Source organism: Corynebacterium callunae (genome assembly GCF_046592015.1).
In the GTDB taxonomy this organism is placed as follows: Bacteria; Actinomycetota; Actinomycetes; order Mycobacteriales; family Mycobacteriaceae; genus Corynebacterium; species Corynebacterium callunae_A.
In genome coordinates, this window is record NZ_JAWVOB010000006.1 from 115,344 (window position 1) to 210,074 (window position 94,731).

At 53.7% G+C, this 94,731-nt stretch carries 88 protein-coding genes, 1 tRNA gene and 1 riboswitch (1 of these 90 cut by a window edge); of the genes, 47 read left to right on the top strand and 42 right to left on the bottom strand.

The features are described 5' to 3' along the window. From SFC07_RS08345 to aspA, 4 genes are all read left to right on the top strand, one after another. Positions 1 to 590: the 3' portion of an HAD family hydrolase gene (locus SFC07_RS08345; RefSeq protein ID WP_411207776.1), read on the top strand. It extends 106 nt beyond the left edge of the window; the window shows 590 of its 696 coding nt (coding positions 107–696); its start codon lies off the left edge, out of view; the stop codon is at positions 588 to 590. A gap of 69 nt (positions 591 to 659) precedes the next feature. After that, on the top strand, positions 660 to 932 hold the full coding sequence (locus SFC07_RS08350; protein ID WP_211208095.1) for a phosphoribosyl-ATP diphosphatase: 273 nt from the start codon (positions 660 to 662) through the stop codon (positions 930 to 932). Positions 933 to 947: 15 nt separating this feature from the next. Beyond that, entirely contained in the window at positions 948 to 1,793 is an 846-nt protein-coding gene (gene hisG, locus SFC07_RS08355) for an ATP phosphoribosyltransferase (RefSeq protein WP_411207777.1), read from the top strand. Positions 1,794 to 1,919: 126 nt separating this feature from the next. After that, the gene (aspA, locus tag SFC07_RS08360; protein ID WP_411207778.1) at positions 1,920 to 3,470 is read left to right on the top strand and encodes an aspartate ammonia-lyase; all 1,551 of its coding nucleotides are present in this window, start codon (positions 1,920 to 1,922) and stop codon (positions 3,468 to 3,470) included. Positions 3,471 to 3,616: 146 nt separating this feature from the next. Here the strand turns inward: aspA and SFC07_RS08365 are convergent, their stop codons facing one another. Further along, complete coding sequence (locus SFC07_RS08365) at positions 3,617 to 4,081, bottom strand: MarR family winged helix-turn-helix transcriptional regulator (RefSeq protein WP_411207779.1); 465 nt, start codon at positions 4,079 to 4,081, stop codon at positions 3,617 to 3,619. A 146-nt stretch (positions 4,082 to 4,227) separates the two neighbouring features. Here SFC07_RS08365 and SFC07_RS08370 point away from each other — a divergent pair, with 146 nt between their 5' ends. The 3 genes from SFC07_RS08370 to SFC07_RS08380 all read left to right on the top strand — a co-directional run bounded on the left by SFC07_RS08370 (position 4,228) and on the right by SFC07_RS08380 (position 7,621). Beyond that, positions 4,228 to 5,427: an MFS transporter gene (locus tag SFC07_RS08370; protein ID WP_411207780.1), complete on the top strand. Its 1,200-nt coding sequence runs from the start codon at positions 4,228 to 4,230 to the stop codon at positions 5,425 to 5,427. 226 nt (positions 5,428 to 5,653) lie between these two features. Then, on the top strand, positions 5,654 to 7,021 hold the full coding sequence (locus SFC07_RS08375; RefSeq protein ID WP_411207781.1) for a hypothetical protein: 1,368 nt from the start codon (positions 5,654 to 5,656) through the stop codon (positions 7,019 to 7,021). 3 nt (positions 7,022 to 7,024) lie between these two features. After that, positions 7,025 to 7,621 (top strand): hypothetical protein, encoded by a 597-nt coding sequence (locus SFC07_RS08380; RefSeq protein WP_411207782.1) that lies wholly within the window; start codon positions 7,025 to 7,027, stop codon positions 7,619 to 7,621. A 96-nt stretch (positions 7,622 to 7,717) separates the two neighbouring features. Here the strand turns inward: SFC07_RS08380 and SFC07_RS08385 are convergent, their stop codons facing one another. Together SFC07_RS08385 and SFC07_RS08390 are read right to left on the bottom strand one after the other, a co-directional pair. Then, entirely contained in the window at positions 7,718 to 7,963 is a 246-nt protein-coding gene (locus tag SFC07_RS08385) for a HigA family addiction module antitoxin (RefSeq protein ID WP_411207783.1), read from the bottom strand. Between the two features lie 116 nt (positions 7,964 to 8,079). Further along, positions 8,080 to 8,916 (bottom strand): RecB family exonuclease, encoded by an 837-nt coding sequence (locus tag SFC07_RS08390; protein WP_411207784.1) that lies wholly within the window; start codon positions 8,914 to 8,916, stop codon positions 8,080 to 8,082. 70 nt (positions 8,917 to 8,986) lie between these two features. Here SFC07_RS08390 and SFC07_RS08395 point away from each other — a divergent pair, with 70 nt between their 5' ends. The 11 genes from SFC07_RS08395 to SFC07_RS08445 all read left to right on the top strand — a co-directional run bounded on the left by SFC07_RS08395 (position 8,987) and on the right by SFC07_RS08445 (position 22,728). Next, positions 8,987 to 10,249, top strand: a complete 1,263-nt coding sequence (locus SFC07_RS08395; RefSeq protein ID WP_411207785.1) for a M18 family aminopeptidase — start codon at positions 8,987 to 8,989, stop codon at positions 10,247 to 10,249. A gap of 46 nt (positions 10,250 to 10,295) precedes the next feature. Beyond that, positions 10,296 to 11,132 carry a tRNA (adenine-N1)-methyltransferase gene (locus SFC07_RS08400; protein WP_411207786.1) on the top strand — a complete coding sequence of 279 codons (837 nt, stop codon included), beginning with the start codon at positions 10,296 to 10,298 and terminating at the stop codon, positions 11,130 to 11,132. 48 nt (positions 11,133 to 11,180) lie between these two features. After that, complete coding sequence (arc, locus tag SFC07_RS08405; RefSeq protein ID WP_411207787.1) at positions 11,181 to 12,764, top strand: proteasome ATPase; 1,584 nt, start codon at positions 11,181 to 11,183, stop codon at positions 12,762 to 12,764. Positions 12,765 to 12,885: 121 nt separating this feature from the next. Next, positions 12,886 to 14,430 carry a depupylase/deamidase Dop gene (gene dop, locus SFC07_RS08410; RefSeq protein WP_411207788.1) on the top strand — a complete coding sequence of 515 codons (1,545 nt, stop codon included), beginning with the start codon at positions 12,886 to 12,888 and terminating at the stop codon, positions 14,428 to 14,430. Between the two features lie 232 nt (positions 14,431 to 14,662). Then, entirely contained in the window at positions 14,663 to 14,857 is a 195-nt protein-coding gene (locus SFC07_RS08415) for a ubiquitin-like protein Pup (RefSeq protein ID WP_411207789.1), read from the top strand. After that, positions 14,854 to 16,329, top strand: a complete 1,476-nt coding sequence (pafA, locus tag SFC07_RS08420; RefSeq protein ID WP_411207867.1) for a Pup--protein ligase — start codon at positions 14,854 to 14,856, stop codon at positions 16,327 to 16,329. Before SFC07_RS08415 ends, pafA begins: the two co-directional genes overlap by 4 nt. An 11-nt stretch (positions 16,330 to 16,340) precedes the next feature. After that, a complete protein-coding gene (locus SFC07_RS08425; RefSeq protein ID WP_411207790.1) occupies positions 16,341 to 17,315 on the top strand; it encodes a helix-turn-helix transcriptional regulator in 975 nt (324 codons plus the stop codon). 3 nt (positions 17,316 to 17,318) lie between these two features. Further along, complete coding sequence (locus SFC07_RS08430; protein WP_411207791.1) at positions 17,319 to 18,302, top strand: helix-turn-helix transcriptional regulator; 984 nt, start codon at positions 17,319 to 17,321, stop codon at positions 18,300 to 18,302. Positions 18,303 to 18,388: 86 nt separating this feature from the next. Continuing rightward, a complete protein-coding gene (gene tatA, locus SFC07_RS08435; protein ID WP_411207792.1) occupies positions 18,389 to 18,745 on the top strand; it encodes a Sec-independent protein translocase subunit TatA in 357 nt (118 codons plus the stop codon). 209 nt (positions 18,746 to 18,954) lie between these two features. Beyond that, a complete protein-coding gene (gene tatC / locus SFC07_RS08440; protein ID WP_411207868.1) occupies positions 18,955 to 19,887 on the top strand; it encodes a twin-arginine translocase subunit TatC in 933 nt (310 codons plus the stop codon). A gap of 24 nt (positions 19,888 to 19,911) precedes the next feature. Next, positions 19,912 to 22,728 carry a DEAD/DEAH box helicase gene (locus tag SFC07_RS08445; protein ID WP_411207793.1) on the top strand — a complete coding sequence of 939 codons (2,817 nt, stop codon included), beginning with the start codon at positions 19,912 to 19,914 and terminating at the stop codon, positions 22,726 to 22,728. On the opposite strand, the gene SFC07_RS08450 is transcribed toward SFC07_RS08445, so the two are convergent. After that, on the bottom strand, positions 22,725 to 23,366 hold the full coding sequence (locus SFC07_RS08450; RefSeq protein WP_411207794.1) for a trypsin-like serine protease: 642 nt from the start codon (positions 23,364 to 23,366) through the stop codon (positions 22,725 to 22,727). The two genes, SFC07_RS08445 and SFC07_RS08450, sit on opposite strands and share 4 nt — an antisense overlap. A 29-nt stretch (positions 23,367 to 23,395) precedes the next feature. Here SFC07_RS08450 and SFC07_RS08455 point away from each other — a divergent pair, with 29 nt between their 5' ends. From SFC07_RS08455 to cbiE, 3 genes are read left to right on the top strand one after another with little or no spacing between them, the layout of a single operon-like run. Beyond that, entirely contained in the window at positions 23,396 to 24,544 is a 1,149-nt protein-coding gene (locus tag SFC07_RS08455; protein ID WP_411207795.1) for a M24 family metallopeptidase, read from the top strand. Beyond that, positions 24,541 to 25,278, top strand: coding sequence for an SDR family oxidoreductase (locus SFC07_RS08460; protein ID WP_411207796.1), 738 nt, complete (start codon positions 24,541 to 24,543; stop codon positions 25,276 to 25,278). Before SFC07_RS08455 ends, SFC07_RS08460 begins: the two co-directional genes overlap by 4 nt. Before the next feature lie 23 nt (positions 25,279 to 25,301). Next, positions 25,302 to 26,603: a precorrin-6y C5,15-methyltransferase (decarboxylating) subunit CbiE gene (gene cbiE / locus SFC07_RS08465; RefSeq protein WP_411207797.1), complete on the top strand. Its 1,302-nt coding sequence runs from the start codon at positions 25,302 to 25,304 to the stop codon at positions 26,601 to 26,603. Between the two features lie 9 nt (positions 26,604 to 26,612). Here the strand turns inward: cbiE and SFC07_RS08470 are convergent, their stop codons facing one another. Further along, a complete protein-coding gene (locus tag SFC07_RS08470; RefSeq protein ID WP_411207798.1) occupies positions 26,613 to 27,584 on the bottom strand; it encodes a hypothetical protein in 972 nt (323 codons plus the stop codon). Between the two features lie 49 nt (positions 27,585 to 27,633). Between SFC07_RS08470 and SFC07_RS08475 the strand changes: the two genes are divergently transcribed. The 4 genes from SFC07_RS08475 to SFC07_RS08490 all read left to right on the top strand — a co-directional run bounded on the left by SFC07_RS08475 (position 27,634) and on the right by SFC07_RS08490 (position 32,170). Then, a complete protein-coding gene (locus SFC07_RS08475; RefSeq protein WP_411207799.1) occupies positions 27,634 to 28,989 on the top strand; it encodes a lipase family protein in 1,356 nt (451 codons plus the stop codon). 46 nt (positions 28,990 to 29,035) lie between these two features. After that, positions 29,036 to 29,647: an FxsA family protein gene (locus tag SFC07_RS08480; protein ID WP_411207801.1), complete on the top strand. Its 612-nt coding sequence runs from the start codon at positions 29,036 to 29,038 to the stop codon at positions 29,645 to 29,647. Then, the gene (gene lnt / locus SFC07_RS08485; protein WP_411207802.1) at positions 29,644 to 31,278 is read left to right on the top strand and encodes an apolipoprotein N-acyltransferase; all 1,635 of its coding nucleotides are present in this window, start codon (positions 29,644 to 29,646) and stop codon (positions 31,276 to 31,278) included. The genes SFC07_RS08480 and lnt overlap by 4 nt, the downstream gene beginning before the upstream one ends. Positions 31,279 to 31,357: 79 nt before the next feature. Beyond that, positions 31,358 to 32,170, top strand: coding sequence for a polyprenol monophosphomannose synthase (locus tag SFC07_RS08490; RefSeq protein WP_411207803.1), 813 nt, complete (start codon positions 31,358 to 31,360; stop codon positions 32,168 to 32,170). Positions 32,171 to 32,292: 122 nt separating this feature from the next. Here the strand turns inward: SFC07_RS08490 and SFC07_RS08495 are convergent, their stop codons facing one another. Beyond that, a complete protein-coding gene (locus tag SFC07_RS08495; RefSeq protein ID WP_411207804.1) occupies positions 32,293 to 32,685 on the bottom strand; it encodes an RNA polymerase-binding protein RbpA in 393 nt (130 codons plus the stop codon). Between the two features lie 190 nt (positions 32,686 to 32,875). Here SFC07_RS08495 and SFC07_RS08500 point away from each other — a divergent pair, with 190 nt between their 5' ends. The 4 genes from SFC07_RS08500 to SFC07_RS08515 all read left to right on the top strand — a co-directional run bounded on the left by SFC07_RS08500 (position 32,876) and on the right by SFC07_RS08515 (position 34,988). After that, complete coding sequence (locus tag SFC07_RS08500) at positions 32,876 to 33,223, top strand: hypothetical protein (RefSeq protein WP_411207805.1); 348 nt, start codon at positions 32,876 to 32,878, stop codon at positions 33,221 to 33,223. Continuing rightward, on the top strand, positions 33,220 to 33,957 hold the full coding sequence (locus SFC07_RS08505) for a YceI family protein (RefSeq protein ID WP_411207806.1): 738 nt from the start codon (positions 33,220 to 33,222) through the stop codon (positions 33,955 to 33,957). Before SFC07_RS08500 ends, SFC07_RS08505 begins: the two co-directional genes overlap by 4 nt. Positions 33,958 to 33,960: 3 nt before the next feature. Further along, positions 33,961 to 34,140, top strand: coding sequence for a hypothetical protein (locus tag SFC07_RS08510; protein WP_411207807.1), 180 nt, complete (start codon positions 33,961 to 33,963; stop codon positions 34,138 to 34,140). Positions 34,141 to 34,385: 245 nt separating this feature from the next. Continuing rightward, positions 34,386 to 34,988: a hypothetical protein gene (locus SFC07_RS08515; protein ID WP_411207808.1), complete on the top strand. Its 603-nt coding sequence runs from the start codon at positions 34,386 to 34,388 to the stop codon at positions 34,986 to 34,988. A gap of 81 nt (positions 34,989 to 35,069) precedes the next feature. On the opposite strand, the gene SFC07_RS08520 is transcribed toward SFC07_RS08515, so the two are convergent. From SFC07_RS08520 to SFC07_RS08535, 4 genes are all read right to left on the bottom strand, one after another. Then, positions 35,070 to 36,527: a SulP family inorganic anion transporter gene (locus SFC07_RS08520; protein ID WP_411207869.1), complete on the bottom strand. Its 1,458-nt coding sequence runs from the start codon at positions 36,525 to 36,527 to the stop codon at positions 35,070 to 35,072. Between the two features lie 155 nt (positions 36,528 to 36,682). Next, positions 36,683 to 37,357: a DNA alkylation repair protein gene (locus SFC07_RS08525; protein WP_411207810.1), complete on the bottom strand. Its 675-nt coding sequence runs from the start codon at positions 37,355 to 37,357 to the stop codon at positions 36,683 to 36,685. 562 nt (positions 37,358 to 37,919) lie between these two features. Beyond that, a complete protein-coding gene (locus tag SFC07_RS08530) occupies positions 37,920 to 38,405 on the bottom strand; it encodes a hypothetical protein (RefSeq protein WP_411207811.1) in 486 nt (161 codons plus the stop codon). Positions 38,406 to 38,565: 160 nt separating this feature from the next. Further along, complete coding sequence (locus tag SFC07_RS08535; protein WP_411207812.1) at positions 38,566 to 39,138, bottom strand: manganese efflux pump MntP family protein; 573 nt, start codon at positions 39,136 to 39,138, stop codon at positions 38,566 to 38,568. A gap of 331 nt (positions 39,139 to 39,469) precedes the next feature. On the opposite strand from SFC07_RS08535, the gene SFC07_RS08540 reads away from it, so the two are divergent. Next, positions 39,470 to 39,946, top strand: coding sequence for a phosphoribosyltransferase (locus SFC07_RS08540; RefSeq protein WP_411207813.1), 477 nt, complete (start codon positions 39,470 to 39,472; stop codon positions 39,944 to 39,946). Between the two features lie 217 nt (positions 39,947 to 40,163). Then, positions 40,164 to 41,573, top strand: a complete 1,410-nt coding sequence (locus SFC07_RS08545; protein ID WP_411207814.1) for an MFS transporter — start codon at positions 40,164 to 40,166, stop codon at positions 41,571 to 41,573. Positions 41,574 to 41,624: 51 nt separating this feature from the next. Here the strand turns inward: SFC07_RS08545 and SFC07_RS08550 are convergent, their stop codons facing one another. Beyond that, positions 41,625 to 42,941 carry a class I SAM-dependent methyltransferase gene (locus SFC07_RS08550; protein ID WP_411207815.1) on the bottom strand — a complete coding sequence of 439 codons (1,317 nt, stop codon included), beginning with the start codon at positions 42,939 to 42,941 and terminating at the stop codon, positions 41,625 to 41,627. A 374-nt stretch (positions 42,942 to 43,315) separates the two neighbouring features. Here SFC07_RS08550 and SFC07_RS08555 point away from each other — a divergent pair, with 374 nt between their 5' ends. The 3 genes from SFC07_RS08555 (at position 43,316) to SFC07_RS08565 (ending at position 47,949) form a co-directional block, all read left to right on the top strand. Further along, complete coding sequence (locus SFC07_RS08555) at positions 43,316 to 44,716, top strand: NAD(P)/FAD-dependent oxidoreductase (protein ID WP_411207816.1); 1,401 nt, start codon at positions 43,316 to 43,318, stop codon at positions 44,714 to 44,716. A 94-nt stretch (positions 44,717 to 44,810) separates the two neighbouring features. Then, a riboswitch (TPP riboswitch) is annotated at positions 44,811 to 44,922 on the top strand. After that, complete coding sequence (gene thiM, locus SFC07_RS08560) at positions 44,913 to 45,719, top strand: hydroxyethylthiazole kinase (RefSeq protein WP_411207817.1); 807 nt, start codon at positions 44,913 to 44,915, stop codon at positions 45,717 to 45,719. (Overlaps the previous riboswitch by 10 nt.) Before the next feature lies 1 nt (position 45,720). Continuing rightward, positions 45,721 to 47,949: a bifunctional hydroxymethylpyrimidine kinase/phosphomethylpyrimidine kinase gene (locus tag SFC07_RS08565; RefSeq protein WP_411207818.1), complete on the top strand. Its 2,229-nt coding sequence runs from the start codon at positions 45,721 to 45,723 to the stop codon at positions 47,947 to 47,949. Positions 47,950 to 48,064: 115 nt separating this feature from the next. On the opposite strand, the gene SFC07_RS08570 is transcribed toward SFC07_RS08565, so the two are convergent. The 4 genes from SFC07_RS08570 to SFC07_RS08585 form a co-directional block, all read right to left on the bottom strand. Continuing rightward, positions 48,065 to 48,808 carry an ABC transporter permease gene (locus SFC07_RS08570; protein WP_411207819.1) on the bottom strand — a complete coding sequence of 248 codons (744 nt, stop codon included), beginning with the start codon at positions 48,806 to 48,808 and terminating at the stop codon, positions 48,065 to 48,067. Continuing rightward, positions 48,805 to 49,584, bottom strand: a complete 780-nt coding sequence (locus SFC07_RS08575; RefSeq protein WP_411207820.1) for an ABC transporter ATP-binding protein — start codon at positions 49,582 to 49,584, stop codon at positions 48,805 to 48,807. Before SFC07_RS08575 ends, SFC07_RS08570 begins: the two co-directional genes overlap by 4 nt. A gap of 39 nt (positions 49,585 to 49,623) precedes the next feature. Continuing rightward, positions 49,624 to 50,208: a class I SAM-dependent methyltransferase gene (locus SFC07_RS08580; RefSeq protein WP_411207821.1), complete on the bottom strand. Its 585-nt coding sequence runs from the start codon at positions 50,206 to 50,208 to the stop codon at positions 49,624 to 49,626. Between the two features lie 65 nt (positions 50,209 to 50,273). Next, positions 50,274 to 50,738, bottom strand: coding sequence for a PaaI family thioesterase (locus SFC07_RS08585; RefSeq protein ID WP_411207822.1), 465 nt, complete (start codon positions 50,736 to 50,738; stop codon positions 50,274 to 50,276). A 139-nt stretch (positions 50,739 to 50,877) separates the two neighbouring features. Between SFC07_RS08585 and gndA the strand changes: the two genes are divergently transcribed. The 6 genes from gndA (at position 50,878) to SFC07_RS08615 (ending at position 58,700) form a co-directional block, all read left to right on the top strand. Further along, positions 50,878 to 52,332: an NADP-dependent phosphogluconate dehydrogenase gene (gndA, locus tag SFC07_RS08590; protein WP_411207823.1), complete on the top strand. Its 1,455-nt coding sequence runs from the start codon at positions 50,878 to 50,880 to the stop codon at positions 52,330 to 52,332. Between the two features lie 110 nt (positions 52,333 to 52,442). Beyond that, positions 52,443 to 53,819, top strand: a complete 1,377-nt coding sequence (locus SFC07_RS08595) for a DEAD/DEAH box helicase (RefSeq protein WP_411207824.1) — start codon at positions 52,443 to 52,445, stop codon at positions 53,817 to 53,819. 48 nt (positions 53,820 to 53,867) lie between these two features. Further along, positions 53,868 to 55,250: a hemolysin family protein gene (locus tag SFC07_RS08600; RefSeq protein ID WP_411207825.1), complete on the top strand. Its 1,383-nt coding sequence runs from the start codon at positions 53,868 to 53,870 to the stop codon at positions 55,248 to 55,250. Further along, positions 55,247 to 56,311, top strand: a complete 1,065-nt coding sequence (locus SFC07_RS08605; RefSeq protein ID WP_411207826.1) for a hemolysin family protein — start codon at positions 55,247 to 55,249, stop codon at positions 56,309 to 56,311. The genes SFC07_RS08600 and SFC07_RS08605 overlap by 4 nt, the downstream gene beginning before the upstream one ends. A 10-nt stretch (positions 56,312 to 56,321) precedes the next feature. Beyond that, positions 56,322 to 57,221 carry a 3-methyladenine DNA glycosylase gene (locus SFC07_RS08610; RefSeq protein ID WP_411207827.1) on the top strand — a complete coding sequence of 300 codons (900 nt, stop codon included), beginning with the start codon at positions 56,322 to 56,324 and terminating at the stop codon, positions 57,219 to 57,221. 36 nt (positions 57,222 to 57,257) lie between these two features. Next, positions 57,258 to 58,700 carry a VWA domain-containing protein gene (locus SFC07_RS08615; RefSeq protein WP_411207828.1) on the top strand — a complete coding sequence of 481 codons (1,443 nt, stop codon included), beginning with the start codon at positions 57,258 to 57,260 and terminating at the stop codon, positions 58,698 to 58,700. Positions 58,701 to 58,781: 81 nt separating this feature from the next. Here SFC07_RS08615 and SFC07_RS08620 read toward each other — a convergent pair whose 3' ends face one another. The 5 genes from SFC07_RS08620 to secA2 all read right to left on the bottom strand — a co-directional run bounded on the left by SFC07_RS08620 (position 58,782) and on the right by secA2 (position 63,868). After that, positions 58,782 to 59,357 carry a MerR family transcriptional regulator gene (locus SFC07_RS08620; protein WP_411207829.1) on the bottom strand — a complete coding sequence of 192 codons (576 nt, stop codon included), beginning with the start codon at positions 59,355 to 59,357 and terminating at the stop codon, positions 58,782 to 58,784. Between the two features lie 127 nt (positions 59,358 to 59,484). Then, positions 59,485 to 60,114 carry a bifunctional nuclease family protein gene (locus SFC07_RS08625; RefSeq protein ID WP_411207830.1) on the bottom strand — a complete coding sequence of 210 codons (630 nt, stop codon included), beginning with the start codon at positions 60,112 to 60,114 and terminating at the stop codon, positions 59,485 to 59,487. Between the two features lie 7 nt (positions 60,115 to 60,121). Then, on the bottom strand, positions 60,122 to 60,883 hold the full coding sequence (locus SFC07_RS08630; protein ID WP_411207831.1) for a MerR family transcriptional regulator: 762 nt from the start codon (positions 60,881 to 60,883) through the stop codon (positions 60,122 to 60,124). A 124-nt stretch (positions 60,884 to 61,007) separates the two neighbouring features. Then, positions 61,008 to 61,439: an oxoglutarate dehydrogenase inhibitor Odhl gene (gene odhI / locus SFC07_RS08635; protein WP_411207832.1), complete on the bottom strand. Its 432-nt coding sequence runs from the start codon at positions 61,437 to 61,439 to the stop codon at positions 61,008 to 61,010. A gap of 137 nt (positions 61,440 to 61,576) precedes the next feature. Continuing rightward, positions 61,577 to 63,868 (bottom strand): accessory Sec system translocase SecA2, encoded by a 2,292-nt coding sequence (gene secA2 / locus SFC07_RS08640; protein ID WP_411207833.1) that lies wholly within the window; start codon positions 63,866 to 63,868, stop codon positions 61,577 to 61,579. Positions 63,869 to 64,065: 197 nt separating this feature from the next. On the opposite strand from secA2, the gene SFC07_RS08645 reads away from it, so the two are divergent. The 3 genes from SFC07_RS08645 to SFC07_RS08655 all read left to right on the top strand — a co-directional run bounded on the left by SFC07_RS08645 (position 64,066) and on the right by SFC07_RS08655 (position 65,821). Continuing rightward, complete coding sequence (locus tag SFC07_RS08645; RefSeq protein ID WP_411207834.1) at positions 64,066 to 65,256, top strand: alpha/beta fold hydrolase; 1,191 nt, start codon at positions 64,066 to 64,068, stop codon at positions 65,254 to 65,256. Continuing rightward, positions 65,257 to 65,646 (top strand): YchJ family protein, encoded by a 390-nt coding sequence (locus SFC07_RS08650; RefSeq protein ID WP_411207835.1) that lies wholly within the window; start codon positions 65,257 to 65,259, stop codon positions 65,644 to 65,646. Between the two features lie 101 nt (positions 65,647 to 65,747). Beyond that, positions 65,748 to 65,821: transfer RNA gene (locus SFC07_RS08655), tRNA-Pro, on the top strand. A gap of 87 nt (positions 65,822 to 65,908) precedes the next feature. Here the strand turns inward: SFC07_RS08655 and SFC07_RS08660 are convergent. After that, on the bottom strand, positions 65,909 to 66,889 hold the full coding sequence (locus SFC07_RS08660) for an arsenic resistance protein (protein WP_411207836.1): 981 nt from the start codon (positions 66,887 to 66,889) through the stop codon (positions 65,909 to 65,911). A 226-nt stretch (positions 66,890 to 67,115) separates the two neighbouring features. Here SFC07_RS08660 and SFC07_RS08665 point away from each other — a divergent pair, with 226 nt between their 5' ends. After that, positions 67,116 to 68,669, top strand: a complete 1,554-nt coding sequence (locus SFC07_RS08665) for a cation:proton antiporter (protein WP_411207837.1) — start codon at positions 67,116 to 67,118, stop codon at positions 68,667 to 68,669. 21 nt (positions 68,670 to 68,690) lie between these two features. On the opposite strand, the gene zupT is transcribed toward SFC07_RS08665, so the two are convergent. Genes zupT through SFC07_RS08680 form a run of 3 tightly spaced genes read right to left on the bottom strand, consistent with a single transcriptional unit; the run spans position 68,691 to position 72,842 of the window. Beyond that, positions 68,691 to 69,497, bottom strand: a complete 807-nt coding sequence (gene zupT / locus SFC07_RS08670; RefSeq protein ID WP_411207838.1) for a zinc transporter ZupT — start codon at positions 69,495 to 69,497, stop codon at positions 68,691 to 68,693. A 58-nt stretch (positions 69,498 to 69,555) separates the two neighbouring features. After that, complete coding sequence (locus tag SFC07_RS08675; RefSeq protein WP_411207870.1) at positions 69,556 to 71,307, bottom strand: ABC transporter ATP-binding protein; 1,752 nt, start codon at positions 71,305 to 71,307, stop codon at positions 69,556 to 69,558. 41 nt (positions 71,308 to 71,348) lie between these two features. Continuing rightward, positions 71,349 to 72,842: an ABC transporter transmembrane domain-containing protein gene (locus tag SFC07_RS08680; protein ID WP_411207871.1), complete on the bottom strand. Its 1,494-nt coding sequence runs from the start codon at positions 72,840 to 72,842 to the stop codon at positions 71,349 to 71,351. A gap of 329 nt (positions 72,843 to 73,171) precedes the next feature. Here SFC07_RS08680 and SFC07_RS08685 point away from each other — a divergent pair, with 329 nt between their 5' ends. Together SFC07_RS08685 and SFC07_RS08690 are read left to right on the top strand one after the other, a co-directional pair. Then, entirely contained in the window at positions 73,172 to 73,813 is a 642-nt protein-coding gene (locus SFC07_RS08685) for a class I SAM-dependent methyltransferase (RefSeq protein WP_411207872.1), read from the top strand. 52 nt (positions 73,814 to 73,865) lie between these two features. Then, positions 73,866 to 74,384 carry a GyrI-like domain-containing protein gene (locus SFC07_RS08690; RefSeq protein ID WP_411207839.1) on the top strand — a complete coding sequence of 173 codons (519 nt, stop codon included), beginning with the start codon at positions 73,866 to 73,868 and terminating at the stop codon, positions 74,382 to 74,384. A gap of 67 nt (positions 74,385 to 74,451) precedes the next feature. Here SFC07_RS08690 and der read toward each other — a convergent pair whose 3' ends face one another. From der to SFC07_RS08715, 5 genes are all read right to left on the bottom strand, one after another. After that, a complete protein-coding gene (gene der, locus SFC07_RS08695; protein WP_411207840.1) occupies positions 74,452 to 76,101 on the bottom strand; it encodes a ribosome biogenesis GTPase Der in 1,650 nt (549 codons plus the stop codon). Next, positions 76,098 to 76,808, bottom strand: coding sequence for a (d)CMP kinase (cmk, locus tag SFC07_RS08700; protein ID WP_411207841.1), 711 nt, complete (start codon positions 76,806 to 76,808; stop codon positions 76,098 to 76,100). Before cmk ends, der begins: the two co-directional genes overlap by 4 nt. After that, the gene (locus tag SFC07_RS08705) at positions 76,805 to 77,767 is read right to left on the bottom strand and encodes a pseudouridine synthase (RefSeq protein WP_411207842.1); all 963 of its coding nucleotides are present in this window, start codon (positions 77,765 to 77,767) and stop codon (positions 76,805 to 76,807) included. The genes cmk and SFC07_RS08705 overlap by 4 nt, the downstream gene beginning before the upstream one ends. A gap of 106 nt (positions 77,768 to 77,873) precedes the next feature. Then, a complete protein-coding gene (gene scpB / locus SFC07_RS08710) occupies positions 77,874 to 78,452 on the bottom strand; it encodes an SMC-Scp complex subunit ScpB (RefSeq protein ID WP_411207843.1) in 579 nt (192 codons plus the stop codon). Between the two features lie 45 nt (positions 78,453 to 78,497). Further along, positions 78,498 to 79,367: a sulfurtransferase gene (locus tag SFC07_RS08715; protein WP_411207844.1), complete on the bottom strand. Its 870-nt coding sequence runs from the start codon at positions 79,365 to 79,367 to the stop codon at positions 78,498 to 78,500. Between the two features lie 264 nt (positions 79,368 to 79,631). Here SFC07_RS08715 and SFC07_RS08720 point away from each other — a divergent pair, with 264 nt between their 5' ends. Beyond that, the gene (locus SFC07_RS08720; RefSeq protein ID WP_411207845.1) at positions 79,632 to 80,195 is read left to right on the top strand and encodes a GNAT family N-acetyltransferase; all 564 of its coding nucleotides are present in this window, start codon (positions 79,632 to 79,634) and stop codon (positions 80,193 to 80,195) included. Positions 80,196 to 80,221: 26 nt separating this feature from the next. Here SFC07_RS08720 and SFC07_RS08725 read toward each other — a convergent pair whose 3' ends face one another. From SFC07_RS08725 to SFC07_RS08785, 13 genes are all read right to left on the bottom strand, one after another. Then, complete coding sequence (locus tag SFC07_RS08725; RefSeq protein ID WP_411207846.1) at positions 80,222 to 81,100, bottom strand: segregation and condensation protein A; 879 nt, start codon at positions 81,098 to 81,100, stop codon at positions 80,222 to 80,224. 97 nt (positions 81,101 to 81,197) lie between these two features. Continuing rightward, positions 81,198 to 82,070 (bottom strand): ParA family protein, encoded by an 873-nt coding sequence (locus SFC07_RS08730; protein ID WP_411207847.1) that lies wholly within the window; start codon positions 82,068 to 82,070, stop codon positions 81,198 to 81,200. Between the two features lie 411 nt (positions 82,071 to 82,481). Then, positions 82,482 to 83,396, bottom strand: coding sequence for a site-specific tyrosine recombinase XerD (gene xerD / locus SFC07_RS08735; protein WP_411207848.1), 915 nt, complete (start codon positions 83,394 to 83,396; stop codon positions 82,482 to 82,484). Continuing rightward, the gene (locus SFC07_RS08740; protein ID WP_411207849.1) at positions 83,393 to 84,064 is read right to left on the bottom strand and encodes an NUDIX domain-containing protein; all 672 of its coding nucleotides are present in this window, start codon (positions 84,062 to 84,064) and stop codon (positions 83,393 to 83,395) included. The genes xerD and SFC07_RS08740 overlap by 4 nt, the downstream gene beginning before the upstream one ends. Before the next feature lie 15 nt (positions 84,065 to 84,079). Then, positions 84,080 to 85,744 carry a CTP synthase gene (locus SFC07_RS08745; protein ID WP_411207850.1) on the bottom strand — a complete coding sequence of 555 codons (1,665 nt, stop codon included), beginning with the start codon at positions 85,742 to 85,744 and terminating at the stop codon, positions 84,080 to 84,082. A gap of 380 nt (positions 85,745 to 86,124) precedes the next feature. Continuing rightward, positions 86,125 to 87,147 (bottom strand): copper transporter, encoded by a 1,023-nt coding sequence (locus SFC07_RS08750; protein WP_411207851.1) that lies wholly within the window; start codon positions 87,145 to 87,147, stop codon positions 86,125 to 86,127. Positions 87,148 to 87,171: 24 nt separating this feature from the next. Further along, complete coding sequence (gene steA / locus SFC07_RS08755) at positions 87,172 to 88,365, bottom strand: putative cytokinetic ring protein SteA (protein WP_411207852.1); 1,194 nt, start codon at positions 88,363 to 88,365, stop codon at positions 87,172 to 87,174. A gap of 87 nt (positions 88,366 to 88,452) precedes the next feature. Next, positions 88,453 to 90,234 carry a DNA repair protein RecN gene (gene recN / locus SFC07_RS08760; RefSeq protein WP_411207853.1) on the bottom strand — a complete coding sequence of 594 codons (1,782 nt, stop codon included), beginning with the start codon at positions 90,232 to 90,234 and terminating at the stop codon, positions 88,453 to 88,455. A gap of 71 nt (positions 90,235 to 90,305) precedes the next feature. Continuing rightward, positions 90,306 to 91,271 (bottom strand): NAD kinase, encoded by a 966-nt coding sequence (locus SFC07_RS08765; RefSeq protein WP_411207854.1) that lies wholly within the window; start codon positions 91,269 to 91,271, stop codon positions 90,306 to 90,308. Then, the gene (locus tag SFC07_RS08770) at positions 91,271 to 92,092 is read right to left on the bottom strand and encodes a TlyA family RNA methyltransferase (RefSeq protein WP_411207855.1); all 822 of its coding nucleotides are present in this window, start codon (positions 92,090 to 92,092) and stop codon (positions 91,271 to 91,273) included. The genes SFC07_RS08765 and SFC07_RS08770 overlap by 1 nt, the downstream gene beginning before the upstream one ends. 38 nt (positions 92,093 to 92,130) lie before the next feature. Continuing rightward, a complete protein-coding gene (locus SFC07_RS08775) occupies positions 92,131 to 92,289 on the bottom strand; it encodes a hypothetical protein (RefSeq protein ID WP_411207856.1) in 159 nt (52 codons plus the stop codon). After that, positions 92,283 to 93,266: an HAD-IIA family hydrolase gene (locus tag SFC07_RS08780; protein ID WP_411207857.1), complete on the bottom strand. Its 984-nt coding sequence runs from the start codon at positions 93,264 to 93,266 to the stop codon at positions 92,283 to 92,285. The genes SFC07_RS08775 and SFC07_RS08780 overlap by 7 nt, the downstream gene beginning before the upstream one ends. 11 nt (positions 93,267 to 93,277) lie before the next feature. Continuing rightward, entirely contained in the window at positions 93,278 to 94,612 is a 1,335-nt protein-coding gene (locus SFC07_RS08785) for a hypothetical protein (protein WP_411207858.1), read from the bottom strand. Positions 94,613 to 94,731: the final 119 nt, after the last annotated feature.

Consider the following 94,731-nt stretch of genomic DNA (forward strand, 5'->3'; position numbering starts at 1 on the left):
CCCCAGAGCTGCGCGAGCTCACCGTCGGCTCGAGCCTGCCACGCACCATGCGCATTTGCGCGCAGCACGCAGGCATTGAGGTTTCAGAGGAGGATTACGAGCGCTACCGCGCTGCGATTTTCACCCGCGTTCATGAGCTTTTCGACGAAACCCTCGCGCCCAATCCTGGAGTTCGCCCCCTCCTTAAAGAATTAAAAGAGCTGGGCATTCCAATGGTGGTAACCACCAACACCGAGCGCGAGCTCGCAGATCGTTCCATCGCTGCAGTGGGCAATGAATTTTTTATCGATTCCATTGCTGGTGATGAAGTCGCGTCCCCCAAGCCAGCACCTGATATGTATCTGGAAGCAGCTCGCCGCGTAGGCCTGGATACCTCTGAGTGCCTCGTTTTTGAGGATTCTTTTAATGGCATGACTGGCGCCATTAACGCTGGCTGCGTAGTTATTGGACTGCATCCAGAAGAGGTGGAAGCACCAGCAGGGGTGGTGCCACTTCGGGAACTTCATGGTTCAAACTCTTTTGAGGGTGTCACTGCAGAGATGGTGGGGCAGTGGTTTGCTGAAATTCGTGCTGTGCGAGTTAGTTCCTAAGTCAATCAAAAGTAGGGACACGAATTTATAGCTCCCCCAAAAGCACATCCACAGGTGTGATGTGGAAGAATGTACCGAGTGAAGACATTTGACTCGCTGTATGAAGAACTTCTTAACCGCGCCCAGACTCGCCCTGAGGGATCTGGAACTGTAGCTGCCTTAGATAAAGGTATCCATCATGTGGGCAAGAAGGTCATCGAAGAGGCCGGAGAGGTCTGGATTGCAGCCGAGTACGAGACCGATGAAGAACTAGCTGGAGAAATCTCCCAGCTTATTTATTGGACTCAGGTCATCATGGTTGCCCGTGGCTTGAAGCCCGAAGATATCTACAAGAACCTGTAGGAGATTTAAGCAATCATGTTGAAAATTGCCGTCCCTAACAAGGGATCCCTGTCCGAGCGCGCCATGGAAATCCTTGCAGAAGCAGGATATGCCGGTCGCGGTGACGCAAAGTCCCTCAACGTCTTGGATGAAGCAAACAAGGTAGAGTTTTTCTTCCTGCGTCCTAAAGACATTGCCATCTACGTTGCTGGTGGCCAGCTTGATCTGGGCATTACTGGTCGCGATCTAGCTAAAGATTCCCGTGCCGACGTGCATGAGGTTTTGTCCCTTGGTTTTGGATCTTCCACCTTCCGCTATGCTGCTCCAGCTGGCGAAGAGTGGTCCGTCGAAAAGCTGCAGGGTAAGCGCATTGCAACCTCTTACCCGAACTTGGTGCGTGACCACCTGGCTGCGCGCGGTATTACCGCTGACGTGCTGCGCCTTGATGGCGCCGTTGAGGTATCAATCAAGTTGGGCGTGGCAGATGCCATCGCCGACGTGGTCTCCACCGGACGCACCCTGCGTCAACAGGGCCTTGAGCCTTTTGGTGAGCCTTTGTGCACCTCAGAGGCAGTGATTGTGGGGCGCCGCGATGAGAAGGTCACCCCTGAGCAGCAGATTTTGTTGCGTCGTATCCAGGGCATTTTGCACGCGCAGAATTTCCTCATGCTGGACTACAACGTGGATCGCGACAATCTGGCGGCTGCAACTGCTGTCACCCCAGGTCTTTCCGGCCCAACTGTGTCGCCACTAGCTCGCGATAATTGGGTTGCAGTGCGCGCAATGGTTCCACGTCGTTCCGCCAACGCCATTATGGATAAGTTGGCAGGAATTGGTGCCGAGGCTATTTTGGCTTCAGAAATCCGCATCGCACGTATCTAGGCCAAAGTTAAAAGGATTTTCAGCCCCATTTGAGGGACTAAATCCGTCCCCTTGCCTCTCATAAATCCGTAGGATTGGGAAAACACAATCGTGATTTTCAGCACCTACTTGTGAGAGGCATTTTTCATGTCAAAGACCAGCCACAAAGCTTCCGAAGAACCAAATCCGGAGGCCATTACGGATAGCACACCCTCAGCTACCACTGACAATGCAGCTTCCGAAAAAACGAAAGCCAGCTCCAAAAAAGCAGCCAAGCCAATTTTCCGCGTGGAATCTGATCTCCTAGGTGAACTCCAGATCCCCGCCGATGCTTACTATGGCGTCCACACTCTCCGTGCTGTAGACAATTTCCAAATTTCTCGCACCACCATCAATCATGTTCCAGACTTCATTCGCGGCATGGTTCAGGTGAAGAAGGCAGCAGCGCTGGCCAACCGCCGCCTGCACACCCTGCCCGCAGAAAAGGCAGAAGCGATTGTGTGGGCCTGTGACCAGGTACTGGTTGAAGGCCGCTGCATGGATCAATTTCCCATTGACGTTTTCCAGGGCGGAGCCGGTACCAGCCTCAATATGAACACCAATGAGGTAATTGCCAACCTGGCGCTGGAACATTTGGGCTATGAAAAAGGCCGCTATGACATCCTGCACCCCATGGATGATGTCAACATGTCCCAATCCACCAATGATGCATATCCCACTGGTTTCCGCCTAGGTATCTACGCCGGAATTCAAACGCTCATTGCGGAAATTGAACTGCTGCAGGTTGCCTTCCGCGATAAGGGCAATGAGTTTGTAGACATTATCAAAATGGGCCGCACCCAGCTCCAAGACGCAGTTCCCATGAGCCTGGGTGAAGAATTCCGCGCCTTTGCCCATAACCTCGCTGAGGAACAAGCCGTACTGCGATCGGCCGCTGACCGTCTGCTGGAGATCAACCTGGGTGCCACCGCGATTGGTACCGGCGTGAACACTCCTGCGGGCTACCGCCACCAGGTCACTGCTGCACTATCCGAAGTCACTGGTCTGGAAATGAAGTCCGCGCGTGATCTCATTGAGGCCACCTCCGATACCGGTGCTTATGTGTTGGCCCATTCAGCGATCAAGCGCGCAGCGATGAAGCTGTCCAAGATCTGTAATGATCTCCGCCTGCTGTCCTCTGGTCCCCGTGCAGGTTTGAATGAAATTAACCTGCCACCGCGCCAGGCTGGCTCATCAATCATGCCCGCAAAGGTCAACCCAGTTATCCCTGAGGTTGTAAACCAGGTGTGCTTTAAGGTCTTCGGCAACGACCTCACAGTCACCATGGCAGCAGAAGCTGGCCAGTTGCAGCTCAACGTCATGGAGCCTGTTATCGGCGAATCCCTCTTCCAATCACTGCGTATTCTGACCAATGCAGCCAAGACCCTGCGCGAAAAATGCGTGGTGGGCATTACCGCTAACCCTGAGGTATGCCGCGCCTATGTGGATAATTCCATTGGCATTATCACCTACCTCAACCCATTCCTCGGCCACGACATCGGCGATGAAATCGGTAAAGAAGCAGCCCGCACCGGCCGTTCCGTAAGGGAATTGGTGTTGGAAAGAAAACTCATGGATGAAAAGACGCTTGATAACGTCTTGTCCAAGGAAAACCTTATGCACCCAATTTTTCGTGGCAAGCTTTACCTTGAGTCTTAAATCAGCCACAACTTAAGGCCCTGATTTACCTAGGGCCCCAATTTAAAGGAGGAGCTTTCCCTCAAACCCACAACTGGGCAGGGGAGAGCTCCTCTTTTGCGCACCGGTTCGCACCGCTTTGCACCGGGAACCTCAAAACAAGGCCTTTAGCGTGGCCATGGCTGGTTACGCAGAGTTTCAATGCCGCGGTTAAATTTCTCCAAAAGGCGTTGGTAATCAGCAATTTCTGCTTCGCTCCAACCATCCATAATTTTCTTAGTGGTGGCTTCACGGTACTCAAACTCCAAGGCCAAGAGACGATTGCCTTCAGCGGTGGGTTGATGTTTTTTAGCCTGACCGCCTTCAGGATCAGCTATTTTTTCAATGAGGCCAGCTTTAATAGCGGCTGCCACCTGGCGGTGCACAGTCGAGATATCCAAACCAAAGGCCTCGGCTAGTTCGGCAATCGTCATAGGTTCAGCTACTGAAAGGCGCGCCAACAAGACGGTGGCACTACGGTCTAAACCGGCGGAAAATCCATGAGCAGGATGGTTTTGCAGGGCGTACCTGGAATTTAACATTTGCTCGTAGGCAATTGTGGCAAAGGGATTTTCAGGTCGGTCTGCTGACACGGGTTTCCTTCTTTAGATCTTTAAAGCTTTTACACAAGGCCAATGGTGCTTTCAAAAAAGCCATTTGTATAATACAAAAGTCTAGCTTATTAAAGTTTTATCCTAACTTGTGGAGACAAAATCTCATAGTTGAAAGGAAGTGTTGAGTGGCAATCACCGCAGCCACGACCGCGGATTCAAAAAACAATGAACATCCGCCATTGTTTACCCCCGCTTTTGTCTTGGGTTGGCTAGTTAATTTTTCGCAATATCTTTGTTTTTATTTTTTGGTCACCGTCATGGCGCTTTATGCCATGCAGCAATTTGCAGTGTCCGAGGCAGCCGGAGGATTTGCTGCCAGCGCCTTTGTTGTCGGCGCAACTGTGGCTCGTCTTTTTGCAGGCTGGGCCTCTGACCGTTTTGGCAAGAAGCAGATCCTGCTTATTTTCGTAGGTATTTCTACAATTGCGTCCTTGCTATATATCCCAGTGAACTCCTTCGGTGCCTTTATTGCCGTGCGCCTAATTCATGGCTTTTCTTATTCCATGGCTTCAACTGCAGTGATGGCTCTGGTGCAAACTGTCATTCCCGCTGGTCGTAGGGCAGAGGGTACTGGCTATTTTGCTTTGGGATCTACTCTGGCTACTGCTGTAGGCCCTGCCGTCGCACTGTTTGTCGTCGGCAGTTTTAGTTATGACGCCCTGTTTTGGCTGACCCTAGCAACAAACCTTATTGGGCTCGTTCTGACCATTTTCTTTAAGAAGCCTGCGCATTTGCGCGAGGCCGATCGCAACCGCCCTAAGGTGGCCTGGACGCCAAAGTCTGTGATCCAGCCAGCCGTCATTACCATTGGCTTCTTTATGTTGATGATTGGTTTGTCCTATGCCGGCATTATTACCTACATCAATGGCTTTGCTCAAGAGCGCGGACTAAGCGCTGGTGCAGGTTTATTCTTCATTGCTTATGCCGTGGCAATGTTGGCCATGCGTTCTTTCCTCGGCCGTGTCCAGGACAAACGCGGCGCTAACCCCGTTATGTTTTTCGGTCTGGCGAACTTCGCGATTGCGCTGGCCATTATGGCTGTTGCGGGGGAGAACTGGCACATTGTGATTGCCGGTATTTTCACCGGTTTGGGATATGGAACTTTGATGCCTGCAGCCCAAGCTGTTGCGGTAAGTTCGGTTCCAGCACATCAGGTAGGTTCAGGAATTTCCACCCTCTTCCTCTTTACTGATATCGGCATTGGCCTCGGCCCGATTCTGCTGGGAGTTTTGGTGTCCGCCACCGGATATAGCGTGATGTACGGCTGCTTGGCGGTGCTGATCGTTTTCGCTAGCGTTTATTATTGGCTCACCCATAAGCATTAAAAGACCGCTTTTCGACGAAAAACCACGAGGCGCCTGGCTGTGAAGATTTCTCCTTCACGCCAGGCGCCATTGTTTATGCGGAAATCTTTTAGGTCAGGACTAAAATCTGTGAAGCCCAATTAATTAGCTAATTGCGATTAGATGTTTGATTTTCCCTACTGAGTGTCCAGCGCGTCAGTAAACTTCATACCATCACTAACCGCTCCTAATCAGAAATGAGATTCCGATGGAAGATCTGTTAAATAGATTTGAAGTTTCCAAAAAGGCCTATCAGGAATTAATTGCGCAAGACTTTCCGAAATTTGATTTGGAAAAATACGCTGCGGAGAAGATTAGAGAGGCAGAGTCTTCGGAAACAGGATCGAATTTCTCAGAATCTGAAAAAGCAGAAGAAGATGGTGCTGAGACCAAACGCCGAAAGTTTGGAAGGAAGATTGCTTCTAAACTTGATTTCAATGCGGATAGCAAATTCGGATTTGATGATCTAGCCGGAGCCGCCAAGAGATCAGGACAGGCTGCCACCGCAGCTGCTAAAAATGCAGGCGAGGCTAGCAAAAACTTCGTCGAGGGCACTAAAGAAAAAATAGAGAACGCCAATCGCGCGACCCTCGCTGAATCTGCAGTATTAATTGGAAAAAGCGCAATTGGAGTCCAGGCAGTCCAAAACCGCAAAGCAGCCAAAGAAATTCAAAAGGTTTGTTCCGAGTACTATGAGCTAGCTCAAGAAGTAACAGAGGAGAAACGGCGACGACTTAACTATGCCATTGAGGATTTTGGCAAATACCGACTGCAAGTTCTCCATCTGACAGTGGGACGTTTTTTGGATCAACTTAAAGCACTCAAGCAGAATAATGCAGCCAAAGAATATGAGATTTTAATGGGTGCAGATTTTCGTTGCGACAAATTGGCTGAGATGAAAGCCATTGATATGGCCGCTGGTGAAGCCTTAAGATCCACCGCAGTGGCAGGTGTTTTCGGTCTCGCAGCACTCACTGGCACCCCAACCGCAGTAACGACTGCTGTTGGGGCCGTTGCCTCAGCATCGACAGGAACGGCGATCTCCGCGCTCAGTGGTGCGGCTGCTACCAATGCCACTTTGGCATGGCTGGGTGGAGGGAGTCTTGCCGCGGGTGGCGGTGGCGTCGCGCTTGGCACCACAGTCTTAACTGCGATTACGGCAGGATCTACGGGCGTGGTTGCTATTTTGGCAGCAGGAACGATCGCATCCGTCCACTACAGCAAGAAATTAACTGAGGCCAAGGACTACGAGAGAGAAGTCGGTTTAGCGGTGACAGGCATCGAAAAGGGGTGGCTAGTCATGGACGGAATTGGTGATCGTACTGCGGAACTCCGTGAAATCACTGAGCAACTCAAGTGGAGAGTCATTGGAAAATTAGACGAACTCGAGAAAATTATTCCAGAGTTCGATTTTCACAACTCAGAACATGTAGCTGTTTTTAATCAGTGCGGAATTCTCATCAAAACCATGGTCATATTGGCACAAACACCGATTTTGGACGACGATCAAAATCTTAGTTTCGAGAGCATGCAAATTATTGGCAAGGTACATTCAGTGCTAAATACGGAGGTTTAGAGAATGCCACAAAACTTTAACGATGTATTTCGCCTGCTCTATAACGAATTTGGAGAAGATCTGATTTCCCTTGGTGCTCAAAAATTTGGAACCTATCGAAATGGTCGACGGGGAGCACCCGATTCAAGAGTCTCAGATTCTAGTGAAACGGAAACCAATCACGATGGTGCTGAAAAATTCGAGCACGCGTTTAAGGAAAATATAAACGCTCCGGTAATAAGAATTGCTCACCCTAATGATGTAATTGGAGCATTGATTTCCGTCGTTTTGATGGCTGGTGAAGCTGCCAAGTTTGAATCAGTCCAACGAAACGTTCGCGTGGGCATCGCAGCAGAACGTGATGTAGCGATTACGAATATAGAAATGCAAAAGGCTCTTTTGCTGGAGTACTTGGATAAATCATTCGATGAGCGTCGGGAGAACTTTCAGAAGTTATTTACTGTCGTCGATGATGCTTTAGAAAAAGGGGATAATCAACAGTTAGCACTGGGACTGGATAGCATTCTCAAATTGGCGGAATCTTCTCCTTTTAAAGATCTCGCAACTATCCAAGCAACCGCAGATGCTTTGAATGACCCAGACCACCAATGGGATTTTTAGCGCAAATCACCCATAAGCATTAAAAGACCGCTTTTCGACGAAAAACCACGAGGCGCCTGGCTGCGAGGATTTCTCCTTCACGCCAGGCGCCTTCTTTTATGCCGAAATTTTTTGAACCAGGTCAAAATTACGTTGTAGATCCATCCATTCCGCAACGCCGAGCCCAAAAGCTCTTTCCAAACGTTCAGCCAAACTTTCACTCAGTGAGCTTCGACCGGATACCACATTGGCGATGGTGGATTCGGCGACGTGCAGGGACTTAGTCAGGTCATAATTGCTGATGCCACAAGGTTCCATAAATTGTTGGCGCAAAATCTCGCCAGGGTGCTGCGGGGTAACCACGAAGAATCCTTTCAGAAAAATTCATTTAAGAATATGGCTAAAACCTATTAAAAAATTCATTAATAAAGGTTCTTCTTAAGAATAGTCTGATTTCCCCGACCTGCAAACCGAAGCGCCTAGTCAGCCGTGCTGCCTGGCCAGCCCGGATATTCCGGCGGCACTCCACCAAACTCTGGGCACAAAGCTTGATGTGGGCACCAACCACAGAGCTTGGAGGTTTTGGTCCTAAAGTGTCCAGCCTTGCCGTCCATCTCAATTTTTGCCCACAGCTCAGCCAAGTCGCGCTCAAAATATTCCAGCTGCTCTTTCGAGGGGCTTAGGAACATTGAGTCATTAACTTTGAGATACATCAAACGCAGCTGAGTTGGGATGGAATCAAAAAGCCGCCAATAAACCAGCGCATAGAAGAGCATTTGGAATTGTGCTTGCTGGCTCCACTGTGGCTTGGGCTTTTTACCTGTTTTATAGTCGACCACACGCACCTCACCAGTAGGAGCAGTGTCTACGCGGTCAATAAAACCTCGCACTGGCACGCCATTAGGCAGGACCGTATCTACATACATCTCACACTCGGTGGCATCAAAGCCTTGGGGGTTTTCCATCTCAAAATAGCCCCGCAGCAAAGACCTGCACTCCACCAAGAAATCATGCAGTTGATCAGCGGGAACGAGTTCTTCTAATTCCGCATCCTCAGCACACATGGTGGCCCAGGTAGGTTTCAACTGCTTGACCATCGCCGGATATTGGCGTTCCTCACGTGGCAGCTTATGCATATGCTCCAATACCGCATGCACCAAGGTGCCTTTCACCTGTGCAACTGTTTTAGGCTCCGGCAAGCGATCAATGGCCCGGAAGCGGTAGAGCAGCGGGCACTGTTGATAATCCCCGGCGCGCGATGGGGAGAGCGCAAGGGGCTTTGGTTTTTTAGGCAAAGTTTCTGAAGAGCTGGTCATAATGGTTCTCACCTTAATTGCTCGGCCGGACATTCTGCGCAGGGGAGGGGGAGTTAGCTAATCTTGAGACATGCATGCAACTGACGAATTCCAGAGCTTTATCGCTCATAGTCCCAGCTCATATCACGCTGCTGAAACCGTAGCCACACTTTTGGAAGAAGCTGGATTTAGTCGTCAGGATGAGACCAAGACCTGGGATGCCACCCCTGGCGGACACTTCTTGGTCCGAGGCGGCGCAGTAGTCGCCTGGTGGGTTCCAGAAGACGCTTCCTGGGAATCTGGATTTAGGATTATTGGATCTCACACCGATTCCCCCGGCTTTAAGCTCAAGCCTTTAGGTGACCTACCTAATCGGCACTTTCAGCAGGCTGGCGTTGAAGTCTATGGTGGCCCAATCTTTAGCACCTGGCTCGACCGTGAACTCAATCTGGCAGGACGTGTTGTCTTGGCCGATGGTTCAGTAAAACTGCTTAACACTGGCCCGATTTTGCGGATCCCCAACCTGGCTATTCACCTAGATCGCACTACCAACACCACCTTTGCGCTTAATCCGCAGCATCACCTGCAGCCAATTTTCGCGGTGGGTGACCTCCAGGTTTCCATTATGGAGGTCATCGCTGAGGCAGCTGGTGTAGAGAGCAGCGATATCCTCAGTCATGATCTCATTACCGTTGATGCTCAAGAAGCTGAAGTTTTTGGTGCACATGGGGATTTCTTTGCTGCCGGCAGGCTCGATAATCTCAGCAGTGTTTATCCTTCACTCAAGGCGCTGATTAAGGCTTCCACAACTGAGGACAATAGCTCCGACATTTTGGTACTGGCAGCTTTTGACCACGAGGAAGTGGGCAGCAATTCACCAACTGGTGCAGCGGGCCCTCTTTTGGAAGATGTGCTGATTCGCACCGCCACTGCACTTGACGCCGATGAGGAAACACACCGTCAAATGTTCCAGCGTTCCACCATGGTCTCTGCGGACGCAGCGCACTCTATTCATCCAAACTTCCCCCAAAAGCACGATCCGGTGAATTATCCGGTGATTGGTCGCGGACCAGTGCTTAAAGTTAATGCCAACCAGCGCTATGCCTCAGATGCTCTAAGCTCTGGGGTATGGATCCGCGCCTGCCAGATGGCGGGAGTGCCACATCAGGTCTTTGCTGGCAATAATGAGGTGCCCTGTGGTTCCACCATTGGACCTATTAGTGCAACGCGTTTGGGTATTTCTACTGTCGATGTGGGTATCCCATTATTGTCCATGCATTCAGCTCGCGAAATGGCTGGAGTGAAGGATCTCCTATGGTTTGAAAAAGCCTTGGAGAGTTATCTGGTAAATTAACGCCGAGTTCACGCACGATTCATAGATTTTGAGAAAGTGAGGGCACATGCCCTACTCCGGTCCCTTCCAGGCAGGCGACCGCGTTCAGCTAACGGACGCCAAACGCCGCCACTTCACCATCATTTTGGTACCTGGTACAACCTTCCATACCCACCGTGGCCAAATTGCTCACGATGACATCATTGGTGCCGATGAAGGTTCCGTGGTTCAGTCCACAATGGGATCTGATTTCCTCTGCTTCCGCCACCTCATGGTTGATTTTGTGCTCAGCATGCCTCGTGGCGCTGCGGTGATCTACCCTAAGGACTCCGCTCAGATCCTGGTTGAAGGCGATATCTTCCCCGGCGCGCGCGTGCTGGAAGCTGGCGCTGGTTCTGGTGCATTGTCGATGGCTTTGCTGCGTGCAGTGGGCGAGCAGGGCAATGTTATCTCCTATGAGATCCGTGAAGATCACCTTGAATATGCGGTTTCCAATGTCGAGGAATACTTTGGCAAGCGCCCAGACACCTGGGACCCACGCCTGGGTGACCTCAAAGAAGTAACCGTTGATGATCTCGGCGGACCAGTGGACCGCATCATCTTGGATATGCTTGAGCCTTGGGAAATGCTCGAAACCTGCAAGGATCTGCTGATTCCAGGTGGAGTGTTCATGACCTACGTGGCTACCGTGCCACAGTTGATGAAGGTCATGGAAGGAATCCGCGAACAAAAGTGCTTCACCGAGCCCCGCGCTTGGGAATCACTGGTGCGTGACTGGAAGGTCGAGGGACTAGCTACTCGCCCTGAGCACCGTATGAATGCGCACACTGCGTTCTTGGTGATGACTCGCCGCCTGGCTGATGGTGTGGAGCCTCCTCGTCCACAGCGTAAGGCTCGCCGCTAAAGCTGCTTTTTGCATACTTATGCAAATGGCTAGAGCACAGGGGTTAAAGTGGTGGGCATGAGCTCACCAACAAACCCTGCTGCAAATAATTCTTTCTCGGATTTTAATCGGGAGGAATTAACCCGAATCTCTGATGAGGTGCGTCAACTAAAACGCACCAACTCAGATTTGGGAGCACGAAACACCAAATTGGCGGAGATGCTGAAATCCTCGCGCAACAAACTCTCCATGATGTTTGCGCAGCTGGAGGAAATGGCACAGCCACCATCTGTGTATGGCACCTTTTTAGAAACTGCCAAAGATGGCTCCAATGCGGAGATTTTTGCCGGTGGCAGGCGCATGCGCGTTGCTGTCTCACCAATGCTGTGCGCAGCTGACCTTATGCCCGGTGTCATGGTTCGCCTGGGCGAGGGCAATCAGGTGGTCGAGGCCTGCGATTATGAACAAACCGGTGAATTAGCCACCTTGATGGAAATGATCGGTCGCGATCGTGCGCTGGTGTCGGATAGATCGGGTGAGGAACGCGTCGTAAAGCTTGCGGGGCCTTTAATGGATCGCACCGCCAAGTTACCGCGCCCCGGTGACACGCTTTTGGTAGACCGCAAAGCGGGCTACGCTTTTGAGGTTATTCCCAAGACTGAGATTTCCAAGTTGGCTTTGGAGGAAGCTCCCGATGTGTCCTATGAGGACATTGGTGGTTTGGATGATCAAATCGAGCTGATTCAAGATACCGTTGAGCTGCCATTTTTGCACCCTGAGCTTTACCGCGCCTATAACCTGCACCCACCTAAGGGCGTATTGCTTTATGGTCCTCCCGGTTGTGGCAAAACCCTGATTGCTAAGGCTGTGGCTAACTCGCTGTCTGCGCGCATTGGTGAGGCTGGAACCTCGTACTTTATTAACGTTAAGGGCCCTGAGCTGCTGAATAAGTATGTGGGTGAAACCGAACGCCAGATCCGCGTGATTTTTGAACGCGCCCGCGAGCTGGCAGGTGATGGCCGTCCCGTCATTATTTTCTTTGATGAGATGGAGTCAATTTTCCGCACCCGTGGCTCAGGAGTGAGCTCGGATATGGAAACCACCGTGGTGCCACAGCTATTGGCAGAACTTGATGGTGTGGAGGACCTCTCCAATGTCATCGTGATCGGTGCTACCAACCGTGAAGAGCTTATCGACCCAGCCATTTTGCGCCCGGGTCGTTTGGACATCAAGATCCGCATCAACCGCCCCAATAAGAGCGGTGCTCGGGATATTTTTGCCCGCTATATCACCAACTCCATTCCGCTGGCTCAACCTGCGGAGGAACTCATTGATATCGCAGTAGACCACCTCTTTACTCCACGCCCTTATGTGCGCCTGAGCTTTGCCGATGGCACTGAGGACACCTTGAATTACCATGACTTTGTTTCCGGCGCGATGATCGCCAATATTGTGGACCGTGCAAAGAAATTGGCTATTAAGACCCATATTGATGGCGATGGTGCAGGCTTGAGTGCTGCGCAGCTTATCACTGCTATTGACGATGAAAATCAGCAAAGTGAGGATCTGCCCAATACCTCCAACCCTGATGAGTGGTCACGGATCACCGGCCGCCAGGCAAAGCGTGTGGTTGCGGTGGAGGTCGTCAACTAGCAGCTGCAGGGTGCTGGGGTGGCGGCCCGGCAGCTCCCCATCCCGGCCTCCCGGCAGAGGTGGGGCTAAAGCCTGTATGTTTTAGCCCCACCTTAAAGGGTGGCTCTATATGCTTAGAACCATGGATAGGTTTATCGGTGCAGAAACAGAATATGGAATCTCCACGCCCAGCGCTCCTTTGCTGAGCCCCATTGTCACGTCCACCCACGCGGTGGTGGCATATTCCATTGCCCGGGGATTTGGCGAACACCGCGTGCGCTGGGATTATGAGCAAGAAACTCCGCTGCGTGATATTCGCGGTTTTGACCTGCGCCGTTACCACCAGGCGCCGGTGGTTGATCCTTTCTCCATGGGCGTGGCCAATGTTTTTGTGTCCAATGGCGCGCGTTTTTATGTCGACCACGCGCACCCAGAATATTCCTCCCCAGAGGTCAATAATGCCTGGGATGCCATGGTTTATGACGCTGCCGGCGATCACATCCTTATGCAGGCAGTTTCCGACGTTGCTGGCTTTACCAGCCAAGATCACTCTGTGTTGGACGGCCACCCACCGTGCCCGCCACTAAAAATCTATAAAAATAACGTCGATGGCAAGGGCGCAAGTTATGGCTCCCATGAAAACTACCGTTATTCCCGCGACGTCGACTTTGATGTGCTCGCCCAGGCACTGATCCCATTTTTTGTCTCCCGCCAGGTCATCATTGGCGCCGGTCGCGTGGGTCTGGGCCAACACGGTGAAAAGCCAGGCTTCCAAATCAGCCAGCGTGCCGACTATATCGAACAAGAAATCTCCTTGGAAACCACCCTCAACCGTGGCATTATCAACACCCGCGATGAGCCCCACACCGACGCCGACCATTGGGGTCGCCTGCATGTAATCATCGGCGATGGCAATATGTCCCAAAGCTCCAACTTCCTCAAATTCGGCATGACGGCGCTGGTCCTGGACGCCATCGAAGCTGGCGTGGACTTTAGCGACCTGCGCCTCAAGCAGGCGGTGGCTGAGGTGTCCCGCGTCTCCCACGATCTGACACTGAGTCACAAACTTGAGCTTGTCGACGGCCGCCGCCTCAGCGCACTAGAAGTGCTCGGGGTTTACCGTGAGCGGGTGGCACAATTTGTCATCACTGACAAAGAAAAAGAACTGCTCGCGCTCTGGGATGAAGTAATGGAGCTGCTGGCCGTAGATCCTTTGTCCACCAGCCATATTTTGGACTGGACCGCCAAGCTCGCGCTGCTGCGTTCTTTTGAAGCCCGCGGTTTAAGCTTTGATAACCCCAAGATGCAGCTCATTGACCTGCAGTACAGCGATATTGATCCAGCCCGCAGCCTTTACCATGCCCTCGTAACCAAGGGCAGAATGCGCGCACTTATTAGCCAAGAGGACATCGCGCAGGCAGCAGCCACTCCGCCGGCACATTCCCGGGCCTTCTTCCGTGGCCAAATGATGGATAAATTTGGCGAATCCGTCCTTGCTGCTAACTGGGAATCACTTATTGTTCAGGCAAGTTTTGAGGATCCCATTCGAATTGCCACCACTGAGCTTGATGGCCTCGCCGCGGCAGAAGTGGGGGAGATCCTCGATTCCGCAAGCACCGTTGATGAGGTTATTGCAGGTCTTGATCAAGGTGGTTTAACCTCCTTGGCAAAGCTCAAAACTTCTTAGGGTAACCTGAATCTTTAGTAGCTCTAAGCCGCTTCCGCTGCGCCAGCGCGTAGGTTGGTGGCTCAGGGAAACCCCCGGATATTTCTCTGAGATGCTTAAAAGCACTTTGAAGGGGCAATGTGACTCCGCTAACGTGGGGTGAATTATTGTGAATGTGGGAAACCCTGTTTTTAAGGTTTCTCAGTTGGTGCTTGTTTTTCAGGCCCAATTAATAACGTAGGAAGGTGTACTTATGAATGCCAAGCAAACCCAGGTTTCTGCTGGTGGCGGCCGCGAAGACGATCACAATGAGGATTTCACTCAGACCTCTGGCCAGGTACAAATCAACACCACTGGCGTGGATGACCTCCTGGATGAAATTGATGGACTGCTAGAAAACAATGCCGAGGAATTTGTGCGTTCCTATGTGCAAAAAGGTGGCGAATAAGACTCGTGAGTGACGTGGAAACCACATCAACACCAGCAGAGGTATTTACCCGCCGCATCACCGGTACAGAGATCGAATACGGCATCACCTGCACCGATGGCGAGGCTAGACGTTTACGCCCCGATGAGATTGCCCGCATGATGTTTCGGCCCATCGTGGAAAAATACGCCAGCTCAAATATCTTTATCCCCAATGGATCCAGGCTATATCTTGATGTCGGTTCCCACCCCGAGTACGCCACTGCAGAATGTGACAACCTCACTCAGCTCATCAACTATGAAAAAGCGGGTGATGTAATCACCGATCGCATGGCCGTTGCCGCCGAGCAAACCCTGAAAAAAGAGGGGATTGGCGGCCAGGTTTATCTCTTCAAAAACAACGTGGATTCTGTCGGCAACTCCTATGGTTGCCATGAAAACTACCTCGTTGGCCGAGGCATGCCATTAAAGTCTTTGGGCCGACGCCTCATGCCTTTCCTTATTACCCGTCAGCTTATTTGCGGTGCCGGCCGGATTTACCATCCCAACCCTGGTCACAAGGGTGAAGAGTTTCCTTTGGGCTACTGCATTTCCCAGCGCGCAGACCATGTGTGGGAGGGCATATCCAGTGCTACCACGAGATCGCGCCCAATTATTAATACCCGTGATGAGCCCCATGCAGACTCTCACCAATACCGTCGTCTGCACGTTATCGTGGGCGATTCCAACATGGCAGAACCCACCATTGCTCTTAAAATCGGCTCCACCCAGTTGGTGTTGGAGATGATTGAGGCTGATTTTGGCCTGCCCAATCTGGAGTTGGTAAATGACATTGCCTCCATCCGTGAAATCGCCCGTGATTTCACCGGCAGCACTAAATTAGCGCTCAAAGATGGCAGTTTTATTAGCGCTTTGGAGATCCAAAACCTCGTCTTTGAACACGCGAAGAAGTGGCTTATGGTGCGCCCTGAGCCAGAAGTTTCTGGAACCTCCAATGCCGAAATAGCCCGTGTCCTCGATCTTTGGGGCCGCATGTTGGAGGCCATTAAAACTCAAGACTTCTCTGCTGTGGATACTGAGATTGACTGGGTGATTAAGAGAAAGCTCATTCAGCGCTATCAAGATCGTGGGGGCATGGAGCTGGGCGATCCACGGCTAGCCCAAATTGACCTCACCTATCACGATATTCGACCTGGTCGTGGCCTATTTAGTCTGCTGCAATCCAGGGGCCTGATCAAGCGATGGACCACCGATGAGGCTATTGCACACGCGGTGGACAATGCTCCGGAGACCACCCGCGCGCATCTTCGCGGGCGAATTCTGCAGACTGCCGATAAGCTAGGTGCAGCTGTGACCGTCGATTGGATGCGCCACAAAGTTAATAGGCCTGACCCCCAGTTGGTTGAGCTCAGTGATCCTTTTGCGGTAACAAACCCCGAGGTGGATGAGCTCATCGCATATATGGAGGAAAACGCGGCCTCTTATCGCAACTAGTCGGAGGATAAATGTCGGATCGCAAGGAGGATCTGGAACGCCAGATCAACCTCACATTTGCATTTCTTAGTGCGGAATCATATTCCAGGAAATTCCTCACCAGGCCCTGGATCCGCGCAAATGTCAGTGGTTATCGAAACCTCTCAGATGATGCTTTCCGCAAAAAGTTGCTTCGCGATCTCGCTGCCCTGCGCCGAGTCGGCGTACCCATTGAACAATTTACTAATGCTTCTGGATTTGCCGAGGGTGAACAGGCTTATCGTTTAAGCTCTGAGTCCTATGAGCTGCAGGAAGTGGAGTTCACCCCTGAGGAAGCCGCGGTATTAGGCATGGCAGGGGAGATGGGTCAAAGCCAAGAGCTCGGCGCTTTTGCCCGCTCTGGGTGGACAAAATTGGCGGCCGGTGGCGCCCAAAGAGATTTATCAAGCTCTGCCTCAGTTACCAATGCTGGCGATTTACGGACCCTATCAGCCAAAAATTTCGACGCCATCTTAAAGGCACGCCATCGTGGCCAGCGCATTAGCTTTAGCTATGAGCCCTCACGCACCAGCGAAAAAGTCATCCGCACCATGGACTTATGGGGCCTGGTGCCCGAACGTGACCGCATCTACCTCGTCGGATTTGATATTGACCGCAACGCCCCGCGCTGCTTCCGCGTCATCCGCATCACCGACGTCACCGCGGTCGGCCCAGCCTCCCACCCCATGCCCGCAGACACCAACCTCCAAGAACTGGTGCGCCAGCAGCTTCGACGCCGCAGTGAGCTTGTCGACGCCACTCTGCGCATAACACCGGGCCGCGCAGTGGAACTCAGCGCCGCTGGAACCCACCAAGAACAAGACCTGTGGTTACTCAAAGACGTTGACCGCAGCTGGCTGGTGCGCACCGCAGCTGCGCACGCACCAGAAGCCATTGTGATTGAGCCACAAGAGGTTATTGATCAAGTTATTGAGCTACTTAAAGCAGCACGCGGACAGGAGGTGTAAATCATGGGTCGATCAGCGCAAAAAATTAGTGATCTAGCCCGCCAGCTCAACCTTTTGCCTTATTTTCAAAAGCATCAGGGACGCTCGGTTATGGAGGCCGCCCGCGATTTGGGGCAACCACCCCAAGAAATTATGGCTGATCTCAACCGTTTGTGGTTGTGTGGCCTCCCTGGACTTTTGCCCGGCGATCTGGTGGAACTTGAACACAACCTTAAAGGGGTGAAGATCTATAACGCCCAAGGAATGGACAAGCCCCTGCGGCTTACCCCGACTGAGGCCGGTGTGCTGCTGCTGATCTTAGAATCCTTGGAATCACTGCCCGGCTTAACCAACCAAGAAGCGGCAGTGTCTGCAGCGGCGAAACTCCGCGCAATTATGGGCGAATATTCCTCCGCTGTTTATGACTCCACCGGAGACAACCAGGCCAGCGATGTGTTGGCTGTAATTCGAGAAGCCATGGATCAAGAGCTGCAGGTGGCTTTTACCTACCATTCTCATAACTCAGATGTGGTGTCTCAAAGGGTGGTAAGTCCCGCCCATATCTTTACCAATGAGGGTGAAACTTACATCAAGGCCTGGGAAGATGCTGTGAATAATCATCGTACCTTTAGGCTCGATCGGATCTCTGACATCAAGCTCACCGACCTTAAATCAGAGCCCCATTCCATGCGCTTGAACTTCTCCGCCGATGATCCTTTTGACTTTGCCAAACAGTCAGATTTTGCCACCTTCCAATTGCGCGAAGACGCCATCTGGCTGGCAGATTATATGGCGTTGGCCATCGATGAGCAGCGCCCGGCAGAAGTGGATGCAGCGGGCAAAAAATGGTTTTACGTTAGCTATCCCTTACTTTCGCGGGAGTGGTTTGTGCGTTTTGCCATTAGCCATGCCGAAAGCATTAAAAGCATAGCCCCAGCTGACCTTCAGGAATCCATAAACTTAAAGGTTGCGCTTGGTTTGTCAGCGTATAATCTTGACGTACAGTAAGACCAACAATTATCTATCCATACAAACGCCCAACCATCACCGTGGTTCGTGGCTTAGCTTGTACAACGTGAGTTTGGAGTAACCACATGCCCAATCTAGGACCTTGGGAAATCGCAATGATCGTTTTGCTGATCATCGTGCTTTTCGGAGCCAAGAAGCTTCCTGACGCAGCTCGTTCCATCGGCCGCTCCATGCGTATCTTCAAGTCTGAAGTTAAAGAACTCAATAAAGACGAGGAGAATCAGGCACAGCAGCCTGTCCAGCAGCAAATCGCACCAAACCAGATTCCTACCCCACAGCCTGTTCAGCAGCCCATCCAGCAGCCAGTGCAACAGCCAAACTTTGAGCAGCACTACCAGGGCCAGCAGCAGCCAGTGCAGCAACCACAGACTCCACAGCAGCCTGACTACCGCTCTAACTATGAAGACCCAAACCGCGCCTAAATCCTAAATAGGTCTGTTTTTCATGTCCACGCACCGCAACTCACCTTAATGTTGCGGTGCGTCGTAGTTTATTCACTTGGTCTGAGCATGCTTAGACCCCGGTAGCCAGCAGGTTTGAGAAATTGTCAGAAATTAACAAGGCTGAAGTCGTCAAAGTAACCCGGCGCGGAATCACCAAAAAGAAAAAGAAGAAGTCCGCAACCGGTGATATGTCGATTGTGGAGCACATCAAAGAGTTTCGCCGTCGCTTGCTCATCTCCCTCGCAGCGGTACTGGTAGGAACCATCATTGGTTTTATTTGGTACCAAGAATCTGTGTGGAATATCCCCACCCTTGGTGAGTTGCTGCGTGATCCTTATTGTTCCCTTCCGGCAGAATCTCGTTATACCTTCAGCGATAGCGATGAATGTCGACTTCTCGCCACCGGACCTTTTGACCCCTTTATGCTGCGTTTGAAGGTTGCTGCGCTGGTTGGTGTTGTCCTGGCCTCACCAGTGTGGCTAAGCCAACTCTGGGGCTTTATTACCCCAGGTTTGATGAAGAATGAGCGTCGCTACACTGCAATCTTTGTTACCACCGCAGTTGTACTCTTTGTTGGTGGCGCAGTACTTGCTTATTTCGTTGTTGCCTATGGCTTGGAATTCCTGCTGACCATCGGTGGCGATACCCAAGCAGCAGCACTAACAGGTGACCGTTACTTCGGGTTCTTGCTCGCATTGCTGGCAATCTTCGGGGTGAGCTTTGAAGTGCCACTGGTTATTGCCATGCTTAATGTGGCAGGAATCCTGACTTATGATGCTATTAAAGACAAGCGTCGCATTATCATCATGGTGCTCTTCCTTTTTGCAGCCTTTATGACCCCCGGCCAAGATCCATTCACCATGATGATCCTGGCGTTCTCATTGACAATATTGGTGGAATTGGCCATTCAGTTCTGTCGCCTCAATGACAAACGCCGCGATAAGAAGCGCCCGGAATGGCTGGATCAAGATGATCTCACCGCATCGCCTTTGGATACTTCTGTTGGTGGTGAAGATGCTCCAGCACCGGTTCCGGCCCCTGAACCAGTAAGTCCAACACCGCCGCAGGCAGCGTCGACAAGCTTTAAACAGTGTGGTTCGGACTTCGGTGACGTGCTCTAGCGCGTCGCCGGGTAGCCTTAGGGCATGAGTTTTACTGCCGAACAAGGAACCCACCTGACAGAATTTATCGCAGACCTGGGCTTCGAGATGGATGATTTCCAAATTGAGGGCTGCCGGGCAGTCGAAAACGATCATGGCGTACTGGTGTGTGCGCCCACGGGAGCGGGCAAAACCATTGTTGGTGAGTTCGCAGTGTCCCTCGCACTTTCGCGGGGGACCAAATGTTTTTATACCACCCCAATTAAAGCCCTGAGCAACCAGAAATATCATGACCTGGTGGCCAAACACGGTGCTGATGCTGTGGGACTGCTTACCGGTGATGTCTCCATCAACCACGATGCGGAAATCGTGGTGATGACCACCGAGGTCCTGCGCAATATGATTTATGCCGGATCTTTTGCGCTGGAGCGTTTAAGCCATGTGGTGATGGATGAGATCCACTTTCTCGCCGATGCCTCCCGCGGCGCGGTGTGGGAAGAAGTGATCCTCAACCTTGATGAATCCGTGAACATCATTGGTCTTTCTGCAACGGTGTCCAACTCGGAGGAATTTGGCGAGTGGCTAACCACCGTGCGCGGCGATACCCGCGTTATTGTCAGCGAACACCGCCCGGTACCCCTGGACCAGTGGATGATGGTTAACCGCAAGGTGCTGCCTCTTTTTGAACCAGGTACCGATGGGCGAGTAAATAAGCACCTGGAGGAGACCATCGAGCGTCTCAACAGCAAACAAAGCGATCAGGGTCGCGCTGATTATCATTCCGGTGCTGGTTTTAGGGCCCGCACCAAGGACGATGGACGGGGACGCAACCGCGAAGAGCGTCGCGCCGGTGGTCGCACTGGCAAAGACCGCGAACAAGACCGCCACCGTCCTTTGGGTCGCCCTGATGTCATCAGCATTTTGCAGGGCCAAAATATGCTGCCTGCCATCACCTTCATTTTCTCCCGTGCTGGCTGCGACGGCGCTCTTTACCAATGTCTGCGCTCCCGCTTGATCCTCACCGATCAAACAGAAGCAGAGGAGATTGCCCGCATTATTGACGCAGGCGTCATGGGCATCCCAGAAGAGGACCTCCAGGTACTGAATTTTAAGCAGTGGCGCGCTGCCCTTATGCGCGGTTTTGCCGCTCACCATGCAGGTATGCTTCCAGCTTTTAGGCACATTGTGGAAGAGCTTTTTGTGAAGGGACTAGTCCGCGCGGTTTTTGCCACTGAGACTCTCGCCCTCGGCATTAACATGCCTGCCCGCACGGTGGTCTTGGAAAAAATGGTGAAGTTTAATGGCGAAGGCCACGTTGACCTCACCCCAGGCCAATATACCCAGCTCACCGGCCGTGCAGGTCGTCGTGGCATTGATACCATAGGTAATGCGGTGGTGCAGTGGGCACCGGCGATGGATCCCCGCTTTGTGGCAGGCCTGGCCTCCACCCGCACCTACCCGTTGATCTCCACCTTCCAACCGGGCTACAACATGTCCGTTAACCTGCTTAAAACCATTGGTTATGAAGCCTCCCTGCGTCTGCTGGAAAAGTCTTTTGCGCAGTATCAGGCTGACGGCTCCGTGGTGGGTGATATTCGTGAAATTGAACGGGCCGAAAAGAAGGTGGCAGAGCTGCGCGCGCAACTAAATAAGGAAATTGCTGCCACGAACCCCGCAGTCCGCGAGGACCAAGACGCAGTTAGCCTCTTTGTGGAATATATGGACCTGCGCCGGGACCTTAATGAGGAAGAAAAACTCAACCGTAAAGAAAGCATTGAAGAACGCACCCTCGAAACCACAACGGTGCTGTCCAAACTGCAAATCGGTGATGTTATTGCCATGCCCGGACGCAAGCGCCCCGTGCTCGCTGTTGTGATGACCCCTGCCAACCAGGCCCGTGATCCACGCCCGTGGGTGACCACTGAATCTGGATGGTCTGGCCGTATTGATGCGGAATCCTTCAATAATCCACCCATTGTGATCGGCACCATGCGCCTGCCTCGCGCAGCGATTGAGGAACCCCGCCGCAATGCCCGGCGCGTTCAAGAACTCATGCGCAAAGAGCATTTCAAGCGCCCCAATAAGATGCGGGAATTTGCCCGTGTGCGCCCCAATGCCAAGGTCACTGAGCTGCGTCACCTCATCCGTGACCATGAAGCACACAACTGGCCTGATCGTGAGCAACTAGCGCGCACCGCAGAAAGGCTTATCCGTAAAGAACGCGACCTCAACAAACTCACCGGCAATGTGGACCGCGCCCGGGAAACCCTGGGCCGTACCTTCGAACGCATTTTGTCCCTGCTCAGTGAGATGGACTATGTGGACTATAGCGATCCCGACAATCCGGTAATCACTGAAGAAGGCGAGCGCCTGGCCAAAATCCACACCGATACAGACTTGCTGGTCGCCCAGTGTCTCAAGCGTGGCATCTGGGATGGGCTCGACCCTGCAGAGCTTGCGGGCGTGGTAAGCATGTGCACCTTCGAAAACCGCCGCGAAACCGGCGGCGAACCAGAGGCAGTCACCGAAAACATGGCCGAAGCCATGAACAACGTGGAGCGCATCTGGGGCGAGCTTGTCGACGACGAGCGCCGCCATCGTTTGCCGATTACCAGGCAGCCCGAGGCGGGCTTTGCTATGGCTATCCACCAATGGGCTGCCGGCGCACCTTTGGGCTATTGCATGGCTGCAGCTGCAGAAAACGGCGCGGAGCTCACCCCAGGTGACTTTGTCCGCTGGTGCCGCCAGGTCATTGATCTCCTCGAGCAGGTAGCCAAAACTGCCTACAACGATGAGATGGCGCGCACAGCCCGCCAGGCGGTAGATGCTATTCGACGCGGTGTGGTTGCGATCGGCTCCTAAGAAAGCAGATCAACCGCCCGCTCCAAAGCCACCAAATGCTCGGTAGTACTGGCAACGGTGGCAATACCGGTGTTTAAACCTGCGGGGTCAAGAATCATCGATTGCACCCCGTAGACCCTTTCATTTACCAAAAGCGGACCACCTGAATCACCGCGTACCGCCTTGGCTGGGGAATTGTAAATCAAGGCTCCATGGGTGACTCGGGTGATTCCATTCTTGGACAAACTAGATGGGATCCGCAGCAGGACTCGACCAGAGATTTCCTTGGGCAATCGCCCCTTTTGATTGCCACCAAAGCCAAAGGTCGTAGTGGACATACCTGGTTTCAGCGGGGTAGCGGAAAATAGTGGCAGCGCCATTGTTGGGGCTTGGGAATCTAAGACAATAATGCCTAAGTCCGTGCCAAAAACTGAGAGATAGGTGCTAGCCGTAGTACTAAAATTATGGCCGCGCACTCGAATCATCTTGTCCGCACCCCGGAGAAAATGATCGGCGGTGAGCACAAACCGAGCCCGATCACTTAAGTGATGGACCAAACCGGCAGGCTTAAAAGATTCGCTGAGCTGGCGTTTAGTCAGCAATAAGCCACTGGCATAATGGCGGCCAGAAGAAATTCGGACGGTGTGAATGGATCGCACACCCACCTAGGCTACTAGGGTTGGGGATTATGAGTGATTCTTCAACGTCTAATTTTCCCCCTGAGGTTTATGCCCAGCGCCTTGCTCAAGCACAGCAGGGCGCAATCAACGCCGGACTCGATGGCCTCATCATCGGCACCGGAGCAGAACTTGCCTATCTCACCGGCTCTTGGATTTCTAGCCATGAGCGCCTAAGCGCACTCGTCATTCCCGCAACCGGCACCCCGAGCATCATTTTGCCCGCCGTGGACCGCGGTGACCTCGCACTTTCTGCTATCCCCAACCTTGAAATCAACACCATCGGTTGGGTTGATGGCCAAGATGCCCACGAGCTTGCCGTCACAGCGCTAAATGTTGATGCTGCCACTGGCTTTAAAGCCGTAGGTATTGGCTCTTCCATTACCGCTGATCACTTGATCCCACTCCAAGGCCTCCTGGGTGTCGAGTGTCGTTTGGAACTGGCAGTCCAGGTACTCAAAGAACTCTTTGTCTCCAAAGACCAAGCAGAAATTGAGCAGCTGCGCGGAGCAGGCAGCGCTATTGACCGCGTCCACGCAGTAGTGCCTGAATTGCTGCGCGCTGGCCGTACCGAAAGGGAAGTAGCAGCAGACATCAATGAGCTCATCCTCAAAGAGCACACTGAGGTGGACTTCATCATCGTCGGCTCCGGCCCCAATGGCGCCAACCCCCACCACAGCTTCTCTGATCGTGTGCTTGAAAGCGGAGAAATCGTGGTGGTAGACATCGGAGGTACCTATGGCCTTGGCTACCACTCTGACTGCACCCGCACCTACATCGTCGGCGGCGATACCACCCAAGCAGATCCAGAATTCACCCGTTTTTATGAGGTCCTCCACCAGGCACAACTGGCAGCAGTAGCCCATGTTCGCCCCGGAGTCACTGCAGCCTCCGTTGACGCGGCTGCCCGCACCATGATTGAAGCAGCAGGATACGGCGAATACTTCATCCACCGCACCGGACACGGCATCGGACTTTCCACCCATGAGGAACCATTCATCATGGCCGGAAATGAACTCATCTTGGAAGCCGGTATGGCCTTTTCCATCGAACCCGGCATCTATATCCCAGAAAAATTCGGCGCCCGCATCGAAGACATCGTCGTTGTCACCGAAACTGGCTGCGAAACCCTCAACAATGAACCAAAGGCTGTGCGTTGATTCTCATTCTGGGTGCTACCTCGGATATCGGCGGGGAAATCGCACGCTTAGCCTGTGCTGGTGAAGATGTTGTGCTCGCAGCGCGCCGTCCCACAGCAGCAGGCGAGCTAGCCGCCAAACTTGAGGTACTGGGGGCAAAATCGGTTCATATCCTGCCTTTTGATGCCCTGCATCTTAATGAACACCGCGCCCTCATCCATCAGGCACGTGCCCTGGCTGGCGATATCTCTTTGGCAGTAGTCGCCTTTGGCATGCTGGGTGAGCAAGAAAGGGCGGAAAGCGAGGAAGAACATGCGGTAGAGATAGCAACCTTGGATTACACCGCGCAAATCTCTATGCTGACCGTCCTCGCCGATGAGCTGCGTACCCAAGCAACCCCAGCGGCCATCGTGGCGTTTTCCTCCATCGCTGGCTGGCGGGCGCGCCGGGCAAATTATGTTTATGGCTCCACTAAGGCTGGCTTAGATGCATTTTGCCAGGGCTTAAGTGATGCGCTCCATGGCAGCAATGTCCGTCTAATTACTGCACGTCCGGGGTTTGTTATTGGCTCTATGACCACCGGTATGACTCCAGCTCCAATGTCGGTGTATCCCATCGATGTTGCCCAGGCTGTTCTGAAGGCAGTTAAGGAAAAGAAATCCAGTGCGACCTTGTGGGTTCCAGGTCGCCTGCGACTGCTGGCATGGGTCATGCGGGTGGTACCGCGTGGGGTGTGGCGGAAAATGCCCCGTTAGCCTGCGAGTATAGAATCAGGTGTATGAGTCAGCCGATGCCCACACCCGAGTCTGCCAACCCCACCGCTCAACCGCGGTTGGGGGTTGTCGGTGAGACAGTTAATCCAGAGGTGGCGCACTCCACCCAGCCCAAAGGCCCACCTGAGACCATTTGGCTGATTGGTATTAGCACCGGCGGTTTTGAAGAACTTGGATTAAAGGCACAAACCACACTGCGCCAGGCAGATGTTATCGTCGGCACCTGGCGTCAGCTAAATATGCTGCCAGACTCCCTCCATGGCGAACGCCACCCGTGGCCAGCACCACAGGACCGCGATCTTGAGGGTCTTTTCCGGGAGTTCCAGGGCCGTAACGTGGCAGTCTTGGCCTCTGGCGATCCCATGTTTTATGGAGCTGGACCCGCAATTGTCAAAGCTCTTGGAATGCACCGCTTGGAAATTATCCCAGCGGCGTCTTCTGCATCACTAGCTTGTGCCCGGTTGGGCTGGGCGCTGGACCGTACCCCCATAGCGTCACTGGCAACTGACCCCGTCGAAACGCTTATCCCTTTGGTGGAATCTGGGATGCGTTTTTTGGTCCTGGGCAAGGATGAGTTTACAACTGCAGCAATTGCGAAGTTGCTCACCAAGCTCGGCCACGGCGCAGCCAAGCTTAAGGTGCTTAGTGATCTGGGCAGCAGCGATGAGGAATTTTCTGAAGGCACGGCAGCTCAACCACCGGCAGCGGTATCAGCGTTGAATGTGATTGCCGTAGAGCCGGTACCCGGAATCCCCTTAACCCGGCACCATGAGCTCGACGCAGATCTCAAAGCGCTGATAGTTGCAGCTCTTAAGCCAACTCCTGGAGCAACTTTATGGTCAGTGGGGGAGCCCAGCGGCAATATCGCCACAGACTGGCTACGTGCCGCCGGCATTATCAAGGGCAGCAGAGCTCAAGCTGTGTGTTTTGAATCCGCCCCTGATCGTGCAACGCAGATATCCAAACACGCAAGCTCCGCAGGAGTACCTTGGCTCAAAGTTGTCACGGCCACTCCAATTACAGCCAAGGCGCTAAAAGATATTCGCTTCGAACAAGGCCCTATTGCTGCCACTCCCGATGCCATCTACTTGGGCAAAGCAGTTGTTAATGAACTCCTCACGGAAACTGCGTGGATGTTATTGCGCCCCGGTGGAATCATTATTGCCAGCGCCACCACTCCAGAGGAGATCACTAAGCTGGAGGAATTCCAGATGCGCTTCGGCGGCGAACTCAAACATCTGCAGCTTGGTGAGCTAAAACTTAGCCAATGGCGAGCAAGGAAACCTCTAAGCCCAACCGCCGTCTAGCCAAGGCTCCTAAAAGCGCTCGAACACCTCATAGTCGCCGGCACCCGAGGCTTGGTATTCCACATGTGCCCGGCGCGGATGGCCACAGCGTTTAGCACAGCCCGAAAAAAATACCGGCTTGTCCACCTCCAGCTGGCCACTAGATACCGCAGAGATCAGATCACCGCGCACATCAGCTAAAGCATGCGCGCACCCGGGTTGACCAATACACGCAGAAACCTGCAACCACGGGGACTGAGCATCAAAAATCAAGCCCATCGGCGCTAATATCTTTACTACCTGCTCAGCAACACCTGCGGGTAGATCGGGGATATAGAGCGAATGCCAGGGTGTGACAAAGATGTCAACCTCAATAGCTGCCAAAAACTGCGCTAAACGGGCATCCATACGCCCCAAAGGAACCCCAGCTCCCAAAGACACCACCTCGGGATCATCGGCGTTCTCCAACCAACCAATGGGAGCGGGATGCTCCTTAGTAGGCTCAAAGTCCCATGTCTCACCAGCAACTAGAGCCGAATCAGAAAGCACACTCACAATCATCGCCACGGCTTCAGAATCCGTCACGATAGGGCCGGTACTCAAGTTCTTTCCCACCACCTGCAAGCGGGTGTCGTCGATAAGCACCAGGCTAATATCAGGGCGCAACCTTAAAATGGCACCGTTGCCAGCATCCAACCCAATCAAAAGCTCTTGGCGCACAGCGCCAGCAAGCTCGGCGGACAAAGCCGCAAGGCGCGCATGCCCAGGGGCTGCCACCACCACGGGGCCAGGCACGCACTCCGGGCGCTCGCGCAGCCCACGCAGGTGAATGTTGCCCCGCGCAGTGAGGTAAATCGACCCATCACTAGTATCTTCAGCGAGCGACGCCAACTGCTCCCACTGCGCGGAACTAATACGCCCACCGGGGAAGTGCAACCGCCCAACCAGCCCATCCGCTGCGCGGTATACCTGCTGAAAACTTAAAACACCACTACTAGCCATGGGCTTAGATCCTAGCCCCGCGCCACACAGAATTAGTATTCTGTCCCCTATGGCTCCCACGGCGCACAACCCAGGCAGATACCAGGACTTCCAACCCCGACGTATCCACCGCGCCGGGCAAACCCGCACCCTCTACCGCAGCCTCGGCCCACTTCTTAGCGAAGGCAGCACCGCGGTACTTCGACGCATCCTCGGCACCAGCACGCGGCCTTCACGCCAAAGCCCACCGGAGGACTTCCCAGATTTCGGCGCCACCGTGCGCACCACCGGAATCGAGCACGGCACCTTAGTTAACGCCGCGCCACTCAAAGTGCTGGGAACCATGGGGGAGACCAACCCTGCAAGCTGTTACCGCATCGAGTACATTAGCGGCGATTCCGCCGGACGTGCCATCACCGCCACCGGCGGCGTGCTATTTTCCAAACAACCTTGGCCCCACGGTCCGCGCCCCGTAGTCGCCATCGCACCCTCCACCCAGGGCGTCGCCGCCCACTGCGATCCCTCCCATACCTGTGCAATCGGCCTCAATGTCTTTTATGACAAACCCTTTGACGCCATCCTCGCATATGAACTCCCCGTTATCCTCTGGTTCCTCGCCAAAGGCGTCGATGTCATCTTCATCGACTATCCCCGCGACCCCATCGCCGGCATCCAGTACTACTGTGACTCCATCGCAGCAGCCAAATCGCTTTTCGACGCGGTCCTCGCCGCCAGCGACCTCGGCATCTCACCCGAGGCACCACTAGGACTGTGGGGATTTTCCCAAGGTGGCGGCGCCACCGGCTGGGCAGCCCAACTTAATAAATACGCACCCACCGTGACCCCACGCGCTGCCGTAGTCGGCGCCCCACCCACCGACCTCTTCGAAGTTCTCCGCACTGTTGATGGGGGATTACTCTCAGGAGTTATCGCCTATGCCGTAGCAGGACTCTGCGCCAGCACCCCAGAGCTCTACGCCGAAATCATGCCCACCCTCAACACCCGGGGCACCAGGGAAGTACTAAATAACGTTGCAAGCTGCGCCGGCGGCACGCTATTGCTAAGCGGATACCGGCATTCATCCACCTGGACCACCTCCGGCAAAACCCTCGACGACGTCCTCGACGATCTCCCCACCGTGCTCGCGGAATTCCAACGCCAAAAACTAGGCGCCATCGCACCGAAAATGCCGGTTCTCCTTTGGGGCGCAAAACACGATGATGTCATCCCTATCCAGCCACTGCGAGATCTCCGTGATGCCTGGACAGAACTCGGAGCCGATATCACCTGGTATGAATCTTCAGCACCCCAATTACCGGGACACACAGGCCTCAACCACTTTGGCCCCTATTTCCGACACCTCGGCCACTATTCCGGATGGCTGCTCGACCACTTAGTCGAATCCACCCCGCTGCACCGAGCTTGACCCCGTACTCCTGAGCGCGCCGGGTTGAGAGGGTAGTGTAGGGCAGGTGCCAGCAGTAATAGCAATCCCATATTTCATTGTTGAGATCCTTGCCTTCATAGGCGTCGTCATGTGGCTTGGCCTTGGTTGGGCCTTTGCTCTCCTCGCGCTCTTTTTTGTCGCCGGGCTTTTGCTCGCCGGTATTGAAATGCAGCGCATTAGCAAAGCAGCCGCCATTCACCAAGCTTCTGGAGCCGGCAGTGCCGGAGCTATCGCGGGCAATATTGGTTTGACCGCAGCCGGTGCCATTTTGGTGGCCATGCCAGGCTTTGTGTCCTCCATTATCGGCATCCTGCTTATTCTTCCGCCTACCCGCGCGCTCTTCCGCAAGGTTTTGGCCAAGAAGATCCGCACCGGAATTGAAAACCTTGGTGTTCGTGGTTTTGAGGCCGTTAATGGATACCGCACCCAGGCTTCCTATGGCAGCTTTGGTGACTTTGGCAATGGCGGAACTTTCCCTGATGCCAGCGGACATCCTTCCCAAAACCCACAACGCCCCATCATTATTGATGAGGAAGAAATCCAAGAGTGGAGTTCTTCGTTAAAGCCTGAAGATTTCGGAACTCCGGATTCTGATAAGGATGACAAAGACAATAAGAAACCCGGCGGCGATAAGTGACTCTAGTTATTCGACTCGCCCTAGCAATGCTGGGCGGGCTTTTTGTTTATGCCTCCTATGAACCCATCGGCTGGTTTTGGGCCGGGATCATAGGAATTGCGCTTTTTTATGCATCTCTCGCAGGTTGGGAAATTTCCCTTCCCAAAAAGCGTCGGAAGAAAAACGATCCCATTCCGCTGATGGAAAGACTGGCTCAGGCACCCACCCTCAAGCAGGGTCTTTTGTTGGGCTTTGTCCATGGATTGGTGATTTACCTCTTCCTTTTGCCGTGGATCGGCGAGTTTGTGGGCAATTTGCCTTATATTGCACTTGCCGTGGTGGAAGCGCTTTATTCCATTGCCCTTGGGCTAGGTGGTGTGCTTCTTAGCCGCTGGCAGAAGTGGGGAGTTTACCTTTTCCCCGCGTGGTATGTGGCAGTGGAGTATCTCCGCGCGAATTGGCCTTTTGGTGGCTTTGCCTGGGCGCGTTTAGCCTGGGGGCAAATTAATGGTCCCCTTGCCAATATGGCGGCTGTAGGCGGTGTGGCCTTGGTCAGCGGACTAACTGTACTGGCAGCTGTGGGCCTGGCAATGGTGTTTATTAGCAAAAAGCGCGCACAGGGTGCGATTGTCTGCGCGCTGGTCATTGTCAGCGGTGCGCTTGCGTCATTTTATGTTGATCGCAGCGGAACCAGTACTGAAAGTATTGAAGTTGCGGCAATTCAAGGCAATGTGCCGCGGATGGGATTGGATTTTAATGCTCAACGCCGCGCAGTATTGGCCAATCACACCCGCGAAACCTTGAACTTGGACCACCAAGTAGACCTAGTGATCTGGCCAGAAAATTCCTCGGATGTAAATCCATTTTTGGATACCCAAGCCCAAGCGTTGATTAATAAGGCTGTGGATCATGCGCAAGCACCTATTTTGGTGGGCACTATTACCCAAGATGAAGTAGGCCCGCGCAACACCATGCAGGTTTTTGATCCTCAAACTGGCGCAGTGGACTATCACTATAAGAAATTCCTGCAGCCCTTTGGCGAATATATGCCTTTCCGGGAATTTTTCCGCATCTTTTCTTCCTATGTGGACGCTGCTGGAAATTTCCAGCCCGGTGACGGCACCGGCACTGTGAATATGACTGCCGCCAAGTTGGGCCGTGCCATAACAGTGGGTATTCAAACCTGTTATGAGGTGGCTTTTGATAAGGCTGGCCGCGATGCCATTGCCAATGGTGCAGAGTTTTTGGCCACACCTACCAATAACGCCACCTTTGGTTTTACGGACATGACCTACCAGCAATTGGCCATGAGTAGAATGCGCGCTATTGAATTTGACCGTGCAGTTGTTGTCGCAGCTACATCGGGTGTTTCGGCCATCATTAACCCCGATGGATCAGTATCCCAGCAGACCGAGATTTTTGAGGCCGCAACCCTGACCGGAGAGATCCCTTTGAAGCAGACAACCACCTTGGCAGCGGTAGCTGGTTTCTATGTTGAATTAGCATTGGTTATCATTGGTGTTCTAGCTTTAATTGTCGCCCTTCGCGGTACTGCGTTTTCCTCTAGGAAATCGGCTACACCTAAAAAATCTCCAACTCGCATTAAGCGTGTTGGTGCGAAAAAGGCGACAGGGAATCGTCGAAAAGCTTAAAGAGCTCGTGCGAGATCCCAGGAAGCACAATTTTGTTCATTTATTGAGGCCCCTTTAGGGGCCAAGGAGGCCCACCTAAATGAGTAACCAGGCAGCAGATGCTTTAACGCTGGTGATTATTCCAACGTTTAATGAGTTGGAAAATCTGCCTTTGATCGTCGATCGGGTGCGTAGCGCTGCTCCTGAGGTTGATATCCTGATCGTTGATGACAATAGCCCTGATGGCACCGGCGAGCGCGCAGATGAGCTTGCCGCTGCTGACGCCCAGATCCACGTCATGCACCGTGAGGGCAAGGGTGGCCTGTGCGCGGCATACATGGCTGGTTTCGCCTGGGGCCTGGAGCGCGATTACCAGGTGCTATGTGAAATGGATGCCGATGGTTCTCATGCCCCTGAGCAGCTGCACCTGCTTTTGGAGGAGATTGCTAAGGGCGCAGACCTGGTTATTGGTTCGCGTTATGTGCCAGGTGGTCGCGTGGTTAACTGGCCTAAAAACCGTTGGCTGCTGTCCAAGGGCGGCAATGTTTATATCAACCTCGCGCTCGGCGCTGGCCTTTCCGATATGACCGCTGGCTACCGTGCTTTCCGCCGCGACCTCCTCGAGGCTTTGCCTTTGGATGAGCTTTCCAACGCTGGCTATATTTTCCAGGTGGAAATTGCATTCCGTGCCGTTGAAATGGGCTTTGACGTGCGCGAAGTACCAATCACCTTCACCGAGCGTGAAATCGGCGAATCCAAGCTGGCCGGCAGCTTTGTCAAGGATTCCCTGCTTGAGGTGAGCAAGTGGGGCCTTAAACACCGCGGTGACCAGGCCAAGGAACTTGTCAAAGAAATGTCCGGCCTGGCTAAATACGAGTGGAACCACTTCAAGAAGCAAAACACCTGGCTTTAAAAGATGCTTTTCGACGCGCCCCTGCACCAGCAAAGGTGCAGGTAGTACCACTTAAGACCAAGAATTAATCCCCACACACCATGTGGTGTGCGGGGATTAATTCTGTTTTCAGCTATTTCAGCTTATTCTGCGGCCTTTTCGGCTTCCTCAGCTTCTTGCTGAGCCTTAAGCAGCTTGGCTGCATTACGACGACGCTTACGAAGTGCCTCAATGCGCTCTTCCAGCAGCACATCAAGTTCCTCGATGGTACGACGCTCACGCAGCATGTCCCAGTGGGTACGTGGTGGCTTAATGGGCTTGGACTCTACGCCTTCACCCTCCATGAGGGTGCCCAATTTACCGTTTTTGCACATCCACTCTTCGGGGATCTCCGCGTCATCAGCGAAGGGGACCTCAAAGACGTCTCCATCTTCGGTCCTGTACTTCACGAGTTGGCGTGGAGCCAAGTCGTGGTCCCGGTCCGTCTCATAGCTCACGGCGCCCATGCGGCTGCCACGAAGAACGCGATCTGCCATCTAGGTATCAGTCCTTTGCCTTAGAATGCGACCTTCAAGTAAGCCGCAAAAGTTTATGTCTCACATAGTTTAGCCGGAGGGCTATAGATACTACACGCCGCCTCCCAGCAGGTGCACTTGAAATGTGATTAGACCCTCTAGTATAGCGAAAATCCCAGAATCGTTGTATGTGGAACAATCGACTAAGCTAATGCGGGTGCAGAATTTAAATCCAAACCACCAGGTATCAACCTGTTCATGGTGCGGTAGTGACTTCGCCCCCACCGGCCGAGGGCGACCTCGTAAGTACTGCAGTCAAGCATGCAGACAACGTGCCTACGAACAGCGCAACAATGTCTCTGGTACCACTATTCCCGCGGAGGCAGTCATCATGTCGCCCGAGCGAGCTAGTGAACTTAAAGATTCCCTCTTTGAGCTAAGGTGTGCAGCCGAAGATATTGCCACGGCTGTGCAGGAGGGGGAAGACCCCAAAGAAATCTCCTTCCTCTGTCGGGAGATGGTGGAATTGGCTCGAAATATTGAAAAGTTGAGGTCATGAGCAACACGAACATTACTGCTTCACATCCTGAAGCACAGAGTCCACTTATTAAATATCGCACCCTGATTATCACGGTCTTTGTGATCTTGATTGTTGGTTTAGCGTCACTTGCCGTTGGTCCTGTGCTTTATAAGTTGATCATGGGCCCAGGTGTACACACTGACGGCATCCACGCCGACGGTGCAGCACCGGCAACCACCGATATCAACGGTGAATGGTCAGTAGTCCCCGGTCAAATTCCCAACACCTCGGCGGCTGGTTTTACCTTCGCCGAGATCCTGCCCGGTGAAGAAAAGATCACCTCCGGCTCAACTCCTGATGTCACCGGAAATGTGGTTGTGGAAAATAATGCCCTGACTTCCGGTTTGATCACCGTGGATATGACCAATATCACCACGGATCAGGAAAAGCGCGATATTAACGTACGCATGAAGCTTTTCCACACCGACCAATTCCCTGAGGCGACCTTTGAGGTTCGCGATGCTGTTGATCTTTCAAATATTCCAGATACTGGAACCGTAGCGCAGGTTGTTATCCCCGGAACCCTCACTGTGCATGGCGTGAGTAAAGACGTAGCACCCACCTTTGATGTGCTCCGTACCCGTGAGCAAGTAATCGTTGCTTCGGATATTGAGATCAACCGCTTGGACTATGGAGTGGAAACCCCAGAGTTTATTGCCGCCAAGATCAATGAGACTGGCGAAATCAACGTTCGAATCGCCTTGGAGAAATAACTAATGTTGGCTGCTCGTATGATCCCGGCCCTATGGTTCCGTTTGATCGTAATTATTGCTTTCACCGCTTTTATGGTCTGGGAGTCCATGTGGATTCTGGCGCTAATCGGTGTGCTGCTTACCTTGGTGACCGTGTGGCAATTGCTAACGGCTTATAAAACAAAAGCCCAAACAGAGGAATAACCTCTCTGTTCAGGTTAAGAAATGCGCCTTTTGTTCCCTGTGCTGCGGATTCTCCGCAAGGGGGGGGTGAGAGGCGCATTTTTGCTGCCCAGGGCCCTAAAATTAATACATATTAAGAGATTCTTATGTTGCATTAAGGTTACGGATGCGTCTCTATACTCAAACGATTTCTTGAAGTGGTGGCCTTTGCTCAAAAATTAAATACACAATGGGTGAATCAGATCCAACTAGAAAGGCAGATCGAGATGACCCTCAATAATAAGACCCTGCGTAAGCGAATCCTCGCAAGCACCGCGGCCTTGGCTCTGTCCGTTGGCTTGGCCTCCTGCTCCCAGGCAGAAGACGCTGCAAGTGAAGCTACCAGCGCAGCAGGCTCTGCAACCAGCGCTGCTGGCTCAGCTGTAAGCTCCGCCACCAGTAGCATGAACTCAGATTCCTCTGCCAGCGAATCCGCAACCAGTGCAGAAGGTGCCACCGGTGCCGAGACCACTGAAGTTGAGGCCGCAGACGGCTCAATGATGACCCTGCCCACAGATGTGGTCATTGCCGCAGAGAACGCAGAGTTCACCATGCCTGAGATGATGGAGGAAGGCCCCAATGGTGAACTGCTGGTGACCTACCCAGAGGGCTATATTGTCAGCTCCGAAGAGGGTAGCGTGCAGCCACTGGTGGGTAAGATCGCAGAGACCTGGATCAATGGTGGCGGATTTGACTCCGAGTTTGGTGTCCCAACAGCTCCAGAGAAGATGACTGATAATGGTTGGACCCAGACCTTCACCAAGGCTGTTATTGAATGGAAGAGCGATGGTTCCGGTAACTTTGCTGCTGAGGTTTTGCCTGGTTCCTAGGGTAAATTCCTCGCCTAAACTGCTAAAAGCCGTGGTGAGGACACTTTAAGGTGCTCACCACGGCGCATTTTAAGGGTGGGATTAGCCCAGCTTGCCTGAGAGTTTTTCCAAACGCTCCAAGCTTGCTCCATCCAGGCCAATAATCTTGATCTGTTTGCCGCGTGCCTTATATTTTTGAATAATGCTGTCTAAGGTTGCCACAGTGGAGGCATCCCAGATTTCCGCAGCCGTGAGGTCAATTATGATCTCTGTGGCGGGGTCGGAATAGTCAAAGCTATAAACCAAATCATTGGATGAGGCCCAAAAGAGTTGGCCCCGCACAGCGTAGGTACTTACCCCTGCGTTTGTACTGTGGCTGACGGTGACCAAATGGGCAACGCGTCGTGCGAACATCACCATGGCGGTAAGTACACCTAAAATCACCCCGATGGCCAGGTTTCCAGTGCTTAAGGTCGCCACAATGGTTATTGCCATGACGAGGGTTTCGCTCAGGGGCATAAGGCGCAGCGTGCGAGGGTTAAGCGAATGCCAATCCGCCGTATCAATGGCCACGATCATCATGACAGCAACCAGTGCAGCCATAGGAATTTTGCCCACAATATCTCCGAGCACCAGCACCAAAATGAGCAAGAAGGCACCAGCCAAGAAGGTGGACAATCTGGTGCGGGCGCCGGAGTTTTTCACGTTGATCATGGTTTGGCCGATCATGGCGCAGCCACCCATACCACCCAAGAGGGATGTCAGAATATTAGCAATGCCCTGACCTGCAGCTTCACGCGATTTATCCGAATGGACTTCAGTGATATCGTCGACAAGCTTGGCGGTGAGTAGTGACTCCATCAGCCCGACCAGCGCCATGCCGAAGGCATATGGCGCAATGATTTTTAGGGTCTCGAGGTTGAGTGGGACTTGCGGTAGCAGGAATTCCGGCAGGGTTTGGGGGAGTTCTCCCTGGTCAGCAACATTGGGGATGGAGATATTAAAAATCCAGACCAGTGCCGTGAGCAGGATAATTACGATCAGCGGCGCTGGAACTGCGGTAGTAAGTTTAGGAAAACCCAGCATAATCGCAATACCGAGGGCAAAAAGTGGATAAAACATCCACGGAACGTTAAATAGGTGGGGGAGTTGCGCCATAAAAACCAGCGCTGCCAACGCATTAACAAACCCCAGCATCACCGAACGTGGAATAAAGCGCATGAGTTTAGCAACGCCCAATAAGGACAGCGCAATTTGGAAAATTCCCGCCAACATCACTGTGGCCAGGAAATATTCAACGCCATAAAGCTTGACGACGGGCGCAATCACCAGCGCCACAGCGCCGGTGGCCGCTGAAATCATAGCTGGCCTGCCGCCTGTAAAAGCGATGGTCATCGCCATGATGCAGGAGGCAAAAAGGCCCATGCGGGGATCAACACCTGCCAACACGGAAAAGGCGATGGATTCGGGGATTAGCGCGAGCCCAACAACAAGTCCTGCGAGAACCTCGGTGCGTAGGCGCTGTGGTGAAGAAAAGGCGAATTTAAAGGAGGGGAGCACACCAGTTGGAGCTGGTGGCTCTAGGGTTGCAGTTTGACCTGTGGTTTGCGGCTGGTGCTGATGTTGGTGCTGAGGTTGGGACAAAATCTCTCACAATGTTCTATTTTTAGGGGGCTGCAGGTTTTAGTTACGTCAGTGTGACAAAAAAGGGCTAACTAGGAGTTCTCCCGCTTAACCATTTTATTGATCCAAATCGGGGCAAAAGGCGAGGTGCAATTAGGCGGCGTTGGATAATCCTTGAGCACCTCTAGGCGCTCGCCAATATCTAAGGCGCGGGCGCGGTGGTCAGGCAGTTTGATGCCGATCTGCGCCAAGCATTCATTCATGGACCATTGCAGGCGCGAAGCGGCAGTTTTCATCTCGGACTCAATGATATTGAGAAGCTGATCAATATCGAGCACTTTAAGTTTCTTGGTGATGGCGAAGGTGTTGAGTGACCAGCCTGCGGCAGCGATATCCGGATTGGAATCATCAAGCCACAGCAGACGAAGCTCGTCCCATTGGGGATGCTTTTTCACCACATAGTTAAGGAGCCAGTCGGTGATCTTTGGCGTGCGCGCCTCGCGCAGCATGCGATCCAAATCGGCGGCGCAAAATTCCTTCGGCTTGCAAATAAGCAGGCTAAGCAATCTGGCGGCAGAATCTTCGAAGTTCCATAGCTCAACGGCCAATGGCTGATTCTTCTTGAGATCCTTGGCCACGGCGCGCAGCTTGGTGAGATTGACGGCGTGCTCATCGCCGTGGCGGTGGTTGACTGCAAGGATCTTGTCATCGGCTAAAGCGGCGAGGGTTTCCAGGGTTGTCTCTAAGGTGGTTACGGGCTGAGTCATGGCGTTTAATTTACCAGTTCAATCTATATCAATAATTGTCCGATAATGTACATTATGTCATTTTGGCTTTGTGGAGGTGTGCCCCGCCATCAAGCTTTGGCCGCCGATGATGCACAAGACCCTCCAGCGATCAGCCTGAGATCTAACCCTTTTCACGGCAAGCCTCGGCCACCCGTCTGGTGTTTCCAAAATTCCGCCGCCAGCATCAAAGCTCCGAGCTTCGATCCACGCACCCCGCAAGCCGAGCCCCGGCGCACCGCCAAAGAAAAACTCCGCACCTCCACTGGCCCGAGGGTGCCGTGATATCTAGGCCAATTAGAGGCGGGGGTCCATTCAGCCCCATGGGGCCGGCGCCTTAGAGGGAAACTAGAAACCCAAGTCTGACTTTTTAGAACCCTCAGGGCCACCCAGAGACCTTTTAAACCCTCCAACCCCACAACCTTTTCCAGCCAGCTATTTCGTCACTCTGACAAAACAATACAAAAACCTCTGTATAAAGAGCTGGTAGATGTATATTTCTACCAACCACTTTATGCAGAGGTTTTTATGAAGCTAGGAAACCTTAGGCAGCCAAGGCCCAAGAACCCTCGCCCACCTTAGCCAACGGCATCAAGGAATAAGCGTTGAAAGCACCACTTAAAGGAGTTGCGCAGAGATCAATGTTGGCACGATCGATCTTGTCGTAGTCAATCTGACCATCTTGGTTCTGCAGTGCAATATAAGAAGAACCGGCAGGAATACCAGACTCATCAAGGTTTAGGCCAGAGAGGTCAACTCCATAGGCAGCCTCAAGTTCTGCGGTGGGAGTTCCCTCGCAAAGAATTGCAGCGGAGACATAATCCTCGCCATAGATATCAGCCAGCGCTACCGCAGTGACATTAAGGCCCTGTGCATCAATGCCGGCGATGGTTGATTCCAAAGCTCCGGCAGCTGCAAAAGTCCTGTCTGCATTATTGCTGGCAGCAATTGCGACCATGCCTGCCATAGCCACAATCCATATCACGACGATGGCCGCTACAATTCCCTTTGCTTTATTTGAAAGACTCACCTGTAGTCTCCCACCTTCCCACGTTCGTTAATCCCTTTTAGTATCCGCTTTACTTTAGCCTGCGGAACTGCCCAGGGTCTCCCCGACTGCTGAAAGTTTCCTGTTAAGCGCAAAAATAAGACGCTTTTCGACGGCGGCCTGCGGCGCTGCGGACCAGCTTTTAGCTAAAAACGTGCTCGATGACGATGTTGATGCCAATGCCAATGAGGACCAAGCCGCCAATCACAGTTGCCCAGCGCCCCAATTTTCCAGCGCCATGATGGCCCATCCAGGCTCCAGCAAGAGACATTACAAAGGTAATTACCCCCATTGCCAACGCGACGACGAGGATATTGACGTCAACAAAAGCCAAACTCATACCAACAGCAAGCGCATCAATGCTGGTAGCAAAGCCCATGATAATTGCAGGTCGCAGTTGGATGCGGCCATCGTCAATGACTTCTTCGTCATCTTCGGCGTGGAAGGCATCCCACAGCATTTTGAGGCCAACAATGCTCAATAAAGCGAAGGAAATCCAGTGGTCGATTTCTGCAATGAAGGTAATTCCGCTGAAGAAATAGCCGATCACCCAGCCAATGAGTGGCATAAGCGCTTGGAAGAATCCAAAGACGGCTGCGAGCACTAAAGCTCGCTTAACCAGGTTCTTTCGAATGACGGTGCCGCGCACGATGGAGCAGGCAAAGGCGTCTGCGGACACGCCTAAAGACAGCAAAGAGATTTGAACAAGGGGCATGGTTCTCCTTGGGACCGTGCCTGGGCATAAAAAATAGACCCCGGCGAATGATTACGCCGAAGGTCTCGTTCGCCTGTTCTCAGATGATGAGATCAGGTGGCACGCCGGGTGTGGTTCAAACACACCAGTATGTCGTTCATGCCTCCCACAAGGAGTCTTTCGCCTTGTATGGAACTACTCCCCTTCGATTGGAAGTTGTTGCCCTGTCATTCTAATGAACCCCGGGAGAAAATCAACTTTCATGTGGGATTCGGTCCGGTTTTTCGTCGAAAAGCGTGGTTTTTATCCCTTAAAGCAGTTGTGGGTTAACAATTGGTTAAGATGAGAAAGTATGACAGAGGAACGCGAGGTTCTCACCTATGAGCAATTTGGAACTGCAATTCGTGAGCTGGCCCAAGAAATTATTGATGACTATCAGCCCGATTGTGTGCTCTCCATTGCACGCGGCGGATTACTGATCGGCGGCGCTTTGGGATACGCACTAGGCATCAAAAATGTCTCAGTGATGAACGTGGAATTTTATACCGATATTGGGGAGCATTTAGAAGAACCAATGATGCTTCCTCCAACTCCTAAAGCTGTAGACCTTACCGGCATGCGCATCCTGGTGGCCGACGATGTTGCCGATACCGGCAAGACTTTGGAATTGGTGCGCGATTTCCTCGGTGATCATGTAGTAGAAGTTCGTACTGCCGTGATCTACCAAAAGCCCAACAGCACCTTCCAGCCGGATTATAAGTGGCGTGAGACCGATAAGTGGATTAATTTCCCCTGGTCAAGCCTGCCTCCGGTAGAACCCAGCGCCTAAATCTCGCACGCTTTCCCTAAACCCCCACCAGCTCTTGCGGCGGGGTTTTTCCATGCCCGACATTGACAGCTTATTCTAAGTTTTTGAGCTGTGAATCTCACTTAATGAGACTTTAGTAGCTTAAAGTCCAAATAGTGAGATTGACTCTGAGAAAAGCCTATGGAAACATCATTCGGGTAATTATTCATTTGAGTAGGTCTTAAGCGAGTAAAAAATCATGTCTCAGGACTCATCGGCTGCTTCCTCAACCGATTCCACACCAGCATCAGCTATTGCAGTTGATAATGGACAGCAAGAAAACTTTGTCATTGATAAAAAGACAAAGCGTCGAGTCGCAGCGGCTTCGACAATTGGCACCACCATTGAGTTCTATGACTTCTATGCCTATGCCACCGCAGCAGTTGCTGTGTTCCCGACCTTATTCTTCCCCAAGAACGAAGATCCCACAGTAAACCTGCTGGCTTCTTTTGCCACCTTCGGCCTGGCCTTCATTGCCCGTCCGCTGGGTTCTATCCTTTTTGGACACTTCGGTGACCGCGTGGGCCGCAAGGCAACTCTGATCGGTTCTTTGCTTACCATGGGTATCGCGACGATCCTCATCGGTTTGCTGCCAACCTATGGCCAGGTAGGCATCATCGCTCCTGCACTTTTGGCGCTAATGCGTTTTTGCCAGGGTCTGGGTCTAGGCGGCGAGTGGTCTGGCGCTGCTCTCTTGGCTGGTGAAAATGCAGAAAACAACCACCGCGCACGTGCTGCCATGTGGCCACAGCTGGGTGCTCCCTTCGGCTTCTTCATTGCCAATGGCTTCTTCTTGATTCTGGTGACTGTCCTCGCACATGAAACCGGCGATGCTCAAGGTGCTTTCATGTCATGGGGTTGGCGTCTGCCCTTCTTGGCTTCTGCCATTATGATCGCCATTGGCCTGTGGGTTCGTTTCTCCCTCGAGGAAACCCCAGTGTTCAAGCAGGCTGTTGACCAAGGTAAGCGCGTGAAGTCTCCATTGAAGGAACTCTTCAAGACTTCTACCGGCCCATTGATCCAAGCAACCTTCATCATGCTGTCCACCTACACCTTGTTCTACCTGGTGACCACCTGGATTCTTTCCTACGGCATCGGCAGCCGCGAAAAAGGAATCGGCCTGTCCATGCCATATATCGAGTTCCTGCAGCTGCAGCTGGGTACCATCGTTTTCTTCGCCGTGATGATTCCAATCTCCGGTTGGCTGGCAGATGTGTGGGGCCGTCGTAACACCTTGATCCTGGCTTCGGTTCTGCTGCTGATCTTCGGTTGCTCTTTCAACGTACTGCTCAACCCAGAAACTGCCACCAAGACCACCGTCTTTATCTTCTTGGCCGTAGGCATGGCCATCATGGGCCTAATCTTCGGACCAATGTCTGCGATCTTGCCTGAGCTCTTCCCCACCAACGTTCGTTATACCGGTTCCGGTATTGCCTATAACGTTTCTTCCATCCTGGGTGCAGCAATTGCTCCATTTATTGCTACCTGGTTGGTTTCTTCCTATGGCGTTTCCCGCGTGGGAATCTACCTCATCATCGTCACCGCAATTACCTTCATTGCTGTGTTGACCATGACGGAAAATAAGAACAACGACCTGCGCGAGGTCTAAAAAGCGAGCTTTAGATAGCTCAACTCCACCCGCGGGCGTCGCTAGTAAAAACTAGCGGCGCCCGCGGCGGTTGCGGGTGGTTAAAGCAAATTGCACAGCATCAAGACTCCCGAGGCGCAACAAGGCTTCAATGAGCGCATAGTGATAAACCCACATACGGCGATAGACGGCATCAAAGCCATCTGCTGCCGCTTCTCTTGCTTGACCCTCAAAAACCTCGCGCTGCAATTGCACACTTCTTAAATAGTGGCCCGCAAAGTGGGTTTCTTTGACCACACGCAGTGAAGATTCCCGATCCACCAGCTGGTGGACCTCCTCCACAGTGGGATACTTCAAGGCGGGCCAAATATATGCCTTCAACATGGAAATCGCCTCTGTGCCCGCTACGCCGAGTTTTTCGGTGGCTACCAAAGACTGCAGCGACACATGTCCGCCCGTGGTGAGGAGGCGGTCCAAGCTGCGCACATAGCGTTTAGCGCCGTGGCCGCCCACCACCTCCAGCTTCTCCATGGACACAATGGAGTCATATTGGCCCTGCCAATCCCGCACCGTGGGAATTGCCTGCGGAATCACCTCAACCTGAACATCATTTTCCACCCCAGCAAGCACCAAGGTTTCCTGAAAGGCACGAAGCTGCTGGGCATCCGCAGTTAAAGAATCAACAGTTGCTTGTCGACGCGCCGCCATGATTGCCACTGCCCCACCGCTGCTAGGGAACTCCAGAACGTGGGAACCGGGTTTTACCCGCGCGCTATCCAGCAGATTTGCCACTGCACGGCGCTGGGCTTCACCCAGGTCATCTCTTTCCACTGCCACCGGTTCAGAGATGCGGGTGATATCTACAAAGTGAGTGCCTGGTTCGCGGTTGCGTCCAGCCCCCGGCACAAAGCTTTTAACGGCGGTTCTTAAAGTAGTGGGCACACCGGAGGCAAAAATACCGCCAAAGGCGCTCATACCGTCACCAGAGCTCAAACGAATCAGCTCATGGGGCAAGGCGCCACCATTATCAATGGCTTGGCCAGGCAGGCTAAAAGCGGAAGCGAGCCGGCCTCGTGGCCGAAAACCCACGCTTAACAGACCTAACAAAACATCAGCTAGCTTTTCCGTCCGCCACTCTCCTGCCATATAACTTTCGGCTAATCCCAGCCATCCAGTGGTAGCAAGACGCGAAAATAACTCTTCATGGTCGATTGTGAGATCGGGCGCATTTCCAACTAGTTCCAAACCCGCATTTTCACACGCTTTTGCAAACCTAGCTTCGGCTTGGCGAGCACGTATGGCAATGAATGGAGAGTCAGGCACTAAAGCTACTCCCGGCCACTGTTCAACATCAATTGATTCCAGATGGCGCAAACGTGCCTCTACCATACGTTTTGTGCACCTCCGACAGCAATAATTCACAAGATTAAGAAGCTCAAAAATTTACTCATATGCAGTCTACGTGTGCACGCCACTACAGCAGGGTAGGCACGACGGAACAAACATAATTTAGGCCTTCAAAAAAGTCTTCAAAATAAACGTGACATATCTCATTATTCAGGGCATACTGGTTCGAAGTGGGTGCGAATACCACACATTTCCCGCCTAACGGACAGTGAATTTAGACCCGATCCTGTTTGTTTCCGTGGGAAGGGTTACTATTTAACAAGTACGCTCCACTCATTTATGGCAGCGCCTCAACAACTGCAAAATACATCGCAGACTCTCATCTGTAGATAAACGATCAGGAGACTTTGACAACTATGTCAGTAAACCCATCCCGCCCCGAAGGCGGCCGCCACCACGTCGTCGTCATCGGTTCTGGTTTCGGTGGCCTTTTCGCTGCTAAAAACCTCGCCAAGGCCGACGTTGATGTCACACTGATTGACCGCACCAACCACCACCTCTTCCAGCCTTTGCTGTACCAGGTGGCAACCGGCATCCTTTCCTCCGGTGAAATCGCTCCTTCTACCCGACAGATCCTCAACAAGCAGGAAAATATCAACGTAATCAAGGGTGAAGTAACCGATATCAACATCGAGTCCAAGACCGTAACCGCCTCCCTGGGCGAGTTCACCCGCGTTTTTGAGTACGATTCCCTCATCGTTGGTGCCGGCGCTGGCCAATCCTACTTCGGCAATGATCACTTTGCAGAGTTTGCACCAGGCATGAAGTCCATTGACGATGCGCTTGAGCTTCGCGCACGTATCATCGGTGCTTTTGAGCGCGCTGAGATCTGCGAGGATCCTGCTGAGCGTGAGCGCCTGCTGACCTTCGTTGTTGTTGGTGCCGGTCCTACCGGTGTTGAGCTTGCCGGCCAGTTGGCTGAAATGGCACACCGCACCCTTGCTGGTGAGTACAAGAACTTCAACACTACCTCCGCAAAGATCATCCTGCTTGATGGTGCTCCACAGGTTCTTCCTCCATTCGGTAAGCGTCTGGGCCGCAATGCACAGCGCACCCTGGAAAAGATCGGCGTTAACGTTCGCCTGAACGCTATGGTGACCAACGTTGATGCTAAGTCCGTTACCTACAAGACCAAGGACGGCCAAGAGCACACCATCGAAGCTTTCTGCAAGATTTGGTCCGCTGGTGTGGCCGCTTCCCCACTGGGCAAGCTCATTGCTGAGCAGGCTGGTGTTGAGACCGACCGTGCAGGTCGCGTCATGGTTAACGATGACCTCTCCGTTGGTTCTGAGAAGAACGTCTTCGTTGTTGGCGACATGATGAACTACAACAACCTTCCAGGCGTTGCACAGGTTGCAATCCAGGGTGGCGAGTACGTTGCAGAGCAGATCGCTGCAGAGGTCGAGGGTCGTGCCAACACTGAGCGTCCTGCCTTCGATTACTTCGACAAGGGCTCCATGGCTACCGTCTCCCGCTTCTCCGCAGTGGTGAAGTTGGGCAAGATCGAGGTCACCGGCTTCATCGGTTGGGTTCTCTGGTTGGCTGTTCACCTCATGTTCCTCGTGGGCTTCCGTAACCGTTTTGTCTCCGCGATCAGCTGGGGCCTCAACGCAACTTCCCGCAACCGTTGGAACCTGGCTACCACCCGCCAGCAGCTGCACGCTCGTACTGCACTTTCTAAGCTTGCAGACGATCACGCAACTGACAACGATATGCCAATCGAGCTGCGCGATACCCACCGTTTCGGCGCTAAGTAAACCCTAAAAGCTAAGTTTAGGCACTTTCTGTTTCCACAGAAGGTGTCTTTTCTTATGCCTTGTCATACCTAAGCCAAGCCCTTTGCTAGGGTGACTATCAGGCACGGGGTGCTGGCTGCCACATTAGTTGTGCAGCACGGCTGAGATAACACCCGTTGAACCTGCTCTAGCTCGTACTAGCGAAGGGATGGCCCATATGGCTGACTCATATCTATTTGCAATTAATATCTTGAGGGAAACCACTCCCCTGGTGCAATGTTTAACCAATGCGGTGGTCATGCAATTTAGTGCCAATGTGCTCTTGGCAGCCGGAGCTTCGCCCGCGATGGTGGATACTCCCGCCGAATCAGAAGAGTTTGCTCGTACTGCTTCAGGAGTGTTGATTAATCCGGGAACTCCCTCCACTGAGCAGTACCAAGGAATGCACAATGCGATTTCCGGTGCGCTCGCAGTAGGAACACCCTGGGTTTTGGATCCAGTCGCTGTTGGCGGTCTTTCACAGCGCACTGAGTTTGCAGCGGGTGTCGTCGAAAAGCACCCCGCGGCAATCCGCGGAAACGCCTCTGAGGTCGTGGCGCTCGCTGGCCTGGGCGCAGGTGGCCGTGGTGTGGACGCCACCGACTCCGTAGAAGCGGCCTTGGAGGCCGCACAGGTATTGGCTGCGCGCACCGGTGCGGTTGTCGCTGTCTCAGGTGCTGAGGACCTTATTGTGTCCCAGGGCCGAGTTACCTGGTTGGAGTCTGGTGATCCCATGCTCCAAATGGTTATTGGTACTGGCTGCTCCCTGGGAGCCTTGGTGGCAGCCTATTTGGGTGCAACCAAAAATAGCGACATCACCGCTCATGACGCCGTTTTAGCTGCCCATGCACATGTGGGTGCAGCGGGCAGCCTAGCCGCAACGCGCGCTGCAAGACCCGGTAGTTTTGCCGTGGCGTTTATCGACGCCCTCTATGAGGTCGATTCCGCAACCATTGCCGAGCTCTGCAGCGTTCGAGAGGCCTAAAATGACTGATTTTTCCCTTTACCTGGTAACTGACCCTGAGCTCGGCGGTGGCGCGGATAAGGTGGCAGGAATCGTCGCAGCCGCCCTGCGTGGCGGCGTGTCGGTGGTACAGCTTCGAGACAAGCTTGTCGACGACTCCCTCTTCCGCGAATATGCACAAGGACTAAAAGATGTCTGGGCTGAATTTCAGGTGCCACTTTTTGTTAATGATCGCATTGACATCGCTGCAGAACTAGGACTGCACCTACACATTGGCCAAGAAGATATCCCCTATGTCCAAGCCCGTCAACGCCTGGCACCAGGGCAAATGGTGGGGCTCAGCATTGAAAACTTAGAACAATTGCACCGTGTTATTGCTGAGTGTAAGTCCGCGCACGTGAGCTTGCCAGATGTAATTGGCATTGGCCCGGTGCGAGCTACCTCCACCAAACCTGATGCTGCGCCAGCATTGGGAGTTGCCGGAGTTGCAGAGATCGCTGCAGTGGCCCGCCAACACGGTATTGCTTCTGTGGCTATCGGTGGGGTGAAGTTGGACAATGCTGCAGCCTTGTCCAAGACTGCCATTTCTGGACTGTGTGTGGTTTCTGAAATCATGGCAGCTGCATCCCCGGAGGCTGCAGCAGCAGAAATCAAGGGGGTGTGGAAACGCGAACACTCCCCGGCTATTCCTAGGGTGCTAACCATTGCTGGTACCGATCCCACCGGTGGCGCTGGGGTGCAAGCTGATCTTAAGTCCATTGCTTCGGCTGGCGGATTTGGCATGTCTGCAATCACCTCCCTGGTTGCACAAAACACCCATGGGGTTACTGCTATCCACACCCCACCTTTGGAGTTTTTGGAGGAACAGCTTGAGTCAGTTTTCTCCGATGTTGAGGTGGATGCCATCAAGATCGGCATGCTGGGATCAGCCGACACCATTGCAGTAGTTGCCAAGTGGTTGGACAAGCGAGCCCATGGGCCGGTGGTTTTGGATCCTGTCATGATTGCCACCAGTGGTGATCGTTTGCTTGATCCCGCCGCAGAGCAGTCCTTGCGAGAGCTGACCCGGCGTGTGGATGTGATTACCCCGAATATTCCAGAGCTTGCCGTTTTATGCGATCAGCCCGCAGCAAGCACCTTGGAAGAAGCAATTACCCAAGCCAAGGACTTTGCCTCTAACCACCACACCACCGTCATTGTCAAGGGTGGCCACTTGAAGGGAAGCTTTGCCAATAATGCCGTGGTCCGTCCTGATGGCACCGTATTTGAGGTAGAGAACTGGCGTGTGCACACCAGCAACACTCACGGCACAGGCTGTTCCCTATCCGCAGCCTTGGCCACTCGCCTCGCCGCCGGCCATGATGTTGAAAGTGCCCTCGAGTGGGCAACAAGATGGCTTAATGAGGCTCTACGCGGAGCTGATTCACTTCAGGTTGGAACGGGCAATGGTCCCGTTGATCATTTCCATGCGCAGCGTCGCCTGATTGCAGCTGCAGATACTGCCCCCTGGGAGCATTTGCGCCAGCCACGCCTTGCCGGAAATGATCCCACTCAGCTGGTTCCTGCATCAGCCACCAGCAGCCCGGTGTCGCATATTGAGCCAGCTGGCCCCTATACGGCAGCGTTGTGGCGGGCAAGTGGCGATATTATCGCGAAAATCAACGACTCAGGCTTTATTAAGGGCCTTGGAAGTGGATCACTTTCCTTCCGCGATTTCCGCTTTTATATTGACCAAGATGCTCAGTACCTCTCCCAATATTCCCGTGCCCTGGCTGGACTTTCCGCCAAAGCACCAGATGCGGGATCACAGGTGGCGTGGGCTCAAGGCGCTGCAGCATGCCTCATTGTGGAAGCAGAGTTGCACCGCAGTTACCTCGGGGAACAGCCGGAGGCCTCTACCGCTGCCCCATCGCCTGTCACCATGGCTTATACCGACTTCCTGCTCGCACGAGTATTGGATCAGGATTATGTCATCGGCGCAGCTGCGGTCCTGCCGTGTTATTGGCTTTATGCGGAGGTGGGACTTAACCTGGCCGCGCAAAACCACCCAGAGCATCCTTATCACGCCTGGTTGGAAACCTATTCCAGTGAGGATTTCATCACTGGAACCCGTGCGGCCATTCAACGAGTGGAAAATGCCTTGGCTCAAGCAGGCCCGCAGCAACGCGTGGAAGCTGCTCGCGCCTTTTTGAGTGCTTCAATGTATGAGTTGGAGTTCTTTGACCAAGCTACTCGCACTGGCTGGGTCTAAAAGCGAGGGCTGCACCTGGTCCGCAGCCCACCCGGCATAGCGCTCGGCGCGCACCTCGCAGTGGTGTGCCTCGGGCGCTTTTCCCTTTCTGCCCCGGGTTTGGTGTCTGAGCGCTTTATCGCTTTTGGCGTGGCATGGACAGCGCTGCAATGAGTAAGAACCCTAGAGCAAAACCCAGGCAGATGAGGATGTTGCGGGTGACGTTCATATTTGCGCCATTTTGGGCTGCATTAAGTGCTGCGTCTACTGCATAGGACAGGGGCAACACATTCGAGATCCAGTGCAAGGCGGTGGGTAATTCAGTGCGTGGAATGAGCAGGCCGCAGAGGAGAAATTGCGGGAGGATCAATAACGGCAGGGTTTGGATGGCTTGGAATTCGCTGCTGGCAAATGCGGAGCTAAGCAGTCCGAGGGCGACGCCGATGATGCCGGTTATGGCTGCGATGAGGGTGGATATCCACCAGGGGGCTTGGGTTTCTACTCCCAGAAGATAACGCAGGGTCAAGATCATGAGGAGTGCCTGGGCGCTGGCCATAATGGCGAAGGCAATGGCGTATCCGGCAATGAGGTCAAGACGGTAGATATTGGTGGTCCATAGGCGTTCGAGGGTGCCGGCGTTTCTTTCCCTTTGCATGGTGACGGAGGTGACGAGGAACATGAGCATTAGGGGGAATACTGCGGTCATCACTGTGGAGATGGAGTTGAACATCTGTGCGCGGATGGGGTCTGCGGAGTACATATAGGCAAAAAGCGACATTAATAGCACGGGTGCCAACATGATGAGAGCCAGGGAGCGTTTATCGGCTCGGAGTTGGCTTAGCACTCTTTTGACGGTGGCTAGCAGGTAGGTGGTGTTCATGATGTTTCCTCGGCAGAGTCCTGCGTGGCAGCCGTAGCACGGGAGTTGATGGCAGCTAGGAAGGCGTCTTCAAAGTTGGTCGCGCCGGTCGTGCTGAGTAATTGGGTTGGTGTGCCCTGCCAGATGATGGCTCCTTCGCGCATGAGGATGAGTTTGTCGCAGCGCGCGGCTTCTTCGAGCACGTGGCTGGAGATTATTAGTGCTGCCCCAGTACGGGCGATATCTCGGAATTCTTGCCAGAGCCCGCTGCGGGTGAGTGGGTCTAGCCCGACGGTTGGTTCATCCATTACCAATAATTCGGGTGCTGCAATAAGCGCACATCCCAGGGAGACGCGGCTTTGTTGTCCTCCCGAGAGTTCAGAAACTGTGCGGTCGGCGTAGTTTTCTAGCCCTAAGGTGTGCAGGATATCCGAGACTGTGCGGGTGGTGGAGTGTGTGCAGCCGAGCTTGGCAAAGTAGCTGAGGTTGGCTATCACGCTGAGGTCTTGATAAACGCTGGCGTTTTGGGTGACGTATCCGATTTTGCCGCGTAGTTCCTTTTTGCCAGGGGTGGTTCCCAGCACGGTGAGTTCGCCGTTAAAGTGTTGGACTCCCACGAGGGTGCGCATCAGTGTGGTTTTGCCACATCCAGACGGTCCCAGTAGCCCGGTTATTTCACCGGGGTTCATGGTGAAGCTGAGGTTTTTCAGGATAAGGGTTGGGTTTCGCTTACCCATTTGGACATTGAGTCCGCGAGCGCTAATAGCTGCTGTTTGTGCACCTGGTGAGGTGGTCATAGTGGTTAATCTACGCTGCCCCACCAGGTGCCTCAAGGGTTATTTCTTGGTGAAAACGGCCACTAAGAAGGTGGACTCAGGGGTAAATGGGTGCAGCTCCCAGGATTCATAGGCGTTTTCTAGTTCGAGGCCTACTTCTTCAGCTTGGGTGATGAAGTCGCCAAAGGCCCAGCCACGTCCGGCACCGAATCCGATAATGGCGCGCCCATCAGCTGCCAGCCCATCGTGAATATGTTGCAGGGCGGGGATTCTGCCCTCTTCGGCAAGAAAGCCCATCACATTGCCGGCGCTGAAGATGAGGTCAAAGTCTGTTGCGGGCAGTGGATCGGCAGAAAGGTCGCCCACGCTCCAGTTAGCCTCAGGGTTTTCGGCTTGGGCATAGCCGATGAGGATGGGGTCAATATCTATGCCATAAACCTCATGGCCTTGTTTAGCCAGGTAGCCGCCGAGGCGCCCTTGACCGCAACCGGCGTCCAGAATTTTGGAGCCACGCTGTGCCATGGCGTCTACTAGGCGTGCTTCGCCGTAGATGTCTTCGCCTGCAGCCTGCATATCACGCCAGCGTTGGGCGTAGTTTTCAGAGTGGGCGGGGTTGTTTGCGGTGATTTCTTTCCAGGTAGCCATAAGGTTCGAGTATAAAGCGAGGTGCTTTTCGACGCCCACCGCCGCCGTAGCACCCCGGGTGGGTGCTAGCGGTCAAGCACCATGGTGCGCAGGGTGGTGCGGGCTACGAGTTCGCCACGGTGGGTGCAGAGCACTTGCCATACCTGGGTGCGTCCGCCTACCTGGACGGGGGTTGCTTCAGCGACGATGACACCGGAGCGGACTGAGGAGATGAAATCGGTGTTGTTGTTCACGCCCACGACTATTTTGCCTGGTGCTGCCACCATTCCTGCCACGGAGGCGGTGGATTCTGCAATGGAAGAATAGACCCCGCCGTTGACCAAGCCTACTACTTGGAGGTGCTTGGAGGTGACGTGGAGTTCGCTAATGACCTTGCCTGGTTCGATGGTGGTGTAGCGCAGTCCGAGGTTTCTATCTAACCCAACGTTGAGGTTGTTGAGTTCTGCGAGCTCTTCAGTGGTGAGCGCACGAGCGGCTGCACGAGAGGCAAGGGAAAAGAGATCCATTGGTGGGTCCTGGTGTCCATTCATATTTTTAACCTTAGCGTCCGAAAATTATTGAGCAATAAATAGGGTTTTAGCTGGGAAATTAATTCACACCCCAAAATGGTCACACCTTTTAAATGGATCCGGCTGACAGCTGGCTAAGCGTTGAAGTACGATCAAGGGCATGACTAATGCAGATAACCTCGCTCAGATTGGCGTTGTGGGCCTAGCCGTCATGGGTTCCAACCTCGCACGTAACTTCGCAAGAAACGGCCACACCGTCGCCGTCTACAACCGCAGCACCGAGAAAACCGATAAGCTCATCGCCGATCACGGTTCCGAAGGAAACTTCATCCCTTCCGCAACCATCGAGGAATTTGTTGCATCCCTAGAAAAGCCACGCCGCGCGATCATCATGGTCCAGGCAGGTAACGCCACTGACGCCGTCATCAACCAGCTTGCAGACGCTATGGAAGAAGGCGACATCATCATCGATGGTGGTAACGCTCTCTACACCGACACCATCCGTCGTGAAAAGGACATCGCCGCCCGCGGCCTCCACTTTGTCGGCGCTGGTATCTCCGGCGGTGAAGAAGGCGCCCTCAACGGCCCTTCCATCATGCCTGGCGGCCCAGCAGAGTCCTACAAGTCCCTCGGCCCACTGCTCGAGTCCATCGCCGCCAACGTTGACGACACCCCTTGCGTGACCCACATCGGCCCAGATGGCGCCGGCCACTTTGTCAAGATGGTCCACAATGGCATCGAATACGCCGATATGCAGGTCATCGGCGAGGCTTATCACCTGCTGCGTTATGCCGCGGGCATGGAACCAGCTGCCATCGCTGAGGTATTCAAGGAATGGAACGCTGGCGACCTGGACTCCTACCTCATTGAGATCACCGCCGAGGTCCTCTCCCAGGTAGATGCCGAAACCGGCAAGCCTTTGATCGACGTCATCGTTGATGCTGCTGGCCAAAAGGGCACCGGTCGCTGGACCGTCAAGGCTGCTTTGGACTTGGGTATCGCAACCACCGGCATTGGCGAGGCTGTGTTTGCACGTGCACTTTCCGGTGCTGCATCCCAGCGCGCCGCTGCACAGGGCAACCTGCCTACCGGCGAGCTCACCACCCTTGAGGCTCTCGGCGTGGATAAGGATCAGTTCGTCGAAGACGTTCGCCGTGCGCTCTACGCCTCCAAGCTGGTTGCCTATGCCCAGGGCTTTGATGAGATCAAGGCTGGTTCAGAGGAAAACAACTGGAATGTTGACCCTCGTGACCTCGCTACCATCTGGCGAGGTGGCTGCATCATTCGCGCCAAGTTCCTCAACCGCATTGTTGAGGCTTATGACGCCAACGCCGAGCTCGAGTCCCTGCTGCTGGATCCTTATTTCAAGGAAGAGCTCACCGGTCTGGTTGATTCCTGGCGCCGCGTGGTCGTTGCTGCAACCCAGCTGGGTCTGCCAATCCCAGTGTTTGCCTCTTCCCTGTCCTACTACGACAGCCTGCGCGCCGAGCGTTTGCCTGCTGCCCTCATCCAGGGCCAGCGCGACTTCTTCGGTGCACACACCTACAAGCGTGTAGACAAGGAAGGCTCCTTCCACACCGAGTGGTCCGGAGATCGCACCGAGTCTGAAGCTTAAGGTTTTAACGCTTTTCGACGCCGCCCTCCGCCGCGCACCTTGAGTGCTGCGGCGGAGGGTTTCGTCGAAAAGCGGTCTTTTAGTCCTGCTAGGACTAGTGTTGATAAATAATGACTACATTTTTAGAACTTAATCTTCCCGAGGAGATCGTCCGGGAACTTCGTGGCCAAGGAATTACTGAAGCATTCCCCATTCAAGAAGCTGCCATCCCCGACGCCCTAGCTGGCAAAGACGTACTCGGCCGTGGACCAACCGGCTCCGGAAAAACCTTCACCTTCGGCCTGCCCATGATCACGCGTTTGGCTAAATCCGGTGCCTCCAAACCAGGTCGCCCCCGCGGACTCATCCTGGTTCCGACCCGTGAACTTGCAGCTCAGGTCCGTGAACGCCTGGCAGATCCCGCCCGCGTCATGGGACTGCGCACCCTCGAAGTTGTCGGTGGTGTCAACATCAACCGCAATATCACCGCCCTGGCATCACCCGTAGATATTTTGGTGGCTACCCCTGGCCGCGCCCAAGACTTGGTCAACCAAAAGAAGCTTTCTTTAGCTGCTGTGGAGATCACCGCACTTGATGAAGCCGATCAAATGGCCGATATGGGCTTTTTGCCACAGGTGAAAAAGCTCATGGATCTCACCCCAGCTAAGGGCCAGCGTTTGCTCTTTTCCGCCACCCTTGATGGCGACGTCAGCAAATTAGTTGATCGTTATATGCATAACCCGGTCACCCACTCCACTGCACCGGTACAAGCATCCGTGGACACCATGGAGCACTACCGTTTGCTCGTGGGCAGCCGCGATCCCCGCAATGAGGTCATCGCCCGCATCGCTGCGCGTGAAGGCAAAACCATCATGTTCATGCGCACCAAACATGGTGTTGACCGCCAGGTGAAAAAACTGCGCCGCGAAGGCATCAATGCCGTAGGTATTCATGGTGATAAGGGTCAAGGCACCCGCACCAATGCCCTGGCTGGATTCTCTGATGGTTCCATCTCAGTACTGGTGGCTACCGACATTGCCGCCCGTGGCATTGACGTGGATGATGTTTCCCTCGTGGTCCACGTGGATCCCCCTGCTGAGCACAAGGCCTACCTGCACCGCGCAGGTCGCACTGCACGCGCCGGAACTTCCGGTACAGTAGTGACACTGGTAATGGATGAACAAATCAAGGAAGTCCGCGACCTCTTTAAAAAGGCTGGCGTTGAAGCTGCCGAGGTAAAGGTCCACAAAGACTCCCCTGAATTGGCTAAAATTACCGGTGCACGACGCCCTTCCGGCACGCCGCTTGCCCTTCCAGGTCAGCAGCAAAAACAGCCAAAAAGGGAACAAAAAAATACTAACAACCGTTCTGACAGCAAGGGTTCCACCCGGAATCCCCGCCGTAAAGGGTTCAGTGGCAAACGCACTGGGGGTAGCGCTAGCACCGCCGGTGGCAATCGCTCCAGCTCACGGCGTCAGACTTCAAAGAAAGATGGTCCCCGAAGCTAAAACTCCTTGAGGCTTCTGCCCAAGGGCTAAAAAGCTCAACATACGCCAATGGACATACTCATAAGCATCCTCTCACTGCTTGGTTTTGTGCTACTTACAGCCAGTACGGGTCTTTTCGTCGGTATCGAGTTCGCACTCACCGGCCTAGAAAAATCCACTGTTGAAACCCACGTCAAACAAAAGGGCGATGGCAGCGCCCGCGCAGTGCAGAGGGACCACCAAAACCTGTCCTTCGTGCTATCCGGAGCCCAACTGGGCATCACAATCACTACCCTTGCAACGGGCTTTTTGGCAGAACCAGTTCTCGCCAAATTTATTACCCCGGTGCTGGAACTAACTGGCTTAAGTGCCTCCGTCACCACCGCGATTGCTATGGTTCTTGCCCTAATTATCGCAACGGTATTGTCCATGGTGTTTGGTGAGCTGGTCCCTAAAAACTGGGCCATTACTGACCCCCTGGGAGTCGCCCGCTTTGTGGTGCCCCCCGTAAATGTATTCAACACCGCGCTTAAGCCATTTATTAATGGAATGAACAAGTCTGCAAACTTTATTGTGCGCAAAATGGGCATTGAACCTGCGGAGGAACTTGCCTCTGCCCGTTCCGCCCAGGAGCTCACCGCCCTGGTGCGTAGCTCTGCTGAAAGTGGCGGCCTTGACCAAAACACCGCTGAGGTTATTAACCGCAGCCTGCGTTTTGGTGGCGCCACCGCCGATGAGTTCATGACACCTCGTTCCACCATTGAATCGCTCAAAGCCACCGATACCGTCAATGACCTCATTGAACTAGCACTGGAAACCGGACACTCCCGCTTCCCAGTAACAGAAGGCGACCTTGATGACACCATCGGATTGGTGCACATTAAAGACGCCTTCTCTGTGGTGCGTGAGGAAAGAGCCACTACGCAGGTGGGCGAACTTGCTCGTAAAATCCCGGTGGTCCCAGCCAGCCTTGATGGCGACGCTGTACTCAATGCCGTGCGTTCCGCTGGTTCCCAGGTAATCCTCATTGCCGATGAATACGGTGGCACCGCAGGTTTAGTCACCATTGAGGATGTCGTCGAGGAAATCCTCGGCGAAATCCACGATGAGCACGACGACTCCGATGCCGAAAGGGATTTCCAACAATTTGGCTCCAGCTGGGAAGTATCCGGCTTGGTCCGCACCGATGAGTTGGAAAAACGTGTTGGTTATGTTTCCCCTGAAGGCCCTTTTGAAACCTTAGGTGGTTTGATCATGTACTCCATGGGACAAATCCCCCGCGTTGGCGATGTCACCTTGTTGCCACTAACTGATACCCCCTCCATGGATGAATTCGAATCAGGTTTCAGCGGACGATGGATTGCACGCGTGACCGTGATGGAAGACCGTCGCATTGATAAAGCAGTGCTGACCCCCATCACCCACGACGAGGCAAAGGAGTATGAAAAGTGAGTATTTGGCTAACCATTCTCCTTGTTGTTGCCTTGTTGGCAGCTAATGCCTTCTTTGTGGCTGCAGAATTTGCACTTATTTCTTCTCGCCGCGACCGCCTGGATTCCCTGGTATCCCAGGGTAAAAAGGCCGCCGAAAAGGTCCTTTTTGCCACCGAGCACCTCTCCATCATGTTGGCCGGCGCTCAGTTTGGTATCACCCTCTGTTCTTTGCTGCTGGGTAAGGTGGCCGAACCTGCCATCGCGCACTTTATTGAAGAGCCGTTTAAGTCCTTTGGCGTTCCCGATGATCTCATCCACCCCATCTCCTTTGTGATTGCGCTGGGCATTATCACCTGGCTACACATTCTCTTTGGTGAAATGGTGCCTAAGAACATTGCCATCGCCGGCCCTGAGACCTTGGCCATGTGGCTGACCCCAGTGCTGATCTTGTTTGTTAAGATCACCCGCCCATTAATTGAGTTTATGAACTGGGTGGCACGTATTACCCTCAAGGCCTTTGGCATTGAGCAAAAAGATGAGCTGGATTCTACAGTTGATCCTGAACAGCTGGCCTCGATGATCTCAGAGTCACGTTCTGAGGGATTGCTCGACGCCGAGGAGCACGCACGTCTATCCAAGGCGCTGCGTTCTGAACACCGCTCCATCAAGGAGCTTGTGATCCGCGATGAAGATGTTCGTTCCCTGGACTTCGGTCGCTCCGGCCCTACCCTGTGGGAGTTGGAGGAAGCAGTGCGCGAAACTGGTTTCTCCCGTTTCCCGGTGACTGGTCGCGATGGTTCCTACCTGGGTTATATTCACATCAAGGATATTTTGCCGCGGTTGGCTGATCCCAAGATGGACCCCAATGAGGTCATTCCCCGCACTGCACTGCGCCCGTTGAGCAATGTGGATGCTGATGGCCTCATGGACGATGTGCTGGACTTCATGCACCATCGCTCTGCCCATATGGCCCAGGTTCGCCAGCGCGGAGTTTTGCTCGGTGTGATCACCCTGGAAGACCTCATCGAAGAATACGTTGGCACCGTCAACGACTGGACCCACGAAAGCACCACAGAGTAAAGAAAAGATTGTGTTAGATTCCACCACCTTTAGCTATCTCGACGAGGCTGAGTGGACCGAAGAAGCCCGCGCCCACCAAGCGCGGGCTCATTCGTTCACCAAGGACCACCTCGCTCGTCGACAAGCTCATATCAAGCACCCGGTATTTGACTTCCTCTTTGAGTACTACCCCGTGCGCGCAGCGCACCTAAAAACCTGGCACCCCGGCCCCGGCGTGCGGCTGGAAAGCTCCGCGCCCCATGCCACCCAGCGTTTTTATAAGCTTGTCGACGCAACCCCGCAGCATCCCGCAGGCATTGAGTTTGATCTAGATAGCTTTATGGAGCGTCGTGGTTCCTCGGTGCGTTATATTCACGATCTTTTGCTCGGCACGGAAAATAATCCCGCCCACTTTGACTGTTTTGGTCTCCATGAATGGGCCATGGCTTATAAATCAGATGATTTACGCCATGATCTCCCCCTGCGGCTGGGAGCTGCGGGCACCGATGCGGTGGTGGAATCGCACAATATTAAGTGCACACATTTTGATGCCTATCGCTTTTTCACCACGCCGGCGATCTCACTGAACCTCACGGTGCTCACCCGCGAGGACCAGCCCAAAAATGATCAATGTGGCTGCCTACATGCCAATATGGATCTATATAAATGGGCTGCCAAGTTAGGGCCTTTGGTGCCTGGTGATCTTTTCCTCGACACCTTTGAACTGGCTCGCGATACTCGCATCTTGGATATGGAAGCTTCCCCCTATGATGTCCGCGGCCATGGCTTTGGTGCCGTAGAAATTGAGACCCCCGAAGGCAAGGCTGAATATGTGGCGCGCCAGCGTGCGATTTCCGAACGCGCAAAACCGCTTCGGGCACGGCTTGTCTACCTCACTTCCCAGGCCTTAACAGCTAAACTTTCGAATTAGTTCACCCCATGTAAGTTTTTTGAGCGAGGGAGTACCGTGGCACGACATTCCAGCGGACAATCAAATTTCCGCTTGTCCAAATCTTTGACCATCGCAGTGATAGCCTTGGTGGCCATCATTGCCCTGATCATTGCCTGGGCACTCAACCGCTCGGATGACACCTCCACCCAAGCAGAAGATCAAGCCACCGAATGTATCGCTGGCGATCTCACCCTGCCCATTGGTGGAGATGACTCCGCTGTCTCAGAAGCCGTAGCGGCTTTTAATAGTAACTCACCCACCACTCGCGACTTCTGTGTCACTGCCGAGGCCGTTGCGGGCGACCAAGCTGCTGCCACCTATCTTTTTGCAGGTTCCCGTAGTGATGCCGCCAGTGCGCTCGCGGAAACCGGTGCTGTCGCAAGCTCCGCTGAAAGCAGCTGGCCACAGGTGGGCTCTGCCCAAGCAGGTGTTGCCGTTGCCGAAGGAACTGACGCATCCACGTTGACCGTGGATCAGGTCAGTCTGCCGGTGGCAACTGATTCCGCGACTGCTGCAGCTGTTGCCCTTGCCTTGGCGGATTCCGAAGAGGCCGCAGCTCAAGCTTTGGCCGCAAACCAAGACACCACCATGACTGCTGCTGAGAGTGCCCCTGCCTTTGCCACCATCGAAGGTGCTGAGCTCCCCGCAGGTTATACCTTTAGCCCCATTGAAGGTGCCGAGGTTCCGGTCTGGGCCATTGCTACCAATGCCACCAGCGGGATCTCTGAGGATCAAGCGCGCGCCGGGGCAGATTTTGCCTCCTATGACTTCGAGACTGGGGCGGCTGATCCCACAGCTCTAGAGACTGTCCTAGCTGCTGCCGCAAACGCTGCTCCCACCGAGACTGCTGCACCTGTGGCTCCAGTTGAGGCTGCGCAAACACCTTCCGATACCATCATTAACCTTGATACCTCGGCCAATATGGACCGCGTTGTCGCTGATGCTCAAGAGTCCTATCACACCGTTATCACCCGGATTTTGGCTGATCTGGCGCGGGAAACCGGTGCCATGGGCAATCAGGTGGCACTAAATAACTTCTCCTCCCCACTTAACCCAGGCGTCACCAAGGGTTGGCGTGCCAACGTCTCCTTCCCAGACCAATCCGCCGGCGAAAATGCTGCGGGTGCGGTGGTTCGTTTGGGCACCGGAGGCGTTCCACTGACCCGCGCTGCTGTCGTTGCTGCCACCCAGATTGCTAAAGAGGGCTCCCCTAATGGCCAGCCCATGCGAGTGGTGATTATTACCTCTGGTTCTGCAGGCGAGTATCAAGACGCCAGCTTCCTTGCTGACCTCCAAGCGGCTTCTGCCCCAAATATTTCCCTGCATGTGGTGCATGTGGGCCCTGATGCGGTCGATACCGTCCTGCAGAACTTTGCTCTCAACAATAGTGGCACCGCAACCTCTGCGTCTACCAGCGCTGAGATCACTGCAGCATTGCGCGCAGCCTTTGGCCTCTAAAAGACATAGTTAAACCCCTGGTGGTTAAGAAGCTCGGAGTACTTCTTAAGCACCAGGGGTTTTATTATGTGACGCTACCTGCTAGGAGGTGCGACGATTGCGACGGGCCGCCAGCTCATCTTGAAAGTTGATGGGCTCTGCTTGCAGATGCTCGTCGATACGCTCTGAAGGGAAGGCAGAAATATCGCCGGTAAGTTCCTTCATGATGCCTGGTACAGCAATACCAAATACGCCCTGGCCACCACCGAGGAGGTCAATAACCTCTTCATTGGAGCGACATTCGTACACGGTGGTGCCATCAGAGACCAAGGTGATTTCTGCGAGGTCATTAGTGCCGTGATCGCGCAGTTTATCTACGGCTAGGCGAATGTTCTGTAAGGAGATGCCGGTATCAAGCAGGCGCTTGACGATCTTGAGCACCAAAATATCCTTGAAGGAATAAAGACGCTGAGATCCTGAGCCCCGTGCACCACGGATAGAAGGCACCACAAGCTTGGTGCGTGCCCAATAATCCAGCTGGCGGTAAGTAATACCGGCCACCTGGCAGGCGGTTGGTACGCGGTAGCCGACTTCCTCGTCGGGACCGACCTCAAAAAGGGAGCCTTGTACGGGTGCCCCAGTATAAAGCTCGTCCTGATAATTCTTATCTTCGTACACTGATGTCTCCGATACTTCAGTGAAGGCGTGGCCTAAACCACGCCGAGGTGAGTTTTAAACGTGTAACTTACACTATAAGTCTGGCCTCTAGCCTAGACCAGAGTCAAGTAGTTGTCTTAAGACACGCCTAAAAATCTGGTTTATCATCGGTGTTGAAACCTGGCTTGGAGCCTGGTTCCTCATCACCGCCGCCAAAACCTTCGCCGGTAAAAAGGTCATCCTCAGAGACTCCGAGGCTTTGCATTAGCTGCTGGAAATCGGCATCTGCCTGGGCATCTCCGGAAGCAGATTCAGGAATAATCACTTCTTCCACATCGCTGCGATCAATAACAATGCCGAAGTTTGCTTCCAAATCTTCATCGTTGATGTAGATGGCGGTTTGCTGCAAAATTTCTTCATCAATTGTGATGGGAACTTCCAAAAGTTCCGACATCATAATGACATCGCTGGGACGAGCATCAAACTCTTCACCTTCAGAGGTGATAATCGCTGCCATATAAACGCCCTCAAAATGCGAGACGATCCGAAGATCACTTACCCACGGGGTGAGGCGTTGGAAAGCTTCAGCTAGCAGTTCATGGGAGGTGGGGCGACGCGGGCTAAAACCGGCTTGATAAGCCTGGATTTTCAGGGCGTCTTCAGGGTCAATCCAAATCGGCAGGATTTTATTGCCCTGGTCCCAACGAAAAAGTGCGCAAGTAAAACCATCTGGTTCCATGGTGTGAATGCCATGGAATTCTAGCTCAATAAAACTCATCTAAAAATCAATATCCCAGCTGTTCGCGAGTGGCGTTTTTAACCAATGAGGCGTGCATGGAGACTACCAAAGAACACATCTGCTGTGCCATTTCTTCGGCCTGCTGTTGCGCTACATCGCTCTTGCCACGCGCAATGGGGTCAGCTACCTGAGCGATGAGATCTGCCTGGCGAGCTGCAGCATTGCTTAAAGACTTCAAGCTACGGATATCAAAGCCCATATCTTTAAGAGCACAAGCATTGCTGACGATCATGACATCATCATTGGTGAAGAAGCCGGCCACATCGGGCTTAATCAGGCGCGCAGCAACCAAATCGCTGACGCTTTCCACACTAACGCCTGCTTGTTCAGCAACATCGGTATCAGTAAGCCGAGTAATGGCAGGTGCCTGGAATTTCTCCGGACTGACCAAAGGCTGGGAAGAGTGTGGGTTCAAGATCGCGGTAACTGAGCCATTATCCATGGCTTCTAGCTGTTCGCGGATCACTTTCAGCGGCAGGTAATTATCACGCTGGGTGAGCAGAATATAACGCAGGCGGTCTACGTCTGCTTCGGTAAAGCGACGGTATCCAGAAGAGGTACGCTCAGGGCTAATTAAGCCTTCAGATTCAAGGAATCTAATTTTGGATACGGTGACATCAGGAAACTCTGCATTTAAGCGCTCCAGAACCACTCCAATTGACATGGTTTTGGTTTTCTTCTGTGGGTTGGCCTTGGTGGAAGAATTTCCACTGGTGCCACCTGATGCTGTTTTACGGAGTGCGCTCACGATGCTGCTGCTACCTGCTGTGGACTAAGGGGGTGGACGAGGGACATTTTTAGAAATTTATGCGCAAAGCGGTTGCAAGATAGTGATCCTGCAACCGCAGTACGTGGGTCAAACTAAAAATTAATTATTCTGCTGGACCTGCAAGGAAAACCAAACGGAACTTACCAATTTGGATTTCATCGCCGGTCTGCAAAACCTGAGCATTGCGTGGCTCGCGGTTCACGTAGGTTCCGTTGAGGGATCCGACGTCTACAACCTCGAACTCGCCCTCATTGATGCGGAATTCTGCATGGCGGCGAGATACGGTGACATCGTCTAGGAAGATGTCACTTTCTGGGTGACGGCCAGCGGTGGTGGTTGGCTGGTCCAGAAGGAATCGAGCGCCGGCATTTGGGCCACGCTTTACAACCAAAAGGGCAGAACCTGCAGGAAGGTTCTCTGCACCAGTGGAGGCTGGAGCCGTACCATTGCTCGACTCCATTTCCTTTAACAGATCAGCGCGGAAAACCGAGGTGGTCTCTACCTGTGGCTCCGGAGTGCCGGTGTTGTCGCTCATTGAATTTCCTCCGTGTCGACATTGTTCTTAACGATGTTCATCATAGCCCCTGTTATGAACTTGAGTGCGGAGCTACCCTCCCCTAATTTGAGGAAAATCCGGGTAAATCGCTGTGAACAGGGATTTTAAATTTAGGTTTAACGAAAGATATTGCCAATTCCCTTAATAACTGAGTTTCCGGTCCCTGCTAAAGGGTTGTCGGAAACCATATAGGTCCACGTTGCTGAAGGCCGGGAAAGTCCCGAATCATCAAGGTGAGCACCATCATTATCAATGGTTATGGTATTAAATGTGTTTACTGCATCATCCACGGCCCGCTGGGCTAGCTCTTTGAATTCACGCACCGCGATACGATGATATTCGTCCAAAGGAGTCTCACGCGCAATAGCACGCAGGTGAATAGATTCACGGACGTCATCCATCAATGCCAAATGCTCCGACCAATTGAAGTCCAAGTGATAAAGCATGATGTCACGAGCAGCCTGTTCCAGCACCTGTGGATCAAGGGCTGAGAGTTCAGCTGCGCGCTCCCCCGCTCTTTCACGGAGTTCTTCCCAGGCCAGGTTCGAATCCAAAATTCGATCGCGGCGTTCATCGATAATGACCCGCTGATCTGCCAAAAGCTTGTTGTATTTCCAGGTCTCGGAATGGATTTCCAGCAATTGCCCCTCAGTCACGCGTTGGCAGTGCGCCACCCAGTCTCGGATGCGATTGGAATCAATGAGACCGGTGGTATCTGGCTGTGCGCTGACACTTTCGCCCGACCCGCCAGCTACCACCACATCATCTTCCAAAGAGACGAAGAAAAGACTCAGGCCTGGATCTCCCTGCCTACCGGCGCGGCCACGCAACTGATTATCCAGGCGCTGTGAGCGGTGCCGAGCAGTACCAATAACCGCCAAGCCACCCAGCTTTACCACTTCCTCATAATCAGCTTCATCGGCGCCACCCAGGCGAATATCGGTACCGCGGCCAGCCATTTGGGTGGAGACGGTAACTCGGCCAATATCGCCAGCCTCGGCGATGATGCGCGCTTCTTGGGCATCGTTTTTGGCATTGAGCACACTGACCTCAATATCGAGCTCACGCAGCGCTGCAGCAAGTTCCTCGGATTCCGCGACATCATGAGTACCCACTAGCACCGGTTGGCCGGTGCTGTGTAGCTGCGCAATTTCCGCGATGATGGCGCGGTTTTTCTCGGCCATGGTGGCATAAATTCGATCGGCTTCATCAAAGCGCTGCAAAGGGTGATTACGTTCAATCACTGAAACATGCAGGTCATAGAAGGTGCGCAGCTGGTCAGTGGCCTCTACAGCAGTACCAGTCATGCCGCAGACCATCGGATAACGTCCAATGAGTGCTTGCAGGGTGATGGTGTCCAGAATTTTTCCACCTTCAGAAACAGCGAGGCCTTCTTTAGCCTCCACTGCGGCCTGCAAACCGTCAGGCCAGCGCTGTAGATCAGCCACGCGCCCACGGGAGGCGTCGATAAGCATGACCTTGCCCTCGCGCACAATGTAGTGAATATCGCGCAATAACAAGGCCTGAGCATGGAGTGCGAGGTTGACCTGGATGAGTGTGCTGCCTACGTGTTCATCGTCATAAAGGCTGCTAATGCCCAATTGGCTTTCCAATTTGGCTGCGCCTTTTTCGGTGAGGAAAACATTGCGACGCTCATCGTCAATGGTGTAGTCCACGTCCTCCTGCAGGGTTTTCACCAGATCGGTAATTTTTCCCCGCGGGGCATGGCCCGGTTGGTTACCGGCAAGGACGAGTGGCACCAGCGCCTCGTCGACAAGCACCGAGTCGGCCTCATCGATAATCGCCACGTCGGCACCGTGTTGCACGGCGTCGGCGCGCCGGGTTATGAGCTGATCACGCAGCACGTCAAAGCCGATTTCATTGACCGGACCGTAGACAATTGCGGCTTTATAAGCTTCTCGACGCTGCGTAGGCGTCATTTTCTCACTGATACTAGCCACGCTGAGGCCAAAAAATTCCACCAGCGGACGCATCCATTCAGCATCGCGAACGGCCAGATAGTCATTCACGGTAATCGAGTGCACGGTCTTGCCCATGAGCCCCAATCCGGTGGCTGCCATCGCACCGACCAGCGTTTTGCCCTCGCCGGTGGCCATATGCACCACATCGCCTTCAATCAGACGCAAGACTGCCTGGGACTGCACGGCAAAAGGCTTCATGCCAAGGGTTCGTTGCGCAGCGACTCCCAAAATGGCCAGGAACTCGGCGGGGTCGCTAATTTCGCCTGTGGCAGCTAAATCGCGGGCGCGCTGGGCTAATGCGGCATCGTCCAGGCTGTCAAGCTCTTGTGCATGAGTTTCTGCTTGATCAACAATTGCCAAGCTCCGCTTCTGGTTGCGCCCTGACTTACCGCCGAGCGCCTTCCAAAACCAGTCAAAACCGGCCACTGTTATACCTCCGGTGAACTAGATGGATTCATTTTTCCCAGCCTACTCAATCTTGAATCCCTCAATCTTTCGGGTGACCCAGGTTGCAACAGCGGGGGGACTTGTCCAAAGGCATAGCCAACTAATGATGAAGTAGAGCAAAAACATGCCTAAAGTGGGTGAAAAATAAGCTAGACGCTTTGTGAAAGGTACCACCGGTGCATTCTGTCAGTGTGAAACTGCCCTCCTCAGAAGGTCTGATGATGGCGGCTACTCTCGATCTACCCGATACAGATCCCATCGCCTATGCGATGTTCGCTCACTGTTTTACTGGCTCCCGGTTTACTCCGGCTGCCGCGCGCGTGAGTAAAACCCTGGCAGAATCCGGAATCGCCTGTCTACGATTTGATTTCCCTGGTCTGGGCCAGTCTGAAGGTGAGTTTTCCAAAACCACCTTCAGCTCCAATGTGCAAGATATTGTGGCTGCTGCCGACTGGTTGGAAGAAAGCTATGCAGCACCCCAGCTGCTCATTGGCCACTCCCTCGGCGGGGCCGCCTCTTTGAAGGCTGCTCCCATGATCAAATCTTTGCGCGCTGTTGCTACCCTTGGTGCACCTTTTGATCCAGCACATGCGGTACTCCACTTTGCCGATCGCATCGGTGATGTTGATGAGCAGGGTGCAGTTACCCTCACTTTGGGGGGCCGTGATGTGACAATCTCACGGGAATTCCTCGAAGATCTTGCAGAAACCAACCCCGAAGAACACCTACCCAAGCTGCGCCGCCCCCTGCTACTGCTACATTCCCCCATTGACCAGACCGTGGGCGTGGATAATGCCCAGCTGATTTTCCGCCTTACCCGCTATCCAAAGTCTTTGGTGGCTCTGGAAAAGGCAGACCACTTGCTTACCAAGGATGGCACTGCGCAGCGCGCCGCCCAGATTATTCGTACCTGGGTGGAGCCCTATCTTGATCCGCTCAATGCAGATACGGCCAATGTGGAACTGCCTGAAGGGGTGGCCCAAGCAAAGTCCATTAAGGCCAGCAAATTTGGCGATACGATTCGCACCGGTCGCCATACTTTTATTACTGACCGCGAAAAGAGCCAGGGCGGAAAGAATTTGGGTTATACCCCAACCGCACTGCTGGTGTCCGCCCTTGCTGCGGCAACTTCTCAGAGCATCCGCGAGGCGGCCAAAGCTTCCCGAATTAATAGCCTGCAGGATGTGGAAGTTACCATCTCCCGGGTAGTGGGTGAAGATGATCATGAGATGAAGCTGCGGCGTCAGGTTTCCCTCATTGGAGATCTCACTGCCGATGAGCATCACGAGCTATTGGCTGCAGGTAGCAGCTCCGACCTGGAACGATTGCTATCCAAGGGTGTCATTATTGAAGATGAGGCTCGATAAATGAGCTTGGAACTGGATAAGCGCTGCCCCTGCGGTACCGGCCTGACCTATGGTGAATGCTGTTTTCGCTTCCATTCTGGGGCTCAAACCGCACCTACCGCTGAAGTGTTGATGCGTTCCCGTTTTAGTGCTTTTGCCGTGGGGGAAAAGGATTACCTCCTTGCTACCTGGGATCCCGATACCCGTCCCGCCACCCTTGAGCTTGATCTCGGCATTAAGTTCTACCGCTTGGACATCTTAGAAACCACTGCCGGTGGCCCCTTTGATGATTTTGGGCGCGTGAAATTCCAGGCTTTTTATAAGGGCTTAGCTAGAGGAGTGCAGGAGGAGGATTCGAGCTTCCGTAAGGTTGATGGAAAGTGGTTCTACTCCGCAGGTGAGGTTGAGTAGCTTTTAGAAATGTGGTTATGACCAGCCGATTTCTCTTTAAAGATGACACTGATGTAACCTATTCTCGTTGCCAATTGACCCCTGGGGTTTGATGGTGACGGCGGACTGTGGCGCAGTTTGGTAGCGCACTACACTGGGGGTGTAGGGGTCGCAGGTTCAAATCCTGTCAGTCCGACAAATTTCACCAGCTTAAAGCAAATTTATTCACTTTAAGCTGGTTTTTCTTTTGTTCTCTGCCCGCTTGCCTGCGGTCTTTCCGGTGCTATTTCTGGCTTGCCGGGACAGATTCAGGGACAAATTTAGGCACAGCCCGCACAAAAATAATCATGCCGACCAACTCCACCAGGGTTTGGCTCACCACCACAATGGCAGCTATAGAAAGCTCGGCAGGAAGTGCTAGCGCCAAAGGCAACACAACTAAAGAATTTCGGGTTGCGCCAGAAAATATGAGGGCTCGAGTTGCTGGCACATCCTGGTTGAAAATCTTTCCAGCTAGCTTTCCGAGCGTCGCCATGAGCGCCATAAAAATAGCAAAGAGCGGAATGACCTGTAGCATCATCCCCACCTGGCCACTTACCGCAGCGATTTGAGATGCCACCACGACTGCAAGCGTAAGCATCATCACTGGCACCATCATGGCTTCCATGAGTGTCATAACCCGCCTAGCCCAACCGAACCGCTGCGCCAAGATTTGCGTCAACAATGCCGCTGCCAATGGCACCACAATAAGCAGCATAAATGCTCGAATAAAAGAGCCCACATCAATGCTATTGAGTATTTCTGGTCCCATAATCAGGCGGATATAGACCGGAATCAACAGCATTTGGAGCAGCATTAATAAAGGAGAGGCTGCCAGCAATTTTTCATTCGCCGAACCTGCTAGTCCGGAGAAGACAATGACATAGTCGATACACGGGGCTAGCAACACCAATAAGACACCAACAAGGATCGCAGGCTCATCAGCAATTGCCCGAGTTAGAACAAACACCACCACTGGCACCGCAAGGAAGTTCAGAACCAGCAGGCCTGCCAAAAATCGCAGATCAGTCAGCGCTCGTCCCAAACGGTTGAGAGGAACTGCCAAAAAAGTGGCATAAAGTAACACCATCAAGATGGGATTAATTGCTTGATCAAAGGCTGGAGCCTGGGTCTGGAAAACAAGGCCAATCAAGGCACCCACGCCTAGCGCCCCTAAATACAGCGGAATCTGATACTTATTCCACCAACTGATAATCCGCGGCACGTATTGCGGTGTCCTTTCCTTTTAGATCCCAGTTCAGCAAAGGTTGAGCGCTATCCCCAAACCAAGGACCAGTGTCAGACTCATCTGCTCCTACTCAGTTACTTAAAGTACGGCGGAAATTTTTATTGGCCCAATCCTAAAAACTATGCTCGTGTTGCACCATTATTGCTTTATTTGGATGCACAATGATTAAACCCATTAGAGAAACAAAATAGAAAAGACTTCCATGACGATTTTGTTCATGCTTATCAGTCTGTTGTTGGCCACTGTCGCGGTGGTTGCCATCGGTGACCGCACAGGACTCCCCTGGCCTGCCCTCATGACCATCGTTGCTGCAGGCGGAGCTCTCCTTCCCTTCCTGCCAGAGATTGATATTCCCGCTGACCTCATCCTGCCAATCTTCATCCCGCCGCTACTTTGGGCGTTGGCACGCAAGTCTTCGTGGGCATTGATCCTGGGTCAAAAATCAACAATTATTTCCATGTCGGTGGTGTTGGTGTTTATTACCATCGCAGCCCTTACTGGAGTCTCACTCCTCCTTCTTCCTGGAATTGGTATCGCTGGCGCCATCGTTTTGGCCGCGGCAATTGCTCCACCAGACCCAGTTGCTGTGGATGCTGTCGCAGAACCTGCTGGTATTCCCAAAAGGATCACTACCACCCTGCAAATAGAAGGCCTTTTTAACGACGCTGCCAGCATCGTTACCTTCCACGTAGCGCTCGTAGCTCTTGTGGCAGGTGAAGAACTTTCCTGGAGTGCCGGCATCCTCGAGTTCTTATGGTCTTGTATTGCAGCCGTGGTACTTGGCCTAATTGTTGGTCGCCTCGCAGCGTGGTTTAGTGATCACGTGAGCTCTATTGAAGCCCATAACGCACTGACCTGGGTGTTGCCTTTCGCCATCTATGCAGGTGCGGAAGAAATCGGCGGATCTGGCGTTGTTGCCATCGTTATTGCAGCAGTAGAGCTTAACTCCCGCGCAGCTATTGGCGCTGAAGATCGCCTTTCCGGTCAGGCATTCTGGGGCACCGTGGAAGTTCTCTTTACCGGCCTCGCCTTTGGTCTAATTGGACTTAATGTCCGAGCAGCCATCGATTCGGTGGGAACGGCCTTCTGGCATGCAGTGTGGGTTGGTGTGGTGCTGTCGGTGGTTGCCATTGCGGTCCGCGGAGCCTGGATGTTCTTCAACTACAAACAAAACCGAAAGAATATTGCACACAAGGGTGTAGCAGCCGGAGTGCTACGCGCACCGCTGCGTCTCCAGGAAGCATTGCTAATGACATGGGCCGGCATGCGCGGTCTTGTCACCTTGGCTTTGGTGCTGTCCATTCCTGCTGATGTCTTCCCTTATCACCATGAACTCCAGATTATTGCCCTGGTGGTCCTGCTACTGACCATGGTTGGCCCCGGACTTACCCTGCCATGGCTGGTGGGCAGGCTTAACCTGGACAAGGGGCCAGATGCTGCCGGCGATGAAAGCATTGCAAAACTTACCGAACGCGCCCAAAAGGCTGCAGCCAAGCACCTGATTAGTCAAAGTAATCTGGCAGATGAGCAGATTGCAGCTATCAAGGGCTGGATTGCGCAGGAGTTGTCTGCGGAGGAAGAGGTTGTAGAAAACCTGGCCAAAATGCGTAAACAGGCCAGAACTGCACGCATTGATGCTCTCCACGCCGCCCAAGCTGAGCTGCTGCAGGCGCGCCGGGAAACCGGTATTAATCCGGCTTATGTGGACCAAGTGCTCTCTGCGGTTGACCGTATGCTTATGGCCGCAAAGCGCTAGCCACCTAAAACCAGCAACAAGCTAGATAAACAGCAGCAAACTAATAGCCATCACTGCCATGCCAGCAAGTAGGCCATAAATGGCAGTGTGGTGTTTGCCGGTGGAAATCGCAGTGGGAAGTAATTCATCCACGCTGATAAACACCATGATTCCCGCGACAGCGGCAAAACAGAGGCCTAAGGTAGCTGGGCCCATAAAAGGCATGAGGATTAAGAATCCCACCAAGGCGCCCGCTGGTTCGGCAAGGCCAGACACCGTGGACCACATTAAGGCCTTTTTTCGGGAGCCCGTTGCTTCCCGCAAGGGTACGGCCACGGCAATTCCTTCGGGAATATTGTGAATGGCAATAGCCACGCCAACCGGAATCGCCACCTTGGGGTCAGAAAGCCCTGAGAGGAAGGTCGCAAAACCTTCGGGGAAATTGTGGATGGCAATGGCCACCGCGGTGAGCACACCCATTTTCATCATGCGGGCGCGGCGTTCATAACCTTCCACCGCGCCACCCACGGTGCCAGGCTCATGGGGGTTAATGGCGCTGGGCACCAGGCGGTCAATAATGGCGATGAGTGCAATACCACCGAAGAATGCAGCCACTGTTGCCCAACTGCCGCCACGCTCGCCCCACACGGAGGTGAGTTCGCTTAGCGCCTTGGGGAAGATCTCCACAAAGGAGACATACACCATCACGCCAACGGAAAAACCAAGGGAACCAGCGAGAAATCTTTCGCCCGGAGCTTTGCGTGAGATGGCGATGAGCCCACCTACTCCGGTGGCTAGACCAGCAAAAAGGGTCAGCCCAAAAGCAAAGGCAAAGTTCGATAATTCCATAGCGTGAATATTAATGTTCAAAGCATTGAACAGTCAATGCCCAAGGAAGATCAAAAATCTACTCAGCCCGGCCTTTACGCCACGCCGCCCACAAACGCTGATAGATTCCTCCGCGTTTAAGCAGCTCATCATGGGTGCCAGCTTCTACCACCTGGCCCTTGTCCATCACCAAAATCTGATCGGCACGTGAAGCCTGGTCCAAACGGTGCGCTACCACCAAAGCGGTGCGATCGCGGGTAACTTCATCGGCAGCGCGCTCCAAAGCACCAGCTCCAGCAGATCCGGCCTCGGCTGTAGCTTCATCCATAATCACGATGGCTGGATCCAAAAGCAGCACGCGTGCCAGTGCCAATTGCTGGGCCATCACCGGCTCAAGCTGCACTCCGCGGGCTCCCACCACATTATCCAAACCAGCAGGCAAGCTCTCAAACCATGCGGTGGCCTGCACTCGGTCAAGGGCAGCAATTAATTCAGCATCGGTGGCCTCAGGTTTTGCCAGAGTCATATCCTGACGCAAGGTTCCAGAAAATACATGTACCTCCTGGCTGACCATCGCCAAACGCGCAATTCTCTCGCGATCAGATAAGTCAGACACGGGGTAGTCGTCGACAAGCACCTCGCCGTGGTCTGGAACCCTCAGCCCCGCCAGCAAGGCTGCCACGGTGGTTTTTCCGGCGCCTGAGGCGCCGACCATAGCAACTGTCTCCCCAGGGTTGATGCGGATATTGATATCACGCACGGCCCAGGAATCGCCATAACTAAAACTCACATTGCGCAGCTCCACCCGGCCCTGGGATGCAGCAACGCCACTATCGGGAATCGGCTGCGGCGGATCGGCAACAACGCCGACAATGCGCGCCAGCGAGGCATAACCGGATTGCACGGTATCGAGCACACGCATGAACATATTCATTGGTCCACGCAGGCGGATAATCATGAGCACCGCGCCGGTGACTGCACCCACGGTCAAAGATTCCCGAGCTACCAGGTGATAGCCCACCACCAGGGCACCGGCCAGCATCAAAAACTCCGCTAGCAACATCCAAGTATTCAAAATAAGCATGGTGGTACGCGCGCGAATACCCTTAACCACCACGCTCCAGGAGGCATTGGAAATGTTTTGATGCACCGCGCGTTCCATGGAAAAGGCACGCACTGTGGCGCGTCCGCGAATTGCCTCCAACACTCGGCGAGCACGTTCAGCCATGGCGGCGCGCTCAGCGGCATAACGCTGCGGAGCTTTGCTCAAATAGTGCCGCGCAGCCAGGTAGTACACCGGCCCCACCACCACTGGAATGAGCAAAAACTGCCAGTCCAAACTAAGCAGCGCAATAGTTGTGGCCAGAATCGTAAAAATTGAGGTGCTCAGAATTGGCACGGTTTCTGTCACCGCAGCCGAGAGCTCTGCAATATCATCGGTAGAGCGGCTCACTAGGTCACCGGCGCCGGCATCTTCCACGCGGTGAGTTGGCAGCCCCAACGCCGTGCCCACCATATCTTCACGCAGATTAGCAATTACGCGCTCAGAAATCCGGGCCACCAGATAAAAACCCGTAGCACTTAAGACCGCGCCGAAAATCGCCACGGCCACCAAAATCAGCCCAATGTTCAGCAATTCCTGCGCCGAGCCGTGCTGGGTTACCACATCAACAATCCGGCCCAGCAGCTGGGGCACCAGCACCGAGGCATAAGCTCCCGCGCTCAGCAGCACCATCGCGAGTAAAAAGCACCAGCGTGCATGGCGAATCCGCCTAATCTGGCGCGCCACCTCTTGCCGCACCTGCGGCAACGTGGCCAGCGGGAACCGCAGCGCCGTATCCGGCTTTAAGGGCGCGCTTTTCGACGACAAACTCATGCCTTAAGCTCCTTTTCCAACTCGCTGGCATCCATGTGAGACGCGGCTACTGCACTCCAGGCCGGAGCATTACTAAAAACCAAGGTGATTTTTCCAGCTCTATGGGCTGCTACACGCTCGGCAATATTGTGCTCGGTAACCGAGTCCACCGCGGTCGTTGGATCTTGCAGCACCAATACCTCTGGATCAAAGGCAATTGCCCGGGCCAAGGCCACTCTTTGGCGCTGTCCACCAGATAGCATCCGGCCACCTTCACCCACGCGTTTGTTGGCACCGCCTGGAATATCAGTACAGGAGGCAACCTCAATGGCAGTTGCAGCTATCTCTGGATCTGGGAAAACATTATCGCTCACAGTGCCATCAAAAAGATCAGCTGCATGGGGAGCCACAATTACCCGGGTACGAGGCAAGGACTCTAGCCGAGCCACCAGCTCGCGATGGTCCCCTGCCGAGCGCAGCACAGTGAGGCCCGCGGGGAGTGCGTCGATAAGCGCCTGGGTGGTAGCAGCATCCAGCTCTGAACTGCGCTCAAAATCCGCGCCCAGCACTTCGCGGATGCGCTTGGCAGAGGCTTCAGCTGAGGCCCACCGCGAAGCCAAATTGCGGCCCAACATGGTCATGGGAACAATAAGAAACTGCGTTAAGCCCACCACCGTGATGAGGTCACCAACACTCATGGAGCCATTAAGTGCCAGCAAACCCGCAGAGATACCCAGGGCTGCCACAAAAATTGAGCCGACCGCCTCGGTAATTCCATTAAGGCGTGCTTCGGCAGCATTGGCATAAATCGTCTTTTCATAGGCCTCACTTGAGACCTCCCCATAACGCTTACGCACCGTCATAATCGCGCCCAAACCTTTAAGAATACGCAAGCCTTGGACCACATCAGTAGCAGTTGCCGCTGCTTGAGCCACTGCCTGTTGGCGGGCACCCGAACGCTTTTGCAAAGGTTTTGAGACTTTCAGCGCGATCACCACCAACAGTGGTCCGCCGCAAAGCACCGCAAATCCCAGCCAGGAATTAATGGCAAAAATAACACTGGCTCCATATATCACCGAGGCAACCTCAGCGACCGGGAATACCGTCATCATGACGATATCTCCCACCCTTTGAGTATCCGAAGAAGCAATGGATAAAAGCCCACCCGCAGTGCGCTCGCGACCACCAAAACCGCGAGGATCCTGAATACGATCCGTCACCATCGTGCGAAGATCATGGCTAAGCAGCTGCTGAGAGCGCACCATCATATAGCGCGCCACCCAGTTCACCCCGATAGCTACCAAGAAGAGCCCTGCTAAAACCACCAGCCACCAGCCCAATTTACCCAAACTGGAGGTTGCAATCGCCTCATCCACAGCGCGCCCCACCACCAAAGGTGTCAGCCCATTGCAAATAAAAGACAGCGCCATGCCAATGGAGGCAATAAAACTCCAGGGGCGCTGGCCCAAGGCCACTTTAAGGGTCCACCATTTGGCATCCAGCGCAGGCATTTTCGACGGCTGCGCGCCGGGGCCTGGCAAGGCGGAATAATCTATGATGCTGCCCTTTTCGGCAGTGTTAGCTGATACAGACACAAATGTGAACTCTAGCCTAGATTCCACCCAACCGATATATCGTTATTTGATGTTGCTCTAAGCGTCTAGAATTAGGCTTCGTCATGACAGAATCCTCATATCCCCTGCATCCCCCGATTCCGCCGGTATCCAAAAAGAATGCGCCCCAATTTGCGGGAGAGCAACACCGCGAGATCGGCGCCCGAGCCTTTGACCACGGCAGCACCACCTATGATGATGTACGCCCTGGATATCCAACTGAAGTAATCCAGCTGGCTACGGGATTTAAACGCATTGTGGATGTGGGAGCTGGCACCGGCAAGCTCACCGCTTTACTCGAGGACGCCGGCCACGAGATCTTGGCTTTAGACCCCAGCATAGATATGCTACGTGTGCTGCACGAGGCTTATCCCACAGTCCCGGCCTGGCAGGCAGTTGCTGAACACACTGCACTTGCTAATAGCTCAGTTGACCTGGTCAGTTGCGCTCAGACCTGGCATTGGGTGGATGTACCGGCTGCTGCTGCAGAATTTGATCGCATTATCGCCCGCGATGGCGCCGTGTTATTGGTGTGGAATAACTTGGATACAACAATCCCTTGGGTACACCGGCTTAGCCGCATTATGCATGCCGGAGATGTGCTCAAGCCCGGGTTTATTCCCGAGGTTGCTGCACCCTGGGAAATCTCCACCACCCTGCGCACTACCTGGGAGCAAGAAATCACCCCAGAAAATATCATTAACCTGGCCCACACCCGTTCTTATTGGCTGCGATCAACACCCAAAATTCAGCAGCGTGTGGATAATAATTTGCAGTGGTACCTCTATGAACACCTGGAATTTGCTCCCGGTAAGCCGGTAGCACTGCCCTACCGCTGTGACGCCTTTATACTGACCCGCCAGGCTTAAAGTTTGGGTACTGTGGCGATCAAAGTGAAGCTGAACTTGATTGGAAAAACTCATGTCCCATGATGGCCTATACCTCAATTCCGACGCAGCCAGCACCCTCGAAATTATAGAGGTCCCCGAAATCCCCACCGCTGTTGTCTCTTTCAGCAATTTGCCCCGGTCAGAAATGTCTGCAGCTTTTGATGTCACATTCAAGGCACTAATCCCGACATTAGTCCAGCGTGGCAATTACCCCCAAGGTCCAGGTTTTGCGCTTTACCACCAGATGCCCACCGATACATTCACCTTTGAAATCGGTATTGGTGTGCAAACCCCGCTGACAGAGCAGGTTGCCACCGAATACGAGGTCACTGTGGAGCCTTCTGTTATTCCAGCCGGTCCAGTGTCGCGGATTTCCCACATTGGCAGTTTTGAGGAACTGCCCAAGGCTTGGGAAAACTTCATAGCTGCCATTGCAGCAGCTGGGCGCACCGTAGCTTTTCCTTTCTGGGAGGTTTATGTGACCAGACCTACCCCAGATATGGACCCGGCTACCTTGCGCACAGACCTATATATCGCACTGCAGCCTTAATATAAAAACTGCCCCTTTGCTTGAGTTTAATCAAGCTCAGGGGCAGTTATTTTAAGCAGGCAGGCGCTTATTTACGCTTGCCGCCCTTGCCGCGGCGTTCACGAACACGCACAGCAATACGTACTGGAGTACCTTCAAAACCAAAGCGCTCACGGAATTTACGCTCCAGATAACGGCGGTAGCCAGCTTCCAAGAAGCCAGTGGTAAAGAGAACCACCACTGGAGGCTGAGTGGAGGCCTGAGTAGCAAAAAGTACTCGAGGCAAACGGCCACCACGCATTGGTGGAGGGTTGGCAGCAATAGCTTCACGCAACCAGGTGTTGAGCTGACCGGTGGAAATACGACGATCCCAGCTGGCCAAAGCTTCCAACATGGCAGGCTCCAGGCGCTGCAGGGCACGGCCGGTCTTAGCGGAGATGTTAATCCGCTTAGCCCATGGCACGTGTGCCAGCTGCAGATCCAATTCACGGTCAAGATCGATACGACGATCCTCATCCATAAGGTCCCACTTGTTAAAGGCAATAACCAAGGCCTTGCCAGCCTCAGTGATCATGGCCAAAACACGCTGGTCCTGCTCGGTAATTGGCTCGGAGGAGTCAATGAGCAACACACAGAGTTCAGCTGCATCGATGGCACCGTGGGTACGCAAAGATGCGTAGTACTCGTGGCCAGTTGCAGACTTAACCTTCTTGCGCAGTCCTGCGGTATCAACAAACTTCCACAGGTGTTCATCCAGCTGAATCAGGGAGTCAACTGGGTCAACGGTGGTACCTGCAACGTTGTCCACAACGGAGCGGGTTTCGCCGGCGAACTTGTTGAGCAAAGAAGATTTACCAACATTGGGCTTGCCGACGAGTGCCACTCGGCGTGGGCCTTCAACGATGGACTTGGTGCGTGGTTCTGCTGGGAACAGGGACAAGATCTTGTCCAGCACGTCAGCGCCACCACGGCCGTGCTGTGCAGAAACTGGGTATGGATCACCCAGGCCAAGAGCATAAAACTCGGCCATATCTGCCCACTGGCTATCGGAGTCAAACTTATTGGCCACGAGGATAACGGGAACCTCAGCGCGCAGCAGCTTGGCAGCCATCACCGAGTCGGTTTCAGTAATACCAACCTTGGTATCAACCACAAAAACAATGACGTCTGCGGTTGCCATGGCGATATCAGCCTGGTGTGCAATAGCAGCGTGAATGCCCTTAACATTGGGATCCCAGCCGCCGGTGTCCTGCACCCAGAATCGCTGGCCACCCCAGTCAGAGATATAGGAGATACGGTCACGGGTAACCCCCGGGAAGTCCTCCACCACTGCTTCTCGACGACCGATGAAGCGGTTAACCAAGGTGGATTTACCAACATTTGGTCGGCCCACGATGGCTACGGTGCACAAAGATTCCTCTAGGTGAGGATTCTTGATGCCGAAGGCAGATTCAATCTGCTCCCAGTGCTCATCATCATAACCTTCGCCAAAATCTGGCTCCGCAAAATCAGAGTCATCAAAGTCTTCAGCATCGAAGTCGAAATCATCGTCTTCTTCATCGAAGTTATCTTCTAGGCCAAATTCGCTGGGGTCAAAGTCAGCTGCGGCCCAGCCACCATGAGGAGCAAGTTCTTCCTCATCGGCAAAAGCACCTACAACATCCATTTCGCCTTGGTGAGTGTGGTAAACGAAGACGGTCTCGTCCTCTTCACCTGGCATATTCTTTTTATCGGTCACTGTTTGCTCCTTTCGGCGGAGGCTTCAGTCAACTGGACAAGGAGATCGAGGACCTCATCCATAGTCATAGTGGAGGTATCTATTAGATGCGCATCTTCAGCTGGCTTAAGCGGTGACACTGCGCGGGTGGAATCGAGTTCATCGCGGCGTTGGACATCGGCCAGGACATCAGCAAAGTTCACGCTGCGACCAGCAGCGGTGTCTTGATCAAAGCGGCGCTGGGCGCGGACCTCAGCTGAGGCGGTGAGAAACGCCTTGATGGGCGCGTCGACAAGCACGGTGGTTCCGATATCGCGACCTTCAACCACACAGCGGTGCGCCTTGGAGGCCAAAGCGCGCTGCAGGGCGACAAGGTTTTCGCGGACTTCCGGGATCGCAGACACCGCGGACACCTGTGCGGTGACCTCGGGTCCCCGAATATCCTTTTGTACATCCTGGCCACCGAGGAGAACCTCAGTGGAGGCCGGATCGTCAGAAATCGACAAAGGCAGGGATGCAGTAGCTGCAATTACGGCCTCGGTATCGGCAGGGTCAATGCCTTTGTTGAGCACATGCAAGGTGGCAACTCGGTACATTGCACCGGTATCGAGGTATTTTGCCTCAAGACGAGTGGCTAAAGCGCGCGCAGTAGTGGATTTTCCAGTACCTGAAGGTCCGTCGATTGCAACAATCAAGCCGCCATTAGGCATATTGGACACTGCTGTCACAGCTGCACCACCTTATAGAGGCTGGCCAGCTCGGCGGAGTTCAGTGCGCGCAGGGTACCAGGCTTTTGATCGCCCAATTGGACGGTGTGCAGCTTGGTGCGGACAAGGCGCTCAACTGGGAAATCCAGCTCATCGAACATACGACGCACAATGTGCTTGCGACCTTCGTGGATTTCCAGACGAATCAAGGACTTGCCCTGGAAAGTGTCAATGATTTGCACAAAGTCAGCCTTTGCAGGACCGTCTTCGAGCTCGATACCATCGCGCAGAGCGGAGGTGAGCTTGTGGTTCGCTTCGCCACGCACAGTAGCCAGGTAGGTCTTGCGAACCTCATACTTGGGGTGCATGAGGCGGTTGGCCAGTTCACCATCGTTGGTGAGTAGCAGCAGGCCTTCGGTATCGGCGTCAAGACGACCGACGTGGAAGAGACGCTGGCCAGAGGCAGTTTTTTCACTGACAAGGTCGCCCACGCAAGGACGTCCCAGATCATCACTCATGGTGGAGTGCATGCCACGTGGCTTATTGAGCACGAAGTACTCGAGGTCTTCATTGATGTTGATGCGAACACCATCAACGCGGATGACGTCCTTGGTTGGATCAACGCGGACACCTTGGGTGGTGACGATCTTATCGTTGACCTCAACTCGACCTTGGTCGATCATGATTTCAGCGTGGCGGCGGGAGGCTACTCCGGCTTGGGCCAACACTTTTTGGAGGCGGACTCCATTGGAGTCATTGCGATTGAGGAAGCCCAAGGACCAATCATCATTGCTTGGGACATTTTGCTTCTTGGCAGGTTTAGCGTTGGAAAGGAGGAAATCTTCCTTCTTTGGCTGCTGCTGGCGGGCATCTGGGCGGGCGGATCCTGGCTTATAACCACGAACATTGGACCGGTAGCCGCCAGAGCGAGTGCTCTGCTTCTTTTCCGGTGTGCCATCACGGCGAGCGGGTGGGGTCACGTTAGTGTCCTTAATCTTGAAATCTTATGAAGTTTAATCCTAGAAATCCTACACTAAAACCGTCTAAACCACTATTTTTGCAGCTGGGCCTATATTCAGGGCGTTTTTAGAAGTCCTCGTCAATGGAATCAACCTCAGGTAGCAAGGGGGCCAGGTCTGGAAGTTTATCCAAGGAATCGACGCCCAAAAGTTCAAGCAGGAGCTCAGTGGTGGCATAGCGGTGGGCGCCGGTTGATTCCTCAATATCTACTTCGCGCACCAAGCCACGCAGCTGGAGTGTACGCATAACGCCATCTACATTTACTCCGCGCACTGCTGAAATTTGGGAACGGGTTACCGGCTGCCGGTAGGCCACCACTGCAAGTGTTTCCAGGGCTGCGCGAGAAAGCCTGGTTTGGTTACCGTCTAGCAAAAATTGCTCCACGATATCGGCATTTTCGGGGCGCGTGTAATAGCGCCAACCCTCTGCAGTTTCCCGGAGGTCAATGCCACTTCCCCGCTCATTTAGCTCGGTGGCCATCTCTTGCAGAATACCGGTGGCAGCGGCAGTCTCAATGCCCAGTACGCGGGCCAAGGTGCTGGCTGGAACAGGTGAATCAACCACCAACAAAATTGATTCCAGCCGGGAACGGGTTTGAGGAATCAAACTCATGGCTGGAATCAATGCGGGGTCAAAGTCAGTCATGGACTGTGAGTTTACCCTGTGCCGGTGGCCTTAAATTGTTTGAGCTTAGGCAATGGGACGCTGGTTGATGGGATTACCCCATTCAGCCCAGGAACCGTCATAAACCACAACGTCTTCATAGCCGGCCACAACTGCAGCAAGTGCATCAACGCAAGCAGTAACGCCTGATCCACAGCTAAAGACTAAGGACTTAGCGTTATGGGTGGAGGTTTGGAAAAGCTCACGCAATTGTGCTGGTGGGCGCAAAAGACCGCTTTCATCAACCACATCGCCAAAAGGAATGTTGACGCTGCCGGGAATGGATCCCTTTTTCAGGCCCGGTCGTGGTTCTTCCTCAACACCGGAAAAACGTCCGGCTGTGCGGGCATCCACCACTGCTTTGCTGGAGCGGGCAATCGCGCTTTCCACACCATTTGCACCGACCAACAACTCCGGGCGTGGAGTTGCGGTGATCTTGCCACGCTGCACGGGAGTAACCAAAGGCTTGAGCTCCAGGCCGGCGGCTTCCCAGGCTGGCAGGCCACCATCAAGTACACCAATATTTTCAAGGCCTGCTACCCGCAATAGCCACCACACGCGCGGTGCCACCATCAAGCCCTGGCGGTCATAAACCACCACGGTGGTGTCATCGCTAATGCCATAGCTCTCCAGCAAACCTTGAAGATTGCCAGGCACGGTGTGTGGCAAGGCGGCGGATTGATCAGAGAAATCTGCTTCAAGATCTGCCAGGAATGCACCGGGAATTCCGGCTTCTTGCGCCTGCTCTGCATCATTCATTGCAGCGCACAACACCACCAGGTTGTCCTGGCCTAGATGTTCAGCAAGCCAGCTCACGGTAACTACCGGACCATCTGGGTAGTACGGACTTAGCGGGGCATGATCATGCTCTGTCGGGGATGAATATACAGAAGTCATAACCACCTATCCTAGTGCTTAAGACCACTAAAAATGCTTATTTTGGGTGAAGATCACGCGATTTTATTCACCTTTTCACAGAATTATGAATCCCCTACCCTGTATTTCACCCAGGTAGACCACCCTAAACCGGGGCTAAGAATCAAGGCTGTTTTTGCTAAAAGAATTGCCAAGAACTAAGAAAATTATTTGATCCAGCATACAATTAGATAATTTTCGTGAGAGTGGTCACATAAGCGGTGGTTGATGTTCTAACATTTCTCCATGGCTACGATTACACGCACAGACAGGCTAATCCTGGTTCCCCTTACCGTGGAACTTGAGGACGAAGCTCACCAGATTTACTCAGACAACCGCCTCTGGGAGCACCGTCCCCAGGCTCGCCACACTGAGCTCAAAGAAACCCGTGAGATCATCAAACGCACTCACGAAAGCTGGAAGCAAAAAGATCTCGGCCCTTGGGGTGTGTATTTGCGCGAGCGTCCCGCAGAGTTAGTGGGTGTCGGCGGCGTTGAGCTCATCGATGGCAAGGTATGGGACCTGAAATATCGCCTGCGCCCTGATCTCTGGGGTAACGGGTATGCCACCGAGATCTCTAATGCGGCAACCCTTGCCACCAAGCGTATCGACGAAACCCTCCCGCTCACCGCTCGAGTTACCACCAACCACCCCGCATCCTTCCGAATTTTGGAGAAGCTCGGTTTAAGCCCAGTATGGGAAGGTCGCCGTGTGGGCACCGAGAACGACCCCAATGAGCCGAATGTGCGCATCTACTCTGATCGCCCACTTAGCGATGACATTCTTGAACTGCTCAAGAACCGTCCATAACAGTGTGGCTGGCTGCAGGGGGTGAATTATTGCCAATCGCTTGCAGCCACCACAGCCGGATCAACTTCTTTTCCGGTCCATGCCACTTTAAGCTCGCCGAGCGGTTCTTCCTGGACTGTCTCAATTGCGCGAGCTTTATAGAGTTCTAGCAGCGCCAAGAAGCGACCCACCACTTCCATTGACACCGTGCAATCGCGGGTGAGCAGCTGGAAAGTAAGAAAATGATCAATACCCGCAAGTTTGAGGGTGCTCAAAATCTTGCCTGCTTGTTCCGGAACAGAGACCGCAACCTGGTGGATATGGTCGGTGCGCACGCCCTCAGGGGGTTTTGGCTTAAATACTGCAGCAGCTAACTCGCCAAAACTTTGCGGACTATGCCCCAAAGTCACCGGCGGTAGCAGATCAACAAATTGTGGCTCCAAGGACACTGCCCGCGGATAACGGCGTCGGGCCTCGCGCTGCCACTGCCCGAAAAGATCCGCTACCTGCTTATAGGCACGGTATTGCAGCAGGCGGGCAAAGAGCAGATCGCGAATCTCAAGGAGTTCTAGATCTTCCTCATCATCTACTTCACCGCGTGGCAAGAGGCGTGCAGTTTTTAGATCCAGCAGTGTTGCCGCCACCACGAGAAATTCCGTGACCTCATCAAGGTCACTGGTTTCACCCAATGCGCGGGTGTAGGCAATAAACTCATCGGTGACCTGCGCCAGAGCGACCTCAGTGACATCAAGCTTCTTTTTAGAGATCAGCTGCAACAGGAGGTCAAAAGGACCTTCAAAGTTTGACAGCTGGACCTTAAATCCAGCACTTTCTTCTTGCTCAGAAGCTGGCGGAGTGAGAGGTTCTGGCCCAATCGGGCCAACCTCGAGTTCTGGTGCGATATCTGTTTCGGCGACTGTAGTCATATGAATTCTTTAAAAACCTTAACCCACGCCGAAGTTGTTACCCCAGTAACATGCCCGAGTGGCTGCCACGAGGGTGGCGTCGACAAGCGGTTTAAAGCTAGTGGGCGGCGCGCTGGATGACTTCGCGGGCCAGGGTGCGGTACTGCTCGGCGCCCTGGGAGGTGGGAGCCCAGGTGATTATCGGCTCGCCGGCCACGGAGGTTTCGGGGAAACGGACGGTGCGGGTGATGACGGTATCAAAGACCTTCTCATCAAAAACCTCCACCACGCGCGACATAACCTCGCGGGCGTGGGAGGTGCGACGGTCAAACATGGTGACCAAAATGCCCAAGATCTCCAGGTCGAAGTTGAGGCGATCGGCAACCTTTTCCACGGTGTCGGTGAGCAAGGCCAAACCACGCAGGGAGAAATACTCGCACTCCATGGGGATGATCACGCCGTGGGCGCAGGCGAGCGCATTGACCGTAAGCAAGCCGAGGGAAGGCTGGCAGTCCAGGATGATGAAGTCATAATCTTTCATCACCGGGCGCAGGGCGCGGGCTAGGGTTTGCTCGCGGCCAACCTCATTAACCAGCTGGATTTCCGCAGCGGAAAGGTCAATATTGGCGGGAACCACATCAAGGTCAGGGACGGTGGTGTGGTGAATGGCCTGATCGATGGTGGAATTGTCGTCCACCATGAGGTCATAAACGGTGATATCGACGTCGTCATAACGGATCCCAAGCCCCGCTGTCAGCGCGCCCTGGGGGTCCAAGTCAACGAGCAGGACTTTACGTCCGGCCTCCGCAAGGCAGGCACCGAGGTTAATGGTGGAGGTGGTTTTGCCCACGCCGCCTTTTTGGTTTGCCATGGCGATAATGGTGGCCGGACCATGCTTTTCCAATGGTGTAATCTCCGGCAATTCACGCAGGGGTCGGCCGGTTAGTCCGACCTCCACTTTAGAAGTGTTCTGCTTCCCCGCATCACTCACAGTCAAACTCTCTTCCTTGACTCGAATTGCTCTTAATTGGCCCAGCTGCTGGCAAAAAAGCTCTTCAGGAACCTTCTGGATCCTCCGAAATCTTCCGCCAGCGGGTTTATGACCATTGCTTTGAGATAAAGAAATTATCTCGATGTCATTAACTATCTAAGACCACAATACATTCAGGATATAGACCAATTAGACATACCGTCGTCTCACACGCCGAACCCCAGGTGGCAGCTACTGCTTAGGTTGCTCTGCCTTTCTGCGCTTATTGACTGGAAAATGAGCAGAAATTAGCAAAGTAAAGGTTCTAAGGTTGACTTTTGGTGGGGTAGAAATCTGCTGCTCCTGGTGGCATTAATCCTGGCGCCAATCCTGGCACTGATCGCAACCCCTCACGTTAGCTTGCGCACGCGCTTAGGCGCGTGGATGAGACTCCCGCCAAACCTGGCGCAAATTCTCGGCACTGACATGGGTGTAGATCTGTGTCGTTGTCACCGAAGAATGCCCCAAAAGTTCTTGCACTACACGCACATCCGCACCCCCCTCAAGCAAATGGGTAGCAAAACTATGGCGGAGGGTGTGAGGCGAAATATCCTTATCCAACCCAGCCCGCTGCACCGCTTTTTTCAACACCGCCCAGGCAGATTGCCGCGAAAGAGCACCGCCACGTTGGTTTAAAAACAAGGCATGAGACTTGCCTTTGCTCAGTGCTGGACGCGCTCGTGTGAGGTAATCCTGCACTGCTTTTTTGGCCATGGATCCAAAAGGAACAATGCGTTGTTTGGAGCCTTTACCAGTAATCCGCAAAATCTCTGGACTCTCTGCCACATCATCCACCACCAACCCCACGGCCTCAGAAATACGTGCCCCGGTCCCATAAAGCACCTCGATCAGCGCACGATCGCGAATATCCATAGGCGTTGCAATATCAGAGGTAGGAATGGCATCAATAAGCGCCGTCACTTCCTCGATGCTCAAGATATCAGGCAAATGCCGGCCGGTGGCCGGTGGTGATACTTCCGCGGCCACGTCCATGTTTATCAGGCCTTCAGCGAGCGCAAATTTATGCAGACCGCGCGCCACGATGAGGGCGCGCCCAGCCGAGGACGCCGACAAAGGCTGCCGCCCATCCACCCCGCGCCGCAAATCCTTCACATAATTTTCCACATGCGCAGTGGTGACTTCCCCGAGCTCGCTAATTCCGGCCTGCTCCAGCCACTCCACATAGCGCGCGCAATCGCGACGATAACTGCTGAGCGTATTAGCCGACAGTCCCCGCTCCACGGCCAAATGTGTGATCCAGGTTTTTACAGTGTTGTCGAGATTCACAGCTTTTTCATGTCCGGCACACTGCCGCGTGCTTTTCGACGCTCCGCCAGTGCGGTTGGTCGGTAAGGGAAAGGTGCGTCTGTTGGCCGCGCTGTCGCGCGTCCTGCAAGAACTGCGTCGGCAGCCAAAATGCCACCAATGGCCACAGAGTTAGCCAAACCACCATCAAAGACCATGGCTACTGCTTCTTCCAGGGGAACCCACTGGAAAACCATATCGGCTTCTTCATCGCCAGTAATCTCTGGGCGCGGAATGCTCTCAAGATCTTGGGCTAGATACACCCGGATTGTTTCATCGCAAAAACCTGGTGAGGTGATCAGATCAGTGAGTACCGACCAGGTATTGGCTTTAAGCCCAGCTTCTTCCATGAGCTCACGCTGAGCTCCGATGAGTGCATCCTCATCGGCGATGTCCAATAAGCCTGCGGGAAGTTCCCACAGACGATCTCCCACAGAATGGCGGTATTGGTGCACCATGGCGATTTTTTCACCATCAAAGGCCACCACCGCCACTGCTCCAAAGTGCTCGACGATCTCTCGCCAGGCAGTGGTGCCACCCGGCATGATGAGAGTATCCCGCCGCACACTCAAAATTGGCGATTCCAAAAGGAGTTCTGTGTCAGTCACAGTGAACTCATGGGTACCTGGAGCTGTTTCATGTGAAGTCATGGACACATTGTAGAACTATGAACGCTGACTTAGCTCAAGAGCGGTCTTAACAAGGCCGACAAAGAGTGGGTGTGCGTGGGTTGGGCGGGACTTGTATTCAGGGTGTGCCTGGGTGGCAACCAAGAATGGGTGCACCTCCTTGGGGTACTCCACGAACTCCACCAATTGGCCATCAGGTGAGGTACCAGAGAAGATGAGGTCGGATCCTTCTTCAATCTGACCGCGGTAGGCGTTGTTTACCTCGTAGCGGTGACGGTGACGCTCAGAAACCTCGGTGGTGCCATAAAGCTCGGATACTAGAGAACCCTCGCGCAGAGTTGCAGGGTAAGCGCCCAAACGCATGGTGCCGCCCAAGTCAGCTTCGCCGGAAACAGCAGCCTTCTGCTCTTCCATAGTGGCGATAACTGGCTGCTCTGCCTCTGGATCAAACTCAGTTGAGGAAGCATTTTCCAGGCCAGCCTGGCGGGCAGCTTCAATAACGGTGCACTGCAAACCAAGGCAGAGGCCTAGCAGTGGAACCTTGTGCTCACGAGCGTAAGTGATGGCGCCGATTTTTCCTTCAATGCCGCGAATACCAAAGCCACCTGGGATGACTACAGCATCAACGTTTTGGAGGGCGCGCTGCGCACCTGCAGGGGTTTCACAATCATCAGAGGCAATCCACTTGATGTTGGTCTTGGTCCAGTTTGCGTAGCCTGCTGCGCGCACTGCCTCAACCACGGATAGGTAAGCATCTGGCAGGTCAATGTACTTGCCGACGATGCCCACGTTGATTTCGTGCTTAGGGTTGTTCACGCGGTCGATCAGGTTGTGCCAGCTGGTCCAGTCCACATCGCGGAATGGCAGGCCAAGGCGACGGATGATGAAGGTATCCAGGTGTTCGCGGTAAAGCACATCTGGAATGTTGTAGATGGAGCTTGAGTCAGGGCAAGAAACAACGCCCTCGGTCTCCACGTCGCACATCATGGCGATCTTGTCTTTAAGTCCCTCTGGAACCTCACGGTCACAACGTAGGACCAGAGCATCAGGCAAAATACCGATGCCACGTAGCTCAGATACGGAGTGCTGGGTGGGCTTGGTCTTAAGCTCACCAGAGGTTGCCAGGTATGGAACCAAAGAGCAGTGAATGAAGAAGCAGTTGTCGCGGCCAATTTCATGGCGAACCTGACGTGCAGCTTCCAAGAATGGCTGGGACTCGATGTCACCCACGGTCCCACCAACCTCAGAAATTACGACGTCTGGCACGTTGCCATTGGCATCTGGTGCGCCCATGGCAAGGATACGAGCCTTAATTTCATCGGTGATATGTGGAATGACCTGGACAGTTTTGCCCAAGTATTCACCGCGGCGCTCCTTGGCGATAACGGTGGAGTACACCTTGCCGGTAGTGACGTTGGCGTTGAGGGTCAGGTTGCGATCTAAGAAACGCTCGTAGTGGCCCAGGTCAAGGTCGGTCTCAGCGCCATCTTCGGTAACAAAGACCTCACCATGCTCAAAAGGATTCATGGTGCCGGGGTCGACGTTGAGGTATGGGTCCAGCTTCTGCATGGTGACCGAGAGGCCTCGGGCGATAAGTAGCTGTCCAAGGCTGGCAGCGGTTAGGCCTTTGCCCAAGGAGGACACAACGCCGCCGGTGACGAAAATGTGCTTGGTGGTACGCGTATTGCGTGGTGAGGTCATGAGATTCAGGGACCTTCCTATATCAACCAGAGCTCAGTATTGTTGCTGAGCTTTGGCGGTGCGGTGAACTTAAACGAATGGTGTGTTCAAACTGCCGGCACGTGGCCACGGTCCCCGCCGTTTTTCAACGATGAATGAGTTTTGCGTTCTGGGAGAAAAATGGTCCAGAAAACAAAAAATCCGCAGTGAAAAACTCGGCGAAGTTTCCGACTTTTCAAACCTACGGAACCCCAGCATAACACACCTGAGTTAGATGTAAATAACTGCTGCTAGAGGCAATAAAATGGCAGTTTTACCTATCACTTAATAGATGAAGTTTTGGAACCAAAAAAGCACCGAAATCCAAACCTAGATTTCGGTGCTTTGGGGCGCTAGCGCGGTTAAGGGGTGGTTACCTCTACCCCACCATTATCCGTGGTCTCAGCGGTTTCGGTGGACTCGGTGGCTGGCGCTGGGCTGAGACCATCCAAGGATGGGCTTGCAGCTTCAGCCGATGCAGCTGAGCCATAGGCGCCAGAACGGCCTGCAAGCTCATCTCTAGCGGAGAGGACTGTGGCCATCTTGCCCCAAGTGCGATCAAGGGAATCCACGGTAGAGACCTTGGAGGCACTGTCAGGATTGGCACGCAAACGTCCAATGACACCGGTATCAGAGGCGGTGAGAATGCGGCCTGCAACAACCACTCCGGATCCCTTGGAATCAAGCGCGCGGGCGAACATAGCTTGGGTTTCTGCAGCAAAGGCGCCATCGCCGGTGCCGTCGTTATTAGCAGTGATAAAAACAACTACCTGACCGGGCAAAATTGTGCCATCGGCGTAGGAAATATAACCACTATCGCGCAATACATTTAGCAGCAGGCCACGCTCAGCGGTGCTGGCTAGTGGTTCCCCTGTTTCCGGATTGAGCATGAGTCCGGCGGCAAGTGCTTCGCCGGCATGGGTACCTGGGTCAAGCTGAGTTTCAGATAGCTGGGCACCCGCTGGCAAGGTGTTTGCCACGATGGATTTCAGCTGATCAGCACCGTCTTGAGAGAAGAAAGAATCCTCTAGGGTGATGGTGCCTGCATCAATTGCGCCAGCTTGGCCAAGCAGCCAAGAAACATCATCAATATCAGATTGCTCTGCGTCGGCGGTGTGCATAATCAGCACTGGTCGATCGGTGAGGGTGCCAACCACCATATCTTCCACAATGTGGTCGATAATGCTATCGGCTTGATCTGCCTGTACTGCATTGACCTCTGCTTCAAGCTGTGCAGCTTTAAGATCTTCCGAGGTTGGTGCGTTGGGATCGGTGCTGTCGGGAAGATTGGGTGCCAGTACATAGGTTCCCAGTGCTACGCCGGCTGCGAGTCCAAAAGCGATGCCAGCAATTGCGGTGGCAGTTCTTGCGCTCTTTTTAGCCATGGTGAAAATTCAACCCCGATTTCTTTATTTGAACCAACCCTGGACTGTTAGCGCGAAGCTATTCCAGGTGACAATGAGGTTGTCTACAAAGGATCCACCACCGGCTGTGCCAGCGATGACAATAATGACTGCTACTGCAACCAAAATGCCGAGCAGCGCCCACAGCCAGGCAAAACTTTCGGAAGTTCGGACATTATAAAGATCTGCGATCACAGACCCGTCGACAAGCTTGGTCCCCACCTTCGCACGGGTGAGCAGCGCTGCGGGGTCGGCGTCCTCGTGCCCGGCAAAGACGTCATCAAGGGCGACGGGGCCGCCCACATTCACGATCATCTGGGGGTTGTGGTAGTTGGCAAGCAACAGAGCCAAGTCGGTTGCTGAGCTTACCGACGAGGGGAAGGTCATCGCGCCAATGCCGAGGTCTTGAATGCGTTCCAAACCAACAGTGTGGCCGTCTGGATCCGCTGGCAAAATTACGTGCGCGCCGCTGCGAAGAGCGTCAGCGCCAATGCCGGTGGGATTACCCACGATAAGAGCTGGCTTATATCCCAGCTCCACCAGGGTGTCTGCTGCCCCATCAACACCGATGAGTACTGGTTCATATTCGCGGATGAAATTGCGTAGTTCTTTGAGCTTGGTGCGGTGATTGTTGCCCGGGCTAACGACGAGCACCTTTTTGCCTTCGATGGTATTGCCTGCATCTGGGATGCCAAGGCCATCAATGAGCAAAGGCGCTTCAGAGTGAATGAACTGGATGGTATTGCCAAAATAGGCTTCCATATGGTCCAGCAAGGACTGCTGAGCTTCCGCAAAAGACTTTTCCGCTGCTGCAGCGCTGACTTCAGTGCCAGAAGCGATCAAACGCTCACCTAGGAAAAGCTGTCCCTCATCGGTGAGTCGACCTTTTTTGCCTTCTTTAATGCCGTCGAGGATCTCAGCACCAAAACCTTCAACGAGGATAATTCCGGCGTCGAGAAGCATTTGGGGCCCGAAGTTGGGCACTGCCCCGGTGGTGAACCGGGAAATATTGAGTACTGCTGCGGGGCGGGCAGCGAGTAGACGTTGGGCAAAAGCCCGGGAGAGATCTGGTGCATCAATAATGGCGAGATCGCCTTCGGAGAGACGCTTGAACCCCTTACCTTCGGTGGTGCAATTGCGAATAGCACCTTGCAGGCCAGGCAGGTCGGCATTGCGGTTGAACAGACTCATAGCCCCCATTGTGCGGGCAAAGTCTCAACCATCGGTGGAGGCGCGCCCAAAAAATTGCGCAGTTTCAATGGATTTTTGGGGCGCCTGCGAAAGTTTTTAGGCACTTGCTGCCAGCAGTTCCCTATTTTCACTGGCGCAAATATCCTCCTTCTCCCTTTGGGCACGTTCCAGCAGCTCGGTAGCGTGGGCGCGGCCAGTGGCGGTGTCCTCCAAGCCTGCGAGCATGCGGGACAGCTCCTCAATGCGACGTTCATAACTTAAGGTTTCTACGCCTGAGGTGACTGCGGTTTCATGCACATCCTTGGCTACGTGCAGGTGGGTATCAGCGTAGGCCGCAACCTGTGGCAAGTGAGTCACCACAATGACCTGGTTGGCAGTGGCCAAACGGGCCAGGCGCCTGCCAATTTCTACAGCTGCGCGGCCACCCACACCAGCATCAACCTCGTCAAAGACCAAGGTGGTACCGGTGGTTCCAGCGGACAAGATTACTTCCAGTGCCAACATCACACGGGAAAGTTCACCACCAGAGGCAGAAGATGCCAAGGGGCGTGGTTGCGCTAAGGCATTGGCTGCAAGCTGGAATTCCACTTGGTCACTGCCGGTTGGGCCAGGCGCTACTGGGCGAATATCCACCACAAAGCGGGCTTTTTGCATTGCTAGGCCTTGTAGTTCCGTGGTTACAGTATCGCCAAGCTTCTTGGCTGCCTTCACCCTTAAGGCAGAAAGCTTCTTAGCAGCCTTATTCATAGCTACCTCAGCCTTTTTGAGGTCTTCTTTGAGTTTGTCCAGGGCTTCAGTAGAAATATCGATGCTTTCGAGCCGCACCTGTGCTTTTTGCTGCCAGGTGATTACGCCATCAATATCGCCGGCGTACTTGCGGGTAAGCAACTTTAGTTGCTGCTGGCGGGTTAGTAGCTCATCCAGCGCCTGTGGATCTGCGGGGAGATCAGAGAGGAAACTTCCCAGTTCCATTGATACTTCGCTGAGCATGGAGGTAATTTCACCCAGCTGCACCGATAATGCCTTCAGGGTCGGATCGTCACTGCTCGCAAGGGCAGATTCTGCCTGTCCCAGCTGATCTGAGGCAGATTCCTGCTCGTCGTCAAAGCCCTGGGAGCCCCCCATGGCTTCACTCAAGGAGCTGGCGCCATCAATGGCTGCAAGCGCATTAGCGGCCTGTTCGCGGAGGCTATCCACATCCTGCAACCTGCGGATTTGCAGCAGGAGTTCCTTATCTTCGCCTGGCTGGGGCGCCACCTGTTCAATTTCGTTAATGGCAAATTGCAGGCGATCAACTTCTTGGGCAAGTTCCCGGCGGCTGGAAATGCGCTTTTCCAAGTCGCGGTGCAAAGACTTCCAGGTGAGGTACTTAGCGCCATAAATTTTGCGTAGTTCCACCAACTGGGGATCAAAACGGTCTAAAGCATCAAGCTGACGGTCCGCAGAGAGCAAACGCAATTGATCATTTTGGCCATGAATGGTGAGCAGCTCATCGGAAAACTCTGAGAGGGTTGCAGCAGGTACTGCCCTACCGCCAAGGTGCGCCCTGGAGCGACCATTAGCGTTTACAGATCGAACTGCTAAAAACTCTCCATTTTCATCTGCAGCGCCACCGGCGTTCGAAACTATTCCGGTTGCACGTTCGACAATGTCTCCCGGGACACCTTCGGTAATAAAACGGCCTTCAACAACTGCTTGAGGGGAACCGGTACGCACTCGTGATGCGTCCGCACGGCCTCCGCACAATAGGCGAAGACCCGTCACAACCATGGTTTTACCTGCACCGGTTTCACCGGTTAGCACGGTAAGCCCCGAGCTGAACTCAGCTGAGGCGGCTGGAATCACTCCAAGGTTTTCAATGGCGATGTCTGCGAGCATGCCTCAAAGTGTACAACAAAACACGGACATTCATGCGAACATCCGTGCTACTTGTTCGAAAAATTTTCGAACTACCCCGCTGAGCTGCGATCTTCTAAATCGGCAGTTTTATGGGGACCACGCCAACCCACCACCGGCAGGTGCAATTTATTAACTAAACGGTCAGCAAAAGGCGAGGAATCAAGCCGGACCCACAGCACCGGGCGTGTACCGCGGGATACCTCCACGCGCGAACCTGGTGGCATGGGGAGCTGACGGCAACCATCCATTACGGCAATTGCCGGCGAGGTATCTGGTTTGGACTCCACCGCTACCGCCGATTTAGGGCTAACAACCAGCGGTTTTGTAAAGAGCGCGTGAGCGTTATTAGGAACCACCAAAATCGCATCCAGCTCTGGCCACAGCACTGGCCCGCCCGCAGAAAAGGCATAAGCCGTGGAACCAGTAGGGGTGGAAATCAGCACACCATCGCAGCCAAAGGAGGCCACGGGGCGTTCATCCACTTCCAGGGTGGCATCCAAAACACCACGTCGATTGATATTTTCAATGCTGACTTCATTAAGCGCCCAACCGCGTCCAATTTCGGCGAGTTTAGCGTCTCGAATCACCAAATCTAGGGTCATACGATCTTCAACTCGGTAGTCACAATCAACCACACGTTTGATGGCTTCCTCTAATGAATCAGACTCCCATTCAGCAAGGAATCCCACATGGCCCAAATTGATGCCCAGCACCGGAAGGTCATGGGCATGCGCCATATCAGCAGCACGCAAAAATGTGCCGTCACCACCCAATACTAGAACCAGCTCAATTCCGGCGGCAGCGGCTTCATCGGTGGGGTGAACCTGTCGATAATTTCCCAACACCGGATGCAGAGCGATTGGATCATCCTCTGAATTGACCAGAACGCGAACTTCAATACCGGAGCTACTGAGGAGCTCAGCTGCTAGAACTGCCGACTCAATATTTGAGGTGCGTCCCGTATGTGGAACTAAAAGAACGGAGCGTTGTTGGGCTGCGCTCATTGGTGAGCTCATTATTGCGGACCTTCTTCCACTGCTTTAATGATCATCTCATGCAATTGTGCAGCATCGGGCATGGTTTTGCCCCCATCTTTGACCAACCATAGGAAGTATTCCACGTTTCCTGAAGGCCCTGGCAATGGAGAAGCAACCACAGCCTTCAAGCTCAAACCAAGGGTAGCTGCAAATTCAGCAATATCCTGGGTAACTTCCGCACGCAGCTGTGGCGAACGCACCACTCCACCACTGCCCAAACGTTCTTTACCCACCTCAAATTGAGGCTTGACCATAGGCAAAAGGTCCGCGCCTTCACTTAAGACAGCAGCAATCGCAGGCAGCGTGAGCTTCAAAGAAATAAAGGAAAGATCGCCGACCATCATGTCGCATTCACCGCCGGTATCTTCCAGCGTCATATAGCGAATATTGGTGCGATCAACCACGCGCACGCGGTCATCATTTTGCAGGCGCCAAATCAACTGACCATATCCGACGTCCACGGCGACCACTTCAGATGCTTCTCGACGCAGCAAAACGTCCGTAAACCCACCGGTTGACGCACCGGCATCTAGTACGCGGCGGCTCTTGACATTAAGCCCTGCGGGTTCGAAAGCTTCCAACGCACCCAAAAGCTTATGGGCCCCACGAGAAGCCCAGTTTTCACTGGTGTCTTCTTCTACGCGAATGGATACCTCTGGTTCCACTACGGTTGCGGGTTTTAGCGCCAAAATGCCTGCTACATATACACGTTGCCCACGAATCATCTCCACAGCGTGTTCCCTGGAGCGCGCAATCTTGCGGCGAACTAGTTCTGCATCCAATCTTCTGCGTGCGACCATCTAGGGTTATTCTTCTTTCTTCATTCCACGTGTGGATTTTAAGACAAAGCTTCATTGAGGATGCGGTGTGCCTCTTCTAAATTGGCAGCCTCCGATTTAAGGGTGTTCGCTGGCCTGCTCAAGACCTCATTTACCTGAGCGGCAATCTGTGCGGGATCAGCCGATTGGCGTGGATCCAGGGGCTTTGGAGCTACCACCAGGCCTCCAAGGCCTTCTCCGCTGCTGGCGATTGCGCAACCACCGCGTTAACCGGCTGGGCTGCTGCCCAGGCAGCAGCCAGGACAGTGCGCAGCGCGTGCATGGGGTCGCCTGACTCCCCGCCACGCAAGACCACAGTGGCGCCGTCGACAAGCGCCTCAAAGCCACCCTGGGCACCAGGCCGCAGGGAATTGGGGTCGCTATAAAGGTCGGCAAGGGAGGTGCCAATAAAGGTGGGGCGCTTATCGACGGAGGCGAATGCGAGATCATAAAATCCACTGACGCCAGTTAGCACTTGGAAGGTATCCATGCCAGCTGCGTTTCCGCCCGCAATATCGGTGTCGAGGCGATCGCCAACTGCAAGTGGCTTGGTTGATTTAAGAATTTCGGCTGCGGCATAGAACATGGCCGGGCCAGGCTTTCCTGCCGATTCTGGGGATACGCCGGTGGCATGAACCACGGCTGCCACCATGGAGCCATTGCCGACATGAAGTCCGCGTTCCATGGGCAAAGTGGAGTCCAAGTTGGAGGCAAAATAGCGGGCACCCTGCGCAATGGCTAGTGCAGCTTCACTAAGTTGAGCCCATCCAGTTTCAGGATTATGGCCATGCAGCACAGCGGAAGGTTGATCATCAGCGGAGCTAACAACCTCAAAACCAGCGGCTACGGCCAATTCCCTAAATGAATCGGTGCCGAGAATGAGCACCTTTGATCCGGCTGGAATCTTTTGAGCAGCCATCCGGACCGCTGCTTGAGCAGAGGTCATCACGGAGTCCGCGGTCGCGTCAGCCAAACCAATATTCTGCAATTGTTGCGCCACTACTTGGGGCGCTCGCGAGGCATTATTGGTGACATACATGACCGGCAAGCCGGAGTTGGAAATGGATTCCACTGCGTGGTCAATGGCGCGTCCACCTTCATAAACGGTGCCATCCAGATCCAGCAAAAGGCTGTCGTACTCCGTGATTAGACTCATAAACTCATAGTCTAGTTGTTACCCTTATCGAGCTGCTCAATACGCTCCAGTGCATTCAAGAATTCATCCTCATCCAGGTCTGCCGCATGCTGGAACCACTCACGTGCTTCATCACTACGACCAGCCAAAACCAGGGCGTCACCATATGCATAGGACAAACGGGACTGTGTAAAACCGGTAGAGGTCAAGCTTGGGTTCACGCGCTGCAGCTCGATAACTGCGGCCTCATGCTGGCCCAAATCATGGCGCGCACCGGCAACAACGATGGCGAGCTCGATGAGGTTATCCTCATCCAATTCACTAACATCTTCAGAACGAGCAAGCTCAATAGCCTTTTCCGGGCGACCAAGACCGCGTTCGCAGTCAGCCATAACAGCCAAAAGACCAGGTCCGCCGGACATTCTGCGGGCAGCGCGCAGCTCGGAAAGGGCTTCTTTCCACTCACCTGCGTGATAAGCAACAATGCCATTGGTTTCGCGGACAACAGAGATGCGTCCGGCACGATCCTTCGCCGCACGAGCATGGCGCAAAGCTAGCTTTGGATCATCAGAAAGCCAAGTGGCAGCCATGATCATGTGCTTAGCTACAGCATCAGCATTGTCCTTGGACAGCACACGCAGATCCTGCAACACCATTGGATCAAGATCCTTGATATCAATATCACCTGGAAGATCAGGTTCATTGATACGGGTGTTTAGGCGCTCTTCGCGGAAGCCGGCACGCTGCGGATTGATGGAATCGCGCTGGGCATCGCGTCCACCACGGTTTGCATGGCTGCGCTGATCGCGGCCACCGGGGCGTCCACCACGATCTGAACGACCGCCATCGCGACGGTCATCACGCTTTTCATAGCGACGTTCACCATCACGGCCTTGTGCTGGGCCACGACGGTCATCACGACGATCGTCCCTGCGATCATCGCGGCGGTCGTCTCCACGGTAGGAGCTACGACCTTGTGCACCACGATCATTGCGATCATTACGTGCATATGGGCGATCGCCACGTGGACGGTCCGAGCTGGACCCGCGATTATCGTCGCGATCTCCGCGGTAGCCGCGGTCATCGCGACGCTCGCCGGTTGAGGATCGGTCCGAACGATATCCGTCACGGTTACGATTCTCATAACGGCCAGCTCCGGTTCCGGAGCGCTGGCGATCATCACGGGAACGATCGGAGGAACCACCGCGATAACTTCCACGCTCGCGAGAATCACCATTGTCGGATGGGCGACGTGAATTTCCACGATCATCGTTTGATCGTCCACCGCGGTAACCGCCACGGTCGCCACGAGGTGCGCGGCTTCCTGAACGGTCATTGTCGCGTGGGCGATCGAAATTATCAGCCATGTTGTTCCTTCATTAGAGAACCGAGTAAAGACTTTATTATAGAACGACAAAAAGAGTGTGACCCAATGGGAGGGATATAAACACCTCTACCATTGAATCACACTCTTTCCATTTCACTT

Coding starts and splice junctions, on each gene's coding strand:
- hisG (WP_411207777.1), top strand. CDS start 948: ATGTTGAAAATTGCCGTCCCTAACAAGGGATCCCTGTCCGAGCGCGCC.
- SFC07_RS08585 (WP_411207822.1), bottom strand. CDS start 50,738: ATGAATGGACACCAGGACCCACCAATGGATCTCTTTTCCCTTGCCTCT.
- SFC07_RS08575 (WP_411207820.1), bottom strand. CDS start 49,584: ATGACCACCTCACCAGGTGCACAAACAGCAGCTATTAGCGCTCGCGGA.
- SFC07_RS08500 (WP_411207805.1), top strand. CDS start 32,876: ATGCGGGTGCAGAATTTAAATCCAAACCACCAGGTATCAACCTGTTCA.
- SFC07_RS08690 (WP_411207839.1), top strand. CDS start 73,866: ATGTCCCATGATGGCCTATACCTCAATTCCGACGCAGCCAGCACCCTC.
- recN (WP_411207853.1), bottom strand. CDS start 90,234: ATGCTCGCAGACATCGCCATTGAAAACCTTGGAGTGATTCCAGCCGCC.
- SFC07_RS08740 (WP_411207849.1), bottom strand. CDS start 84,064: ATGACTTCACATGAAACAGCTCCAGGTACCCATGAGTTCACTGTGACT.
- thiM (WP_411207817.1), top strand. CDS start 44,913: ATGGCTGACTCATATCTATTTGCAATTAATATCTTGAGGGAAACCACT.
- SFC07_RS08650 (WP_411207835.1), top strand. CDS start 65,257: ATGAGCTTGGAACTGGATAAGCGCTGCCCCTGCGGTACCGGCCTGACC.
- SFC07_RS08780 (WP_411207857.1), bottom strand. CDS start 93,266: ATGAGTCTAATCACGGAGTACGACAGCCTTTTGCTGGATCTGGATGGC.
- SFC07_RS08595 (WP_411207824.1), top strand. CDS start 52,443: ATGACTACATTTTTAGAACTTAATCTTCCCGAGGAGATCGTCCGGGAA.
- cbiE (WP_411207797.1), top strand. CDS start 25,302: ATGAGTCAGCCGATGCCCACACCCGAGTCTGCCAACCCCACCGCTCAA.
- SFC07_RS08570 (WP_411207819.1), bottom strand. CDS start 48,808: ATGAACACCACCTACCTGCTAGCCACCGTCAAAAGAGTGCTAAGCCAA.
- SFC07_RS08600 (WP_411207825.1), top strand. CDS start 53,868: ATGGACATACTCATAAGCATCCTCTCACTGCTTGGTTTTGTGCTACTT.
- SFC07_RS08785 (WP_411207858.1), bottom strand. CDS start 94,612: ATGGCTGATAATTTCGATCGCCCACGCGACAATGACCGTTCAGGAAGC.
- tatA (WP_411207792.1), top strand. CDS start 18,389: ATGCCCAATCTAGGACCTTGGGAAATCGCAATGATCGTTTTGCTGATC.
- SFC07_RS08390 (WP_411207784.1), bottom strand. CDS start 8,916: ATGACCAGCTCTTCAGAAACTTTGCCTAAAAAACCAAAGCCCCTTGCG.
- SFC07_RS08765 (WP_411207854.1), bottom strand. CDS start 91,271: ATGAGCTCACCAATGAGCGCAGCCCAACAACGCTCCGTTCTTTTAGTT.
- scpB (WP_411207843.1), bottom strand. CDS start 78,452: ATGACTGACTTTGACCCCGCATTGATTCCAGCCATGAGTTTGATTCCT.
- SFC07_RS08425 (WP_411207790.1), top strand. CDS start 16,341: ATGTCGGATCGCAAGGAGGATCTGGAACGCCAGATCAACCTCACATTT.
- SFC07_RS08375 (WP_411207781.1), top strand. CDS start 5,654: ATGGAAGATCTGTTAAATAGATTTGAAGTTTCCAAAAAGGCCTATCAG.
- SFC07_RS08555 (WP_411207816.1), top strand. CDS start 43,316: ATGTCAGTAAACCCATCCCGCCCCGAAGGCGGCCGCCACCACGTCGTC.
- SFC07_RS08750 (WP_411207851.1), bottom strand. CDS start 87,147: ATGGCTAAAAAGAGCGCAAGAACTGCCACCGCAATTGCTGGCATCGCT.
- SFC07_RS08415 (WP_411207789.1), top strand. CDS start 14,663: ATGAATGCCAAGCAAACCCAGGTTTCTGCTGGTGGCGGCCGCGAAGAC.
- SFC07_RS08625 (WP_411207830.1), bottom strand. CDS start 60,114: ATGAGTTTTATTGAGCTAGAATTCCATGGCATTCACACCATGGAACCA.
- SFC07_RS08545 (WP_411207814.1), top strand. CDS start 40,164: ATGTCTCAGGACTCATCGGCTGCTTCCTCAACCGATTCCACACCAGCA.
- SFC07_RS08715 (WP_411207844.1), bottom strand. CDS start 79,367: ATGACTTCTGTATATTCATCCCCGACAGAGCATGATCATGCCCCGCTA.
- SFC07_RS08525 (WP_411207810.1), bottom strand. CDS start 37,357: ATGACTCAGCCCGTAACCACCTTAGAGACAACCCTGGAAACCCTCGCC.
- SFC07_RS08400 (WP_411207786.1), top strand. CDS start 10,296: ATGCCCTACTCCGGTCCCTTCCAGGCAGGCGACCGCGTTCAGCTAACG.
- gndA (WP_411207823.1), top strand. CDS start 50,878: ATGACTAATGCAGATAACCTCGCTCAGATTGGCGTTGTGGGCCTAGCC.
- SFC07_RS08745 (WP_411207850.1), bottom strand. CDS start 85,744: ATGACCTCACCACGCAATACGCGTACCACCAAGCACATTTTCGTCACC.
- SFC07_RS08720 (WP_411207845.1), top strand. CDS start 79,632: ATGGCTACGATTACACGCACAGACAGGCTAATCCTGGTTCCCCTTACC.
- SFC07_RS08680 (WP_411207871.1), bottom strand. CDS start 72,842: ATGCCTGCGCTGGATGCCAAATGGTGGACCCTTAAAGTGGCCTTGGGC.
- SFC07_RS08510 (WP_411207807.1), top strand. CDS start 33,961: ATGTTGGCTGCTCGTATGATCCCGGCCCTATGGTTCCGTTTGATCGTA.
- SFC07_RS08475 (WP_411207799.1), top strand. CDS start 27,634: ATGGCTCCCACGGCGCACAACCCAGGCAGATACCAGGACTTCCAACCC.
- SFC07_RS08380 (WP_411207782.1), top strand. CDS start 7,025: ATGCCACAAAACTTTAACGATGTATTTCGCCTGCTCTATAACGAATTT.
- SFC07_RS08350 (WP_211208095.1), top strand. CDS start 660: ATGTACCGAGTGAAGACATTTGACTCGCTGTATGAAGAACTTCTTAAC.
- tatC (WP_411207868.1), top strand. CDS start 18,955: ATGTCGATTGTGGAGCACATCAAAGAGTTTCGCCGTCGCTTGCTCATC.
- SFC07_RS08515 (WP_411207808.1), top strand. CDS start 34,386: ATGACCCTCAATAATAAGACCCTGCGTAAGCGAATCCTCGCAAGCACC.
- SFC07_RS08550 (WP_411207815.1), bottom strand. CDS start 42,941: ATGGTAGAGGCACGTTTGCGCCATCTGGAATCAATTGATGTTGAACAG.
- zupT (WP_411207838.1), bottom strand. CDS start 69,497: ATGGAATTATCGAACTTTGCCTTTGCTTTTGGGCTGACCCTTTTTGCT.
- SFC07_RS08445 (WP_411207793.1), top strand. CDS start 19,912: ATGAGTTTTACTGCCGAACAAGGAACCCACCTGACAGAATTTATCGCA.
- SFC07_RS08665 (WP_411207837.1), top strand. CDS start 67,116: ATGACGATTTTGTTCATGCTTATCAGTCTGTTGTTGGCCACTGTCGCG.
- SFC07_RS08565 (WP_411207818.1), top strand. CDS start 45,721: ATGACTGATTTTTCCCTTTACCTGGTAACTGACCCTGAGCTCGGCGGT.
- SFC07_RS08430 (WP_411207791.1), top strand. CDS start 17,319: ATGGGTCGATCAGCGCAAAAAATTAGTGATCTAGCCCGCCAGCTCAAC.
- SFC07_RS08540 (WP_411207813.1), top strand. CDS start 39,470: ATGACAGAGGAACGCGAGGTTCTCACCTATGAGCAATTTGGAACTGCA.
- SFC07_RS08505 (WP_411207806.1), top strand. CDS start 33,220: ATGAGCAACACGAACATTACTGCTTCACATCCTGAAGCACAGAGTCCA.
- SFC07_RS08495 (WP_411207804.1), bottom strand. CDS start 32,685: ATGGCAGATCGCGTTCTTCGTGGCAGCCGCATGGGCGCCGTGAGCTAT.
- SFC07_RS08490 (WP_411207803.1), top strand. CDS start 31,358: ATGAGTAACCAGGCAGCAGATGCTTTAACGCTGGTGATTATTCCAACG.
- odhI (WP_411207832.1), bottom strand. CDS start 61,439: ATGAGCGACAACACCGGCACTCCGGAGCCACAGGTAGAGACCACCTCG.
- aspA (WP_411207778.1), top strand. CDS start 1,920: ATGTCAAAGACCAGCCACAAAGCTTCCGAAGAACCAAATCCGGAGGCC.
- steA (WP_411207852.1), bottom strand. CDS start 88,365: ATGGGGGCTATGAGTCTGTTCAACCGCAATGCCGACCTGCCTGGCCTG.
- dop (WP_411207788.1), top strand. CDS start 12,886: ATGGATAGGTTTATCGGTGCAGAAACAGAATATGGAATCTCCACGCCC.
- SFC07_RS08535 (WP_411207812.1), bottom strand. CDS start 39,138: ATGCCCCTTGTTCAAATCTCTTTGCTGTCTTTAGGCGTGTCCGCAGAC.
- SFC07_RS08770 (WP_411207855.1), bottom strand. CDS start 92,092: ATGGTCGCACGCAGAAGATTGGATGCAGAACTAGTTCGCCGCAAGATT.
- SFC07_RS08455 (WP_411207795.1), top strand. CDS start 23,396: ATGAGTGATTCTTCAACGTCTAATTTTCCCCCTGAGGTTTATGCCCAG.
- SFC07_RS08470 (WP_411207798.1), bottom strand. CDS start 27,584: ATGGCTAGTAGTGGTGTTTTAAGTTTTCAGCAGGTATACCGCGCAGCG.
- SFC07_RS08725 (WP_411207846.1), bottom strand. CDS start 81,100: ATGACTACAGTCGCCGAAACAGATATCGCACCAGAACTCGAGGTTGGC.
- SFC07_RS08395 (WP_411207785.1), top strand. CDS start 8,987: ATGCATGCAACTGACGAATTCCAGAGCTTTATCGCTCATAGTCCCAGC.
- SFC07_RS08580 (WP_411207821.1), bottom strand. CDS start 50,208: ATGGCTACCTGGAAAGAAATCACCGCAAACAACCCCGCCCACTCTGAA.